Origin of the sequence: Streptomyces sp. NPDC057099, assembly GCF_042671245.1 — a bacterium.
Lineage (GTDB): Bacteria > Actinomycetota > Actinomycetes > Streptomycetales > Streptomycetaceae > Streptomyces > Streptomyces purpurascens.
In genome coordinates this window covers 56,362-168,074 of record NZ_JBHUTX010000010.1, presented here as the reverse complement: position 1 = coordinate 168,074, position 111,713 = coordinate 56,362, and the positions used below count along the sequence as shown (strand labels likewise).

Sequence of the window (111,713 nt, the reverse complement as noted above, 5' to 3'; positions counted from 1 at the left end):
GCCGGTGCGCTGGAAGCCGAACATCGAGTAGAAGACGTAGACCGGGATCAGTGGCTCGCCGTGGGTGGCGTAGGCCGAGCCGGCCGCGATCAGCGAGGCCGTGCAGCCCGCCTCCGAGATGCCGTCGTGCAGCATCTGGCCGTTCGGGGACTCCTTGTAGGCGAGCAGCAGATCACGGTCGACCGACTCGTACTGCTGGCCGAGCGGGTTGTAGATCTTCGCACTCGGGAAGAACGAGTCCATGCCGAACGTGCGGTACTCGTCCGGCGCGATCAGTACGAACCGCTTGCCGATCTCCTTGTCCCGCATGAGGTCCTTGAGGAGCCGGACAAAGGCCATCGTCGTCGCGATGGACTGCTGTCCCGAACCCTTCTTCACGGTCGCGTACGTCTTTTCCTCGGGGAGAGGCAGCGGCTTGGACCGCACGACACGTGTCGGGACGTAACCGCCGAGTCCCTTGCGGCGGTCGTGCATGTACTGGATCTCCTCCGAGTCCCGGCCCGGGTGGTAGTACGGCGGGACGCCGGACTCCAGCTCCTGGTCCGAGATCGGCAGGTGGAGGCGGTCGCGGAAGCGCTTGAGGTCGTCGACCGTCAGCTTCTTCATCTGGTGCGTGGCGTTGCGGCCCTCGAAGTTCGGGCCCAGCGTCCAGCCCTTGATCGTCTTGGCGAGGATCACCGTCGGCTGGCCCTTGTGCTCGGCCGCCGCCTTGTAGGCCGCGAAGATCTTCTTGTGGTCGTGACCGCCGCGCCCCAGGTGCAGGACCTGGTCGTCGGTCATGCCCTCGACCATGGCGCGCAGCCGGTGGTCGTCGCCGAAGAAGTGGTCGCGGATGTACGCGCCGGTCTCCGTGGCGTACGTCTGGAACTGTCCGTCGGGCGTGGTGTTCATCCGGTTGACCAGCACGCCGTCGCGGTCCTGGGCGAGCAGCGGGTCCCAGCTGCGGTCCCACACCAGCTTGATCACGTTCCAGCCGGCGCCACGGAAGATCGACTCCAGCTCCTGGATGATCTTGCCGTTGCCGCGCACCGGACCGTCGAGGCGCTGCAGGTTGCAGTTGACGACGAACGTGAGGTTGTCCAGGCCCTCGCGGGCGGCGATGGACAGCTGGCCCAGCGACTCCGGCTCGTCCATCTCGCCGTCGCCGAGGAACGCCCACACCTGCGACTTCGAGGTGTCGGCGATCCCGCGCGCGTGCATGTAGCGGTTCATCCGCGCCTGGTAGATCGCGCCGATCGGGCCGAGGCCCATCGACACCGTCGGGAACTCCCAGAAGTCCGGCATCAGACGCGGGTGCGGGTACGACGACAGGCCGTACGGGGCCTTGGACTTCTCCTGGCGGAAGCCGTCCAGGTGCTGCTCGCTGAGCCGGTCCAGCATGAAGGCGCGGGCGTAGATGCCCGGCGAGGCGTGGCCCTGGAAGAAGACCTGGTCGCCGCCGTCGCCCTCGTCCTTGCCGCGGAAGAAGTGGTTGAAGCCGACGTCGTAGAGGGACGCGGAGGACGCGAACGTGGCGATGTGGCCGCCGACGCCGATGCCGGGGCGCTGGGCCCTGGACACCATCACGGCCGCGTTCCAGCGGGTCGCGTTGAGGATCTTCCGCTCGATCTCCTCGTTGCCCGGGAAGAACGGCTCGCTCTTGGTCGGGATGGTGTTCACGTAGTCCGTGCTGCGCATCTCCGGCACGGCCACGCGCTTCTCGCGGGCCCGCTCGATCAGCCGCAGCATCAGATAGCGGGCGCGTTCCCGGCCGCGCTCGTCGACAGCGGCGTCGAGGGAGTCGAGCCACTCCTGCGTCTCTTCGGGGTCGAAGTCAGGAACCTGACTCGGAAGGCCGCCAATGATGATCGGGTTGCGATCGGATGCGGAAGCCACGCTGTTCCTTACCTGTCGGAGGGCCGTGCCGGGGCCGCTGCTTCGCTGAGGTCGCTGGGCGATGTCGCTGGGCTGCGCCGCCACCCATGGTCTACCTCGGCGCCGTAAACGTCATCTCTACCGAGCGGTAACCCGGGCGGGAACTCGGCTCTGTGACGTATGGGACGAATACATTCGAGTCTCGTACCCACAGACGATTCCCAAACGCCCAAACAGGGCAGAAAGGTGTGGTGTACGTCACCTCGGACCATGATGGTGTGCCTGGAGTTGCGGTGACACGGCCAGGATCGTCACCGTTTCGGCGGTCTGAACGGCCGGGTACTTGCGCGATCCGCCCCGCCCGTGTGGACTACGGCCAATGCTTCGCGCACGCGCGTGGCTGAGACATTCCCAAAACATGATCAGGAGGCAACCCGTGAGCGCGACCGCGGACCACGCGGAGGAGCGGACGAACCCTGCCGCCAGGCTGGGGTTCCAGCCCGGGCAGGTGGTCCAGGAGATCGGCTACGACGACGACGTGGACCAGGAACTCCGTGAAGCCATCGAAGGCATTGTGGAGAGCGACCTGGTGGACGAGGACTACGACGACGTGGCCGACGCCGTTGTGCTGTGGTTCCGTGACGACGACGGCGACCTGACGGACTCGCTGGTCGATGCCACCACGTACATCGAAGAGGGCGGCGCGATCCTGCTCCTCACGCCGAAGACCGGCCGTTCGGGCTATGTGGAGCCGAGCGACATCTCGGAGGCCGCCACTACGGCGGGTCTGACGGCGTCCAAGAGCGTCAGCGTCGGAAAGGACTGGAGCGGCAGCCGGCTGGCCACGCCGAAGGCCGCCAAGTCCAAGCGTTAGTCGTTCGGACGGGGCGGGTCGACTGTTGTCGGCCCGCCCATCGGCATGTCCCGGTTCCTGCGTAGGGTGGGTCCACCCGAGAAGCCGCACGAAGGGACATCCACCACGATGGCGATCCAGGCCGGCGAGAAGGCCCCCGACTTCGAGCTCAAGGACAACCACGGCGCGAGCGTGAAGCTGTCCGACTTCCGCGGCGAGAAGAACGTCGTGCTGCTCTTCTACCCCTTCGCCTTCACCGGCGTGTGCACCGGCGAGCTGTGCGAGCTGCGCGACAACCTGCCGCAGTTCTCCGACCGCGACACCCAGCTGCTCGCCGTCTCCAACGACTCCATCCACACCCTGCGGGTCTTCGCCGAGCAGGAGGGTCTGGAGTACCCGCTGCTGTCGGATTTCTGGCCGCACGGCAACGTCTCGCGGGACTACGGCGTCTTCGACGAGGACAAGGGCTGCGCCGTACGCGGCACCTTCGTCATCGACAAGGAGGGCGTCGTGCGGTGGACCGTCGTCAACGGCCTGCCGGACGCGCGCGACCTGAACGACTACGTGAAGGCGCTCGACTCCCTGTGACGCCGGTCGGGCGTCATGTGCCCGACACCCGCTGAATTCCAGGCTTCAGGGCCTGGGTGGGGCGGGAACCCGTCACTAGGATCGACTCGTTGATCCGACATCCGAGCACAACGGGGCATCCCGCCCCAGAACACCAATGGAGGACTCGTGGGAGTCAGCCTCAGCAAGGGCGGCAACGTATCGCTTAGCAAGGAGGCGCCGGGCCTGACCGCGGTCATCATCGGTCTGGGGTGGGACATCCGCACCACGACCGGCACGGACTTCGACCTGGACGCCAGCGCGCTGCTGCTGAACAACTCCGGCAAGGTCGGCAACGACCAGCACTTCATCTTCTTCAACAACCTCAAGACGCCGGACGGCTCCGTCGAGCACACCGGCGACAACCTCACCGGTGAGGGCGAGGGTGACGACGAGCAGATCAAGGTCGACCTCGCCACCGTCCCGGCCGACGTAGAGAAGATCGTCTTCCCGGTCTCGATCTACGACGCCGAGACCCGCCAGCAGTCCTTCGGACAGGTGCGCAACGCGTTCATCCGCGTCGTGAACCAGGCCGGCGGCACCGAGATCGCCCGGTACGACCTGAGCGAGGACGCCTCCACCGAGACCGCCATGGTCTTCGGTGAGCTCTACCGCCACGGCGCGGAGTGGAAGTTCCGCGCCATCGGCCAGGGCTACGCCTCGGGCCTGCGCGGCATCGCGCAGGACTTCGGCGTGAACGTCTGAGCCGACGAGCTCAAGGTCTCACCACCCGGCGCCGCACGGTTTACGTGCGGCGCCGGACGTGCAGGACCACCTGAGAAACGACAGGGGAGGGAATCATGGGTGTCACGCTCGCCAAGGGAGGCAATGTCTCCCTGTCCAAAGCCGCACCGAACCTCACGCAGGTGATGATCGGGCTCGGCTGGGACGCGCGCTCCACCACCGGAGCCCCCTTCGACCTCGACGCCAGCGCTCTGGTGTGCAGCGGTGGGCGGGTGCTCGGGGACGAGTGGTTCGTGTTCTACAACCAGCTCAAGAGCCCGGACGGCTCGGTGGAGCACACCGGTGACAACCTCACCGGTGAGGGCGACGGCGACGACGAGTCGCTCCTGATCGACCTCTCCAAGGTGCCGTCGCAGTGCGACAAGATCGTGTTCCCCGTCTCCATCCACATGGCCGACGAGCGCGGCCAGACCTTCGGCCAGGTCAGCAACGCCTTCATCCGCGTCGCGAACCAGGCGGACGGCCAGGAACTCGCCCGCTACGACCTGAGCGAGGACGCCTCCACGGAGACCGCGATGATCTTCGGCGAGGTCTATCGCTACCAGGGCGAATGGAAGTTCAGGGCGGTGGGACAGGGGTACGCGTCGGGGCTGCGGGGCATCGCGCTCGACTTCGGGGTCAGCGTCTCATAACGCGTTATGAGCAAAATCCGGGGCCCGGTGGGGTATGGAGGGGGCCGGACTAGACTTCGGCTTCAAAAGTTCGTAAAGCCGGGTACGGCGCGGGGGAGCCCCGTACACACACGATTGGGTAGCCAGTGGTTCTGAAAACCTTCGGGTGGTCGTTCGCGGTCACCGCGCTCGGCCTGGTCGCAGCGGTTCTCTACGGAGGGTGGACCGCGTTCGGCGTCGTAGCGATCCTGTCCGTCCTCGAGATCTCGCTGTCCTTCGACAACGCGGTGGTCAACGCCGGGATCCTGAAGAAGATGAATGCCTTCTGGCAGAAGATCTTCCTCACGATCGGCATCCTGATCGCCGTCTTCGGCATGCGACTGGTCTTCCCCGTCGTGATCGTCGCGATCAGTGCCCAGCTGGGGCCGATCGAGGCCGTCGACCTCGCGCTCACCGACAAGGACCAGTACCAGCAGTACGTCACCGACGCCCACCCGTCGATCGCCGCCTTCGGTGGCATGTTCCTGCTGATGATCTTCCTCGACTTCATCTTCGAGGACCGGGACATCAAGTGGCTCGGCTGGCTGGAGCGCCCGCTGGCCAAGCTCGGCAAGGTCGACATGCTGTCGGTCTGCATCGCCCTGATCGTCCTGCTGATCTCCTCGATGACCTTCGGCGCCAACGCCCACCAGCACGGCGGCACCCACGCCGACAAGGCGGAGACCGTCCTGCTCTCCGGTGTCGCGGGTCTGATCACCTACATGATCGTCGGCGGCCTCTCCGGCTACTTCGAGGACAAGCTCGAAGAGGAGGAGGAGCGCGAGCACGAGGCCGAGGAGAAGGCCGCCCGCGAAGGCAAGCCCAAGTCGGCCGTCAAGCTGGCCGGCAAGGCCGCGTTCTTCATGTTCCTCTACCTCGAGGTCCTGGACGCCTCCTTCTCCTTCGACGGCGTGATCGGCGCCTTCGCCATCACCAACGACATCGTCCTGATGGCCCTCGGCCTCGGCATCGGCGCCATGTACGTCCGGTCCCTCACGGTCTACCTGGTCCGCGAGGGCACCCTCGACGACTACGTCTACCTGGAGCACGGCGCGCACTACGCGATCGGCGCGCTCGCCCTGGTCCTGCTCGTCACCATCCAGTACGAGATCAACGAGTTCATCACCGGCCTCATCGGTGTCGTGCTGATCGGCGCCTCCTTCTGGTCCTCCGTGCGCCGCAACCGCGCCATCGCGGCGGCCGAGGGAAAAGCCGGCTCGGACGAGAAGACTGAGGTCTCGTCCGGGGTGTGACACCCCTCCGGGTGAGGAACGCTCTGTGCGGGGCGGCTGCCGAGGCGAGTCCTCGGCGCCGCCCCGTCGGCTGTCACGGCCGTGGGACATGCGATGACCTGCGGTCTCCAAGTGAAGGTGGGGGGCGGAATGGGCCTGTTCGACGGACTCGGGCGCGGGCGGAACATGCAGTTCGACTCGGGCCACGCGGCAACGAACGCGATCGAGCTGACCAAGCGGCACGCGCAGATATCACTCACCAAGCAGGACGCGGCCACCGGCCATCTGCGCGTCAACCTGAGCTGGCGGATGCGCACGTCCGACATCGGCGGCCCGCAGCGCGAGAGCCTGCTGCGGCACCCCTTCCGGGCCCTCAAGCCACCTGAGGTCGTCGGCCACAGCCAGAGCATGGTCAACGTCGACCTCGACCTGGGCTGCCTCTACGAGCTCCAGGACGGCACCAAGGGCGTCGTCCAGCCCCTCGGCGGCTACTTCGGCGACGTCAACGCCCCGCCGTACGTCAAGCTCAGCGGCGACGACCGCTTCGGCTCCGGGTCCGGCGAGACGATGTACATCAACCTCGACCACCGCGACAACATCAAGCGGCTCCTGGTCTTCGTCTACATCTACGACCAGACACCCGCCTTCGACCGCACCCACGCCAGCGTCACCCTCTACCCGAGCAGCGGCCCGCGCATCGAGATCCACCTCGACGAACGCCAGCCGCAGGCACGCTCCTGCGCCGTCGTCATGATCGAGAAGATCAAGAACGACGAGATCATCGTGCGCCGCGAGGCGAAGTTCGTCTACGGCTTCCAGGCCGAGCTGGACCGGCTGTACGGGTGGGGCCTGCAGTGGGGCCGGGGCTACAAGACGAAGGTCGAGCGCTGAGGGCCCGCCTTTGAGAAGGCGGGCCCGCGGCTTCTCAGCGTCCGATGAACTGCGGGCCCTGCGGGGGCAGGCGGAAGTCCGGGTCGGGGGCCGCGGTGATCGGCGGCGGGTAGCCGTAGCCGGTCTGCGCCCCCGTGACGCCCGCCGCGGCAGGTGCCTGGGGGTAGCCGTACGCCGGCTGGGTGGTCGCGGGTTGCGGATAGCCGTACGCCGGCTGGGTCGTCGCCGGCTGCTGGGGCGGATACCCGTACGCGGGCTGCGCGGGGACGACGGTCGGCTGCTCCGGAGGCAGCGGCCTCGACACCTCGGGGGCGGGCTGCTGTGTGGTCGCCGCCGTGGTGGGCAGGCCCGTCGTCTCCTGCGCGGCCTCCGACTCGTCCACCGAGATGCCGTAGTCGGTCGCGAGCCCCTGGAGCCCGTTCGAATAGCCCTCGCCGAGCGCCCGGAACTTCCAGCCCTCGCCGCGCCGGTACAGCTCGCCGCAGATCAGGGCGGTCTCCTCGCCCGTCTCCGGCTTGACGTCGAAGTACGCCAGGGCTTCCGCCTCGGTGCCCGCCGCGTCGTACAGCAGGATGCGCAGCGCCTGTACGCGGTCGAACGGGATGCCGTCCGCCGATGCGACCAGCAGAATCCGGCTGACTCCCGACTCGACACCGGTGAGCTCTGTCTGGATCGTGTCGGTCAGGCCCTCGGCGACCCGCTTCTTGCCGAGCCGCCACACCTTCCCCGAGGGGTGCCGGGGCTGGTTGTAGAAGACGAAGTCCTCGTCGGAGCGCACACGACCGTCGGGGCCGAGGAGCAGCGCGGAGGCATCGACGTCCGGAACCCCCTGTCCGGTTGTCCAGCGCAGCACGGCGCGCACCGTGGTGGCTTCCAGCGGGACGTTCGACCCCTTCAGCATCGCGTGCGTCATGCGGTCATCCTGCCTTCTCGGTCCTGCTCACGACAACGCGGGGGCCGGGCGCCACGAGCGGCGCCGACGGCCGTCGCGGATTACCGTCGTCATGGCCGGGCCTGGCTGTGCTTGCCCGCGTTACCTGAAATTCATGCCTGATGGGAACCTCTGACATGGCCTTCTACGTACTATTACCGGCCACCTTTCGACGATTCGCAGGCCGCACGACCACCACGGGGGAGTTCCATGCGTCATTTCGGGCACATCGCCCCTGAGACGCGCACGCGTCTCTTCCACCGCGAGCCGTGCGTGTTCACGCCGGACTCCCCGGCCCGGCTGCTCGCGGCGGCCCTGGGCGCCACGCTCTACAGCCCTGCCACCCGGCCGCGCCTCGCCGACGACATCCTCAAGCAGGCCGGACGCGGTGTCGTCTCGATGGTGCTGTGCCTCGAGGACTCGATCGACGACGCGGACGTCGGCCCGGGCGAGGAGAACCTCGTCCGCCAGTTCAAGGCCCTCGACGGCCTCCCGGACGCGGACCTGCCCCTGCTGTTCATCCGGGTCCGTGCCCCCGAGCAGATCCCCGACCTGGTACGACGGCTCGGCACCTCCGCCCGGCTGCTGTCCGGATTCGTACTGCCGAAGTTCACCGCGGAGCGCGGCATCCCCTTCCTCGAGGCGCTGGCGAGCGCCGAGGCCGAAAGCGGCCGTCGGCTTTTCGCCATGCCTGTGCTGGAGTCGCCGGAGCTGCTCTACCGCGAGTCCCGTGTGGAGACCCTGGAGGGCATCTCCCGGGCCGTCGACAAGTACCGCGACCGCGTGCTGGCCCTGCGCCTCGGCGTGACGGACTTCTGCTCCTCCTACGGGCTGCGCCGAGGCCCCGACATGACGGCGTACGACGTGCAGATCGTCGCCTCCGTGATCGCCGACGTGGTGAACATGCTGGGCCGCGCCGACGGCACCGGCTTCACCGTGACCGGGCCGGTGTGGGAGTACTTCCGGGTCCAGGAGCGCATGTTCAAGCCGCTGCTGCGGCAGAGCCCCTTCCTCGAGGTGCAGGCCGCGGAACTGCGCGAGAAGCTGATCGAGCACGCCATGGACGGCCTGCTGAGGGAGATCTCCCTCGACCAGGCCAACGGCCTGCTGGGCAAGACCTGCATCCACCCCTCCCATGTGCTTCCGGTGCACGCCCTGTCGGTCGTCAGCCACGAGGAGTTCTCGGACGCCCAGGACATCCTGCGCCCCGAGCGGGGCGGCGGAGGTGTGCTTCGATCGTCGTACACGAACAAGATGAACGAGGTGAAGCCGCATCGGGCCTGGGCCGAGCGGACCCTGCTGCGTGCCGAGGTTTTCGGCGTGGCGAACGAGGACATCGGCTTCGTGGAACTGCTCGCCGCCGGCCTGCCCGGCTGACGCGGCCCGGCATCCGCGGGGCATCCGAAGAATCCGAACGGTTGGTGGAGAAGGCAGTGAACGAGGGGGTGTGCGGCGAGGTGCGCGACGAAGCGGGCGGTGTCTGGTCCGGCAGCTGGGTCGCGGAGCGGCTCGGCGTCGAGCTCGTCGGCGAGGACCGGCTGACCGACCTGCTGGGGCTGGCGCTGCGGCGCAACCCCAAGCGGGCCCATCTGCTGGTGTCGAACGTGCTGGGCAAGCATGTGCCGCAGTCGCCGTCCGTCGTCTACGGCCACGGCGTCGAGCTCGGCCGCCGGGTGCGAGCGCTGCTGGGCGAGGAGGAGTCGGCCCGGGCGGTCGTCCTCGGCTACGCGGAGACCGCGACCGGCCTCGGCCACTCCGTCGCCGACGGGCTGGGCCTCGCGCCCTACCTGCACTCCACGCGCCGCCCCGTCGCGGGTCTCGCGCCCGCCGGCGGCTTCGAGGAGGCCCACTCCCACGCGACCTCGCATCTGCTGCTGCCGGAGGATCCCGCGCTGCTGTCCGGGGACGGGCCGCTGGTCCTGGTCGACGACGAGTTCTCCACCGGGAACACGGTGCTGAACACTGTCCGTGATCTTCATGGACGGTATCCGCGGCGGAGGTATGTCGTGGTGGCGCTGGTGGACATGCGGTCGGCGGAGGACGCGGGGCGGCTGGAGGGGTTCGCGCGGGAGATCGGGGCGCGGGTGGATCTCGTGGCTGCGGCTTCCGGGACGGTGCGGCTGCCTGAGGGGGTGTTGGAGCGGGGGCAGGAGTTGGTGGCGCGGTACGAGTCCGTCCTAGGGGCGCGGGGAACTGCGCGAACAACCCCCACCGGCCCGCACCCGGACGACAACCGCACAGTCATAGACCTGCACTGGCCGGCCCACCTGCCGGACGGCGCCCGGCACGGGTTCACCCCGGCCCATCGGGAACAGTTGGAGGCCGCCCTGCCCGGCATGGCCGCCAGGATCGCCGACGCGCTGCCCGCAGACGCCCGCCGCGTGCACATCCTCGGCTTCGAAGAGCTGATGTACGCCCCCCTCCGACTCGCCGCCACGCTGGAGCGGACCGCGCCGGACATCGAGGTCCGTTACTCGACCACCACCCGCTCACCCGTCCTGGCCGTCGACGACCCCGGCTACGCGATACGCACCCGCCTCGCCTTCCCCGCCCACGACGACCCCGCGGACGGCCCGGGCGAACGGTACGCCTACAACGTCGCCGGCGCCGGCTTCGACGCCGTCGTCGCGGTGGTCGACTCGGCCGGGGACACCCCCGCACTGCACGCGCCCGACGGTCTGCTGGCCCGGCTCGCCGCGCACACGCCGCGGGTCCTGCTCGCCGTCATACCGTCGTACGCCCCCGAAAGGCCCTCCATGCTGCCCGAGCCCCTGCGCGGCCCCGACTTCTCCTCGTACGCGCCCGAGGAGGTCGGCTGGCTGCTCCAGGACCTCTCGGACGTGACGCTGGAGGCGCCGACCGAGGAGCGCGAGGAGGCCATCCAGAGCGGCGGCGCGCACTACGCGGAGTCGCTGCCCGTGGAGTACCAGCCGAGCGAGCAGTACCAGGAGCTGTTCCACGCCGCGCTGGCGGAGTCGGCGGCCCGTATCGCCCAGGCGGTCGGCGTGGTCACGGAGACGGTCCTCGCCGAGCGGGGGCCGCGCCCGGTGCTGGTCTCCCTGGCCCGGGCGGGAACCCCCGTCGGCATCCTGATGCGCCGCTGGGCCCGGTACCGCCACGGCCTCGACCTGCCGCACTACGCCGTCTCGATCGTCCGGGGCCGCGGCATCGACGCCAACGCGCTGCGCTGGCTCGCCGCGCACCACGACCCCCGGGACGTCGTCTTCGTCGACGGCTGGACCGGCAAGGGCGCCATCACCCGCGAACTCGCCCAGGCCCTGGAGGAGTTCGAGAAGTCCGACGGCATCACCGGCTTCAGCCCCGAGATCGCGGTCCTGGCCGACCCGGGCTCCTGCGTACGGATCTACGGCACCCGCGAGGACTTCCTCATCCCCTCCGCCTGCCTCAACTCCACGGTGTCCGGCCTGATCTCGCGGACCGTGCTGCGGGCGGACCTGGTCGGTCCGCACGACTTCCACGGCGCGAAGTTCTACCGCGAACTCACCGGCACCGACGTCTCGGTGACCTTCCTGGACGCCGTCTCCGCCCGCTTCCCCGAGGTCGAGGACGCGGCCTGCGCCCAGGCCAAGGACCTGCTCGCCGCCGACCGTTCGCCCACCTGGGAGGGCTGGGCCGCCGTCGAGCGCATCTGTGAGGAGTACGGCATCCACGACGTGAACCTCGTCAAGCCCGGCGTCGGCGAGACCACCCGGGTGCTGCTGCGCCGCGTGCCCTGGAAGGTCCTGGCCCGTGCCGGGGCGGGCAGCGACCTCGACCATGTACGCCTGCTGGCCGAGCAACGCGGCGTGCCCGTCGAGGAGGTCGCCGAACTGCCCTACACCTGCGTCGGGTTGATCCACCCCAAGTACACCCGGGGCGCGACCGGCGCCGACGGCAAGGCGGTGTCGGTCTGATGCCCGTACTCGTCGCGAGCGACCTCGATCGCACCCTGATCTACTCCGCCGCCGCCCTGGCGCTGACCATGCCGGACGCCCGGGCGCCCCGGCTGCTGTGCGTGGAGGTGCACGAGAGCAAGCCGCTGTCGTACATGACGGAGACGGCGGCCCGGCTCCTCACCGACCTGGGCGACGCGGCCGTGTTCGTGCCGACGACGACCCGGACGCGCAAGCAGTACCAGCGCATCAACCTGCCGGGCCCCGCCCCCACGTACGCGATCTGCGCGAACGGCGGCCAGCTCCTGGTGGACGGTGTCTCCGACCCCGACTGGCACGCCCGGGTGACCGCACGGCTGGCCGACCAGTGCGCGCCCCTCGCCGAGGTGCAGGAGCACCTGCTGAGGGCCGCCGACCCGGTCTGGGTGCGCAAGCACCGCGTCGCCGACGACCTGTTCGCCTACCTCGTCGTCGAGCGGGAACTGCTCGACGAGGAATGGGTGAAGGAACTCGCGGTGTGGGCGGAGAACCGCGGCTGGACCGTGTCCCTCCAGGGCCGCAAGATCTACGCCGTTCCCAAGCCGCTCACCAAGAGCGCGGCGATGCGCGAGGTCGCCCGCCGGACCGGCGCCGACCTCACCCTCGCCGCCGGCGACTCCCTGCTCGACGCCGACCTGCTCCTCGCGGCCGACCAGGGCTGGCGCCCGGGCCACGGGGAGCTGGCCGACACCGACTGGACGGCTCCCGCGGTCAGGGCGCTTCCCGAACGGGGTGTTCTCGCCGGGGAGCGGATCCTGCGGGAGTTCCTTGCCGCCGCCGGCCGGAGCCCGGGCGGCGCAGCGCCCGCAGCGCGATGAACACCAGCAGCGCGAGCGCCGCCCCGGCGAGGACCACCTTGGAGTAGGCGGAGACGATGTCGGTGACCTGGTGCCAGTTCGCGCCCAGGGTGTAGCCCGCGAGCACGAACACCGTGTTCCAGATCGCGCTGCCCAGGGTGGTCAGGCCCAGGAACACCGGCAGCCGCATGCGCTCGACACCCGCCGGTACGGAGATCAGGCTGCGGAAGATCGGGATCATCCGGCCGAAGAACACGGCCTTCGTGCCGTGCCGCAGGAACCACGCCTCGGTCCGCTCGATGTCCGAGATCTTCACCAGCGGCAGCCGGCCCGCCATCGCCACCGTCCGGTCACGGCCGAGCAGCGCCCCGATGCCGTACAGCGCGAGCGCGCCGATCACCGAGCCGGCCGTCGTCCACAGCAGGACGGCGATCAGGCTCATCCGCCCGCTGCTCGCGGCGAACCCGGCGAGCGGCAGGATCACCTCGCTGGGCAGCGGCGGGAACAGGTTCTCCAGGGCGATGGCGAGACCGGCACCCGGTGCGCCCAGCGCGTCCATGAGGTCGTTGACCCACTGCGGTCCGGCGTCCGCCGCGATGACTGTCATGCCGACCACGCTAGGGAAACGAAGCTGAAGGGCTCCTGAGGAAAGAGGTCAGCCGCAGCAGCCGCCCCCGCAGCAACCCCCGCCGCCACCGCCCGCGCCGGGTGCCGGGGCCGGGGCGGAGGCCGAGCCGGCCACCGCGACCGTGGAGAGGAGCTTCACGGTGTCGTCGTGACCCGACGGGCACGCCGCGGGAGCGGAGGACTCCGCCATGGGACGGCTCAGTTCGAAGGTGTCGCCGCAGGTCCGGCAGCGGTACTCGTAGCGAGGCATGCGCACAGGGTATCCGGCGTGGTCAAGGCCCGGTGGCGCCGCGTTCCTCGCGGATCAGGGAGACCACGCGGGCCACGGCCCGGCGGACCGCCTCCGTCTCCGTGAGGAAGTGCCAGTAGTCGGGGTGGCGGCCGTCGAGGGTGGCGATGGCGCGGTCCAGGCGGGACACGGCGTCGTCCAGGGGGCGGGCGTGCCGCGGGTCGGGGGTGTTGCGGCCGGCCATGGCGAGGCGCTGGGCGTCGCGGATGGCGAAGCGGGTGCGCTCGATCTCCTGCTGGGGGTCCTTCTGCACCGCGTTCAGGCGGTGCAGGCGGTCGCCGGCGGCCGAGACGGCCTCGTCGGTGCTGTTCAGCAGGGCCCGTGCGGTCGACAGCAGGGCCGTCGCGTCGGCCCAGCGCTGCTCGGCGCGGGCGGTCCGGGCCTCGGCCAGCTTGCTCTCGGCCTGGCGGACGTGTTCGGCGGCGTCGTCGGGGACGCGCTGGAGGTCCTGCCAGCAGGCCGCGGTGAAGCGGCGGCGGAGTTCGCTCAGGATCGGGTCCACCTGCTCGGAGCGGGTGGTCAGGGCCTGCGCGCGGGTGCGCAGGGAGACGAGCCGGTGGTCGATCTCGGCGGCGCGGTCCGGCAGCCGCTCGGCCTCCACACGGATCGCCTCGGCCTCCCGGGTGATCCGCTCGGCCCGCTCCAGGGTCTCCGGCACGCCATGCCGGCCGGCGCCCTGGTTCAGCTTGGTCAGCTCCGGGGAGAGGACGGCGAGCCGGGCGGCGAGGTCGTCCGCCTTCAGATTGGACGCTCGGACGGCGTCGAGGGCGTTGGAGGCGCCGAGCAGGGCCTGGCGGGCGCGCTCGACGGCGGGTGCGAGGCGGGCCAGCTGGGTCTCGGCCTTGCCGAGCAGCGGGCCGAGGCCGTCGGCGAAACGGTCCAGCTCCTGCTTGACCCGGCCCAGTTCCTCCTTGGCGGCGGTCAGCTCGGTGCGGGCGCGGGAGGCGGTCGAGGCCTCGAGGTCGTCGCGGTCGAGGTCGTGGGCGTCGACGGCGTTGATGTACCGGTGGCTGACCTCGTCGATACGGCCGCCCAGGGCGTCGAAATCGGCGACGGCACGCCGGGCGGCGGGGGAGTCGTCGACGGCGTTGATCGTCTCTATCGAGATGCGCAGGTCGCGCTGGGCGGTGTCCAGCTCGTAGAAGGCGGCCGCCGCGGCGTCCTTCGCGGCCTGGGCCTCGGCCCGCTGGCTCTCGGCACGGCCGCCGAACCAGCGCCGGGTGCCGCCGCCCGCGAAGGTGGCGGGCAGCGCCAGCGCGGCCACCAGCGGCAGCGCCATCAGGGTGAGCGTGTCCCGCAGCGCACGGCCCGGGGTGCGGGGGAGCGGGCGGCGCGGGCTGTGCGCGCGCGGCACCGACGGCGAATCCGGCTGCCTTGGTGTCGCCGTCACATCCCTCTCCCGTGCTGTTGTCCACCCTGCCCGGTGTCATTCTCCCACCGGTTGAGGACGAACACACGGGCCGGTCAGTTCGCTGTCCGGACCGTCACATTGCCGTCGCCGGTCCGGGCGGACACCACATGGGAGCTGCTCTCGTCCCGGGGCACGGACACATCCGCCCCGCCGTCGCCGGTCTCGGTGGTCACGCGGTACTTCGCCTCGGGCAGCGCGATGGTCACGGAACCGTCGCCGCCGCGGGACTCCACGCGGTCCGGTACGACGCCCAGTTCGAGGCGGGCCGAGCCGTCGCCGGTGTGGGTGCGGATGTCACGGGAGGAGACCTGCGCGCGGATGGATCCGTCGCCGGTGCGCAGGTCCAGGGGCCCGGTGGTGTCGGTGACGCGGACGGAGCCGTCGCCCGTACGAATGCTCAGGGGGTCCCGGAAGCCCCGGGCACGCACGCTGCCGTCGCCGTCCTGGACCTTCACGGTGATGCCCCGGGGCACCTCGATGCGGTGCTTGGCCGCGCAGTCCGCGACGACGCCGGAGCACTTCAGCCGCAGCACCAGCCGGTCGTCCCGCATCGACCAGGTGACCTTGGGCTCCTTGCCGACGACGACCGAGCCCTTGAACCACCGGGTGACCTCGATCTTCCCCGCCGCGTTCTCGTCGGCGGCGACGATCTCCAGGGCCGAGTCGTCGGAGTCGACGGTCAGGGTGCGCCCCTGGAGGCCGAAGGACCGCAGCTCGGGATCGGTGTCGTCCCCGGCGGACGCCCCACAGGCACTGAGCCCGCCGACGAGAACGGCCACGGCACCGGCGACGGCGATCGCGCGGACGGAAGCGGTGCGGGTGGTGCCGGCGGTGCGGATGGTGCGGGCCATGACGATCTCCCCCTGGGCGGACGACGAGCGCTCCCTGAGCGCTCTACGACCGTATGGATCCGGGGCCCGCGCGGGGATCCGGGCCACTCCCGGATCAAGGGTGGGGTTATCCCCCGGGGCTCCCTCACGAACAAGGGTTTGCGAGACGGTGCCCCGGGCAATGTAGGCTGTCGACTCGTCCTGGGCATGTGGCCTGGGAAGCCGGGTGCGTAGCTCAGGGGTAGAGCGCCTGCCTTACAAGCAGGATGTCGGCGGTTCGAAACCGTCCGCGCCCACCGGATCATCGAAAAACGCCCCGGGCCGATATCGGCCCGGGGCGTTTCTCTACTATGGGCACCGTGAACAGCCCCCTCCAGCGTGCCCCGCGGCAAGTCGTGCGGCGGTGGCGTGTGTTGTGTGTGCTGGGGCTGTTGGCGGGGTTGCTGGGGATGCATGGGCTGGCGCCCGGTGGGGGTGTCCCGCAGGGGATGCACGTGCCGAACAGTCACGCACCTCAGACGCACTCCCAGGCCATGCCCTACGCGCACTGCGGTGGCGGGTCCGTCCATCATGCCGACGCGACCTGTGCGTCGGGTGCCCTGAGCGGTGGGCCGGTGTTGCCCCCGCTCGTTCCCGACCCGGTCCCTGCGGGCGCGGGGGAGGGCGCCGTACGGGTGTTGGCGGTCGCGGAGGCGGAGGGTGCGCGTGCACCGCCGTCCCTCGCCGAGCTTCAGCTTCTGCGGATTTAGACACCGCGCACGCATCGCGCCGGGGGCGAGGCCCCTACCGGTGCGGTGCGTCGACGTGTCCGGAATCCCCTTTCCCTCCTTGCAGAAGCAGGAGTTCACAGATGAACAGCACGTACAGCATCCGTACCCTCACGCGCCGGGCCGCCCTCGTGGTGGCGGCCGGTGCCGGCGCGTTCCTCCTCGCCGCGTGCGGCGGGGACGGCGGCGACGGCGGCGGCAGTGCGCACAACGCCCAGGACGTCTCCTTCGCGCAGGGCATGATCCCGCACCACCGGCAGGCGCTGGAGATGGCGCGGCTGGCCGAGGGGCGGGCCGCGTCCGGTGCGGTCAAGGACCTGGCGGCTCGGGTCGAGAAGGCGCAGGACCCGGAGATCAGGACCATGACCGGCTGGCTGGAGCAGTGGGGCGAGGACGCCCCCGGGGCTGAGGGCGGCATGGATCACTCCGCAGCGGGCCACTCCGGCATGCCCGGGATGATGGGCGGCGAGGACATGGCCGAGCTGGAGAAGGCCGAGGGCAAGGCCTTCGACACGAAGTTCCTGGCCCTGATGGTCGAGCATCACGAGGGTGCCGTGAAGATGGCCGCCCTTGAGGAGAGCGAGGGCCGGTACGGGCCCGCCAAGGCCATGGCCGGTGACATCGTCGCCGCGCAGAACGCCGAGATCGGCCAGATGAACAAGCTCCTGGGCAAGAGTCGCGGCTGACGCCCCCCGCGGTTACGAGGCTCCGTCGGTCTCCTCCGGCGGAGCCTCGTGCGCGTGCTTCAGCAGGGAGCGGGCCATCACCCGCTCGGGGCCGGTGAGTTCGGACCAGTAGCGGTGCGTGCTGATGAACACCGCGAGTTCGTGCTCCCGCCGGCGGAGCTTCTCCACCTCGGCCTGTTCGTCGGCGCTCCAGCCGGGGGAGGCGGGGCGCTCGACCTTGCGCCAGCCGTTGTCGTCGCTGAAGCCGTCCACCGGCTCCACCGACCAGGGCAGCCGCTTCAGCAGGACCGACAGCTCGGCGCGGACCTGATGGAGTTCCTCCTGACCGGCGAGGAGGTCACTCGGAAAGTCATAGGTCGTAGCCACGACCCAATGATACGCCTGTTCGAATTTGAGTGGCGAGTCTCTTCCCGTGGTTCACGCGAGCCTGTGCTCTCCCGACAGCTCGCCCACCACCCGGGCCGTCACCGGAGCCGGAACGCCGTGCCGCTCGGCCGCGCGGAGCAACGCGCCGCCGATGGCGTCCAGTTCGAGGGGGCGGCCCGCCTCGGCGTCGCGTTGCATCGACGACTTCGTCGAGGGCGGGAAGGCGTCGTAGCGGGCGAGGGCCTGGGCCGGATCGGCCGGGCCGCCGCACGCGCGGCTGATCGCGGCCGTCTCCTCCACCAGGGCCGTCAGCTCGTCGCGGTGACGGGTGCGGACCTCGCCGAGGGGGAGGCCGTAGTGCGTGGTGAGCAGGGCGAAGGGGGCCAGGAACGACATCTTCGCCCACAGGGTCGCCGCCTCGTCGTCCTGGACGCGGGTGGCCGGTCCGGCGGCGGTGAGGGCCTCGGCGAGGGTGTCGAGGCGGGCGCGGGGCACCGCCGTACCGGTCAGGTCGATCTCCGCGAAGGGGCTGCCGTGTTCGATGGCGCCCGGGGCGGTCCGGGTCGACTCGACGCGGATGACGGCCGGGGCGACGCGGTCCGGGCGGTAGCGGGTGCGCAGGGCCGCCGGGTGTTCGACGCCGTTCAGGAACGGTACGAGGAGGCCGTCGGCCAGTGCGGGTGCGGGGACGCGCGTCAGGGCGGCGTCGAGGGAGGTGTGCTTGACGGTCACCAGGCACGCGTCGACCGGTTCACGCAGCTCCGTGTCCGCCTCGACCGGGGCCGTGAAGTCGCCGAAGTGCGTGCTGCGGACCCGGATGCCGTCCGTGCGCAGGGTCCGGGCCGTCTCCTCGCCGGACAGGCAGATCACGCGGTGGCCGGCGCGGGAGAGCAGCGCGGCGAGCAGGCCGCCCACGCCGCCGGGGCCCAGGACGGCCACGCTGAGTTCGTTCCTCATGTCGGGTTCCTCTCGTCGGTCGGCCCCGGAGTGGTGGCCGCCTCGCGGAGATCATGACAGTGGTCGCTGTCGTACGGGGGCCGAAAGGGTGAGACTGGGGGCATGTGCCGGAGCATCAAGACACTTCGTCCCCCCGCGATGGCCGAGGAGGCCACGGCGGACGACATTCGGGCTGCCGCGTTGCAGTACGTGCGGAAGGTCTCGGGATTCCGTGCCCCCGCCGCTCACAACCAGGAGGTGTTCGACCGCGCCGTGGAGGCCATCGCCGAGGCCACGGAGGAGTTGCTGGACGGACTGGAGATCCGCGGCGCCGCCCCTCGCCGCGCGAGCTGAGGTCCAGCGGCCCTCACGAAGACAGTTCCTACGACGCTTCCGACGGCTGCGGCGCCCTCTTCATGACGTACGCCGCCCCGGCCCCCGCCCCGAACAACGCCCCCACCGACACCGCCGTCGCCAGCCAGCTCGCGCCCAGCCAGTGGGCGCCGAACCAGCCCAGGGCGACGCTGTACGCGGCCCAGGTCAGGCCGGCCAGGGCCGACCAGGGGAGGAAGTCGCGGGCGCGGCGGTGGGCGGCGCCCGCGCCGAGGGAGACGACCGAGCGGCCGGCGGGAGCGAAGCGCGCGAGGACGACGAGCGCGCCGCCGCCCCGGGCCAGCGCCGTGCCGAGACGTTCCTGCGCGGCGGTCAGGCGCCGGGAGCGGGAGATCGCCCGGTCCAGACGGGCGCCGCCCCGCCAGGCGAGGCGGTAGGCGACCAGGTCACCCAGGACGGAGGCGGTGGCCGCGCAGAGGGTCAGTGCCAGGATGTCGGGCACATCGGTCGCCGTGCCCGCGGCCGCCGCCGTGGCCACCGTGATCACCAGGACGCCGCTGGGCAGCACCGGCAGGAACACGTCGAGCAGGATGGACAGGGCCACCACCGCGTAGATCCATGGGCTGCCGATCAGCGACCCCACCTGCTCCAGCACCGCAACTCCCCGTGAATCCCCCGTGGGCCAGACCGTGCCGCGATGTCGCACGGGGAGCGGCAGGAATGGCCATGACAGCCATACAGCGTACGCCTGGGGTGTGACGGGCCGTTCACGGGGTTCGCCCTGAGTCGTCACCCGGCTGCCATGTCCCGGAGGGCGCCGGGCGCGGGTGTCCCGTAGCAACAGAAGGGCTGAATCAGACACAAGGCGAGGAACGGTACACACCATGCTGGCAGGGATATGCGCGAGCGCCGTCGTGACGGCTTTGTTCGCCGGTGGTCCGGTCGGTGCCGGGGCTGTCGAGGGTTACTCGGTGCGGGCGCAGGCCCGGTTCGACGTGCCCGGCGCGGCGGACCGGCCGGTGGCGCTGACGTACGACAGGAGTCTTGTTCCGGTGGGCTCGTGGATCGAGGTTCGTCAGCACACCGCGCCCGGCGGCCCGACGACCGTACGGCTGAAGGTGGCCGGCATGAAGCCCGGCCACGCCTACGGCGTCCATGTGCACCAGAAGCCCTGCGGCGCCGACCCGGAGGCCGCCGGCGGGCACTACCAGCACCGGCCGTCCGGCGAGGCGCACCATGTCAGCCCCGAGAACGAGGTCTGGCTGGACTTCACGGCCGACCGGCGCGGCGCGGGTGCGGCGAGTGCCCGGCACGACTGGGGCTTCCGGCCGGGCGAGGCGTCCTCGGTCGTGATCCACGACGTGCCCGGCGGCGCAGGGGCCCGGGCGGCCTGCTTCACGGTGCCGTTCGAGCCGGTGGGCAGGGACGAGTAGACGACGCGCCGGACAGCGGAACGGCGCCCTCCCCAGGCAGGGAAGGCGCCGTTCTCCGTGGTGGTGTCCGGGCGGCTCAGGCGGTCACCGGCGTCTGCTCCGTGGACTGCCGGCCCTGCGTGGAGGTGCGGCGCTCCAGCAGCCGGTCCACCCCGAACGCGCCGGAGCCCGTGAAGATCAGCAGGAACATGGCCCAGCAGTACATGGCCGCGCCCTCGCCGTTGTTCTCGATGGGCCACAGGCCCTCGGGCTGGTGGACCTTGAAGTACGCGTAGGCCATCGCGCCGGAGGATATGAAGGCCGCGATGCGGGTGCCCAGGCCCAGGAGCACCAGGATGCCGCCGACGAGTTCGATGACGGCCGCGTACCAGTTGGGCCAGGCGCCGGTCGCCGCGGTACCGCCCTTGCCGTCCGCACCTCCGAGGACGCCGAAGAGCGCGACGGCGCCGTGGCAGGCGAACAGCAGGCCGATGACGATCCGGAACAGTCCGAGAGCGTACGGCTGAGCGCCGTTGAGGCGTGCGGTCATGTGGGGGACTCCTTCGGGCGGCCGGCCAGGGGAGGCCGGTCGGGGGACAGAACCGATGAGTAACCCACGTTAGGTGTGCCTAATTGATGCTTGCAAGTTCAACATTTGGCCACTGGTTTACCTCCGTTTGGGTGTCACTTCCGGCCGCAACCGCACGTAGAGCGGCTCTGGCGACCGCATCCGCGTCCGAAAGCGTGACCGAATCCACACCCGGGCGGGCCCCCGCGGCGGTCACCCAGTGCACACCCTCTGTAGGAACTCCGAAGGCGAACCGCCTTGTGTGTGCGACACCTTGACGATCCATCAGGCGATAAGGGCGCGGTGTGACGTCCAAACCGCCTGTCTCGTAACCGTCGGCGGTGTGCGGGCGGCACTGGCCCGTCCGCAGCAGCCCGGCGAGGAGTCCGTCGGCCGTCCTCCGCAAGTCGGCCTCCGGCAGGCGGGCCTCTATGAGGGTTGTCACACGGGCGACCGAGCCCGGCACCTCGGGTGAGCGCACCGCCCAGGCCCCGTCCTCCTCCGCCACCTCCAGACGCGGCCCGAGCACCTCCACCACCCCCGCCTCCATCAGAGCCACGAGCTCCTCGATGCGGCGCCGGGGCGGGCCGATGGACAGGAAGGCGTTGAGCGGGGTGTACCAGCGGTCCAGGTGGTCCCGCCGGGACGCGCCGGCGAGTCCCCCGTGGTCGACGATCAGCCGGAGTTCGTTGCGCAGGTCGCGCAGCACGTCGAGGGCCGCCTTCAGCGGGCCCCGGACATTGCCCAGGGCGGCCTGCGCGGCGTCCTCGCGCAGATACGACAGCAGCCAGTCGCGCCACTCGCCCAGGTGCGCGAAATCCCGTCCCGCGTGCGGGCGGGACACCCGCTCCCAGCTCCAGCGGTCGGCGCCGGGCACCCCGAACTCGTCCAGCAGCACGGCCTCCCGGGAGTCGCCGTGCGGTACGGCCACGAAGCGATCGGTGAACTCCGCGCACTGACCCGCGGCGGCACCGGACCGCCGGAGCAGCGCGGCGTAGTAGACCGTCTCGACCTCCTTCGCCACCAACGGCCATATCTCCGCGAGGAAGTCGGGCGCCTCCCCGGAGTCCGCGCGCTTGCGGAAGCCCGCGATCGTCTCCGGCGTGAGGACGAGCGGGACGTGCCGGCCGTACGGCCCCTTCGCGTTGTCGCCGCGTGCCTGGTACGGGATGCCGCGCCGCGAACCGGCGTACAGCCGCGGTTCCCGGCCCGAGGGGAGATAGCGCAGGCCGCCCCGGGTGTCCTGGACGAAACGGCCGCCGCGGCCGGTCGTCAACAGGGCCATGTGGTCGAAGAAGTTGAGGCCGAGCCCGCGCAGCAGGACGGGCTCGCCGGCGGGGATGGAGGACAGGTCGACGTCGGCCGGGTTGGCGGGCGGGATGTGGCGCAGGCCGTGCCGGGCGGCGTGGGCCGCGAGGCGCCGCCCGGCCGGGTCCGCTGCCGCCGGGAGGTGGCCCTGCGCCAGGACCACCGCGGAGAGGCCGGTCAGGGTGCGGCCGTCGTCGAGGGCGAGGGCCTGCCGGCCGCCCGGGGTGTCGTCGAGCCGGACCGCGCGGGCCCGGTGCGTCTCGACACGCACGTTCGGCGGCGCGTCCCGTACGGCCCTGGCGAACACCCACTCCAGATAGCGGCCGTAGTCGGCCCGGCTCGGGTACTCGTCCGGGCCCAGCGTGCCGCGCGCCCACTCGTACAGGCTGGGCCCCGGGCGGACCGGGCCCGAGCAGTCCACGCTGTCGTCGGTGAACAGGGTCACCTGGCAGGCCACGGTGTTCATCAGCAGCTCGGACGACTGGGCGGTGCGCCAGACGCGGCCGGGTCCCGGCGGGTCCGGGTCGATCACGTGGACCGTCAGCCGGGCACCGGCAGGGAGAAGTTCCTGGGCGGAGGCGCAGAGACGTTCCAGGACGCTGGTGCCCCGTGGCCCGGCGCCGACCAGGGCGACGGAGACCGGTGCGGGTGTCTCGGCCGGTACGGGTTCCTCGGTCGACGCAGACAAGGGTGGTACTCCCGGGCGTGTGGGGCGCGTGTCGGCGGTCCGCCGGTCGGGAAGCGGACGGTCCGCCTCATCATGCCGTCGCCGGGAGCGGGAACCGATGTCCGTGGGGAAGGATTGACACTCGCTGTGGGATGCGTCACAAGCATCACGGGACACGCCGGTCGCAAAGGGGTGGAACAGGCGTGTTACGGGGCAAGTTCGGAGTCCAGGAGCGTCGTCAGCCGAGGGCCCGCCCCCTGCCGCGCCTTGGCGTGCTCCAGCCGCAGCCGGGCCGAACGGCCGCGCAGGGTCAGGGTCATGAGCTGGTTGCCGAACCAGGGGCCGCCCGTCTTGCGCCAGGTGACCGGCGGACGGGGGAGCCGCCCGTGCCGGGCCAGGCCGCGTCCGAGGGTGCGCGCCAGCGCGGTCCAGCCGATGCGGAAGCCCATCCGGATCGACAGCGGGACGGAGTTGTGGACGGGGGAGCAGACGAGCTGCACCACCCGGGCGTCGGGCCCGGGGCCGGGCCACGAGGGCTCGGCGATGTAGGCGTGGTGCACGTCCCCGGACAGCACGCACACCGTCGCCGGCGCGTCCCGCCCCGAGCCGGCCTCGGCGATCAGCTCCGCCAGCCCGGCGAAGGACTCGGGGAACGCCGACCAGTGCTCCAGATCGGCGGCCCGCCGTACCTTCTCCCCGAACCGCGCCCAGCGCTCGCCTCGTTCACCCCGGCACAGCGCCGCGTTCCACCCTTCGGCGTCGTGCACCAGATGCGGCAGCAGCCAGGGCAGCGAGGTGCCGATGAGGAGGTGGTCGTAGGCCTCGGGCGTGTCCCGTACCTGCTCGCGCAGCCAGGCCTCCTCGCCCGGGTCGAGCATCGCGCGGCCGTCCTCGGCGAGGACACGGGCCGCCCGGCTGTCCACCATCAGCAGGCGTACGCGCCCGAAGTCGCGCCGGTAGCTCCAGCGGGCCGTGGTCGCGTCCGCGTCGGCCCGGGCCGCGAAGGCGCGCAGCACGTCGGTGCCGTCGGGGACCTCGCGGACGCCCTCGTACACCGGGTCGGCCGCCAGTTCCTCCAGGGAGAGGTTGCCGAGGTGCTGGTGGACCCAGTACGACATCAGGCCGCTCAGCAGCCGCTCCTGCCACCAGTCGGTGGCGCGCATGTCGGTGAGCCAGGCGGCGGAGGTGTTCCAATCGTCGATCACGTCGTGGTCGTCGAAGATCATGAAACTGGGCACGGTGGACAGCAGCCAGCGGATGCGCGGGTCGAGCCACGACTCGTAGTAGAGGTGCGTGTATTCCTCGTAGTCCGCGACCCCGTCGCCCGGCGGGTCGCTCAGGTCGCGGCGGGCCGCCAGCCAGCGCTGGGTGCCGTCGGACGTCTCGTCGGCGTACACCTGGTCGCCGAGCAGCAGCAGGACGTCGGGCCGCTCACCCTCCGGGTCGGCCGCGAGACGGGTGGCGAGCGCGTCCAGGGCGTCCGGGCCTACGGGATCGTGCCCGCCCGCGGGAGGGGCGGCCCACCGGCAGGAGCCGAAGGCGACACGGAGGCCGTCCTGCGGGCCCGGCGCGTGGATCGCCGAGGGCGGGAAGGGGGAGCCGGGCAGCGGCCATACGCGGGTGCCGTCGAGGAGGACCTCGTACGTCGTGGTCGTACCGGCGGTGAGGCCGGTCACCGGGATCAGCGCGTAGTGATGCCCCGCGATCTGGAAGGTGTGGGCCGAGCCTCCGGCGCCGTCGGCGCAGCGCACCTCGGTGGAGCACGGACGGCTCGTCTCGACCCATACGGTCGCGGACGAGCCGTCGGTGTACCTCAGCAGTGGTCCGAGGCGCAGTCCGGCCATGATGGTCCCCTCTCCGTCGCCCCGTACGGTACGGAACGACTGAGGTCAGCGGGGAGATCCCGGCCGGAAATACCTGGGTGTCAGCAGCTCGCGAGATAGTTCGTCAGCGCGGACTTCTCGGCGGAGTCGACCGAGAGGCCGTAGTAGTACTTCACCTGCACCCAGGCGCGGACGTAGGTGCAGCGGTACGCCGTCCGGGAGGGCATCCAGGTGGCCGGGTCCTGGTCGCCCTTGGCCTGGTTGACGTTGTCGGTGACCGCGATGAGCTGCGGGCGGGTCAGGTCGTTGGCGAAGGACTGGCGGCGGGACGTCGTCCAGGAGTCGGCGCCGGAGTCCCATGCCTCGGCCAGCGGGACCAGGTGGTCGATGTCGACGTCGGCGGCGGCGGACCAGGTGGCGCCGTCGTAGACGGAGTACCAGCTGCCGCTGGTGGCGGCGCAGGAGGAGTTCTGCTGGACGTTGGTGCCGTCGCGCTTGAGGACGACCTCGCGGGTGTTGCAGGCGCCGGACTGGGTGATCCAGTGCGGGAAGAGGTCGCGGTCGTAGCCGGTGCGGTCCTCGGTGGCCACGGTGAGCGAGGACAGGTAGGTGCGGGCGGTGGCCGCGCTGACGGGCGTGGGGAGGGCGGCGGAGGCGGCCGGACCGTTGATCAGTCCGGCCGAGGCTATGAGGCCGGTGAGGCCCGCGAGTATGCTGAGCCGTCGACGCGCGTAGAACTTCGGCATGCGAACTCCCTTGTGGGGTGGGGGTGTTGGGCGGCGAGCGGGAGAATGCTCGCCGCGCCGTGTTGCGGGGAGATGTGCGTGAGGTGAGAAGGTAGTGACGAGTTCATGACATGACAAGAGTTCGAGGCGGAACTGTCGGTTCGGGGACGTCGCGTACGATGGACGGCGCAGAAGGGGAGTAGCTCTTCGCCGGACCGTCGACATACTGCTCAGCTCGTCTGAGCCGGCGCCCGGAGGCGGTCCTTCTGGTCCATCCAGGGGCCCCGCCAGCGAGACCTTCGGCAAGCAGTGCACGCCCGTGCCTACCGGTACGGGTGCCGTGTGTGCTGCCGTGCCGAGGTGTGTCGCGTGAAGGTTCAGCACTCTCGGTGGGGCAGTCCCGACCGATTGAGGAACCCTTGATCAGCCTGACCGTGACGGCCGTCGTCTTCGGCGTCGTCTTTCTCGCCGAACTGCCGGACAAGACCGCCCTCGCCGGCCTCGTCCTCGGCACCCGCTACCGCGCCTCCTACGTCTTCGCCGGTGTCGCCGCCGCCTTCGCGCTGCATGTCGTGCTCGCCGTCGCGGCGGGCAGTGTGCTGACGCTGCTGCCGCAGCAGCTCGTGCAGGCGCTGACCGGCGTGCTCTTCCTGGGCGGGGCGGCCGTACTGCTGCTGCGGATGGGCGGGGCCGATGATGACGCAGAGGTCCGCAAGCCGGAGAACCAGTCCTTCTGGAAGGTCTCGGGCGCCGGATTCATGCTCATCCTGGTCGCCGAGTTCGGCGATCTCACCCAGATCATGACCGCGAACCTGGCCGCCCGCTACGACGACCCGCTCTCCGTCGGCCTGGGCGCGGTGCTCGCGCTGTGGGCGGTGGCCGGGATCGGCATCGTCGGCGGAAAGGCGCTGATGAAGAAGGTGCCGCTGCGGCTGATCACGCAGATCGCGGCGCTGGTGATGCTGGCGCTCGGGGTGTGGAGCCTCTGGGAGGCCGTGACCGGGTGAGCGGGGGCTCGGTGGGCCGGGCGCGGTGGGCCGGGGTTCGGTGGGCCGGGTTCCGTGGGCCGGGTTCGGTGGGCCGGGTTCGGCGGGTGGGGGTTCCGTGCGCCGGGGCTCGGCGGGCCTGTGTGAGCTGAACGGTCGGTGAACGTCTGCCGGGGGGTCTGGCGCGAAGCGGGGATTGTTTTGTACCGTGGGGGAACAAAGTGGCCCTCGCCCGTTTTCCCTGACCGGCGGGCGGGGCCGCCTTGTCCCTCCGGGGCGTGAGGCGAACCCGCCGTCCGCCCCCTCCCGCGCTGGAACCGCGCCCCGAGCCTTGGAGCAGCCGATGACGGCCACCGCCGTGCTCACCGCCCGCGCCCTCCTGCTGGACATGGACGGCACCCTGGTCAACTCCGACGCCGCGGTCGAACGCGTCTGGCGGCGCTGGGCCGAGCGGCACGGGCTCGACGGGGACGAGATCATGAAGGTCGTCCACGGGCGGCAGGGCTACGCGTCGATGGCGCTGCTGCTGCCCGGCCGGCCGATGGAGCAGAACTACGCCGACAACGCCCGGATGCTCGCCGAGGAGACCGCGGACACCGACGGGGTCGTCGCGATCCCCGGGGCACCGGAGTTCCTCGCCTCGCTGCGCGGGCTGCCGCACGCGCTCGTGACCTCGGCCGATGTGCCGCTCTCCACGGCGCGGATGGCCGCGGCCGGTCTCGAGCAGCCCGAGGTGCGGGTGACGGCGGAGTCCGTCGGGGCGAGCAAGCCCGACCCCGAGGGCTTCCTGAAGGGCGCCGCCGAACTGGGCGTGGCGCCCGCGGACTGTGTGGTGTTCGAGGACTCCGGGGCCGGGATCGCGGCGGGGCGCGCGGCCGGGATGACCGTGGTGGGGGTCGGCCCCCGGGCCGCGGTCCACGAGCCGGATGTCGTGGTGGACGACCTCACGCGGGTGCGCGTGGAGGCGGTCGGGGACGGGACGGTCCGTCTGCACATCGGGTAGGTGCGCCCCGGGGTGTGCCCCGGCCCCACACAGGGCCGCGGTCGTAATTCGCTTGCCCTCGTCACGGGTCGACGCTGCACTGGGGCCGGACACCACGCGCCGTGGTGCCGGCATCCCGAGGAGGCAGCGGCAGCGATGGAGATCCGTCCCACGACCGACCAGGATCTCGACGTCTTCGTCGACACCCTCCATGCCGCCTTCGGGCTCTTCCCGGAAACCCCCGTCGAGGGCGGCGGGCTCTGGTGGTCGGCGCTGGAAATGGACCGCTGCCTGCTCGCCCTGACGGCGGACGGGCGGCCCGTCGGCACCGCCGGCGCGTACGCCTTCGAGCTCACCCTGCCCGGTGAGAACCTCGTCCCGGCCCCCGGGGTGACCGCCGTCGGCGTCCTGCCCTCGCACCGGCGCCAGGGCGCGCTCAGCGCGATGATGCGGCACCAGCTCACCGAGTTGCGGGCCGGCGGGAACGTCCTCTCCGTGCTGCTGTGCTCCGAGGCCACGATCTACGGCAGGTTCGGCTACGGGCCGGCGACCCGCACCGCGCAGCTGACGGTGGAGCGCCACAAGGGCGCCCTCGCCGCGCCCCGGGCGCGCGGAACGGCCGACGCCCCGGCGAGCGGCTCGGTCGAGGTGCTGCGGCGTGCCGAGTGCGGCGAGATCCTGGAAGGGGTCTACGACCGGTATCGCCGCGCCCAGCCCGGCGCGCTGTCCCGGCCGCACCGCTGGTGGGCCCTGCGCGCGGGGCAGCCCCCGATCTCGCCGGCGCCGCGCTACGTCGCCGTGCACCGCGACACCGACGGCGTCCCGGACGGGTACGCCAGCTACTCGATCGAGTCCGGCACCCTGACGGTCGACGAGACCATCACCACCGACGACGCCGTCTTCACGGCCCTGGCCCGGTTCGTACTCGGACACGACCTGGTCTCCAAGGTCGTGTTCAAGCACGTCCCGCCCGGGCACCCGCTGCGCTGGCAGCTCGCGGACTTCCGCGCCGGCGAGGTGGGCGGCGACATGGACTGGCTCTGGGTGCGGCTGCTGGACGTCCCCGGTGCGCTGACCGCGCGCGGCTGGTTCACGGACGGTGAGCTGGTCCTCGACGTCGAGGACCCCTTCCTCGGCGAGCACGGCCGCTACCTGCTGACCGTCCGGGACGGCAAGGCCGACTGCGTCCCGACGGACCGGGAGCCCGACCTGTCCCTGGACGTGCGCGACCTGGGCTCGGTCTACCTGGGCGGCACCGCCCCGAGCACGCTCGTGCGTGCCGGACACATTCGGGCCCACCGCCCGGGCGCGGCCGCTCTCGCGGACGCGCTCTTCCGTGCCGAGCGCGCCCCGCACTGCCTGCACTGGTTCTGACCGTCCGGCCGGTGGGTCAGACCACGTGGGCGGCGATGGTGCGCGCGCACTCCAGGGACTCGGTGCGGGTCGTGTCCACCTCCAGGTCGTAGCTCACGCCCTCGTGGACGAGCTGTGCCTGTGCCGCGGCCATGCCCTTGACCCGGTCGCCCCGGGCGATCTCGCGGGCCGCGGCGACCTCGCCGTCACACCGGACGCCGACCCACAGCACGTCGAGTCCGGCCAGGGCCTTCTGCCAGCGCTGCTGGGACGCCGGTCCGCCGAGGAAGACGTCGTCGACGATGACCTTGGCGCCGGCGCGGGCCATGGCGGCGATGCCCTCGGTCCAGGCGGCGTCCAGGGCCCGGAAATCCGCGCCCACGGTCACGCCGCCGTCGGGCGCGAAGGTGATGCCGCCGTCCGAGCCCTTCATCCTCGCGGGCAGCGCCTCGACGAACGAGTCGACGCCGAAGGCCGGCCATGGGTCGGGCAGCACCTCTTGCAGGCACCGTACGAGTCCGGACTTGCCGGAGCTGGAGCCGCCGTTGAGAACGATCACCTGTGTGGTCACGGCGTCACCGTACGGTGCCGGGGTGGTCTACGGCTCCTGCGTTTCCGACTCCAGCTTCGTCCGGGTGTCGCGGTCGTAGACGCCGAGGTCGTCGGCCTGGATGCCGCGTGAGTACTGGTAGTTGCGGACCGCGTCCTGGAGCCGGTCGTCGAAGGTGCCGTCGGTGTCGTCGTCGTAGAGGAACAACTGGCGCAGGCGCGACTGGAGTTCGGTGACCTCCGGGCCGCGGTCGCCGAGGCGCAGGACGCTGGGGTTGCCGTCCTGGCGGGAGTTGTCCGGCGGCTTCTTCCCGGAGCTGGACGCCGACGCGGACGTCTCGGGCGCCGACGGGGAGGCCGTCTGCGACGGGCTCGGTGAGGCGCTCGTCCTGGACGGCGACGGGGAGGCCGACGGACTGCTGGTGGGGGACGGGGCCGGGGGTGGAGCGGCGGGGGTCGACGGCGTGGCCGATGCGCTCTTCTCCGGCGACGAGGACGCCGAGCTGCTCGACGGGGCGTCCGGCACGCTCGCCCTGATGTCGTCCGGCAGCGCGGTGTTCCGCGAGGGCCCCTCGTAGAAGAACAGCCCGCTCGCGTACCCCGCGGCTGTCACGACGGCGACACACGCCCCGGCCGCGGCGATCAGCGCGATACGCCGCCGCCGGCTCCTCCCGCCGGACTCGGCATCGGACCCGACCTCGACCGACTCCCGCCTGCCCGGCGCCGCCACCGCCGTCCCGGCACTGTCGAACATCCGCAGATCAGTGACACTCGGCTCGGCCCCGTCCGGGGTCAGGGGCGTCGGAAGCACTGCGGTGGCATCCGGGGCGGGGGTGGCTGGGACGGCGGGCAGCACGGTGGTCGCGTCCGAGGCCGGGGTGACCGGCAGCACGGTGGTCGCGTCCGGGTCCACCGGGTGCAGGGGCATGGTCGTGTCGGCGGGGGAGGGCGGCGGCGCGAGGCTCCCGGGGTGCGGGGCCTGGGTGTGCGGGTGTGCGGTCGGGGTGTTGGGCGCGGGCGGTTGCGGGGCTCCTGCGGGGTCCGTGAGCTGGTGTCGTGGGGTGCCGTCGGGGGCCTGGGCGGGGACTCCGGTGTGCAGGGGCATGTCCGGGGTGTCGAGCGCGGGCGGCTGCCCGGCGCCTGCAGTGCGCGTGGCCTCCGCCGGGTTCGTCCGGGGCTGTCCCGGGGCCCTGCCGCTCGCCTGAGCGGGGTCGCCGCTGGCGTGCGGTGGCGCGGTCGGGATGTCAGGGGACGGCTGCTGCGAGGCTCCCGCTGGGTCCGTGTGTGGCGGTCGCGTGCCGTTGTCGGGCGCGTGTGCGGGGCGTCCGGGGTGTGGGGCCTGGGCGTGCGGGTGTGCGGTCGGTGTGTTCGCCGAGGGCGGCTGGGAAGCCCCCGCCGGGTCCGTGTGTGGCGGTCGCGTGCCGTCGCCGGGGGCGTGCGCGGGGCCTCCCGGCTGCGCGGCCTCGGCGAGTGGGCGGACGGTCGGGGTGACCGACGGGGGTGACTGCGCGGCTCCTGCGGTGTGCGCGGCCTTCGCCGGGTCCGTCCGGGCGTGTCGCTCGGCTCCGTCGGGCGCCTGCGCGGAGTTTCCGGCGTGTCCGGCGCGAGGGGCCTGCGTGGGTGAGGTGTCCGGCGAGGACGGTTGCGCCGCTCCCGCGGTGCGCGGAACCCCCGGGCGTGAAGCCCCCGAGCCCGCAACCTCCGTGCGCGAAGCCTCCGTGCCCGGTATCCCCGAGCCTGGAACCCCTGCGCGCGAAGCCCCCGAGCCCGCAACCTCCGTGCGAGGAACCTCCGTGCCCGGAGCCCCCGTGCCCGGTATCCCCGAGCCTGGAACCCCTGCGCGCGAGGCCCCCGTGCCCGGAACCCCCGTCCGCGAAGCCTCCGAGTCCGGAACCCCCGTCCGCGAAGCCCCCGTACCCGGCACCCCCGCAGCATCCGTCAGAGGCCCCCACTGGGTGCCCCCCGGCTCGGGAGTCGTCGTCGGCGTGTCCTGTGCGGCCGATCCCTCCGGCCCCGACCTCCCCGACCCGCCGTCGAGTTCGACGTACGGGCGGATCCGTAGCGGGTCGAAGTCCTCCGCTGCCGCTGCCTGGGCCGTGCGGGCGTCGCGGAGGGCCTCGGCGGCCTGGTGGGTGCAAGCGCAGGTGGGGGACTTGTCCTGCAGTCTGGGTGCTCCGCACTCCGGGCACGGGTGTCCATTAGGCGGTTCCACGCGTTCCTCCCTCCCCTCGCGAACTCCAGAGATTATCCAGATCTTCTCCACAGTGTGGTCGAGGAGCCCCCGGAATGAACGCTTCCAAAAGGACTCGGCAGGCCATACCCCGTCACACCGGTCACGATGGAAAATGTCACAGGACCCTCGGGAGGTCTCATGGCCGGGGATGTGCACGACGCGACACCGTCACCCGTACCTTCACCTGCGGAAACCCTCGCCCTGGAACAAGTTCCCGGGAACGTGCTGGTCTCCATCGGCGCCCTGCTCCTCGGCATGCTGCTCGCCGCCCTGGACCAGACCATCGTGTCGACCGCGCTGCCCACCATCGTCAGCGACCTCGGCGGCATGGACCATCTGTCCTGGGTCGTCACCGCCTATCTGCTGGCCGCCACCGCCGCGACCCCGCTGTGGGGCAAGCTCGGCGACCAGTACGGCCGCAAGAGGCTGTTCCAGACGGCGATCGTGATCTTTCTCATCGGCTCCGCGCTGTGCGGCACCGCGCAGGACATGACCCAGCTCATCGCCTTCCGGGCCCTGCAGGGGCTCGGCGGAGGCGGGCTGATCGTGCTGTCGATGGCGATCGTCGGGGATCTCGTGCCGCCGAGGGAACGCGGGCGATATCAAGGACTGTTCGGGGCCGTGTTCGGCGCGACCAGTGTGCTCGGGCCGCTGCTCGGCGGGCTGTTCACACAACATCTGAGCTGGCGTTGGGTGTTCTACGTCAATCTGCCCGTCGGCATCGTCGCGCTCGCCGTGATCGCCGCCGTCCTGCACATCCCGCGCCGCTCCCAACGGCACGTCATCGACTACCTCGGCACCTTCCTCATCGCGGCCGTCGCCACCTGCCTGGTGCTGGTCGCCTCCCTCGGCGGCACGACCTGGGGATGGGGGTCCGCGCAGATCATCGGGCTCGCCGTCCTCGGCGTCGTCCTCGCCGTCGTCTTCGTGGCCGTCGAGCGGCGCGCCGCCGAACCCGTGCTGCCGCTCAAGCTGTTCCGCGTCCGCACCTTCACGCTCGCCGCCGTGATCAGTTTCGTCGTCGGCTTCGCCATGTTCGGCGCGATGACCTACCTGCCGACCTTCCTCCAGGTCGTGCAGGGCGTCAGCCCGACCATGTCCGGTGTGCACATGCTCCCGATGGTGGTGGGCCTGCTGGTGGCCTCGACGGCCTCGGGGCAGATCGTCAGCCGTACCGGCCGCTGGAAGGTGTTCCCGATCGCCGGCACCGGCGTCACCACGCTCGGGCTGCTCCTGCTCCACCAGCTCGACGAGGACAGCTCCACCGTCGAGCTGAGCGGCTTCTTCCTCGTCTTCGGGCTGGGCCTCGGCCTGGTGATGCAGGTCCTCGTGCTCATCGTGCAGAACGCCGTCCCGTACGAGGACCTGGGCGTCGCCACCTCCGGCGCGACCTTCTTCCGCTCGATCGGCGCCTCGTTCGGCGTCGCCGTCTTCGGCACGATCTTCGCGAGCCGGCTCGGCGACCAGCTCACCGACGCCTTCCGGGGCGCTCGGCTGCCGCCCGGCGTCTCCGTGGACGCGCTGGAGGCCGACCCGCGCGGCATCGCCGCCCTGCCGTCCGGCCTGCGGTCACCGGCCCTGCACGCCTACGCCGTCTCCATCACGGACGTCTTCCTCTACGCCGCCCCGGTCGCGCTCCTCGGCTTCGTCCTGGCCTGGTTCCTCAAGGAGGACCGGCTGCGCGGCTCGGTCACCGCGCCCGACGTCACCGAGACCCTGGCCAGCAACCCCGTCGAGCGGACCTCGTACGACGAGGTGTGCCGCGCGCTGTCGGTGCTCGGCAGCCGCGCGGGGCGGCGCGAGATCTACCGGAAGATCACCGAACGGGCGGGCTACGACCTGCTGCCCGCGGCGAGCTGGCTGCTGCTGCGGATCCGGAGATACGGCGAGGTCGAGCCGGCCGTGCTGGCCGACAGCATGCCCGTGCCGCTCACCGTGGTCATCGAGGCCGCCCGCCAGGTCGAGGAGCGACGGCTCGCGACGCGCGAGGGCCTCGGCCTGGTCCTGACCGACCAAGGGCGGGAGGTCGCCGACCGGCTGGCCCAGGCACGCGAGGACTCCCTCGCCGAGCTGCTCGGCGACTGGTGGGGACCCGACCGGCCGACGGATCTGGTCCAACTCGTGCGGGAGTTGAACGGCGAACTGTGCGGGTCGCGGCGCGAGCGGCCGTACGACGACCGGCCCTACGAGGAGCGGCGGGCGGAGCGGATGGCCTGAACAGGAGAGCGTAGGTGTGGTGGTTCAGGTGAGGGGCTTGGCGAACCAGTGTTCGGCGTACTTGTCGTCGTTGTGCGGCTCGGTCTCCGTGTAGCCGAGCCGGGCGTAGAGGGCGCGGGCCTCGACGAGGTCGCCGCGGGTGTCGAGGATCAGTCGTGCGGCGCCGAGCGCGCGGGCGGCGTCCTCGGCGGCCCGGACCAGCAGCGCGGCGCCGCCCCTGCCGCGCATCGACGGGTGCAGGAACACCCGTGTCAGCTCGGCGGTCGTGCCGTCGTACCGCCGAACGCCCGCGGTGCCGGCCGGCTCACCTCCGTACCGGGCGACCAGCAACTTCCCGTGCGGCGGCGCGAGATCGGCACCCTGCTGGGCGACGATCTCCCGCTCCAGCTCCTCCGGGTCGGTCCGGCGGCCCTCGTGCAGCAGGTACCAGCGGTCGCTGACCTCGGTGTAGTACGCCCGCCACAGAGCGGCGGCGACGGGGGAGTCGTACGGTTCCGGGGCCACGGTCCAGATCATGAGCGCATTCTCGGCCAGTGCCGCACCGTGCCCGCAACCGGATATGTGTGACCGCCGTGTGCCGTTTGGGGGCGGGTTTCCGGGCTACTCGATGCGGCGAACCGGTCCGCGAGGAGGGCCGGTTGGGCCGAGAACCCGGAAGGCATCCATGTCCACTGGCCTGATCATTGCCCTGATCGTGATCGCGGCGGTCGTCGTCATCATCGCGGCAGCCATGACCCTGCGCGCCCGCGGGCCTCGTCGTGGCCCGAGCCTCAAGCGGCGCTTCGGACCCGAGTACGACCGGGCCGTCGCCCGCCACGACGGCGACGCCAAGGCCGCCGAGCGCGAACTCACCGAGCGGGTGCACCGCCACGGCGACCTGCGCGAGCGGTCGTTGGAGCCGGCGCAGCGCGAGCGGTACGAGGCGCGCTGGACGGCCGCCCAGGAGCGGTTCGTCGACTCACCGCGGGAGGCGGTCGCCGAGGCGGACCGGCTGCTCGCCGAGCTCGCCGGCGCCCGGGGCTTCCCGGACGGCGGCCAGTACGAGGAACAGCTCGCCGCGCTGTCCGTGCACCACGCCCATCACGTCGACGGCTACCGGCGTGTGCACCGTGCGGCACATCTGCGCGCGGAGGACGCCCGCGACGGCGGCACCGGTACGGAAGACATGCGGGAGGCCATGGTGGCGGCCCGCGCCCTGTTCGAGGAACTGGTACGGCCGGGCCGCCACGACGACGGCGCCGGACGTCATGAGGACCGACGCCACGAGGACGGCCACCGCCGTGCCGGGCAGAACGGCGGCCGCAAGGCCGCGAACACCCGCGGCGGGCACATGCCGTGGGCCGTCAACCGACGCCAGGCCAAGGAGAGTTGAGGATATGTCCGACGTGACCCGACCGCCCGGCGAGAACACCCCCGCCGCCCCCGCCACCCCCGACGCCCGAGGCGAGAGCGCCCTGGGCACCGGCCACGGCGCCGAGCGCGCGACCGGCACCAGCGCCACAGGCAAGATCACCGTCCCCAAGGACACCAGCACCCCCGGCACTCCCCGGGAGAGCACCCCCCGAGAGGGCACGCACGCCCACCTCTTCCCCCACGACGAGTCCGACAAGCTCGGCCTGCAGTTGCAGCATGCCGTCGCCGGGTTCGTCGACGGGCCCCGGGCCTCCGTCGAGGAGGCCGACCATGTGCTGGAGGAGATCGCGGCCCGGTTCACCGAGGCCGTGGCACAGCGGCGCCGCACCCTGCGTCACTCCTGGCAGTCCGTCGAGAGCGGCGAGGGCAAGCCGGTGTCGAGCTCCGACACCGAGCAGCTCAGGCTGGCCCTGAAGGACTACCGCGAACTGGCGGAGCGCCTCCTGCACGTGTGAGCGGCCCCGTTCACCGAACCCCGTTCACCGATCCGCCCGGCGCTCCCGCCACTGCCGTACGACGTCCTCGACGTCGTACGGCTTCTTGCCCAGCGGGGGGCCGGGCGGCGGCTTGAACATCATCTCGCGGATCTTGTCGTTGATCTCCGTGATGATCTTCCGCACGATCCGCTCCGAGGGCGCCGCGAGGGCCGCGGCCAGCGCGTCCTCGGCCTCCTTGCGCAGCGCCAGCGCCGGTGGCAGGACGGAGAAGCCCTCGCGGGCCATCTTCCGCTTGATCCACCACAGTTCGTCGTAGGCGGTGTCCATGTCGGCCGGCAGCGGCTTGCCCGCCCCCGGCAACCGTTCGAACTCGCCGCGGGTCTCCGCGTCGCGGATCTGCTTGTCGACCCAGGACTCGAAGTCGACGCCGGGTGGCTTTCGCTCGGTCATGAGGCCATTGTGCCGGACAGCACGCAGTCGGGCGTTCTATCATGCGGCGGGCCCAGGACCTGTCTGGCACACAGGCCCTGACAGACCCACCAGGACGTCTCAGGAGGAGCGCACGTGCTCGAACTCACCATGGCCGCCGTGTCCCCGGCGGAGGAGGGTGCCACGGCCGGCATGCTCATGGCCGACGCACCCAGCGAGCCGGGTGCCGTGCTGCGGGTGGGCCGCGACAAGTCGGTGTGCCGGCTCTCGACGCCGGACGACTGGCTGTTCGTCTCCCGCGTCCACCTGGAGTTCCTGTGCGGGCCCGAGGGGACCTGGCAGCTCACCTGGCTGCGCGGCTCCCAGCCCGACCCGTCCTCCGAAGTCCGGCTGACGGTCGGGGAGTACGCCCAGCCGATCGCCTACGGCGGCACCGTCCCGCTCCCCCGGGGCGGCAGCGGCGAGATCATCATCCAGGACCGCACCGCCCCCCGCAGCGTCAACGTGGGCTTCTACCACGAGGTCTGACCTCGACCGCCGATCTCCGGCCGGCTCAGGCCAGCACCCGCGCCACCGCGAACCCGTCGTAGCCCTTCGTGCCGACGGTCTGGATCGCCGTTCCGCTCAGCCTCGGATGGCTGCCGATCAGTTCGATAGCGGCGCGGGTGCCCACCACGTCCGAGGCCGTGCTGCCGCCGTCGGTCACACGGCCGCCGCGGACGACGTTGTCGAGGACGATCAGGCTGCCCGTGCTGGTGAGCTTCACGGCCCACTCGACGTAGTGCGGGTTGTTGGCCTTGTCGGCGTCGATGAAGACCAGGTCGAACGGGGGCGGGTTCTCGTCGGCCAGCTTGGGCAGCGACTCCAGGGCCGGGCCGACCCGCACCTCGACGAGCTGGTCGAGGCCCGCGCGGGCGATGTTGCGGACGGCGACCTCGGCGTGCACGGGGTCGTACTCCAGGGAGACCAGCCGCCCGTCGGCGGGCAGGGCGCGGCCCAGCCAGATGGTGCTGTAGCCGCCCAGCGTGCCGATCTCCAGGATGTGGCGGGCGCCCTGGATCTGGGCGAGGAGCTGGAGGAGCTTGCCCTGGTTCCCCGCGACGTTGATGTGCGGAAGCCCGGCGGCGTCGCTGTCGCGCAGCGCCGCCGCCAGGTCTTCGTCGTCCGGTGCGAGGTGGGATGTGAAGTAGGCGTCGACCTCGTCCCAGACGTGCGACTCGCTCATGCACCTCTACCTTTCGTACGCATAGTTAGATTCCCTAACTACTGGCGCTGTCGAAGATAGTTGGTGCGGCGGTCCGCTGCCAGGGGGATTTCACCCGGCGTGTCTCATTCGGTGACGGACGGTGCCGAGCCCGGCAGTGGGCGGCCCGCCGACTCCGTCATGCGCCACACCGCGAAACCGCCGATCACGGCCGCGGCCATCATGTAGTACGCGGGCATCATCATGTCCCCGGTCGCGCCGATCAGGGCCGTGACCACCAGCGGGGTCGTCCCGCCGAACAGCGACACGGAGACGTTGAAGCCGATGGAGAGCGAGCCGTAGCGGACCCGGGTCGGGAACAGCGCCGGAAGCGCCGCGGGCATCGACGCCGTGAAGCACACCAGCAGCATGCCCAGCGCGCCCATGCCGAGCCCGACCGCGAGCAGGCTGCCCTCGCGGATCAGCAGCAGGGCCGGGACGGACAGCAGCAGGAAGCCCGCGCAGCCGGCGGCGATCACCGGGCGGCGGCCGACGCGGTCGGTCAGCGCGCCCATGAACGGCTGGGCGATCATCATCAGCGCCATCACACCGAGGACGACGAGCAGACCGTGCGTCTCGTCGTAGTGGAGCTCGCTGGTCAGGTAGCTCGGCATGTACGACAGCAGCATGTAGTCGGTGACGTTGAAGACCAGCACCAGGCCGACGCAGAGCAGCAGCGAGCGCCACTGGCCGGTGACCATCTCGCGCAGCGGCACCTTGGGCCGGTTCGTCTCGGCCTTCTCGACCTCGGCCGCGAACGCCGGGGTCTCCTCCAGGCGCATCCGCAGGTAGAGGCCGATGATGCCCATCGGGCCCGCGATCAGGAACGGGATGCGCCAGCCCCAGGAGGTCAGGTCGTCGGTGGAGAGCAGGGCGGTCATCAGGGTGACCAGGCCCGCGCCGCCGATGTAGCCGGCGAGGGTGCCGAACTCCAGCCAGCTGCCGAGGAAGCCGCGCCGCTTGTCGGGGGCGTACTCGGCGATGAAGGTGGAGGCACCCGCGTACTCGCCGCCGGTGGAGAAGCCCTGCACGAGGCGGGCCACGAGGAGCAGGATCGGCGCGCCGACACCGATCGTCGCGTACGACGGGATCAGACCGATCGCGAAGGTGCCCGCGGCCATCATGATCATGGTGAGCGCGAGGACCTTCTGGCGTCCGACGCGGTCGCCGAGCGGGCCGAAGACCATGCCGCCGAGGGGGCGGACCAGGAAGGCCGCGGCGAAGGCGCCGAACGTGGAGAGCAGCTGCGCGGTGGGGTTGCCCGACGGGAAGAAGACCTTGCCCAGGGTGACCGCGATGTAGCTGTAGACGCCGAAGTCGAACCATTCCATCGCGTTGCCCAGCGCGGCCGCCTTCACGGCGCGCTTGACGAGCGCGGGATCGGTGACGGTGGTGTCGGGGGTCTTCGTGCGGCTCTTGAGCGCGGACGTGGGAGCAATGACTGAAGCAGTCACAAGACTCGCTCGCCTACCTTTCATCGGGGACAGGGGCGCGGTCCGCGCGGCGGCGCTGTCGAACGGGCCGAAAAAGCGACGATAGGCGGAGAATGCCCGCTCACGGGCGGTACGCCTTTCGTTGCAGGGTGCATCTAAACACCGGCTGTGCAGGCACGTATGCCCGGCTGGGAGCGGTCCCCACGTGATCTTGATGTGATCCTTCTCGCGTCCACGAGAGGCAACCGCGCGTCTCGCGCACTATCGTCAACCGGATGAAGGGGGCGTAAGGGAAATACGGGGCAGAAGGCCGACGAGGCGTGACACATGCGGAGCGCGGCGGACGACCGACGGAGGCCTTCGGAGCGACGGCCGTCGGCCGGTCTCGCGCACGCCTGCGGATGGCCTGCCTCGGGTTGTGGCTGATCGTCGGCGTCCTCACCGCACGGCAGGTGGCCGTCGTCCTCGGCACCCCGCGCGGGGAGCGGCTGACGGACCTGGAGACCTGGGTCGGGCCCCACGGCGTCCTCCAGGTGAACGGCTCGCTCTACGACTCGACCCGCTTCACCGGCACCCCCTTCAACGGGCTCGTCCTCAAGCCCCTCACCCGTTCGGCCGAAGCGGCCCTCGGCTGGGGCTGGACCTTCGGCACGCTGCTGCTGGTCGCCGCCCTCGGCCTGATCGCCGCCCGCGCCCTGCCCCAGCCCATCGGCCGTCGTACCGCGACTCTGGCCGCGCCCGTCGCCATCGGCCTGCTCATGCTGTCCCTGCCGGTCCGCAACACCCTGTGGCTCGGCCAGACCAGCATCATCCCGGTCCTGCTCGTCCTGCTCGGCTGCTTCGTCGCCCACGGGCAGCGGACCAGCGGCCTGCTCATCGGCGTCGCGGCGGCGCTCCAGCCCACCCTGCTGCTCTTCGCGCCCCTGCTGTGGTGCACCGGCCGCAGACGCGCCGCGCTCTCCGGCGGCGTCACCTTCGCCGCCTGCACCGCCCTCGCCTGGGCGGCGATGCCCCACGACTCCTCCGTCTACTGGATCCACCACCTGGCCGGCGCCGGCCTCGGCGGCCGGGCCGGCGACCTCGGCAACCAGTCCCTGCACGGCGCGCTGCTGCGGCTCGGCCTGAACGGCCCCCTGGAGATCGCGCTCTTCCTGGTCCTCGGCGCGGCCGTCGCCGTCCTCGCCCTGCGCCGCGCCGTGCGGTACGTCGCCGACGGCCAGCTGCTCCTCGCCGTCGCCGTCACCGGCTGCGCCGCCATCGCCGTCTCGCCCATGGCCTGGCAGCACCAGCTGCTGTGGGTGCTGCTCGCGGTCGTCGGCCGGGCCGGCAGACGCGCCCGTGACCGGTATGTATGGCCCGTCGCCGTCATCCTGGTCATGACCCTGCCGACCAGGCTGCTGCTCCCGGACATGGCGGTGCTGGACCCGCTGCGCTCCGAGCTCGTCCTGCTCGCCGCCCTGGCCGCCGCCGTGGCCGTCCCGTTCCTGTCCCGCGCCTCGCCGTACCACCAGTCGCCGATACCGACCGCGTACGCGCCCGCCACCCCGTCCCGCTTCCGGCACGTGCCGCTGCTGCCCTTCCTGCGCCGGGCCCTCACTCGGCCGAACCTCCTTCTGGAGCTTCTCCTCCTCCGGGTCGCCTACGCCGCCTACTCCCAGGTCCGGCTCGCCGCCACCGGCGGCAGCATCTCGGCCGGCCGGGCCGAGGCCGAGGAACACGCCTGGCAGATCCTCGGCCTCGAACGCGCCCTGCGCCTCGACATCGAGCACTGGGCCAACCACGCCGTGGTGCGGACCGACTGGCTGCGGGCCTTCTTCGACTTCTCCTACGAGTCCTTCCACTTCTTCGTCCCGCTGGCCGTCCTCGCCGTCCTGTACTGGCGCCGCCCCGCCGCATACCGCTGGGCCCGCTCCGCCCTCGGCTTCGCCACCCTGCTCGCCCTGGCCGGCTTCTGGCTCTACCCCCTCGCCCCGCCGCGCCTGATGCCGACCCTCGGCTTCATCGACACCGTCCACGGCGTCCAGGACTTCTCCCAGCCCGACTACGGCACCCTCACGGACGTCACCAACCAGTACGCGGCCATGCCGTCCCTGCACTTCGGCTGGGCGCTGTGGTGCGGAGTGGTGATCGCGGTGCTGGCGCCTCGGTGGTGGATGAAGGCCCTGGGCCTGCTGCATCCGCTGCTCACCGGCACCGCGATCGTCGTGACGGCCAATCACTGGGTGCTGGACGCGGCCGGGGGCGCGGTCGTGGTCGGGGCGGGCTTCGCGCTGACGTATCTGCTGTCCGGGCCCCGAGCGGCCACCGCCGCGCGCCGGGCGCCCCGGTCGGCGGATCCGAGCACCGGCCGCTCGACCAGCTCTGTCGGCTGACGCGCCACATCAGTTGGCTCAGCCTGTCGGAAAACCGCCGAAAGCGACCTCCCCATGTCGGTCTTCCGCACCCGGCCAGGCCCTGGCTAACTGTGAACGTGGCAACGACGGCTGCCGGACCTCGGCGGAGTCCGACGTCTCGAGCGCGCAGTCGGTCCAGGTGCTGTGGGCCGGGCAGGCGCCGGCCGGGACGGGTGCGGCGGCGCTGCTGCCCACGACACCGGCACTGATCAGCCACGCCGTGCCCAACCCCCACGAACGCGCCAAGTTCGTCGGACTGCGGGCCGCCTCCCTGATCGCCAGCGGGTACGCGCCCGTGGCCACGACCGTGACTGTGGGGGGGGGGGGAGGGCGCCCGAACGACGTCCATCCGCAGCTGGCTCATCAGGACAGCTGACGGCCGTCCCGGCTGAGGACGGCCACATCGTTGCCGAAGGCGCAGGCCAGCAGGCCGTCGTCGCTGAGTGACAGGGCGCTGCACGGGCCGGGCAGATGGATGACGTGGAGGGTGGTGAGGTGTTCCAGGTCCCAAATGCGGACGGTGTTGTCCGCCGAGCCGGTGAGGGCGACGGGGCGGCCGTCCAGTTCGGCGAGAGTCACGGTCCAGACGAATCTGGTGTGGCCGGTCATGGGATCGCCGAGGGGGCGGCATCCGGGCAGTTCCCAGATCTCTACGGTCGCGTCCTCCGAGGCGATCAGCACGACGGGGCGGTCGTTCAGCCGGCCCACGGTCAGGTCCCTCGGGCGAACGATGCCCTGTGCCCTGCCGAGAGTCCGGCCAGTGGCCGGATCCACGGCGTCCAGCGGCCTGTACGCACTGCCGTGCACGAAGACCGGACGCCCGTCGATGACGCAGCAGCCGGCCCACATCCCGAGGTCGCCCAATGAGAAGCGCTGGGTCGGCTCGCCCGTCGCCAGATCCCGTATCTCGACCGAGCCTCCTGTGGTTCCTGTCACCACGACCTCGCGGCCGTCCAGCTCGATACACGCAGTGCAGGATCGGAAGTCGCCGTCGCTCTCGAATGAGGGATACATCGTCTCGCCCGTGGTGAGGTCCCACACGTGTACAGGGCCGTTCCGAGAACTGGTGACGGCGATCGGGCGGCCGTTCAGCACTCTGCATTCCACCGACCACACCTCGCTGTGGTGCCCGGTCGGCAGCTCGTTGCTGCGCAGGCCCGCCGAGAGATCCCAGATACGCAGAGTCGAGTCCTCGGACCCGGTGACGAGCACCGGCCGGCCGTCCACCACACCGTGGTCGACAGCGAGAACGCGCTGGGTGTGCCCGACGACCGGACGGCCGAAGGACCGACGGGACAGGTCCCAGATCCGGAGGGTGTCGTAGGCGCTGGTGATGACGACCGGCTGCCCGGCCAACTCGGCGCACGCCACCGCGAGCAGGGGGAAGACGTGACCTCCGAGGGGTGCTCCCATCGGACGACGGGCTTCGAGGTCCCAGATCTGCGCCGTCCTGTCCTGATAGCCGGCGACAGCGACCCGCCGACCGTCCAGCACGGCACACGTGACCGAAGACGCCCACCCCTCGTGCCCTTCGAACTCGCTGACCATGCGGCGCTTCCTGAGGTCCCAGACCCGTACCCGTCCTCGGTCGTCGGCGCTGACGGCGACCGGGCGGCTGTCCAATTCCGTGCACGTGACCGCCTGGTATCTGATGGACGCACCTCTGCGACCCAGCCGTCCCGCGCGACGACGGGTGGCCAGGTCGAAGAGGTGCAAGGACCCACTCGATCCCACGACGGCGACCGGCCGGCCGTTCAACGCCGTGCACGCCACCGCCTTCACATGACCCGTGACCGACATCGGCCTGCCCAGTTCCCGGCCGCCGGCCAGGTCCCACACCCGTACGGTGCCGTCCACACTGCCGGTGACCGCGACCGGGCGACCGTCCAACTCCGTACAGGCGACCGCGTTGACCTGGTCCCCGTGACCTCGCATCGGTTCGCCGACCGCACGGCCGGTGCCGAGGTCCCACAGCCGTACTGTTTCGTCGCGAGCCACGGTCACAGCCACTCGGCGGCCGTCCAGCTCCGTGCACGCCACAGCCTCGATGTCCTCGGTGTGGCCGGTCATGGGACTGCCGATGGGTTCGCCCGTGGCCAGATCCCACATACGGACGGTCAGATCCTCCGAGCCGGTGACGGCGATCGGCCGGCCGTTCACCTCCGTGCACGCCAGCGCACGCACCAGCCCCGTGTGCCCGGTCAGCGCGTTGCGCAGATTGCTCGACAACTGGCCCCCGGACGCCACCACCGGCTTCCACGCACGCCGGTCCGCCCTGCCGTTGAGCGCTTCGACGAGATGCGGCACATTGAACCGCGCGGCCTCCACCGCGAGCACCTGCCGCCGCGCCGCCGCGTCGAGATCACGCAGCACATGCAGACAGGACCGGAACACCGCCGTGTTCAACTGCGCCTCGTCGCCCTCCGCCTCCAGCAGACGCGGCATCAACGTCTCGTACTCCGCATGCACCAGGTACTCGATGTCGGACAGCAGCGTGTCCAGCAGCCCGGCAGCGGCCGCATGCGGCGCCAGGTGCCGCAGGGCGTACGGATGCGCCCGCCCCCAGTCGCGTGCACCGTCGAGGTGATACGGCACCGCCCCCCGCAACACCACCGTGAACGCCCGATGCGCCCGCCCCGCGTCCTGCCCCTGGCGCAGATACTCCGCCATCGACTCGTGGTAGAGCCGGTACACCGACCGCTCGTCCTCCTTCGCCTCCACGACGTACGCCCCGGCGTCGCGCCGCAGTTGGTAGAGGTCGTCGTTGGTGTACCGCCGGCCGGAGAGCTCCGAGGCGAGCGGGGCCCAGATGTCCTCCCAGGGGAGGCCCTGGCCCTCGGCGTAGGCGAGGGGGCGCAGGAGGTCGAGGATGCGGTCGGCGTCGTCGGCGAAGCGCTGGTGCAGGTCGTGGTGCATGGCGTCGGCCGCCGCGCGGGGCAGGGAGCGGAGCCAGACGGGGTCCCGCGGGTCGGGCAGGGACGGGGTCGCGGCGAGCGTGCCCGCCGTGATGCGGGCGACCAGGAAGCAGTTGCCCGCAGCGCCGGCGACCGCTTCCGCCACACCCATGCGCACCCAGTGCGGGCAATCGAGGTACGGGGAGTCCTGGTGGGCGTCCAAGAGGTTGCGCAGCGTGTAGACGAGGACGGCGTCCGGGTCGGCGTACCGTGCCGAGTCGAGGTCGACGTGGTCGTCCTGGCGCAGACCGAGGGGCCCGAAGAGGTGGGGGCGGGTGCCCAGGAGGAGGCGCAGGTGAGGGGCCGCCAGTTCCATGAGCGGACGTAACACCTGGCCGCACAGGGTCGTCGGCGTCGCCGCCTCGTCCAGGCCGTCGACGAGGATGACGTGAGGGCGGTCCGGTTCCGGGCGGGCGCCGAGGTGGTTGAGAAGGTCCGCCACCGCCTCCGCCGGCGGCAACCGCAGCGCCGCGCAGACCGCCCGCACGACCTGCTGGTCGGTGAGGCTCTGCGCGTACACGGTCGTCCCGATGGCCCGCTCGGGCGGAAGCTGATGCTCGCGCAGTCCGATCGACGAAAGCGGCACCGTACGCCGGTACTCGGGGTCGCTCACCGCCGCCAGCAGACCCAGTACGGCCGTCTTGCCCGAACCCGGAGCCCCGGTGACCACCAGCGCCGGGCACGCCTCCGCCGTCGGGTCGCCCAGCCACTCGGTGATGTCGTGAAGCGCCTGATGGCGGCCCGAGAACCACCAGCCCACCTTGCTCGGATCGCTGTGCCCCATCGCCCGCCGCAGCAGCCGCGACCGGAACTCCACGTCCCGGCGCTTGTCCTGCTCGTCCCACTCCGCGGCCTGTTGCAGCGCCAAGTCCGTGTGGGAGAGGCGGTGGCTGTGCTTCGCGTTGGGCAGGAACGGCGGGATCTCACCGGTCAGCCCGATGATCTCCAGGCCGATGTGCTGGAAGTCGGGGCGTTTGGGGTTGGTGCGGGTGGCGTTCACGACCGCGTCCAGGGCCAGCAGCGGCGGGGTGTAACCGGCTGTGGCGAGGCTGGTCACCGCCTCTGTCAGCAGTTCCGGAAAGGCGCCCGTCCGCGCCAGTTCCCGGGGCTGCGCCGACGTGATGACCGCCAGACCGGACTCCTCCTCCCGCCAGTCGTTCTTCCAGCGGGACATCGCCGCCAGCAACTCGTTGCCGCCCTGCCCGGAGAAGCACGTGTCGAGCATCAGCAGCAGCCGCCGTACCTGCGTCCCGGCGAGGATCTTGCGCGCCAGCGTGCCGGGCAGCAGCGCGTCGTAGAGGTCGTCGGGCTCGGTGTCGGCGGTGAGCAGGACGTAGTCGCCGTTGTCGAGGATCTCCCCGTGCCCCGCGATGTACACGGCGACGATGTCGTCCGGGCGGCGGTCCGGGGCACGGCAGAATTCACGCAACTCGCGCAGCAGTTGCGGCTTGGTCGGGTTCAGCCCCAGGTCGGAGACGTGGGTGTAGCCGAGCGTTCCGGTGAACAGTTCCACCATCTTGCGACGGGCCTCCACCAGTCCGGGCCGGTCCCACTCCAGCTCCGCCGCCGCGTTCGGGTAGTGGCTGACCGCGGTCGCGATGAGGAAGCGCCGGGGCTCGGTCCCGCTCATGCCAGGCCCTCCGCCACCGCCGCGCCCGTCTCCTTCGCCGTCAGATAGAGCGTGGCGTCGTGCGCGTGCGAGCCGTTGTGTACGACCTTGCCGACGACGTTCGTCCCGAAGAACAGCGAGAGGTCCTTCACGGCCGCCACGACATCGCCCTCGTCGACGATGTTCGTCCAGGACGCCGTCCCGGGCCAGGTCTCCGGCCCGGGCCGCAACCGGTCGACGACCATCCGCATGCCCAGCGGCGATCCCAGCGTCACCAACGCCCGCACCCCGTGCCCTTCGAGCGCGCACAGCGCCTCGAACGCGACGACCGAGCCCAGCGAGTGCGCGACGACCACCCGTGTGTCGGGGCCTATCGCCTCCTCGACCAGGCTCCGGGCCGCCGCCCGCAGCTCTTCGTCCAGCAGATAGCGGCGGACCTGCTTCAGGTCGAAGACCAGCCCACGCAGGGTCACATCGGCGAAGTAGCGCGAGTGCTGGAGGACGCGCAGGGCCGCCTGCGCGGCACGCGGGGAGCGGACCAGCGTGTCCCCACCGGGCGGGGGCACGCCCGGATCGACCCGTGCCGCCTCCGCCCACCACTCCAGCAGCAGCTCCGACTCGAACCCGTCCTCCACGTCCTTCGCCGTGAACATCGGGTCGCCGACGGCCAGGGTGTGCCCGGGGGGCCGGAACAGATCGCCGTAGAACGCCATCCGCAGGTCACCGGGGGTGAGTTCCGGACCGCCCGCCAGGTCGAGCCCATCGGCTAGCGCCGGCTCCCACTCCTTCAGCAGCGTCTTGCTTCCCAGCCGCTGCTTCCCCACCCCGTGCACACCAACGATCCGCGCCATCGCACCCGTCCCCCGAGCTCAGCAGGACCCTTCACTTTAGGGCGACGGCCCCGGCCCCGCATTCGAACCACACGGTCTTCCCACCGTCACGCCACACCGACACGCCCCACTTGTCGGCCATCGCGTCGAGCAGGAGCAGTCCCCGGCCGCTCTCGGACTCCGGGTCCTGCCGGGGCGGGGGTACGGGCAGTCGGTTGCTGCCGTCCGACACCTCCACGCGCACGCCGTGCGGCTGCCGCAGCAACAGCAGGGTGCAGCGCCGGTCCGGGACGTGCCGTACGACGTTCGCGAGCAGTTCGGTGACGCCGAGTTCCACCGCGTCGGACAGCTCGGGCATGCGCCACTCTTCGAGGAAGGAGCGGACGATACGGCGGATGTGGCGGGCGGCGTGTTCACCGGCGGTGAGGCGGATCGTGTACTGGGCGGGAAAGTATTCATTCACAGGACGAGGCTGACGTGCGGTGACTACCCTCGGCTACGGAACGGATACAACCGGTCCTGTAGTGGGCCGTGTTGCGTGAGAGGGGCTACTGCCGTGACCCACATCAACGCCCTTGACCCGGGTGCGTCCCCCTTGGATTACTACGGCTTCGAGCTGAGGCGGCACAGAGAGGCGGCCGGGCTGACGCAGAAACAGCTCGGGGAGATCGTCAACTACACCGGCTCGCTCGTCGGCCAGATCGAAACGGCCCGGAAGCTCCCGACGCCGGAGTTCAGTCAACGGGCGGATGCGGCGCTGGAGACGGGAGGGCAGCTGTACCGACTGATCGACCTGGTGCTGCGTAGTCAGCTTCCGGCCTGGTTCCAGCAGGTGGCGGAGCTGGAGTCGCGGGCCACGGAGATCTGCACGTTTCAGACCCACGTGGTGCATGGTCTCCTCCAGACGCGGGCGTACGCACGCGCCGTGCTCGGCGTGCTGGATCAGACCGACCTCGACGACCGCACGGCCGTCAGGTTGGCCCGCCAGCGCATCTTCGAGAAGGGGGAGCCGCCGGTCCTGTGGATGGTTGTCAGTGAGGCGGCCCTGTACCAGGAGATCGGCGGCTCAGAGACCATGCGAGGGCAACTAGCCCATTTGTTGTCCTTCGAGCACAATCCCCGGATCAACATCCAGGTTCTCCCATTTTCCGCCGGAGCGCACGCAGGGCTCCAAGGCGCATTCAATCTCTACCGGTTCGAACGGGACCCGGACATCGTCTATACCGAGGGATACGGCAGCGGGCATCCCACCGCGAATCCGGACACCGTCAAGGACTGCTCGCTCCGTTACGATCATCTTCAGGCCGCCGCGCTCTCCCTCAGGGATTCGGCGGAGTTGATGCGGCGAGTGATGGAGGAACGCTATGGTGAGCAACGCGGTTCCGACAGGGAATATGTGGCGTAAGTCCAGCTACAGCGGTGATCAGGGCGGCGACTGCATAGAGATCGCCGAAACCCCCCACACCACCATCGCCATACGCGACTCAAAGAACCCGGCGGGACCGATCCTCACCCTCGACCCCGCCGCGTTCACGACCTTCGTCAACTGGACGACGACGGACGGCGACTACAGCCGCTGAATGATCGTGCCGGTGGCCAAACCGCCCCCCGCACACATGGTGATCAGCGCGAACTCCTTGTCCGTGCGCTCCAGTTCATGAAGCGCCGTCGTGATGAGCCGGGCCCCGGTGGCTCCCACCGGGTGCCCGAGCGCGATCGCACCGCCGTTGACGTTCACTTTCTCCAGGCCCTGCTCGAAGACCTGCGCCCAACTCAGCACCACGGACGCGAACGCCTCGTTGATCTCGACCAGGTCGATGTCCTTCAGGGACATCCCGGCCTTGCCCAGCACGGCGTTCGTCGCGTCGATCGGCCCGTCGAGGTGGAAGTGCGGGTCGGCTCCCACCAGCGCCTGGGCGACGATCCGGGCCCGAGGCCGCAGCTTCAACGCACGAGCCATCCTCTTCGACGCCCACATGATCGCCGCAGCCCCGTCGGAGATCTGCGACGAGTTGCCGGCCGTATGCACCGCCGTAGGCATGATCGGCTTCAAGGAAGCCAACGCCTCGGCCGACGTGTCGCGCAGACCCTCGTCCTTGTCGACCAGGCGCCACATGCCCTGCCCGGCGTGCTGCTCCTCCTCCGTCGTCGGGACCTGGACGGCGAAGGTCTCTCGTTTGAAGCGTTCCTCCGCCCAGGCGTGGGCGGCGCGTTCCTGGGAGGCGAGTCCGAGGGCGTCGACGTTCTCGCGGGTCAGGCCCCGGTGGCGGGCGATGCGCTCGGCCGCCTCGAACTGGTTCGGGAGGTCGACGTTCCACTCGTCGGGGAACGGCTTCCCGGGCCCGTGCTTGGAGCCCGACCCCAGCGGCACCCGGGACATCGACTCCACGCCGCAGGAGATGCCGACGTCGATCACGCCGGCGGCGACCATGTTGGCCAGCATGTGAGAGGCCTGCTGGGAGGACCCGCACTGCGCGTCGACGGTCGTCGCGGCCGTCTCGTACGGCAGCCCCATCGTGAGCCAGGCCGTGCGCGCGGGGTTCATGGACTGCTCGCCGGCGTGGGTGACCGTACCGCCGACGATCTGTTCGACGCAGTCGGCGGGGATGCCGGTGCGGCCCAGGAGTTCACGGTAGGTCTCACCCAGCAGGTAGGACGGGTGCAGATGGGCGAGCGCGCCGCCGCGCTTGCCGATCGGGGTGCGTACGGCTTCGACGATCACGGGTTCGGCAGCCATGGGTGCGGGTCCTCTCCGGGAGGCTACGCGGAACTAGTACGCGTTCTAGTTCTGTCAGCAGTGTGCTGACGGTCACTCGGTGACCGCAAGGGTCGTGCGGGCAATTGAGGGGTCCGTGCCTCTTGCTAGTTGTAGAACCCGTTACTACCGTCACCGCAACTCCGCACAGCTGATGGGCCGTCAGAACAAGAGTCGGTACGAGTGGTGGGAGCCGCCCATGCCCTGTCCCGCGCTGCCCGAGGGATTCGACTTCACCGACCCGGACCTGCTGCATCAACGCGTGCCCCTGCCGGAGTTCGCCGAGCTGCGCCGGGTCGAGCCGGTCTGCTGGGTGCCGCAGCCGGCCAACGTCGCCGGCTTCCAGGACGAGGGGTACTGGGCCGTCACCCGGCACGCCGACGTCAAGTACGTGTCCACGCACCCGGAGTTGTTCTCGTCGTACCTCAATACGGCGATCATCCGCTTCAACGAGCACATCGACCGGGACTCCATCGACGCGCAGCGGTTCATCCTGCTCAACATGGACCCGCCGGAGCACACGCGGGTCCGGCAGATCGTGCAGCGCGGCTTCACGCCCCGGGCGATCCGCGCCCTGGAGGAGCGGCTGCGGGCCCGGGCCCTGGCGATCGTCGCGAACGCCCGCGCGCAATCCGGGCCGTTCGACTTCGTCACCCAGGTCGCCTGCGAACTGCCCCTCCAGGCGATAGCGGAGCTGATGGGCGTTCCGCAGGAGGACCGGGACAAGATCTTCGACTGGTCCAACAAGATGATCGCGTACGACGACCCCGAGTACGCCATCACCGCCGAGGTCGGCGCCGAGTCGGCCACGGAGATCATCGCCTACGCGATGAACATGGCCGCCGACCGCAAGCGGTGCCCCGCCCACGACATCGTCACGCAGCTGGTCGCGGCGGAGAACGAGGGCAACCTCAACTCGGACGAGTTCGGCTTCTTCGTGCTGATGCTGGCCGTCGCGGGCAACGAGACCACCCGCAACGCCATCACCCACGGCATGCACGCCTTCCTCACCCACCCCGAGCAGTGGGAGCTGTACAAGAGGGACCGGCCGTCGACGACGGCGGAGGAGATCGTGCGCTGGGCGACCCCGGTCGCCGCCTTCCAGCGCACCGCCACTCAGGACACCGAGCTGGGCGGCAAGCGGATCCGCAAGGGCGACCGCGTCGGCCTCTTCTACGCCTCCGCCAACCACGACCCCGAGGTCTTCGACGACCCGGACGACTTCGACGTCACCCGCGATCCCAACCCGCACCTCGGTTTCGGCGGCGGCGGCCCGCACTTCTGCCTCGGCAAGTCCCTCGCGGTGCTGGAGATCGACCTCATCTTCAACGCCATCGCCGACACCATGCCGGGACTGCGGCTGGTCGACGACCCGCGTCGCCTGCGGTCGGCGTGGATCAACGGGGTGAAGGAACTCCGGGTGAGTACGGCCGGCTGAGTGGGGCGAAGGCGACGGCCCCGGGGATCGGGGGGCCGCCGCCTTCGGTCTTGGGGGTGGGGCCGGCTCAGTACGAGCCGTGGGACTGCCAGTGGTCCCAGGCGCCGCAGGCGCTGCCGTAGCGGTCCTTCATGTAGTCCAGGCCCCACTCGATCTGGGTGGCCGCGTTGGTCTTCCAGTCGGAACCGGCCGAAGCCATCTTGGCGCCCGGCAGGGCCTGGACCAGGCCGTAGGCGCCGCTGGAGGCGTTCTGGGCGTTCACGTCCCAGTCGCTCTCCTGCTCGACGATCTCGGAGAAGCACTGGTACTGGGCGTCGTCGCCGATCATCTTCTTCGCGACCGCCTTCGCCGAGGAGGCCCCCGTCGTCGCGCCGTGGGCGGGCGCGGCGGCGATCAGGGTGCCGCAGGTGGCCGCGGCCAGGGCGGTACCGGCGAGGGCGTTCTTCGGGGTGGCGGCACGGCGGAGGACGGATGCGACGGGCACGCGGTGACCTTTCGTCGTGGGCGGGGCAGTCGCCCACGGAAACAGTCTTCGCGGATGCCCGCAATGCCCCCTTTTACTAGGTGTGACCGCATGCGGAGCGGCGGTCCGGCCTGTGACCGGGGGTGGTCTCTACGGCCTCGGTTCGTATGTGACCTGAGTCACGTGGGGCGCTTCACGGTCGGCGGGGTGTCGAACGTGACCGGCGTCTCGAACGCCGCCCGGCGTGTGGCGCGGCGCAGGGCCCTGAGCACCGCCGGGCCGAGGGTGAGTGTCAGGACGACCGTGACGACGGCCCGGCCGAGGTCCCAGCCGAGCGAGGTGGCCAGGCAGTACGCGAGGAAACGGGCCAGGTTGGCGGGGACCGTCGCCTGCGGGTCGAAGGCGACGTTCGAGGCGAGCGCGCTCATGAAGGGCCAGCCCGCCATGTTCATCACCGTGCCGTAGGCGAAGGCGGCGAGGAAGCCGTAGGCCGCCAGGAGCGTGAGTTCCGTCCGGCCGCGTAGGCGGTCCGGGCCCGGCAGGAGGCCCGCGCCCATCGCGAACCAGCCCATCGCCAGCATCTGGAACGGCAGCCACGGGCCCACCCCGCCCGTGAGCAGCGCGGACGCGAACATCGTCACCGAGCCGAGCACGAACCCGAAGCCCGGGCCGAGAACCCGGCCGCTCAGCACCATCAGGAAGAACATCGGCTCGATCCCGGCCGTACCGGCGCCGATCGGCCGCAGGGCCGCCCCCGTGGCCGCCAGCACGCCGAGCATCGCCACCGCCTTCGGGCCGAGACCGGACTCCGAGATCGCCGCTGCCACCACCCCCACGAGCAGCACCAGCAGGCCCGCGAAGAGCCAGGGCGCGTCCTGCGCGTGCGCGCTGAGCTGCGAGGTGGGCGGGGCGAGGAAGGGCCAGCCGAACGCGGCCACCCCCACGGCACTGACCAGGAGCAGGGCGGCGAGGGAGCGGGGGCCGAGGCGGACGGCCCGGGCCTGGCGCTGGGCGTTCACGCGTCCGTCCCGGGCTGGAGGGCCGCGCGGACCTCGGAGACCGTGAGCCAGTGCTGCGGGGCCAGGATCTTGGTGACCTGCGGGGCGAAGGACGGCGAGGAGACCACGACCTCCGCGGTCGGGCCGTCGGCGATCACCTCGCCCTCGGCCAGGAGCACCACGCGGTGGGCGATCTCGGCGGCCAGCTCCACGTCGTGCGTCGCCAGCACGATGGCGTGCCCCTCCTCCGCGAGCTTGCGCAGCACACCGGCCAGGCGGGCCTTCGCCGCGTAGTCCAGGCCTCGGGTGGGCTCGTCCAGCAGGAGCAGCGGGGGGCGGGCGGTCAGTACGACGGACAGGGCCAGGGCGAGGCGCTGGCCCTCCGAGAGGTCCCGGGGGTGGGTGTCGTCGGTGACGCCCGGGAGCAGTTCGGTGACCAGGGCTCGGCAGGTGCCGGGTGCTGCTCGCGCGTCCTGGTCGGCTGCCGTGCACTCTGCGGCGACGGTGTCGGCGTAGAGCAGGTCGCGGGGTTCCTGGGGGACGAGGCCTACCTTGCGGACGAGGTCCTTGGGGGGTGTGCGGTGGGGGGTGGCTTCGCCGAGTTTGACGGTTCCTGAGGTGGGGGTGATGAGGCCGACGAGGGAGTTGAGGAGGGTGGATTTTCCGGCGCCGTTGCGGCCCATGAGGGCGATGGTTTCGCCGGGGGTGATGGTGAGGTCGATGTGGGTCAGGGCTTGGATTCGGGCGCGGGTTACGGAGAGGGCTTGGACTTCGGCTGTGGATTGTTTGTTGGTGCGGGTTGGTTGTGGCTGGTCGCGCAGGTCCCCGCGCCCCTTAGGGGCGAGCTGGTGCTGTAGGTCTTTGGCCCGGCGGCGTGCGTCACGGACCGTCAGGGGGAGGGGAGACCAGTGGGCCAGGCGGCCCAATGCCACCACCGGCGGATACACCGGGGACACCGCCATCACCTCGGCCGGGGGGCCGACGATCGGGGACGCGCCCGGGGCCGGGAGCAGGGCGACCTGGTCGGCGTACTGGATGACTCGTTCCAGGCGGTGTTCGGCCATGAAGACCGTGGTGCCGAGGTCGTGGACGAGGCGCTGGAGGACGGCCAGGACCTCTTCGGCTGCTGCGGGGTCGAGCGCGGAGGTCGGTTCGTCGAGGACCAGGACGCTGGGGTGCGGGGTGAGGACCGAGCCGATGGCGACGCGCTGCTGCTGGCCGCCGGAGAGGGTGGCGATGGGGCGGTTGCGGAGGTCGGCGAGGCCGAGGAGGTCGAGGGTCTCCTCGACGCGGCGGCGCATCACGTCGGGGGCGAGGCCCAGGGACTCCATGCCGTAGGCGAGTTCGTCCTCGACGGTGTCGGTCACGAAGTGGGCGAGCGGGTCCTGGCCCACCGTGCCGACGACGTCGGCGAGTTCGCGGGGCTTGTGGGTGCGGGTGTCGCGTCCGGCCACCGTGACCCTGCCGCGCAGGGTGCCGCCGGTGAAGTGCGGAACGAGCCCGCTGACCGCGCCCAGGACGGTGGACTTGCCGACGCCGGAGGGACCGGCCAGGAGGACGAGTTCGCCCTCGGGGACCTCGAAGTCGATGCCCTGGACGGTGGGTTCGGAGGCACCGTCGTAGGTGACGGAGACGTCCTCGAAGCGGATCACGACGGTTCCTTGGGCTCGGGGGCGACGAACGCGGGCAGCAGGCCGAGGAGGATCGCCGCCGCGGGCCAGACGGGGAGCGTGGGGGCCACGAGCGGCACCACGCCGGGGTGCAGGGCCGCGGGCTCCCGGACGGCGGCGAGCACGAGCAGCGCGGCGACGGCCACGCCCGAGGCGACGACCAGCAGGGCACGCACGTCCCAGCGGTCCGGGCGGTACCGGGTGCGCAGCGACCGTCTGCCGCCGAGCCGGAGACCCGCGAGAGCGGCGGCGAGGCCGACGAGGAGGACGGGCATGCCGTAGGCGGCGCCCTCGGCGGTGAGCAGGCCGTACGTTCCGGCGCAGACGCCGAGCAGGCCGCCGAGGGTGAGGGCGGCGGTGGTGCGGTGGACCGCGGCCGGGACCTGGGCGGTACGGCCGTAGCCGCGCGCGTCCATCGCCGCGGCCAGGGACACCGAGCGCTCCAACGCGCCCTCCAGGACCGGCAGACCCACCTGCAGCAGGCCCCGGACGCCCTTGTCCGGGCGGCCGCGCAGCCGGCGGGCGGCGCGCAGGCGCTGGACGTCGGCGATGAGGTTCGGCGCGAAGGTGAGGGCGACGACGACCGCCACCCCCATCTCGTACAGGGCGCCCGGGAGGGACTTGAGGAGGCGGGAGGGGTTGGCGAGGGCGTTCGCGGCGCCGACGCAGATGAGCAGGGTGGCCAGTCTCAGACCGTCGTACAGCGCGAAGGTGAGGGCCTCGGCCGTGACCTCGCCGCCGAGGCGGATGCCCTGAGCCCAGTCGGGGAGGGGCACCTCGGGGAGCGTGACGAGGGTGTGCGTGCCGGGGATGGGGGAGCCGAGGACGATCGCGAAGAGGAGCCGGATGACCAGGACGGCGAGGGCGAGTTTGACGAAGGCGCCGTAGGAACGGGACCAGGGGGTCGGGGGGCGGCAGGTCGCCACGACGTAGGCGGAGACCGCGATGAGGAGGCACAGGAGCAGGGGGTTGGTGGTGCGGGTGGCCGCGGTGCCGAGAGAGAGGGACCAGAGCCACCAGGCGCCGGGGTGCAGGGCTGCTCGGCGCGGGCGCTGGGGGCGTGCCGGGCCTTGGCCGATCCGGTCCATGCTGCTAAGCCTGGTCACGCCGCCGTACCTGCCAGATCGCCGCCGCCCCCAGTGCCGTCACCACGGCGATGCCCGCCAGCAGGCCCAGGGACGGGCCGTCGTCGTCGGACGTGTCCTTCTTCGCCGCCGGTGTCGACTCCCGGGAGCTCGCCACCTGCTCGCCGCAGCCCTTCTCCGGGTAGCCCGAGATCGCGCACAGCAGGGCGTTCGTGTCGTAGCGCAGGGGCTTGGCGACACTCGCGAGGGCCTCTGCCGTGGTCGCGTCGGGGGAGACCCGGGCGCAGGCCGTCCGGGCGGGGGGCGGGGTCTCGCCCTGGGGGGCGTCCGTCTTCGTGCCGGGGTCGATGACGAGCGCCACGCGCTTCTTGCCGTCCTGCGCGGGTGTCTTCGCGCAGATGGTCTCGAAGTCGGCCGTGCCGCGCGGCCGGGCCGCCTCGGAGGAGTCCTCGCTCACCGCGAAGCGGAAGCCCTGGACGTCGCCGTCCGAGGGGCGGGCCATGGACGGGCCCTGGGTGGCGTAGACCCAACGGTCGCCTTCGCGGTCCCAGAACGACCAGTACCGGTAGCCGGCGGCCTGGGCCTGGCCCGCGCCCGCGATCAGCAGGAGCGAGGCCAGGAGGAGGAGAGCGGCCCGGCGGATCACGACTGCTGCCTCTTCTTACGGCCGGTGAAGAGGAAGCCGATGCCGATACCGGCGACGAGGCAGACCCCGACGTACCACCAGACGCCGAAGAAGCCCGACCCCGAGTCGTCCTTCTCGTCGGTCGCCGAGGGCTGTTCGGGGGCCTGCGGGGCCGGGCCCGTCGTGTTGAGCTGCTTCACCAGGTCCGTGCCGCCGAAGTCACGCGGGTTCGCGCCCGTCGCGTGGGCGGCGAAGATCAGCTGGGCGTAGGCGGCGGGGCCGCCCTGCTCGGCCCAGGAGGCGGAGTTCTTCTCCAGCCACCGCACGGACTTCTCGGCCTGCGCGGTCTCGCCCTGGGCGGCGAGTGCCACGACCGCGTCGGCGGTGTTGCCGTGGTCGGGCTGGGGGTCCGCGCCGGCGAGGGCGGAGGTGAGGTGGTTGTCGTCCTTGGCGAGGGTCTGCGTGAGGTACGCGGCGCCGTTGTCGGCGGCCTGCTGCGGCGTGGAGGGGTCCGCGCACGTGGCGTCGGACTTCTTGCCCTCCTCCACGACCATGCCCTTGCCCAGGGCGCCGAGGACACCGGCCGCCGTGGCGTCCGCGTTGGCGGCCAGCTTGCCCTTCTTGTCGGGCTGGAACGCGAAGGCGCCGTCGTCGTCCCCGCCGCAGGGGAGGGCGAGCTTCAGCAGGGCGTCGTCGGGTGACTTGCCGCCCTTCTCGACCTGGTCCGGCTTCTCACCGGCGGCGGCGAGCGCGCCGATGACGACGGACGTGGAGTTGGTGTCGCTGGCGCCGCCGGGCGCGTAGCCCCAGCCGCCGTCCTTGTTCTGTACGGACTTCAGCCAGCCGACGGCCTTGTCGGTGACGGCGTCCTGTCCGCCGAGCGCGGCGAGGGCCTGGACGGCGGCGGACGTGGCGTTGGTGTCGAGCATGGTCTTGGCGTCGCACGCGGCGGCGGGGTCGGGACGGTACGCGGCGAACCCGCCGTCCGCGCACTGCTGCCCGACCAGCCACGTGATGGACTTGGCGGCGGGCTTCTCACCCACCGTGTCCTGGGCGAGAAGGGCGAGCGACTGGCGCCAGACGCCGTCGAACTTGGGGTCCTTGTCGCCGTACAGGGCGGAGGGGAACGCCTGGGACGGAGTCGGTGACGGTGCGGCGGCGGCCGGCGTGGCCGCGCCGATCACGGTGGCGGCGGCCAGGACGGCGGCGCTGCGGCGGACGTTCATGATCGGCGGGTGCCTCTCCCTGTGAGGGAGCCGGGCAGCACGGGACACCCCGGCGGCTCGGCTCCGTATACCTCGACGGTGCCGTGCACCGGCAGGCGCCGGGCACATGAGCCGGTCACGATCCGTACGGGGCGATCCGGCTTCCGCCTGGCAGGGCGGTCCACGGTTGCGGGTCAGCGCCGGAATTGCACCGGCTTCTCCCTGTACGGGTGATGACGACCCGCCTACTGTACCCGGAAGTAGCAAAACGGCCGAGAGTACCTTGCTGAGTCTCGTCCGGCCGAAAGCCCTGCGGCGTCGGGCCGGCAATCCGACCGTGAGCCGCCGTGAGGTCGAACTGCTGCACCACGCTGAGGAGTTGATCCTGTCCGTGAGGCAAAACGGGTTAACGTGAAGCTCCACGACCACACGCAGGAGCGTCCATGACTGATCAGGTGGAGAACTCCGAGCAGGAGCCGCTCTCCAAGATCGATACCTCGGTTCCGCACTCGGCCCGGATCTGGAACTACTGGCTGGGCGGGAAGGACAACTACGAAGTCGACCGTGTGGCCGGTGACGCGTTCCGCGAGATCTTCCCCGGGATCGAGACCGGGGCCCGCGCCGCCCGCTACTTCCTCGCCCGCGCCGTACGCCATCTCGCCGCCGAAGAGGGCATCCGCCAGTTCCTGGACATCGGCACCGGGCTGCCCAACGTGGACAACACCCACCAGATCGCCCAGCGGGTGGCCCCGGAGAGCCGGATCGTCTACGTCGACAACGACCCCCTGGTGCTGGCCCACGCCCGCGCGCTGCTCACCAGCACACCGGAAGGCGTCACCAACTACGTCGACGCCGACCTGCGCAAGCCGAGCACGATCGTCCGGGAAGCCGGGAAGACCCTGGACTTCGACCAGCCCGTCGCACTCATGCTGATGGGCATCCTCGGCCATATCGAGGACCACGACGAGGCCCGCGAGATCGTGCGGCAGCTGGTGGACGCGCTGCCCTCCGGCAGCTATCTGGTGCAGTACGACTCCACCGACACCAGCGAGGACTACCTCCGGGCCATCGGGCAGTACAACGACGGCGGCTCGATCCCGTACATCCTGCGCAGCCCCGAGCAGATCGCCCGCTACTTCGACGGTCTGGAGCTGCTGGAGCCGGGCGTCACGTCCTGCTCGCGCTGGCGTCCCGACGCCGAGGCCCTGGGCCTGCCGGCGGAGGTGCACCAGTACGGCGGTGTCGCCCTCAAGCGCTGAACTCCCCGAGGGTGCTCAGGTCTCCTGAAGTATCCGGTGCAGGATGGTCGGAGTCTCGTCCGGTGACTCGGCTTCGACCACCAGCCGGTTCATGGCATCCCAGTAGCGCTCGATGTCGGCCGGCCGGTCGGGATAGAGCGCGGTGGTGAGCTGCTCGAGGTAGACCATGTCGGGCAACTGGCCGCCGGGCAGCCGCAGGATGGTGACCGGACCGCCCTCCGCGGCATGCCCGCCGGAGCGGAACGGCAGGATCTGGACGGTGACCTGCGGCAGCCGGCAGATCTCGATGAGATGTCTGAGCTGGGCGCGCATCACGGCCGGCCCGCCCACCGGGCGCCGCAGCGCCGCCTCGTCGATCACCACCCAGAGCTGGGCCGTGCCCGGCTGCCGGTGCAGGATCCGCTGCCGGGTCATCCGGAGCGCCACCCGGCGGTCGGTTTCGCGCGCGCCGGCGTCAGGGTGGACGAGCCGGACGGCGGCACGCGCGTAGTCGGGGGTCTGGAGCAGCTCGGGAACGCGCTGTATCTGGTAGCAGCGGATGACGCTCGCCGCCTGCTCGGCCCCGAGGTAGCTCTGCGTCCAGGAGGGCACCACGTCGCTGTAGTACTGCCACCAGGCGTGGGTGTTGGCCTGTTCGGCCAGCGCCAGCAGCGTGGCGCGCTCGGCCTCGTCCGTGACGCCGTAGAACGTGAGCAGGTCGGAGACGTCCCGCAGCTTGAACCCGTGGCGCCCGGCCTCCATGCGGCTGATCTTGGAGGGGGAGGCGCGGATGACCTCGCCCGCCTCCGCCCTGCCGATGCCTTGCGCGTCCCGCAGCCTGCGCAGCCGGGCGCCCAGCGCGAGCCGAGGCACCATGGGCCCGGCCGATCTCCCGTCCAGGACTCCGCTGAAGGGCGATGTACGAGCGGCCTCTTCGGTGCCCATGGGCATGTCTCCTTGCGGTGGTGCGCAACGCCGCGCGCGTGGGGGCGCCGCGGCTCGTTCATCCTAGAGGCCCTGCCCTCAGGCCATCCGGCTTATGCCGAAGGCGAGTTCGGCCGCGGAGTGGGACCGCCGAAGGGCAGGTGAAGAGTCCGGGAGGCGAGCAGCCAGGTGCCGTCGGCCCGGTGGAAGACGTCCTCGTAGTGCCCGACCTGGACCGGAGGCCCGGGAGGGACGATGCCGCCGTCGTAGCCGTCGACGCGGTACGTCGTGAAGTACGAGACCGCGCTGGCGGTGTCCGGGGCCTCCACCGTGACCAGGACGTTGGACATCATGCGGCGGGAGAGCCGGTCGGCGGGGCGGGAGCCGAAGTAGGTGCGAATGGCGTCGCGGCCCCTGACCAGCCGCCCGTCGTGCGGCCACTGCCAGACACCCTCCTCGGTGAACAGCTCGGCGACGGACGAGGGGTCGCCCAGGTCGAGCCGGTGGACGAAGTCGAGGATCAGACGCTCGCAGGCGCGCTCGGCGAGGAGGTGCTCGATGGAGTCCATGGAGTTGGTTCTAGCATCCGGCCCGGACGGTCTTGCGGGCGCCTACACCGCCACGTACCTCACCGGCTCGCTCCCCGGTACCGCCTCCGCCCGGCCCAGCTTCACCAGGCGGCGCAGATGGGCCTCCGCCTCCGAGACCGCGATGTTCCGGGAGCCGTACGGGATCTGCTCCCAGGGGCGGTTCCACTCCATGCGTTCGGCGAGCTGCCAGGGCGTGAGGGGCTCGGCGAGGAGGGCTTGCAGGGCGGTGAGGCGGGCCTCGTGGTGGTGGAGCAGTTCGTGTACGCGGGCGGTTGCGTCGGGGAACGGGTGCTGGTGGGCCGGGAGTACCTCGGCGGGGGCCAGGCGGCCGACGCGTTCGAGGCTGTCGAGGTAGTCGCCGAGGGGGTCGGTGACCGTGGCGTCGTCGGGATCCTCGTAGAGGCCGATGTGCGGGGTGATCCCGGGCAGCAGGTGGTCGCCGGAGAACAGGCGTCCATGGCCGGGCAGTTGGGTCGGGTGGTCCTCCTCCAGGTGGAGGCAGACATGGCCGGGCGTGTGGCCCGGGGTCCAGATCGCCCGCAGGCGGCGGCCGGCGAGGTCCAGGAGTTCGCCCGGGACGATGTCGCGGTCGGGCAGGGCGGGGGAGAGGCCGGGCAGGGCGCGGGGCCGGGGTGTGCGCAGCGGGGCGATGTGCTCCTCGGGCGCTCCGGCGGCGGTGAGCTTGGCCGTCATGTACGAGAACCAGCGCTCGGGACGGGCGTCCCGGGTCCGTCGTACGACCGCGGTGTCCGCCGCGTGCATCGCGATCCAGGCACCCGACGCCTCGCGGACCCGGCCGGAGAGGCCGTGGTGGTCCGGGTGGTGGTGGGTGATGACCACGCCGTGGATCTCGCCCGCCGAGGTGCCGCACGCCGTGAGGCCGGCCGCGAGGGTGTCCCAGGACTCCGAGTCGTCCCAGCCGGTGTCGATGAGGACCGGGCCCCGGTCGGTGTCGACGACGTACACGAGGGTGTGGCCGAGGGGGTTGTCCGGGATCGGGACCCGCAGGGACCGGACGCCTCCGCCGTGGTCGTACACCGCTGGTGCGGGTTCGCGGTCCTGGCTGCTTGTCATCTGCCCTCCGTCCCACGGCCATTGCCCACTATAACGAGAACTGGTATCAGTTTCTGAAACACCGTCAGATATGAAGGCAGTCGGCCATGACCGGATTCGTGGAGCACGGACAGCTGTTCATCGGCGGGGAGTTGACCGATCCCCTGGGCCAGGACGTCATCGAGGTGATCTCGCCGCACACGGAAGAGGTCATCGGACGCGTCCCGCACGCCTCGACCGCGGATGTGGACCGGGCCGTGGGGGTCGCGCGGCGGGCCTTCGACCAGGGGCCCTGGCCGCGCATGAGCCTCGACGAGCGGATCGAGGTCGTGAGCCGGATCAAGGACGGGATCGTCGCCCGGCACGAGGAGATCGCCCGCGTGATCTCCGGCCAGAACGGCTCGCCGTACTCCTGGAGCGTCCTCGCCCAGGCCTTCGGCGCGGTGATGGTCTGGGACTCGGCGATCACCGTCGCGCGGAACTTCACCTACGAGGAGCGCCGGGACGGTGTGCTCGGCCGCATCCTCGTGCGGCGCGAGCCCGTCGGGGTCGTCGCGGCCGTCGCCCCCTGGAACGTCCCGCAGTTCGTCGCCGCCGCCAAGCTCGCCCCCGCGCTGCTCACCGGCTGCACGGCCGTCCTCAAGCCCTCGCCCGAGTCGCCGCTGGACGCGTATCTGCTCGGCGAGATCGCCCGCGAGGCCGGGCTGCCCGAGGGCGTGCTGTCGATCCTGCCCGCCGACCGGGAGGTGAGCGAGTACCTGGTCGGGCACCCCGGCATCGACAAGGTGTCCTTCACCGGGTCGGTCGCGGCCGGGAAGCGTGTCATGGAGGTGGCGGCGCGCAACCTCACCCGGGTGACGCTCGAACTGGGCGGCAAGTCGGCGGCCGTCGTCCTGCCCGACGCGGACGTCGAGACGGCCGTCGCCGGCATCGCCCCCGCGGCCTGGATGAACAACGGCCAGGCCTGCGTCGCCCAGACCCGCATCCTGCTCCCGCGCTCCCGCTACGACGAGTTCGCCGACGCCCTCGCCGCGGCGGCCGGCGCGCTCGTGGTCGGCGATCCGCTCGACCCCGCCACCCAGGTGGGCCCGCTCGTGGCGAAGCGGCAGCAGCAGCGCAACCTCGACTACATCCGCGTCGGGCAGGAGGAGGGCGCGAAGATCCTCACCGGCGGCGGCCGCCCGGCCGGCCTGGACCGCGGCTGGTACGTCGAACCGACCCTCTTCGGAGACGTCGACAACTCCATGCGCATCGCCCGCGAGGAGATCTTCGGCCCGGTCATCTGTCTGCTGCCCTACGACGACGAGTCCGACGCCGTGAAGATCGCCAACGACTCCGACTACGGACTGAGCGGCAGCGTCTGGACCGCGGACGTCGAGCGCGGCATCGACATCGCCCGGCAGGTCCGCACGGGCACGTACTCGGTCAACACCTTCAGCCTGGACATGCTGGGCCCCTTCGGCGGCTACAAGAACTCGGGCCTGGGGCGGGAGTTCGGGCCCGAGGGATACGGGGAGTACCTGGAGCACAAGATGATCCACCTCCCGGCGGAAGCGTAGAGATGGGCGACCGCTGGCACGTCGAGGTCGACCGCTCCCTGTGCATCGGCAGTGCCCAGTGCGTCCACCACGCCCCGGACGGCTTCCGCCTCGACCCGGCCCGCCAGTCCCATCCGGTCGCCCCGGACACGGACGCGAACGAGCGGGTGCTGGAGGCGGCGGAGAGCTGTCCGGTGGAGGCGATCGTGATCACGCTGGGGGGCGGTGGTGAGGCGGTGTTCCCGCCGGAGGAATAGCTTCCCGAAGAGCGCCCGAAAAATAATGGTTCCGGGGGGTTCATTCCCGGGTGAGTGTTCTATTCTGGAAGTCGGCCTACGAGGCGAGTGAGGGAGTCCGACCGGAGTAGCCGACGGTGGCAGGAAGCCAGAGGTTTTGGGTCCGCCGGTGCCGACTGCGACGGTAGGGCTGAGAGGCTGGAAGGAAGCAAGGCCGAGAGGCCGGGCGACCGGAAGGCGACCCCCAGCACCTGATCCGGACCATGCCGGCGAAGGGAACCCGTCTCGTAGGTCTCTTCCGTGCGACCAGGTCAGTTCTGCGTGTCCGGGGCCGTCAGGGCGATCAGCCGGCACACCGTCTCGATGTCGATCCGCACCTGGGCGATCGAGGCGCGGCCCGACAGCCAGGTGATCAGCGCCGAGTGCCAGGTGTGCTCGATGACCCGGACCGCGGAGAGCTGCTCCGGGGTCGGGTCGTCCAGACCCATCGCGTCCAGGATGATCGCCGTCGTCTGCCGCGAGACCTGGTCGACCTCCGGGCTCACACTGCGGTCCGCGAAGGTGAGGGCGCGGACCATTGCGTCGGCCAGATGCGGTTCGCGCTGCAGGGCGCGGAAGGCCCGCATCAGCGTCTCCGCGACCCGCTCGGCCGCCGAATCGCCCTGCGGGGGCTTCTTCCGCAGTGTCCCGTGCATGTGCTCCAACTGGTCCTGCATCGTGGCGACCAGCAGATGGATCTTGGAAGGGAAGTAGCGGTACAGGGTGCCGAGCGCCACCTGGGACGACTCGGCGACCTCGCGCATCTGCACGGCGTCGAAACCGCCCCGGCTGGCCAGTTGCGCGCTCGCGTGCAGGATGCGGCGACGGCGGGCCTCCTGTCGCTCCGTGAGGGGAGGGGAGGCGGGGGCTGCGGCTCTGGCTTCCACCTTGGCCACTGTGTTCACCTTGGCTTCCGCGGGCATGGGTCCCGTTCCGTGACGGTCCGTGAGGGCGAGTGATCACACAGCATGGCACGGCTCGGCCGTGGCGTGAATCACCTGATCCACTGCTCACAGCGCCGCTACCTGCCGGTAGATTCAGTGCCTCCGAACGATCAAGTCTGAAACTTGTTCTAGATTAGCGTCCCGGCGTAATCTCGCGGGATAGTGCAGGGAGAAGGGGGCCAGAGTGACCGCTGAGGCCAGGGAGGCCGGGCCCTCGGAGGACCCCGCCGCCGACGGCTTGCGACCGCTCCACATCGCGCTCCTCACCTATAAAGGGAACCCGTTCTGCGGAGGCCAGGGCGTCTACGTCCGGCACCTCTCGCGCGAGTTGTCCCGCCTCGGCCACCGCGTCGAGGTCATCGGTGCCCAGCCCTACCCCGTCCTCGACGAGGGCCACGACGGCCAGAGCCTCACCGAGCTGCCCAGCCTCGACCTCTACCGCCAGCCGGATCCTTTCCGCACCCCCAAGCGCGACGAGTACCGCGACTGGATCGACGCGCTCGAAGTGGCGACCATGTGGACCGGTGGCTTCCCCGAGCCCCTGACGTTCTCGCTGCGCGCCCGCCGCCATCTGCTGGCCCGCCGGGGCGAGTTCGACGTCGTCCACGACAACCAGACGCTCGGGTACGGACTGCTGGGAGACGTGGGCGCGCCCCTGGTGACCACGATTCACCACCCCATCACCGTCGACCGGCAGTTGGAGCTGGACGCGGCGGACGGCTGGAAGCGGCGTCTGTCGGTGCGCCGCTGGTACGCCTTCACCCGCATGCAGAAGCGTGTCGCCCGCCGGCTCCCGTCCGTGCTCACCGTCTCCGGCACGTCCCGCCAGGAGATCGTCGACCACCTCGGTGTACGCCAGGACCGGATCCACGTGGTCCACATCGGCGCCGACACCGACCTGTTCTCGCCGGATCCCTCGGTGCCCGTGGTGCCGGGCCGGATCGTGACGACGTCCAGCGCGGACGTGCCGCTGAAGGGCCTGGTCCATCTCGTCGAGGCGCTCGCCAAGGTGCGCACGGAACACCCCGGCGCGCACCTCGTCGTCGTCGGCAAACGGCCCACGGAGGGGCCCGTCGCCCAGGCGATGGAGCGGTACGACCTCGCCGGCGCCGTCGAGTTCGTCAAGGGCATCTCCGACGCGGAACTCGTCGACCTGGTGCGCTCGGCGCAGGTCGCGTGCGTGCCCTCGCTCTACGAGGGCTTCTCGCTGCCGGCCGCCGAGGCCATGGCGACGGGCACGCCCCTGCTCGCCACGACCGGCGGCGCCATACCCGAGGTCGCGGGCCGCGACGGGGAGACCTGCCTGGCGGTGCCCCCGGGGGACGCGGGCGCGCTGGCCGCCGGTCTGGGCCGGCTGCTGGGCGACGCGGAGTTGCGTGCGCGGCTCGGAGCGGCCGGTCGGGAACGAGTACTACGGCACTTCACGTGGGCCAGGGCGGCGGAAGGCACGGTGGCCAGGTACCGCGAGGCGATCGCCAGATCCGAGGGCGTCGGAGCGGGCCGCTCCGCGGCGGGCGGCGGCCGTTCCGAAGTCCCGTCGGGTGCCGAGCCCGCGGCTGTCACGAGTGCCGAGCCCGAGGCTGTCACGGGTGCTGTGCCCGCGGCCCCCGCATCCGCAGCCCCCACAGATGTAGAAGGCGTCAACTCCGAAAGCAGGGCCACGTGCTGACCGTCGACTTCTCCCGGTTCCCGCTCGCGCCGGGCGACCGCGTCCTGGACCTGGGCTGTGGTGCCGGCCGGCACGCGTTCGAGTGTTACCGGCGTGGCGCGCAGGTCGTGGCCCTGGACCAGAACGCCGAGGAGATCCGCGAGGTCGCCAAGTGGTTCGCGGCGATGAAGGAGGCCGGCGAGGCCCCCGACGGCGCCACCGCCACGGCCATGGAGGGCGACGCCCTGGCACTGCCGTTCCCCGACGAGTCCTTCGACGTCGTCATCATCTCCGAGGTGATGGAGCACATCCCGGACGACAAGGGCGTCCTCGCGGAGATGGTGCGCGTCCTCAAGCCCGGCGGCCGCATAGCCATCACGGTCCCGCGCTACGGCCCCGAGAAGGTCTGCTGGACCCTCTCCGACGCCTACCACGAGGTCGAGGGCGGCCACATCCGCATCTACAAGGCCGACGAACTCCTGGCGCGCATCCGCGAGGCCGGCCTCAAGCCCTACGGCACCCACCACGCCCACGCGCTGCACTCGCCCTACTGGTGGCTGAAGTGCGCGTTCGGCGTCGACAACGACAAGGCGCTGCCGGTGCGGGCGTACCACAAGCTCCTCGTCTGGGACATCATGAAGAAGCCGCTGGCCACCCGGGTCGCCGAGCAGGCGCTGAACCCGCTGATCGGCAAGAGCTTCGTGGCGTACGCGACCAAGCCGCACCTGCCGCGTCTCTCCGGCACCGGGGCGGACGCCCAGTGACCACTCCCCGGACGGAACATCTGGTCCTGCCCGGGGTCCTCACCGCAGGGCAGGCCGCCGCGACCGTCGCCGGCATCCTCGCCGTGCAGCGCGAGGACGGTGCGATCCCCTGGTTCCGGGGGCACCACCTCGACCCGTGGGACCACGTCGAGGCGGCCATGGCCCTCGACACGGCAGGCGAGCACGAGGCCGCCGAGCGGGCCTACCTGTGGCTGGCCCGGCACCAGAACGAGGACGGCTCCTGGTACGCGGCCTACGCCGACGGGGAGTCCGGCGACGTCACCGACCGGGGCCGGGAGACCAACTTCGTCGCCTACATCGCCGTGGGCGTCTGGCACCACTACCTCTCCACCGGCGACGACACGTTCCTGGAGCGGATGTGGCCGGCGGTCTACGCCGCGATCGAGTTCGTGCTGCACCTGCAGCAGCCGGGCGGACAGATCGGCTGGCGGCGCGACGACGACGGCACGGACACGGCGGACGCCCTGCTGACGGGCAGCTCCTCGATCCACCACGCGCTGCGGTGCGCGCTGGCCATCGCCGAGCAGCGGGAAGAGGCGCAGCCGGACTGGGAGTTGGCGGCCGGTGCGTTGCGGCACGCGATACGGCGGCATCCGGAGCGGTTCCTCGACAAGAACCGGTACTCGATGGACTGGTACTACCCGGTGCTCGGCGGTGCGCTGACCGGGGCCGAGGCCAAGGCCCGTATCGAGGAGGACTGGGACCGGTTCGTGGTGCCCGGGCTCGGGGTGCGGTGCGTCGTGCCCAACCCGTGGGTGACGGGTGGGGAATCGGCCGAACTCGCCCTCGCGTTGTGGGCGATGGGCGAGTCCGACCGGGCGTTGGAGGTGCTGCAGTCGATCCAGCATCTGCGGGATCCGGAGAGCGGGCTGTACTGGACGGGGTATGTCTTTGAGGACGAGGCGATCTGGCCGCGTGAGCTGACCACGTGGACGGCCGGGTCGCTGTTGCTGGCCGTGGCCGCGTTGGGTGGACACGAGGCCACGTGCCAGGTGTTCGGTGGGGACGAGTTGCCCGGAGGGCTGGACTCGGACTGCTGCGTCTAGGGGTTCAGGAGAGTCAGTGACGATGGGCCCTGTTGGCGATCGCGTGGCCCACGAACAGGTAGACCACCGCTGCCAAGCCGTAGCCGCAGACCACACGGGCCCAGGCTTCGTCGAACGTGAAGAGGTCGTGGGACCAGCCGGCGAGCCAGCGGGCCGCGTCATGGATGAACTGGACGAAGCTGTTCGCCTGGTTGGCGTCCAGCAGGTACATCAGGATCCACAGACCCAGGATGAGAGCCATGATGTCGGCCACGACCGCGACGATCGTGCCGGCCTGATTCGCACCGTTGCGATATCGAGGGGACATGACATCCGTGTTGCCCTTGAACTCTGGATGAAACCCGGGGATTCGCTCAGGCGTTCAACTCGGCGAGAACGCGCAGCGTGTGGCGGTCCGGGCTGAGCACCAGCAGGTCCGTCACCGGCCCCTTGCGCCACGACTCCAGCCGCTCCGCGATCCGTTCGCGCGGGCCCACCAGGGAGATCTCGTCGGCGAAGGCGTCGGGGACGGCGCGGACGGCCTCGTCCCGGCGGCCGGAGAGGAACAAGTCCTGGATGCGGCGGGCGTCTTCCGCGTAGCCCATGCGGGCCATCAGGTCGGCGTGGAAGTTGCGGGCCGCGTGTCCCATGCCGCCGATGTAGAAGCCGAGCATCATCTTGACGGGCAGCAGTCCCTCGGCGACGTCGTCACAGACCCGGGCCTGCGCCATCGGTGCCACCAGGAACCCTTCGGGCAGGTCGGCCAGGGCCGGGCCGTACACCTCCGGCCGGGTCGGCGACCAGTACAGCGGCAGCCAGCCGTCGGCGATCCGGGCCGTCTGGGCGACGTTCTTCGGCCCCTCCGCCCCGAGCAGGATCGGCAGCTCGGCGCGGAGTGGATGCGTGATCGGCTTGAGGGGCTTGCCCAGACCCGTGGCGTCCTGACCCCGGTAGGGGTGGGAGTGGAAACCTCCCGCCAGTTCAACGGGGGCCTCGCGACGCAGCACCTGCCGTACGACGTCGACGTACTCGCGGGTGGCGGTGAGCGGGGACTTCGGGAACGGGCGGCCGTACCAGCCCTCGACGACCTGCGGGCCGGACAGCCCGAGGCCCAGCATCATGCGGCCTCCGGAGAGATGGTCGAGGGTGAGCGCCTGCATGGCGGTGGTGGTCGGCGGGCGGGCGGCCATCTGGGCAACCGCCGTGCCCAGCTTGATGGTGGAGGTGTGGGCGGCGATCCAGGCGAGCGGAGTGAACGCGTCCGAGCCCCAGGACTCCGCCGTCCACACGGAGTCGTAGCCCAGCCGCTCCGCCTCCCGCGCGAGCGGTATGTGGTCGGGGGAGGGGCCGCGGCCCCAGTAGCCGAGTGCGAGACCGAGCCGCATACCTGCCTCCTGACGGTGCGTCAGCCGACTGGGGCGACGACTGTACGGCAACGGCCCCCCGCCCGGAAGGGCGAGGGGCCGTGAAGGAGGCGTGGGCTCAGCCGCGCTGGATGCCCGACGTGTCCTGGAGGACACCGCGGCGGCCGTCCTGCGTCTGCGCGACCAGGGCCGGACCGCGCTGCTCGACGGCCAGATACCAGGTACCCGGGGCGAGTTCGGCGATCGGCGTCGGCGAACCGTCCTCCGCGAACAGCGGACGCGGCACCGGCACCGCGAACCAGAACGGCGAGAAGTCCCCGGCCGGAGCCTGCGGCGCCTGCGCCTGCTGCGGCTGGGGCTGCCCGCCGAACGGCTGCGCCTGCTGCGGCTGCCCGGGCTGACCCGGCTGTCCGGGCTGCGGGTGACCGTAGCCGCCGGGCTGCTGCGCGCCCGGGTAGCCGTAGCCACCGGGGGGCTGAGCGCCGTAGGGCTGCGGGGCGGCCGGGCGGGGTGCCGGGAGGAGGGCGCCCTTGAGGGCCGGGACGAGGGGGGTGGCGATCGCGGCGGCGGCCATGAGCAGCGTCGCGACGAGGGCGAGGATCAGGCCGATGCCGGGGCTCGGGGCGCCTTCGCTCGCGTTGTCACCGATGTTGTCGAAGCCACCCGGTACGTCGACGATGTTGCCGAGCGCGCTCCACGCGGCGAACACCGTGAACGCGACGCCGAACTGGCCGAGGTCGAGCCCGGCGACCTTCGGGACCTGCGGCAGGCCCCGGGCCACGACGACCAGCGCGGCGCCGATGACTCCGGCCAGCACGACGCTGAACACGACCGGGCCGCTGCCCCACAACATCGGGAGGTCGACGCTGTCGGGGACATTGTCGAACGAGTACAGGTCGAGGAACGACGCGATGAAGAGCAACACCGCTGCTCCGAGCACCACGCCATCGCCTCGAGTGAGGGAGCGGATATTCACTTCAGGTCCTTCGTAGGTCGTCTCATCGTCGGTAGAGGCGTCGCTGTCACCATGTCGCCGTCAGGCCCCTGTGTGAAGCGCGGGGGTGGCCCCTCATCGTAGGGAGACACTATCGTCCGCCCTGTCAGGGTGTCCGCCGGGATCCGCCCGTCGAGAACTACCCGTGCAGGAAACTCACGATTCCCTCAGAGATCCCTTGCGCCGCTTTCTGCCTCCACGCGCCACTGGTGAGTGATGCCGCGTCCTTGCTATCGCGCATGTTGCCGCACTCGATGAACACCTTCGGAACCGTTGACAGATTGAGACCGCCCAGGTCCTTACGCGTGACGAGACCGGAGCCGTCGCCGATGTAGTTGGACGGCGCGCTGCCGGTGACGGCCACGAAGCGGCCGGCGACGCGCTCGCCGAGATCGCGGGAGGGGGCGACGATCGCGCGGGTGTCGGCGGAGCCCGCGTGGACCGCGCCGGGCAGGATGACGTGGAAGCCGCGGTTGCCGGTGCCCGAGCCGTCCGCGTGGATCGAGACCACGGCGTCGGCCTTCGCCTCGTTGCCGATCCGGGCCCGCTCGTCCACGCACGGGCCGTACGGCCGGTCGCCGTCCTGTGTCAGCTTCACCGTGGCGCCCTGCGCTTCGAGGAGCGTGCGCATCCGGTGCGCGACGTCCAGCGTGAACTTGGCCTCGGTGTAACCGTCGTTGGTGGACGTCCCCGTGGTGTCGCACTCCTTCCAGTTCGTCCCGATGTTCACCTTGCGGTTGATCTCGGACGGGTGCTGGAAGTTCTCCGGGTTGTGCCCGGGGTCGATGACGACGACCTTGCCCTTGAGGGGGCCGGACGCGGAGGCCGAGGGCGCGGTGGGCGTGGGATCGGCACCCGGCTTCTTGCCGTCGTCGGTGGCGTCGTCGGTGGTGTCCTCGGCGGGCGGGCTCGACGCGGCCGGCGGGGAGGACCGTACGGTCGCCTGACCCGAGCCGTCTCCGTCCCCCGAGCCGCCCACGGTCTCGTACACCAGCCAGCCGAGCAGCGCCCCCGGCACCAGCGCGGCGAGCGCGACGGTCAGGGGGCCGCGGCGGGAGCGGCGGGGCTGGGGTGGTTCGAAGTCCGGGCCTACGTACGACACGTCCCTCACCCTAGCGGCCTGCCCAGGCTGTCCGCGGGCCGAGCACGGCCGGGCGGGTGGTGACTAGCTCCCGTTTCCGTCGGGGTCCTCGTGCCGTACCGCCTCCTTCACCTCCGCCTCGATCTCCTGGCGGGGTGTGTCCTCCTGCCTCGCGTACGCGGTCAGCGCCGCCTGGACGTCACGGGCGAGGTCGCGCCAGGCGCGCCAGGCGGTCTCCCACGTCGTGGTCTGCTGGTCGCTCCACTTGGTCTGGGTGGGCGGACCGTAGGCGTCCCGCAGTTTCCGCATACGGGCGTGCGCCGCGTCCGCCGCGCGCTGCTTCTCCACGAGCTCTGCGAAGGTGTGTGCCACGCGGCCGGATCCTTGGCCAGCGACCGCCACCCACCGACGCGCCACGCCGCCCGTGGGCCGACCGGGAGAGGGCGGAGGGGGCCCGGTTCACCCGGCCGGCCGCGCGGCCGTCGAGCCGCGCTCGCCCTCAGCTGCCCGGCCCCGTGCGCCGCAGCACGCGCAGGGAGTCCGTCGCCGAGACCTCCGTGAACGCGCCGGAGGCGAGGGCGCGGAGGTAGACGCGGTACGGGGCCTGGCCGGTGAACTCGTCCTGGGGGTCCGGGAAGACGTCGTGGATGACGAGCAGGCCGCCGTCGGCGACGTGCGGGGCCCAGCCCTCGTAGTCGGCGTTGGCGTGCTCGTCGGTGTGGCCGCCGTCGATGAAGACCAGGGCCAGGGGCGTGCGCCAGAACCCGGCGATCTGCGGGGAGCGGCCGACCAGGGCCACCACGTGGTCCTCCAGGCCCGCCTTGCGCAGGGTGCGCCGGAACGTGGGCAGCGTGTCCATCAGACCGAGCTCGGGGTCGACCGTCTCGGGGTCGTGGTACTCCCAGCCCGGCTGCTGCTCCTCGCTGCCGCGGTGGTGGTCGACGGTCAGCGCGACGGCCCCGGCCTCCCGGGCCGCGTCGGCGAGCAGGATCGTGGACCGGCCGCAGTACGTCCCGACCTCCAGCAGCGGCAGCCCCAGCCGCCCGGCCTCCACCGCCGCCGCGTACAGGGCCAGCCCCTCGTCCACGGGCATGAACCCCTTCGCCGCCTCGAACGCGGCCAGGATCTCGGGCTTCGGGGCCGCGGGCGGCATGGGGTTCCCTCCGGTCGTACGACGGTTGTGGGCGCCATGCTGCCGTACCCCCTGCCGACGGGCGACAGGGGGTACCGGTGAGTAGGGGAGCGGCGGGCCGGTCAGGCGGGGACCGTCGTGCCCGGCAGCGGCAGGTCCAGGTCGACCGGGCGGTCGTCGCCCGTGTGGGTCGCGGACGAGGCGAGCGGGGCGTGGCCCGGGGCGCGGGCGGCCACGACGTAGGAGCCCTGGGCGGGGACCGTGAGCGCGTAGCTGCCGTCCTCGGCGGAGAGGGTCGCGCCGGCCTGGCGGCCCCGGCGGTCGATCAGTGTGACCTTGGCACGGGCGACCGGGGCGCCGTCGGCGTCCAGGACCCGGCCGCGGAAGCCGCGCAGGACCGCTTCGGCGTGCTCCAGGTTGGCGTCCTCTTCGCTGCTGGCCCGCAGTTGCGGGTGGGCGGCCGGGCGGCGGCCGGGCAGGAAGAGGGCCAGGACCAGGCCCACGGCGACCGCGGCGGTGGCGATCAGGAAGGAGACCCGGAAGCCGTGCATGGTCGGGATCGCGACCCCGCCGACGTGGTTCGCGGTGTTGGCCAGCACCATGCCGATCACGGCGCTCGACACCGACGTGCCGATGGACCGCATCAGGGTGTTGAGGCCGTTGGCCGCCCCCGTCTCGGAGGCCGGGACCGCGCCCACGATCAGCGCGGGCAGCGAGGAGTAGGCCAGGCCGATGCCCGCGCCCAGCAGCACCGAGATGACCAGGCTCTGCCAGGCGGCGCTCATCAGGCCGAGGCCGGCGCCGTAGCCGATCGCGATGATCAGCAGGCCGAGGATCAGGGTGACCTTGGGGCCGTACTTCGCGGACAGCCGGGCGTAGACGGGCGCCGTGAACATCATCGTCAGGCCGAGCGGGGCGACGAGCAGACCCGCGACGACCATCGACTGGCCGAGGCCGTAGCCCGTGGACTTCGGCAGCTGGAGCAGCTGCGGCAGGACCAGGGAGACGACGTAGAAGGAGACGCCGACCATGATCGAGGCGAGGTTGGTGAAGAGGACGGCCGGGCGGGCCGTGGTGCGCAGGTCCACCAGGGGGGCCTTGAGGCGCAGTTCCATCACGCCCCACAGGAGCAGCACGACGACGGCGGCGCCGAACAGGCCGAGCGTGGTGCCGGAGGTCCAGCCCCAGTCGCTGCCCTTGGTGATCGGCAGCAGGAACAGTACGAGACCGGCGGACAGGCCGAGCGCGCCCAGCAGGTCGAAGGAGCCCTCGGCGCGCATCGGGGACTCCGGTACGACGAGGAGGGTGAGGACGATGGAGAGCACACCGAGGCCGGCGGCGCCGTAGAAGAGGGCGTGCCAGTCGGCGTGCTGGGCGACCAGCGCGGCGGCGGGCAGGGCGAGGCCGCCGCCGACGCCTATGGAGGAGCTCATCAGAGCCATCGCCGAGCCGAGGCGTTCCCGGGGCAGCATGTCGCGCATCAGGCCGATGCCGAGCGGGATGGCGCCCATCGCGAAGCCCTGGAGCGTACGGCCGGTGATCATGAGCAGCAGATCGCTGGTGAGGGCGCTGAGCAGCGCGCCGGCCACCATGACGGCGAGGCTGAGGATCAGCATGCGGCGCTTGCCGAACAGGTCGCCGAGGCGGCCCATGATCGGGGTGGCCACGGCACCCGAGAGAAGGGTCGAGGTCAGGACCCAGGTCGCGTTGCCGGGGTCGGTGTCCAGCAGTTGCGGCAGATCCTTGATCACCGGGACGAGCAGGGTCTGCATCACCGCGACAACGATGCCCGCGAAGGCGAGCACCGGGACCACGGACCCGCTCGCTCTGCCGGCGGGGCGTTCTGTCGTCGTCTGCGTCATTGAGGGGGGCCTCCAGGGCGGGGTTACATGGTTACGTGGTGCCTGAACTTGTATGCGTAGGCAACTATTCCGTTGCTTTGGCACTCTAACGAATTCTTGACCATCTCTTGGGGCGGGGGCCTAGGTCTGCGGTCGCAAGCCCTAGGCCGAAATCCCGATGCCATGAGCATGAAGCGGTTGAGAGCATGACACCCATGCTTGAAGCCGCCGAAAGGACCCGAACGCCTCGCCGTGCCGCGTCGCCGCCCACCTGGCTTGTGGTGGCGCTCACCTGTGCCGGGCAGTTCCTCGTCGTGCTGGACGTCTCCGTCGTCAACGTGGCCCTGCCCTCGATGCGGACCGGGCTCGGGCTGAGCGAGCAGGGCCTGCAATGGGTGGTGAACGCCTACACCATCGCCTTCGCCGGGTTCATGCTCCTCGGCGGGCGGGCCGGAGACCTCTACGGCCGCAAGCGGATGTTCCTCGTCGGGCTCGGTGTCTTCACCCTGGCCTCGCTGGCGGGCGGACTGGCGCAGGACGACTGGCAGTTGCTGGTCGCACGGGCCGTGCAGGGGCTGGGCGCGGCGGTGCTGGCGCCCTCGACGCTGACCATCCTCACGTCCTCGGTGCCGGAGGGCCCGGCGCGGGCCCGGGCCATAGGGACCTGGACGGCGGTCGGAGGCGGTGGCGGCGCTGCGGGCGGTCTGGCCGGCGGGCTCCTGGTGGAGACGCTGTCCTGGCGGTGGGTGCTGCTGATCAACGTGCCCGTGGGGGCCGCGCTGCTCTGCGCCGCCGCCTGGTTCCTCGTCGAGGGCCGGGCCGGGGACCGGCGGCGGCTCGACCTGCCGGGCGCGCTGCTCGTGACGACCGGGCTGGGCACGCTCGCCTACGGCATCTCCCAGACGGAGGCGGAGGGCTGGACGGCGGCGGCCACGCTGCTGCCGCTGCTCGCCGGGCTCGTGCTGATCGCCCTGTTCCTCGCGGTCGAGGCTCGCACCGCGAGCCCGTTGATGCCGCTCGGGCTGCTGCGCCTGCGGTCGGTGGCGTCGGCGAACGTCTCGATGTTCCTGTGCGGCTTCGCGATGTTCTGCATGTGGTTCTTCATGACCCTGTACGCGCAGAACGTCCTGGGCTACACGCCCCTGGAGGCCGGACTGGCCCTGGTCCCCAGCTCCCTGGCCGTCGTCCTCGGCTCCAAGCTCGCGCCCCGGCTGATGCGGGCGGCCGGGCCGCGCACCGTGGCGGTGCTGGGCACCCTCGTCGCCGTGGCCGGCTTCGCCTGGCAGTCCCGGATGACCGCCGAGGGCTCCTACGTGACGGCGATCCTCGTCCCCGGCGTCCTCATGATGCTCGGCGCGGGCCTCGCCTCGACCCCGCTCGCCTCCCTGGCCACCTCCGGCGCGGCCCCCGGCGAGGCCGGCCTGGTCTCGGGCCTCGTCAACACCTCCCGCACGATGGGCGGTTCCCTGGGTCTGGCCGTCCTGTCCACCCTCGCGGCGGCCCGGACGGCGGGCGGCGCGACACCGGAGGCCCTGACGGAGGGCTACGCGCTGGCCTTCCGGGTGGGGACCGGGGTGCTGGTCGCGGGCGTCCTGCTGATGTGGATCTGGCTGCCGAGGACGCCGAGGCAGCGATAGGGCCGGCCTCCGGGCGTCTGACGCCTGTCGCCCGCCCGGCCGTGGAAATCGGCGCGGGTCGCGTGGTCCGGGACGGGGGCGTCGAGGCCCCTGGACGGCGTGCCGCCGGTGTATCGGGCCGGGGGTGAAGTGGTGCGTCGGCGGGGTGTGTCCCGGTGGCGCCGAGGGCCGTGGACGGCGTTTCACCGATGCCCGGAAACCTGCTCTGACCTGGGGCTTTAGTGGATCCCGGCGTACGATGGGCGGATGCGGAAGGGGGTCCGGATGGACCGGAACATACGCACCGTCGACGACGTACTCGCCCTGCTCGACGGGCTGTTCGCACACGAGGCCGATCGGTGGACGGGCCGGGGGGCCGACTGGTGGGACGGGTTCTACGCCGACCGTTCCCGGCCGGTGCCGTTCTTCGTGGCGAAGCCGGACGAGAATCTGGTGAGTTGGGTGGAACAGGGGGTGATCAGCGGCGGGCGTGCGCTGGACCTCGGGTGCGGGCCGGGGCGCAACGCGCTGTATCTGGCGGCCCGAGGGTTCGCGGTCGACGCGGTCGACCTGGCTCCGGCAGCCGTCGACTGGGCCGGGGAGCGGGCCCGGGAGGCGGGAGTGGAGGGCGTCCGGTTCCACTGCGGCGACGCGTTCGCACTCGCCGGTACGGAACTCACCGGACCGTACGACCTCGTCTACGACTCCGGCTGCTTCCACCATCTGCCTCCGCACCGGCGGATCAGCTATCTGGCCCTGCTGGAGAAGGTCCTGGCTCCCGGGGGCATGTTCGGCCTCACGTGCTTCGCCGCCGGCGCCGGGGGAATGGGGTCGGAGCTGTCCGACGCGGACTTCTACCGTGAGGCGGGCGGACTGCGGGGCGGGCTCGCGTACACGGCCGAGTCGATGCGGGGGATCTTCTCGGGGCTCACCGAGGTCGAACTGCGGCGCATGCGGGACGAGCCGGAGGAGTCGGGGCGTTTCGGGGAGAGTTTCCTGTGGACGGCGCTGTTCCGCGGGGCGGGGGCGCGGGACTCCCAGCCGGCCCTGGCCGCGGGCCTCGCGTAGGGCCTCCCTGCGATGGCGGGTGCCTGTCCTGCCGAGGACGGCGATATCTGACACGACGTCAGGAGGCTTCACAACTCCGCGGGCCTGGGCTATACAGAGGTCGCAGGACTGGAACGCGTTCCAGTTCGGTCCCAGACGGCCTCGGTGCGGCCGACGGTGCGGACGGCCGTGCCGAGGTCTCTTCCACGGCGATGCCGAGGCCATTCCCACGGCGATCAGGAGCCCCATGCCCATCGACGCAGCCAAGGCGCTCGCCGCAGAACCCCGGACCGGCGAGATCACCTGGGACCACAGGGACGTGCAGCTCTACCACCTCGGCATCGGCGCGGGCACCCCCGCCACCGACCCCGACGAGCTGCGCTACACCCTGGAGTCCCGGCTGCACGTCCTGCCCAGCTTCGCCACCGTCGCGGGCGGCGGAAAGCCCGGGGTGACCGGCGGACTGTCCATGCCCGGCATCGAGGTCGACCTCGCCCGGGTCCTGCACGGCGGCCAGAGCCTCGTCCTCCACCGGCCCCTCCCGGCGGCGGGCACCGCCACCGCGACCAACCGGGTCGCCGCCGTGTACGACAAGGGCAAGGCGGCCGTCCTGGTGCTGCGTACCGAAGTCGGCGACGCCGACGGCCCGTTGTGGACCAACGACGCCCAGATCTTCATCCGCGGCGAGGGCGGATGGGGCGGCGACCGCGGCCCCTCCGCCCGGCTCGACCCGCCCGCCGGTGAGCCGGACCGGGTCGTCGAGCGGCACGTCCGCGAGGACCAGGCCCTCCTCTACCGCCTCTCCGGCGACTGGAACCCCCTGCACGCCGACCCCGAGTTCGCCAAGGTCGCCGGGTTCGAGCGGCCCATCCTGCACGGGCTGTGCACCTACGGCATCGCGCTCAAGGCCGTCGTCGACACACTCCTCGACGGGGACGTGACCCGGGTGCGCACCTACGCCACCCGGTTCGCCGGGGTCGTGTACCCGGGGGAGACGCTGCGGATCCGTATGTGGCACAAGCCCGAGTCCACCCAGGTGGCCGTCAGCGCCGCCGAGAGGGACGACGCGCCCGTCCTCGCCGACACCATCGTCGAACACACCTGAGTCCAGCACGCCGTACGAGGGGAGCCGCACCATGCGCGCAGCCGTACTGCACGAGATCGGCCAGGACAAACTGGAGGTCCTCGACGACGTCGAGGCGGTGGGGTTCGGACCCGGCAAGGTGCGGATCAGGGTGCGCGCCACGGGGCTGTGCCACTCGGACCTGTCCGCGATGAGCGGGGTGCTGCCGCAGCCCGCGCCGTTCGTGCCCGGGCACGAGGGGGCGGGGGAGATCCTCGAAGTCGGCGAGGGCGTCGGCCACTTGAAGGCCGGTGACCGGGTCGTCGTGTGCTGGCTGCCCGCCTGCGGCGCGTGTCCCGCCTGCAAACGCGGCCAGACCGAACTGTGCCTCGCCGGATTCATGAACGCGGGCACGCCCAACTTCAAGCGCCCCGGCGGAGATGTCTTCGGTTTCGCCGGCACCGGCACCTTCACCGAGGAGGTCGTCGTCGACGCCGGCTGCGCGGTGCCGATACCCGACGACGTGCCCTTCGACATCGCCGCCCTCATCGGCTGCGGCGTGACGACCGGGCTGGGCGCCGCGCTCAACACCGCGGACGTGGAGGCCGGTTCGTCGGTCGCGGTCATCGGCTGCGGAGGCGTCGGCATCTCCGTGATCCAGGGCGCCCGGCTGCGGGGCGCCGCCGAGATCGTCGCCGTCGACCCCATCGCCTCCCGCCGCGAGAGCGCGCTCAGGTTCGGCGCCACCCGGGCCGTCTCCCCGGACGAACTGCCCGACGCCAAACAGCAGGTCACCGCCGGCGAGGGCTTCGACTACGTCTTCGAGGTCGTCGGCAAGTCGGCCACGGCACGGACCGCCTACGACACCACCCGGCGCGGCGGCACCCTCGTCGTGGTCGGCGCGGGCGCCATGGACGACTTCCTCCAGCTCAACATGTTCGAGCTGTTCTTCGACGAGAAGCGCATACTCCCCTCCATGTACGGCGGCGGAGACGTCCTGCGCTCCTACGAACGCACCATAGCCCTGTGGCGCGCCGGCCGGGTCGACCTGGCGGGCCTGATCACCCACCGGGTCCCGTTCGCCGACGTCAACGAGGCCCTGGACCAGATGCGGACCGGGACCGCCCTGCGTACGTGCATCGAGATGTGAGGACGCACACCATGCCGCTGCCTCTCCAGGGACTGTCCGCCGTCGTCACGGGCGCGGGCCGCGGGCTCGGCCGGGCCGAGGCGCTGGAACTCGCCCGGCTCGGCGCCGCCGTGGTCGTCAACGACTACGGGCAGCCGGGCCGCGACGGCAGCGGCGAGGCCTCCGCAGGGCCCGCCGAGGAGGTCGCCGCCGAGATCCGGGCGGCCGGCGGGTCCGCCGTCGCGCACACCGGTGACGTCTCCGACTTCCGGCAGGCCGGCGAACTGGTCGAGTCGGCCGTCGCCGCGTTCGGCAAGCTCGACATCCTCGTCAACAACGCGGGCATCCTGCGCGACCGCATGGTGTTCTCGATGGCCGAGGAGGAGTGGGACGCCGTGCTCCGGGTGCACCTCAAGGGGCACTTCAACACCACCCGGTACGCCGCCGCCCACTGGCGGGAGCGGTCCAAGCGGGCCGGGGAGCCGGTGTACGGGCGGATCGTGAACACCTCCTCGGAGGCGTTCCTCGCCGGTTCCGCCGGGCAGCCCAACTACGCGGCGGCCAAGGGCGGGATCGTCGGCCTCACCACCTCCACGGCCCTCGCCCTCGGCAAGTACGGCGTGACGGCCAACGCGATCTGCCCCCGCGCCCGCACCCGGATGACCGAGGACGTCTTCGCGGGCGTCGAGGGCGCCTCCGACGACGGCCTCGACCCGCTCGCCCCCGAGCACGTCGCCCCGCTCGTCGGCTATCTGGCCTCGCCCGCTGCCGCCCGGGTGAACGGGCAGCTCCTCGTGGTGCACGGCGGGATGGTCGCCGTCGTGGAACGGCCCCGGGTCGCCGCCAAGTTCGACAGCAAGCAGGACACCTTCACGTACGACGAACTGGAGGCCGCCCTCGGGTCGTACTACGCGGACCGGCCGGCGGGGGAGACCTTCGCGGCGGCGGAGGTGCTGGGACTGAAACGCGGCTGAGGAACGCCGAACGGCCCCGCCCTTCATACAAGGGGTGGGACCGTTCGCTGTTCGGTGTAACTGACGTTCCGTCAGGCCGCTGTCTCGGTCTGCTCGGTCTCCGCCACCGGCTTGCGGTGGCGACCGCGCGGAGCCGTCTCGCCGTCGTGCGTGGAGACCTCGCCACGGTGCCGGCCGTGGCCGGCGGAGGTCTCCTGGACGTCGTCAGCGTGCAGCTGGTTCGTGCCGGCGTCGCTCATCGGATGGAATTCACCCCGTCAACATGATCTTTCTTACAGCCGGGTGAGTCTAACCGGCACCCCGCACCCGGGATCCAGGCGGCCACGCCAACCGGCACTAGTTCGTTACATCCGTCCCAACGGCGCTTGCTGCAGCGGCACCGGGCGGGGGGCGGAGGGGGTCGGGGGAGCCGCTTCCGCCGCCGGTCCCGGTTCAGGGGGATGTCCTGGTGCGGTGGTCGTGCCGGCTGTCCGCGCCCCCGCCTCCTGCCCCGATTCCTGGCCCGGCTCGGGCACCGACACCCCTGCCCCCGGCGGGCTCACCTGCGCCACGCCGCACGGCACGACCTCCGTCACGTACGGCAGCCGCAGCACCCCGTCCGGCGTCCACAGGCCGGTGCCCGCCAGCCACCCCTCGGGCGCCGGGAGATGGTGCACCCGCCGCTCGGCCGGACGCCACACGGCGACCCAGCTGCCGGCCGGTCCGTCCACGCGCAGCGCCACCGCGCAGCTCTCCGGTGTCAGCACCTGCCCCGGCTGGATCGCGAACGGCGTGACCGCGCAGTCCCGCAGCCGCAGGCACTCCGGGAAGCGCACCGGCAGGGTGCTGCCCAGGACGCCCCAGCCCAGCCGGTCCTGGCCCGGCGACGGTGCGTCCGAGCGGACGATCAGCAGCCCGCTGTCGTGGTCGGCGAGCAGCAGCCGGTCGTCGCTTTCGGCGGCGATCTGCAGCAGCGGCGACACCTCGCCGCCGCGCTCCAGATCCACCACGACGGTCTTGGTGGGCCCGCCGGTCTCCCGGTCCAGGGCCAGCAGCCGCCCCGCCGGGTCCAGCCAGACCCCGCCCGAGCAGCGGCCCGGCAACTCGGCCAGCTGCTCGGGCCCGAAGGGACCGCCCGCCACCAGCCACACCGCCGTCGAGCGCCGGCCGACCGCCAGGGCATACGCCCGCTCGCCACCGGGGGCGGGCGGCAGCAGCCGCAGCCGGGCGGCCAGGTCCGGGCACTCCACCGCGCCCAGGGGCAGCTCGCCGGTGCCGGGCCCGGTCGGGTAGAGCAGCGAGAAGGCGTGCCGTCCGGCCACCAGACGGTGGATGAGGACCCGCCCGTCGGCCATCGGCTGCACCTCGGTGCCCGGCTCCTCCGGCTGGTTGCGGGGCAGCGGCACCGCGTACGGCTCGGGGCCGTCCAGGGTCCAGCGCTCCGGGAACCAGGAGTCGCCGGCCGACGCAAGACGCGCGGCGTAGGCACCGTCCGCGGAGAGCGCGCAGCCCGCGGGCCCCGCCCTTTCCCCGTCCTCGTGTCCCGCCGAAGGCTCGATCGCACAGGCAGTCATCGTTCGGTCACCTCCAGTGACGAACGTAGTTTTCGCACGCACAGGCGGGGGGTCCGGACGCACCGGCTTCACGCATAAGGGTGTTCCAGGAACGATTCGCCTGAGGAAAAGGGTGCATTTGTGCTCGGCGGGGCGGCGGGTGGCCGACGGGGGTGGTGGAGCGGGGAAGGCGCGGGCGGTGGCGGTTCAACGCCACAGATCAGGCGGGTAGCCTTGCTCCCGTGCCCCGTCTGTCTGAAGTCATCGCCGCGCTCGAGAACCTGTGGCCCGCCGAGCGGGCCGAGTCCTGGGACGCGATCGGCACCGTCGTGGGCGACCCGGACCAGCAGGTCACCCGGGTCCTGTTCGCCGTCGACCCGGTCCAGGAGATCGTCGACGAGGCGGTGAAGCTGGGCGCCGATCTGCTCGTCACCCACCACCCGCTCTATCTGCGCGGCACGACGACCGTCGCGGCGACCCACTTCAAGGGCCGTGTCGTCCACACCCTCATCAAGAACGACATCGCGCTGCACGTCGCCCACACCAACGCCGACACCGCCGACCCGGGTGTCTCCGACGCCCTCGCGGCCGCTCTGGACCTGCGCGTCACCGGACCGCTCGTCCCGGACCCCACCGACCCCGAGGGCCGCCGGGGCCTGGGCCGCGTCTGCGCGCTGGACTCCCCGCTGACCGTCCGCGAGTTCGCCGCCCGCGCCGCCGAGCGGCTGCCCGCCACCGCGCAGGGCATCCGCGTCGCCGGCGACCCCGAGGCGGTCGTCCGTACGGTCGCCGTCAGCGGCGGCTCCGGCGACAGCCTCTTCGACCACGTACGCGCGACGGGTGTCGACGCCTTCCTCACGGCGGACCTGCGCCACCACCCCGCCGCGGAATTCACGGCGGCTGTCGCCCCCCGCCCCCTCGCGCTGCTCGACGCGGCGCACTGGGCCACCGAGTGGCCCTGGTGCGAGCTGGCCGCGAGCCAGCTCGACGAGATCTCCGACCGGCACGGATGGGACCTGCGCGTCCACGTCTCGAAGACGGTCACCGACCCCTGGACCGCGCACGCGGCCTCCACCACTTCTGACCCACTGGGAGCCCCGAACTGAACGCCGAGCCCGCCGACCAGATCCGACTCCTCGACGTCCAGGACCTCGACGTCCGCCTCCAGCAGCTCGCGCACAAGCGCAAGTCGCTGCCCGAGCACGCCGAGATCGAGTCGCTCGCCAAGGACCACATCCAGCTGCGCGACCTGCTCGTGGCCGCGCAGACCGAGGAGAGCGACACCGCCCGCGAGCAGACCAAGGCCGAGCAGGACGTGGACCAGGTGCGCCAGCGCGCCACCCGCGACCAGCAGCGCCTGGACTCCGGTGCCGTCACCTCCCCCAAGGACCTGGAGAACCTCCAGCGCGAGATCGCCTCCCTCGCCAAGCGGCAGGGCGATCTGGAGGACGTCGTGCTGGAGGTCATGGAGCGCCGGGAGTCCGCGCAGGAGCGGACGGCCGAGCTGACCGAGCGGGTCTCCTCCGTCCAGTCGAAGATCGACGACGCGACCGCGCGCCGGGACGCCGCCTTCGAGAAGCTCGACGGCGATGCCGCCACCGCCACCAAGGAGCGCGAGGTCGTCGCCGGGTCCGTGCCCGCCGATCTGCTCAAGCTCTACGACCGGCTGCGCGAGCAGCAGGGCGGCATCGGCGCGGCCAAGCTGTACGCGCGCAGCTGCCAGGGCTGCCGGCAGGAGCTGGCCCTCACGGAGCTGGCCGAGATCCGCAAGGCGGCGCGCGACACGGTGATCCGCTGCGAGAACTGTGGGCGCATCCTCGTGCGCACGTCCGAGTCGGGTCTGTAAGGGCGACAGGGGCGGTGGCCGTGCGGGAGTTCATCGTCGAGGCCGACGGCGGGTCGCGGGGCAACCCGGGGCCCGCGGGCTACGGGGCCGTGGTGAGCGACGCGGCGACGGGGGAGACGCTGCGGGAGGCGGCCGAGTACATCGGCGTCGCCACCAACAACGTCGCCGAGTACCGCGGCCTCCTCGCCGGCCTGCGCGCCGCGCATGAACTGGACCCGGCCGCGACGGTCCACGTCCGCATGGACTCCAAGCTCGTCATCGAGCAGATGTCGGGCCGCTGGAAGATCAAGCACCCCGACATGAAGCCGCTGGCGGCCGAGTCGGCCCGGGTCTTCCCGCCGGGGCGGGTCACGTACGAGTGGATGCCGAGGGAACAGAACAAGCACGCGGACCGGCTGGCCAACGAGGCGATGGATGCGGGGGCCAGGGGGGAGCAGTGGTCGGAGGCGGCGTCGACGGCTGAGCTGGACGCTGCTGCGGACGCCGACGCCGAGGCGCGCTCAGTCAAGGAGGATGCTGACGCCGACGTGCGCTCAGCCAAGGCCGATGCCGACGCCGACGCGCGCTCGGTCAAAGCCGACGCCGACGCCCGTGCCGCCAAGGCCGTTGCCGCGCCCGGCTGGGCGCCCGCCGACATGGGTGCCCCCGCCACCTTCGTACTCCTGCGTCACGGCGAGACCCCCCTCACCCCGCAGAAGCGCTTCTCCGGCAGCGGCGGCACCGACCCCTCGCTCTCCGACGCCGGCCGGGAACAGGCCGAGCGGGCCGCCGCCCTGCTGGCGAGGCGCGGCACGATCCAGGCGGTCGTGTCGTCGCCCCTGGCCCGGACGCGGGAGACCGCCGGTATCGTCGCCGACCGGCTCGGGCTCGACGTGAGTATCGAGGACGGGCTGCGCGAGACCGACTTCGGCGCCTGGGAGGGACTCACCTTCGCCGAGGTGCGCGAGCGCCACCCCGACGACCTGAACGCCTGGCTGGCCTCCCCGGACGTCGAACCCACCGGCGGCGGAGAGAGCTTCGCGGCGACGGGCACCCGGCTCGCCGCCACGCGCGACAAGCTGGTCGCGGCGTACGCGGGCCGCACGGTCCTGCTCGTCACGCACGTGACCCCGATCAAGACGCTCGTCCGGCTCGCCCTCGGCGCCCCACCGGAGTCCCTGTTCCGCATGGAACTCTCGGCCGCGTCCCTGTCGGTCGTGGCGTACTACGCCGACGGCAACGCCAGCGTCCGCCTGCTCAACGACACGTCCCACCTGCGCTGAGCCCCGCCGCCGCACGGGCCAGCGCCTCGACACGCCCCCAGTCGCGGGCCGCCACCGCGTCCTGCGGGAGCATCCAACTCCCGCCCACGCAGCCGACGTTGGGCAGCGCGAGATAGTCCGGCGCGGAGGCCGGACCGATCCCGCCCGTCGGGCAGAAGCGGGCCTGCGGCAGCGGCCCGGCGAGCGACTTCAGATACGCCGTACCGCCCGCGGCCTCGGCCGGGAAGAACTTCATCTCCCGCACCTCGCGCTCCAGCAGCGCCACGACCTCCGACGTGGTCGACACCCCCGGCAGGAACGGCACCCCGGACGCCCGCATCGCGTCCAGCAGCAGGTCCGTCCAGCCAGGGCTGACCAGGAACCGCGCGCCCGCCGCCACCGACTCCGTGACCTGCCCGGGGCTGATCACCGTCCCGGCACCGACCAGCGCCTCCGGCACCTGCCCCGAGATCTCCCGGATCGCCTCCAGCGCCGCGGGCGTCCGCAGCGTCACCTCGATCGCGGGCAGCCCGCCGGCCACCAGCGCCCGCGCCAGCGGTACGGCGTCGCTCGCATCCTCGATGACGACGACGGGGATGACGGGCGCGAGGTCCAGCACGGAGGCGGGCAGGGGAGAGGCCATGGCGGTATCCTGCCGCCGGCTCAGCAGCATGCGCAAAGCTCATTGCGCATGCTGCAACAGGCTTGTGTCGGCTGGGTCAGTGAACCTCGTCCACCAGCACATCCAGCGCCCAGGCCTGCCCCGCCTTGGCCGGCGCCTCGGCCTCCACGACGTACCCGAGCTCCCGCAACGCCGTGACCAGCTCGGCAGGGCCCTTCGGATCGGCCCCGGCGGTCAGCAGGCCGCGCACGATCCGCCCCTTGGTCGCCTTGTTGAAGTGGCTGACGACCTTCCGCGTCGGCGCGTGCAGCACCCGTACTGACGCCGTCCGCCCGGCGATCTCGCCCTTCGGCTTCCAGGCGGCGGCGTACGCGGCGGACCGCAGATCCAGCACCAGCCCGTCCCCGGCCGCCTCGGGAAGCACCGACGCCATCGGCGTACGCCAGTGCGCGCCCAGCGCCCCGAGCCCCGGCAGCTTCACCCCCATCGAGCACCGGTAGGACGGAATCCGGTCCGTCACCCGCACGGCACCCCACAACCCGGAGAACACGAGCAGCGAGCGCGCCGCCCGCCGCTTGGCGGCGGTGTCCAGGGACGCCAGCCCGAGGGCGTCGTAGAGCACGCCGGTGTAGATCTCCCCGGCCGGCCGCGCCCCCGCCGTCCGCAGCTCCACATTCTTCGCGACCTCGCCCCGCAGCCCCTCGCTGAGTCCGAGCACCTCGCGCGCCTTGTCCTCGTCGGCGGCGCACAGCTCGACCAGCTCGGCGAGGACGGCCTCCCGGGCGTCGGTCAGCCCCGGCAGCGACAGCGACTCCGTCTTCAGCGGGGCACCGCGGCCGGAAGAGGCCTTGCCTTCGGACGGCGGCAGCAGGACAAGCACGCGTACTCCTTCGATCGAACTCCGCCGCCAGCGTACGGGGACCCGCGGCGCCCTCAGACCCGCGCCCGGCCGAGCGCGCGCACGAGCCCGTCGGCGTCGTCGGCGTGAAAACGGACGACACGGACCGGGCGCCGACGCCCGAAGAAGGTGAGATGAACGACGGGCTCCGTCAGCTCGACCGTGACGGTGGTCTGGGACCCCACCTCCACATTGAGTTCCCCGTCGGCCGGCTCGTGCGTCATCCGCAGCTCGCGCCGCACCGAGGCGATCCGCTCCAGCGGCACCCGCAGATCGACATGCACGTACCGCCGGATCCGCAGCTCACCACCGACCGCATCCAGTACGTGCGGACGTACGACGGACGAGGCGTGCAGCCCGACGACGAAGACGACGCCGTACACGTCCAGGAAGAGGAAGACGGCGTGCACGGTCGGCCAGTCCCGCAGCAGCACGGACATCGCCACGGTCTCGACGACACACACGAAGCCGAACCCGAACATCATCGCGCCCTGCCCGCGCGCGTACCCGAACCCCTGACCACCACCCCCGACCCCGTGCGTACGCCGCGCCACCCACAGCACGAGACTCACGAGCACACGCACCTCGTGCCGGACCAGCAGCCGCGCGATCCTCATCGTCGCTCCTCGGCGAGAAGGTGCAGCGTCCGGCGGATCGCCTCCGCCTGGGCCGGGGCCAGGTCGTCGTAGAAGGCGCGCATGACACTGTCGTCGTGGTCGAGATCCCCGACCTCCGGGAACAGCCCCGGGGGAATGCAGTCGGCCAGGGCCCGGGCCGCCCCGTCGACACGCGGATCGTCCGGTTCCGCCTCGGCGAGCGCGTCGAGCAGCGCGTACGCCTCGTTGGCCCGCGCCACGGCCTCGGGAGCCCCGAGCGCTTCCCCCAACGACGACACGAGCTGCTCCCGCGCCTCGTCCGGCATGGCCGTCTCCAGGAACGCCATGATCTCGCGGTCCTTGGCGGCCATGGGCGAGTCCGACAACTGCGCCGACCCGGCGAACAACGCGGCCAGCTCCGGCGACACGGGCCCTTCCGCGGGCAACCCGCCCTCCGCCTCCAGCAGGACCCGCAACCGCCCCCGCCGCTCCCGGATGGCCTCCTCCTGCCGCGCCAGATCCTCATCCAGCTCGGTCAGCACCTCGACCAGGTCCTTCCCGGCCTCGTCCGCCAGCACATCCCGCACCTCCGCGAGCCCGAGCCCCAACTCCGTCAGCCGCCGGATCCGCGCCAGCACGACAGCGTGCCGCAGCCCGTACTCCCGATACCCGTTCGCCCGCCGCTCCGCTTCGGGCAGCAGGCCCAGCTGGTGGTAATGCCGCACAGCCCGCGTGGTGACGCCCACGGCGACGGCGAGTTCTCCGATCCGCATGGGACCAGTGAAGACGTTGACGTCGCGGCAAGGTCAAGCTAGGTCAAGCGCACAAGTCCTGGACACCACCGGCTTCCTCTGATCCTCTGTGCGCCGGGGGTACGACGTGAGCACACAGCACCGCATGCGAGAACAGGCCCGCTGGACCAGGGCACGCCTGGGCCGTGCCGGCCCGTCCCTCGACCTCCTCACCGCCCACTTCGACCAGCACGTCTACGCGCCGCACGCGCACACCGAGTTCACCATCGGTGTCACGGTCGGCGGCTCGGAGGTCATCGCCTACCGGGGCGGGCGGATCCACTCCTACCCCGGCTCGATCGTCGTCCTGGAGCCGGGCGAGATGCACACCGGCGGCCCGGCCGCCGCCGACGGATACGCCTACCAGGCCCTCTACGCAGAGCCGTCCCTCCTCGCCGACGGCACCCTCGGCGGCGGGCTCCCGCACTTCCGGGACGCCGTACTCCACGACCCGGACCTGGCCACGGCCCTCCGCCGCGCCCATACGGACATCAGCACCTGCCCCGACCCCCTGGAAGCAGAGTCCCGGCTGCCCTGGCTGCTCACGGCCCTCGCCCGCCGCCACTCCACGGCCAGGGCGATCGACGACACGGTGCCCGGCGCCGACCACATCGCCAGGTCCGTACGCGACCGCCTCGCCGACGAACTGCTGGAACCACCCTCCCTGGCCGACCTCGCCACCGACCTGGGCCTGTCCCGCTACCAGCTGCTGCGCGCCTTCCGTACGACCATGGGCGTACCGCCGTACGCCTGGCTCGCCCAGCACCGGGTCGCCCGGGCCCGCGGCCTCCTGGACTCCGGCCTGCGCCCCGCCGAGGTCGCCGGCCTCGTCGGCTTCGCCGACCAAGCGCACCTCACCCGCTGGTTCCGCCGGGTCCTGGGGGTGACCCCGGCGGCGTACCGCAACAGCGTTCAAGACACGACGGGGTGAGGCGGCCGAGACTCGCCGCATGACTGCACGCGGCTGGTTCCTGTTCTCCCTGATGGGAGTGGTCTGGGGCGTCCCCTACCTGATGATCAAGGTGGCGGTGGACGCCGTGTCCCCGTCCATGGTGGTGTTCACGCGCTGCGCCCTCGGCGCCGCACTCCTGCTCCCCTTCGCGATACGCCAGGGCGCCCTGCCCCGCACGATCCGCACCCACTGGCGCCCGATGCTGGCCTTCGCGTGCATCGAGATCGTCGGCCCTTGGTGGACCCTGACCGACGCGGAACGCCACCTCTCCAGCTCGACGGCGGGCCTGCTGATCGCCGGCGTCCCGATCGTGGGCGTGGCCCTGGCTCGCTTCTTCGGCGAGACGGAGCGGCTGGGGACGAGGCGGATGACCGGACTCGGCCTGGGCCTGGCCGGCGTAGGGGTCCTCACGGTCCCGCACCTGACGGGCGGCGACGCGAAGTCCCTGGCCGAGGTACTGGTGACGGTGGTGGGCTACGCGACGGCGCCCCTGATAGCGGCCCGCCACCTGAAGAACGTCCCGACCCTCCAGCTCATCGCCCCCTGCCTGGCCCTGGCGGCGCTGGTCTATGCCCCGGCGGCGGCGATGACCTGGCCGTCGACCATGCCCTCCCCCGCGGTCCTGGCCGCGCTGGCGGCCCTGGGCGCCGTCTGCACGGCGGTCGCCTTCGTGGCCTTCCTGGAGCTGATCAAGGAGGCGGGCCCGACCAGGGCGACGGTCTTCACGTACGTCAATCCGGCGGTCGCGGTGGCGGCGGGCGCGATCTTCCTGGACGAGCAGCTGACGGCGGGCATCGTGGCGGCGTTCACGCTGATCCTCGCGGGCTCGGTCCTGGCCACGGCCGGACCCGGCAGGAAGCGCCTCTCCCGCCCGGTACCATGGTCGACACGGCAGACGAGCCGGGCGGACGGCCGCGTGGAGTCCCCCTGACGGGGAGCTCCCCGAGGAACGTCCGGGCTCCACAAGGCAGGGTGGTGGCTAACGGCCACCCGGGGTGACCCGCGGGACAGTGCCACAGAAAGCAAACCGCCCAGCGCTTCGGCACTGGGTAAGGGTGAAACGGTGGTGTAAGAGACCACCAGTGCCCAGGGTGACCTGGGCAGCTAGGTAAACCCCACCCGGAGCAAGGTCAAGAGGAAGCACCTCGGTGCTTCTGCGCGGACGATCGAGGGCTGCCCGCCCGAGTCCGCGGGTAGACCGCACGAGGCTGGCGGCAACGCCGGCCCTAGATGGATGGCCGTCGCCCCGGCTCCCGCGAGGGAACCGGGGAACAGAACCCGGCGTACAGCCCGACTCGTCTGCCGCTCCCACGCTGCGCCGTACCGGCTCCGCCCGCAGCGTGCGCAAACCCCGCGGCGGACCCACCGCCCTCCCCCGTAGAGCAGACGACAGGAAGCTCACAGGGAGGGGAGCGGGACGTGGCAGGGCACAGGGGCAGGCGCGTCAGAGGTGCGGCGGCCGCAGTGGTGGCGATGGCGGCGCTCACCGCGTCGCAGGCGCCGGGGGCGGTGCCGGCGCGGGGCTCCGTACCGGTGGCCGATCAGGTACCCGTCGAGGACGGACCGAGCGTGTCCGGTGATGCGCCGTACCGCACCGAGCTTCCGCCGCTGCGGGCCGGGAAGCACGTGGGTGGTGGGGCGGCGGCCGAGGTGGGCGGCGCGCTGCCGGCGAGTGTGTTCGCCGCCTATCGGCGGGCCGAGGGCCGGCTCGCGCGTGAGGCGCCCGGCTGCCGGCTGCGCTGGCAGTTGCTGGCGGCGATCGGGCAGGTGGAGTCGGGGCAGGAGCGGGGCGGCAGGGTGGCGTCCGACGGTACGACCTTGGCGCCGATCCTCGGGCCGCGGCTGGACGGCGTCGCCTTCGCGCTGGTCCGGGACACCGACGGTGGTGCCCACGACGGGGACACGGCGTACGACCGCGCGGTCGGGCCGATGCAGTTCATCCCGTCGACCTGGGCCCGCTGGGGTGCGGACGGCAATGGCGACGGGCGTAGGGATCCGAACAACGTCTTCGACGCGGCACTCGCCGCCGGACGGTATCTGTGTGCCGGCGGACGGGACCTGTCCGTTCCCGCCCAGCTGGACCGCGCGATCCTCGGCTACAACCACTCGGCGGCCTATCTGCGCACGGTCAAGGCCTGGTACGCGTACTTCATGGAAGGGCACCGGGTGGTGCCGGACGGCTCCGCCGGGTCCTTCGCCGGGTCCTCCTCCGCTCGCCCGGAGCCGTCCCGGCCGGCCACCACGCCGAAGCCGCCCTCGCCGGCACCCTCCGCCCAGCCGAGTGCCCCGCCGTCTCGCCCCCCGGCGACCCCTGCCTCCCCGGCCCCGGCCAGAACCCGCCCGGCCACCGACCCCGAGAAGCCGGACGGTCCCCGACTCCCCGCCCCCGCCCCGGAATTCGAGCTCCCGGGCGATGACCTGCTGCCCAGCGGCACCCCACCCACCAGTAACAGCGCGGACTCGATGACCGCCTCCCCCTCCACAACCGTCGATACTCGGCGGTAATGTCGCCACCCGCCGGACGGCACCAGGCCGGTGGGTGAGCGCGAAGGGGTCCCTCATGGCGACGGACATGCCTGCGGACATGCCCGCAGAGATACCTGTGGAGAGGTACGCGGCCGACGAGCGGTGGCGGCGTATGTGGGGCCACCGCGAGCAGCTGCTCAAGGTGGCCCGGCGCAGGTCGATGAGCCAAGAGGACGCCGAGGACGCGGTGCACGAGGCGATGCTGCGCGCCGCCGAGCGGCCCGACCTGGACGAGGAGCGGCTCGCGGCCTGGCTGACGACGGTGACGATGCGGCTGTGCGTCGACCGCTACCGGCAGGTGAACCGCGAGGCCGAGGTGCGTACCAGCCCGACGCTCATCGCCCCCGGACCGGTGCCCGTCGAGGAGGCGGTGTGCGACCGGGCCGAGGCGAAGTGGCTGGCCGTGCGCAGTGGTGAGCTGCCCGCGCGGCAGGCCGAGGCGCTGCGGCTGAAGTCGGAGGACCTGGACGTCGGCCAGGTCGCCGTCCGGATGGGGCTGAGCTACCGGACCGTCGAGTCGCTGCTCGCCCGGGCCCGGCGGACGCTGCGGCAGTCGCTGGCGGCCACGTTCGGGTTCGCGCTGTTCCTGATCGGGTGGGGACGGCCGCGCGGAGTCGGCAGGGCACAGGCCGTGGCGGTCACCTCGACGGCGGCGTCCCTGGCGGTGGCGGGGCTCGTGCTGCCGTACGCCCTCGACGGCAGCGGTGGCGGGGGCGGTACGGTGCCTCGGCCCGCCGCCGCCTCGCCGGGCGCGGAGACGTTGCGGCCGGACGGCGGTGGCGGGGGCCGTACGGCTCGGGGGAGTGGCCTCACGGCTGCGGCAGCCGAGCGCGGAGCGGCCGAGTCCCCCGCCGGCGAATCGTTCCTCCCCCTGTCCGTGCCGTCGCTGCCTGAGGTCCCGGATGTGCCGGACGTCCCGGTGTCGCCGCTGCCTCCGCTGTCCGCGCCGGAGGTCCCGCAGGTGCCCGACGTCCCGAAGCCCGATGTCCCCGACCTGCCGGTGGAGCCCTCTGACGTGCCGACGGACACGGCGGCCCCGGCGCCCCCGGAGATCCCGGAGATCCCCGAATCTCCAGAGGCTCCCGCCACACCGTCCGCCTCGCCCCACGAGCCCACCGTGCGCCCGCTTCCGTAGCACCCGGAAACCCGCCCGGAGTCTCACCCGGAACCCCCCGGAATCCCTCCCGCAAACCCGCCCGGAAACCCGCTCGAAAAAAATCCGCCACTCGAGCGACGGACCCCCCGCCCCTCCCCGTAGAGCAGATGTCAGAGCTGCTGGAGCTGCTCCATGGGCCGAAGGGTGGACCGGATGGGTGTCGAGATCTGTGTGGAAGGGCTGACCAAGTCCTTCGGTCACCAGGTCATCTGGCAGGACGTCTCGCTGACGCTGCCCGCCGGGGAGGTATCGGTCATGCTCGGGCCCTCGGGCACGGGCAAGTCGGTGTTCCTCAAGACGCTCGTCGGCCTGCTCAAGCCGGAGCGCGGCTCCATCACGATCCAGGGCCGGGACATCACCAAGCTCCGCGAACACGACCTGTACGAGGTGCGGAAGCTGTTCGGCGTGCTGTTCCAGGACGGCGCGCTGTTCGGCTCGATGAACCTGTACGACAACATCGCCTTCCCGCTGCGCGAGCACACCCGCAAGTCCGAGAGCGAGATCCGGCGCATCGTGCTGGAGAAGATGGACATGGTCGGGCTGATCGGTGCGGAGGGGAAGCTGCCCGGCGAGATCTCCGGCGGGATGCGCAAGCGCGCCGGGCTGGCCCGGGCCCTCGTCCTCGACCCGGAGATCATCCTCTTCGACGAACCCGACTCCGGCCTCGACCCGGTCCGCGTGGCCTACCTCAACCAGCTGATCGTCGACCTGAACGCCCAGATCGACGCGACCTTCCTGATCGTCACGCACGACATCGCCTCGGCCCGCCAGGTGCCGGACAACATCGGGCTGCTGTTCCGCCGCGAGCTGGTGATGTTCGGGCCGCGCGAAAAGCTGCTGACCAGCGATGAGCCAGTCGTACGGCAGTTCCTGAACGGCCGGATGCAGGGCCCGATCGGCATGGCGGAGGAGAAGGACGCGGCGCAGGTCGAGCAGGAGCTCGCGCAGATCGACGACCCCGGGCACGTTCAGGAGCCGGCTCCCCGTCTGCTGCCGGGTCCGGGCATCGCCCGACCACCCCGCTGGGAGGCCATCGCCCGGCGCGAGGCCGCGCTGCACCAGAAGGCGGTGGCGGGCGCATGAGCCTGTCACCGGTCGGAGCGCTGCGGCACTCGGGCAGCCTCTTCGCGATGGCGCTGGACGTCATCCGGACGATCCCCCGACGGCCCTTCCAGGCCCGGGAGTTCATCCAGCAGACGTGGTTCGTCGCGAGCGTCACCATCCTGCCGACGGCCCTGGTGTCGATCCCCTTCGGAGCGGTGATCGCGCTGCAGATCGGCAGCCTGACCCGGCAGCTCGGCGCCCAGTCCTTCTCCGGGGCCGCCTCCGTGCTCGCCGTGCTGCGCGAGGCCTCGCCGATCGTCACCGCGCTGCTGATCGCGGGCGCCGGCGGCACGGCGATCTGCGCCGACCTCGGGGCGCGGAAGATCCGCGACGAGATCGACGCGATGCAGGTGCTGGGCATCGACCCCATCCACCGGCTGGTCGTTCCCCGTGTGCTGGCGTCGATGCTGGTGGCGGTGCTGCTCAACGGCCTGGTGTCGGTGGTCGGTGTGGCGGGCGGCTACTTCTTCAACGTCGTCCTCCAGAACGGCACCCCGGGCGCCTACCTGGCCTCCTTCACCACGCTCGCCCAGCTGTCCGACCTGTGGGCCGCGGAGATCAAGGCGCTGGTTTTCGGGGCGATCGCGGCGATCGTCGCCTCGTACAAGGGGCTTACGGCCAAGGGCGGTCCCAAGGGGGTGGGCGACGCCGTGAACCAGTCGGTGGTGATCACCTTCATGTTGCTGTTCGTGACGAACTTCGTGATGACCGCCGTGTACTTCCAAGTCGTTCCCCAGAGGGGCTGAGGCATGGCGCTGTTGAAAGGCCTGGAGGAGCTGGGAGCCCAGCTGTCCTTCTACGGGCGGTCGTTGGCCTGGACCGGCCGTACCGTGCGCCGCTACAAGAAGGAGATCCTGCGGCTGCTCGCCGAGGTGAGCTTCGGCCGAGGCGCGCTCGCCGTCGTGGGCGGCACGGTCGGGGTGATCGCCTTCCTGTCGTTCTTCACCGGTACGGAAGTCGGATTGCAGGGGTACGCCGCGCTCAACCAGCTCGGCACCTCCAACTTCGTGGCGTTCCTCTCGGCGTACTTCAACACCCGTGAGATCGCCCCGCTGGTGGCCGGGCTCGCGCTCTCCGCGACCGTCGGCGCCGGGTTCACCGCCCAGCTCGGCGCGATGCGGATCAGCGAGGAGACGGACGCTCTGGAGGTCATGGGCGTGCCCTCACTGCCGTTTCTCGTGACGACGCGGATGATCGCCGGGTTCGTGGCCGTCATCCCGCTGTACGTGATCGGCCTGCTGTCCTCGTACCTGGCCGCCCGCACCATCACCACCGGCTACTACGGGCAGTCCACGGGCACGTACGACCACTACTTCCAGCAGTACCTGCCCCCGGTGGACGTCCTGTGGTCCTTCGGGAAGGTGCTGGTCTTCGCCGTCCTGATCATCCTGGTGCACTGCTTCTACGGCTACTACGCGAGCGGTGGCCCGGCGGGCGTCGGCGTCGCGGTGGGCCGCGCGGTGCGGACCTCGATCGTGGCGATCAACGTCCTGGACTTCTTCCTGTCGCTGGCGATCTGGGGCGCCAGCACGACCGTACGGATCGCGGGGTGAGCCGCCGTATGAGGGTGCTGAGACTGCGGTTGTACGGTGTCGTCTTCATCGCCGTGCTCGCGTTGCTGCTGTCCCTGTCCGTCGCCGTCTACCGGCAGGCGTTCACGCCGGTCGTGCGGATCACGCTGGAGGCCGACAGCCTCGGCAACCAGCTCGATCCGAGCGCCGACGTCAAGCTGCGCGGGCTGCTGGTCGGCGAGGTGCGCGAGGTGCGGGCCGACGGGACGAAGGCGACGCTCGGCATCGCGCTCAAGCCTGAGCACGTCGCCCACATCCCGTCCGACGTGCACGCGCGCCTGCTGCCCAAGACGCTGTTCGGCGAGAAGTACGTCGACCTGGTCCCGCCCGAGCGCTCCTCGGCCCGGCCCATCCGTGCCGGGGACGTCATCACCCAGGACCGCACCCGCGTCGGCATCGAGCTCCAGCAGCTGATGAACGACCTGCTGCCGCTGCTGCGGACCGTGCGGCCCGGCAAGCTCAACGCCACGCTCTCCGCGTTCGCCACCGCCCTCGACGGCCGCGGCGACCGGATCGGCGACAACCTCACGCGAGTGGAGGCCTACCTGCGCCGCCTCAATCCCCACCTGCCGTCCCTGAAAGAGGACATCGCACGCTTCGCCGACGTCGCCGAGGTCTACGGCGACGCCGCGCCCGACCTGATGGAGATCCTGCGCAACACCGTCACCACCAGCCGCACGATCGTCGAGGAGAAGGACCGGCTGGCCGCGGCGCTGAAGACCACGGCCACCGTCGCGGGCACCGCCGAGGACTTCCTCGACGCCAACGGCGACCGGCTGATCACCCTCGGCCGGGTCTCCCGACCCACGCTGGAGCTGTTCGCCCGCTACTCACCCCAGTACCCCTGCCTCCTGGCCGGCCTGGTCCGGCAGGAGAAGGCGTCCGAGGAGGCGTTCCGGGGCGGCAGGATGCACATCACGCTGGAGGTCGTACGGGCGCAGGGTGCCTACGAACCGGGTGAGGAACCGCGCTACGGCGAGCGGTCGGGCCCGAACTGCCGTGATCTGCCGCATCCTCCGGTGCCGGCGCCCGGCGCCCACCTCAACGACGGTTCCAAGGAAGCGGGTTCGGCCTCGGGCGGTCCGCTCGGCGCCTCCGCCACCCGGGCAGAGCAGCGGGCCGTCGGCTCGCTCGTGGCGCCGGTGCTGGGCGTACCCGCGGACGAGGTGCCGCCGGTCGCGACGCTGCTGTTCGGGCCGATGGCGCGCGGGACGGCGGTGAGCGTCGCATGAGCACCACGGGAGCGCGGCAGACCGCCGCTCCGCTGATCAAGTTCAGTCTCTTCGCGCTGGTGACGGTGCTGGCGACGGCCCTGCTCGCCGCCACCATCGTGAACATCTCCTTCACCCCCGAGCAGGAGTACCGCGCGGTCTTCAGCGACGTCACCGGCCTGGAGGAGGGCGACGACATCCGGGTGGCCGGAGTGCGGGTCGGCGAGGTCGAGGGCATCCGGATCAAGGACCGGACGCTGGCCGAGGTCACCTTCACGGCAAGCCGGGACCGGCCGCTGCTCACCAGCACGGGCGCCGTCATCCGCTACCGCAACCTGGTCGGGCAGCGGTACGTCGCGCTGACCGAGGGCGCCGGCGACGGCACCCGGCTGCGCCCCGGCGGCACGATCCCGCTCGCGCGCACCCAGCCCGCCCTCGACCTGAACGCGCTGCTGAACGGCTTCAAGCCGCTGTTCGCCGCGCTCAGCCCGAAGGACGTCAACCAGCTCGCCACCGAGATCATCAAGACCCTCCAGGGCGAGGGCGGCACGGTCAACAGCCTGCTGACGCACACGGCGTCGCTCACCACGACGCTGGCCGGCCGCGACAAGCTGATCGGCTCGGTGATCGACAACCTCAACACCGTGCTGGAGACGCTCGACAAGCGCGGCGCCCGCTTCTCCGGACTGCTCAAGCAACTGCGCCGGGTCATCTCCGGCCTGTCCGCCGACCGCAAGCCCATCGGGGAGTCGCTGGTGAGCATCGGCGATCTGACGGAGGCCACCTCGGGCCTGCTGAAGGACGCGCGTCCGCCGCTCAAGGACGACATCGCGGAACTGACCGAACTCACCGGGACGCTGAACGACAACGAGAAGACGGTGGAGGGCGTGCTGAAGCGGCTGCCGAACAAGCTCACCGAGCTGACGGGGACGGCGTCCTACGGCTCGTGGTTCAACTTCTACCTGTGCGACTTCGACGGCCGGATCGTGCTGCCGAAGACGAAGCAGGCGCTCACGCCCGATCTGCACGTGGCGAGGGCGAGGTGCGGGGCATGAGCCGCAGGAAGCGTCCGGAGCCGCTGTTCAAGGTGCGCGTGGAGCCGCCGAGGCTGCCTCGCGTGCGACTGCCGAAGGTACGGCTCCTGCCGCGCCGCAAGCCCCGTCCGCAGCCGTTGATCAAGGTCCGTGTCGAGCCGCCGAAGCTGCCGACGATACGGCTCCGCCGCCCGCATCTCGGCCCCTTCCGCGAGCGTAATCCCGTCGTCATCGGTGCCGTCGGACTCACCGTCCTCGCGCTGCTGACCGCGGCCGCGTTCAACGCCGACCGCCTGCCGGTGATCGGCGACGGCGAGACCTACAGCGCCGCCTTCGCGGAGGCGGGCGGGCTCAAGCCGGGCGACGAGGTGCGGATCGCCGGGGTCAAGGTCGGCAAGGTCGAGGAGGTCGACCTGGACGGCGACCACGTCAAGGTCACCTTCAAGATCAAGGGCGAGCCGGGGTTCGGCACCGGGACCGGTGCGTCGATCCGGGTCAAGACGATCCTCGGCGCCAAGTACCTCGCCCTGCACCCCAAGGGCCGGGGCCGGTTGGAGCCCGGCAGCGAGATCCCGCTGGAGCGGACCGTGCCGGCGTACGACGTGGTGCAGGCGTTCAGCGATCTCACCACCACGTCGGAGAAGGTCGACACCGACCAGCTGGCGAAGGCGCTGGACACCATCTCGACGACCTTCGAGGACTCACCGGAAGAGGTACGGGCGTCCATCAAGGGCCTGTCGAAGATCTCCCGGACGGTGGCCTCGCGCGACAAGGCCCTCAAGGAGCTCCTCGACCACGCGAACGGCGTGACGGGCGTACTCGCCGAACGCTCGGGCGACTTCACCGCGCTGGTCAAGGACGGCGACAAGCTGTTCAGGGAGATCAGCAAGCGGCGTGCGGCGATCCACAAGCTGCTGAAGACCTCTGCCGCGCTAGGCATCCAGCTCTCCGGCCTGGTCCAGGACAACGAGAAGGAGATCGGGCCCGCACTCAAGGGCCTCAACACCGTGGTGAAGATGCTCGAACGGAACCAATCCAGCCTGGACCGGAGCATCAAGCTCCTGGCCCCCTATGTGCGGGTCTTCACCAACACCCTGGGCAACGGCCGCTGGTTCGACTCCTACATCCAGAACATGGTCGCCGCTCCGGTGGTACCGCGGACGGGAGGCGCGCAGTGAGCAACCCTTGGATGAAGCGCCTGGCCCTGCTGACCGCCCTGGCCCTGGTCGCCGCACTCACCTGCGTCCTGTGGCCGCGGACCGAGCCGGCCCGCGTCACGGCGTACTTCCCCCGCACCGTCGGCATCTACCCCGGCTCGGACGTCCGCGTGCTGGGCGTGCGGATCGGCGAGGTCAAGAAGATCACGCCGGAGGGCGGCCGGGTGCGGGTGCAGCTGGAGTACGGCGCGGACCGCAAGGTCCCGGCGGACGCGCAGGCCGCGATCATCAACTCCTCGGTGGTCAGCGACCGTTACGTGCAGCTGCTGCCGGTGTACCGGAGCGGGCCGGTGCTGCGGGACGGGGACGAGATCCCCGAGTCGCGTACGGCCGTACCGGTCGAACTGGACCGCGTCTTCGACAGCCTGCACACCACGGCCGAGGCGCTCGGACCCGAGGGCGCCAACAAGGACGGCGCCCTGTCACGGCTGCTCGGCGTCAGCGCCGACAACCTCGACGGCCAGGGCGAGAACCTCCACCGGACGGTCGAGGACCTCTCGGAGGCCGTCACGACTCTCTCCGACGGCCGCACGGACCTGTTCGGCACGGTCCGGAACCTTCAGGTGTTCACGGCGGCGCTGGCGGCGGACGACAAGAGCGTGCGGTCGTTCAACACCAGCCTCGCCAAGGTCGCCGAGCAACTCGCGGGCGAGCGCAAGGACCTGGCGGCCGCGCTGAAGAACCTCGGCACGGCGCTCGGAGACGTGTCCGGCTTCGTGAAGAAGAACAAGAAGTCGCTGACCTCGAACGTGGCGGGCCTGAGCAAGGTGACCAAGGTACTCGTCACCCAACGCGCCGCGCTGGAGGAGCTGTTGGAGGTCGCGCCGACGGGCATGTCGAACCTGAACAACGCCTACAACCCCTCCGCGGGCACCCTCGACACCCGCAACAACCCCGACCATCCGCAGGACCCGGCCGCACTGCTGTGCTCGATCCTGAAGACCGCCGGGGAGAAGACCGACTGCAAGGACCTGAGGGACCTCTTCGACTCCCTGCCCGAAGTGCCCCAGGGCACCGCGGTCACCGGCACGGTCGACCGCACCCTCGGCGGAATCCTGGGGGCGAGCGCATGAGACCACCGCGCAAGGGCGGGGCCGTCGCATGGGCGGCCGTCGGGACGCTGCTCCTGTCCGGCTGCGAGTTCAACGGCTGGTACGACGTCCCGCTCCCCGGCGGAGCCGCCGCCGACGGCCACGCCTACCACGTCACCGTCGAGTTCCGTGACGTCCTCGACCTGGTTCCGCAGTCGGCGGTCAAGGTCAACAACGTCACCGTGGGCGCGGTGGAGAAGGTCGAGCTGGAGGGCTGGCACGCGAGGGTCCGCCTCCGGGTCGCCGACTCGGTGAAGCTGCCCGCCAACGCCATCGCCGAGCTGCGGCAGACCAGCATGCTCGGCGAGAAGTACGTGGCGCTGTCCAGGCCGCTGGAAGGCACGCCGGCCGGCCGGCTCAGCGACGGTGATGTGATCCCCCTGTCCCGCAGCGGCCGCAACCCGGAGGTCGAGGAGGTGCTGTCCGCGCTGTCCGCCCTGCTCAACGGTGGCGGCGTGGCCCAGCTCAAGACGATCAGCACGGAGCTGAACAAGGCCCTGGAGGGCCGCGAGAACCGGGTCAAGTCCCTGCTCAAGGAGCTCGACACCTTCATCGGCGGCCTGGACGACCAGCGCCAGGACATCGTCCGCGCGCTGAAGGCCGTGGACCGGCTGGCCAAACGGCTGGGCAAGGAGAAGACGACGATCGCCGAGGCCGTCGACACGATGCCGCCCGCCCTGAAGGTCCTGGCCGACCAGCGCCGCGACCTGACGAGGATGCTCACCGCCCTGTCCAAGCTGGGCAAGACCGGCACCAAGGTGGTCAACGCCTCGCACGACGACACGGTCGCCAACCTCAAGCGGCTGCGGCCGATCCTGCGACAGCTCAACAAGGCGGGCAGCGACCTGCCCAACTCCCTCGAGCTGCTGACGACGTACCCGTTCCCGCGCAACGTGGTGGACGCCATCAAGGGCGACTACGTCAACCTGCACATCACGGCGGACCTCGATCTGGCCGGGATCTACGGCAACCTGACGGACGAGCCGGGCGGCGGGAACGGCGGGGGCACCGGGCCCGGGCTTCCCGAGCGCCCGGACCTGCCGGACGTGCCGGACCTCCCGGACGTGCCGGAGCTCCCGGACGTGCCGCGCGTGCCGAAGCCCACCGCGCTGCCGAGCGGTCCGAGCGTGCCGTCGTCCCCGTCGGCCCCCTCAGGCGGCGGCGACCCGCTGTGCCCGCCGGTGTGCACCGCCGGCTACGGCGCCGGCGGCCACCGCACCGGGGGCGACCGGCCCGACGGGATCAACCTCGAACTCGCCGAGCTGATGCTGAAGGGGGTCCAGCCGTGATCACCCGTACGGTCAAGGCGCAACTGATCGCCTTCGCCACCCTCACCGCCGTGGGAGTGTCGTACGTCGGCGCCGAGTACACGGGCCTGGTGGACGAGGTCCTGGACCGCGGCTACACCGTGCGGGCCGACTTCGCCGACTCCGGGGGCGTCTTCCCCGGTGCCGAGGTCACGTATCGCGGGGTGCCGGTGGGCAAGGTCGGCGCACTGCGCCTGAGCGGCCGGGACGGGGTCTCGGTCGCGCTCGACATCGAGGACGGGGCGCCGCGCATCCCGGCGGACACGCTGGCCGTGGTGGCGAACCGTTCGGCGGTGGGCGAGCAGTACGTCGACCTCCAGCCCCGCACCTCCCACGGCCCGTACCTGCTGAACGGCAGCTCGATCCCGCGCGAGAGCACGCGGGTGCCGCTGCCGACGACGGACATGGTCCTCAGCCTGGACCGCCTGGTGAACTCGGTCGGCAAGGACGACCTACAGGTCACGGTCGACGAGTTGGGCAAGGCTTTCGCCGGCACCGGCCCGAACCTGGGCCGCCTGGTGGACTCGGGCAACACCCTGGTCGAGTCGGCGTCCGAGGCACTGCCGGAGACGATCGCCCTGATCGAGGACTCGCGGAAGGTCCTGAAGACGCAGGCCGACCAGGGCTCGTCGATCAAGTCCTTCGCGCGCGATCTGGCGGCGCTCTCGGCCCAGTTGAAGGCCAGTGACGGGGACCTGCGCAAGCTGATCGGCAACGCGAGGCCGGCGGCGCAGGAGCTGAACTCGCTGCTGAAGGAGACCGGGCCGGAGCTGTCGGTCCTGCTGGCCAACCTGATCAGCGGCGGCCAGGTCACGCTGGCCCGCCTCCCCGGCGTGGAGCAGGCCCTGGTCACCTTCCCGCTGATGGTCGCGGGCAGCTACACGGTTGTCCCGGGCGACGGCACCACCCACTTCGGCCTGGTGCTGAACGCCGACGACCCGCCGGCCTGCACCCAGGGGTACGGCACGGCACGCCGCGACCCCGCGGACACCAGCACACGCGAGGCGAACACCGACGCCCGCTGCACGCTCCCGCGCGGCAGCGAGTCGTCGGTGCGGGGCGCTCAGAACGCCCCGGGCGCGTCGACCACCGGCGGCGGCGCGAATCAGGCGACGTACGTCACCCCGTACGACCCGGAGACCGGCACCACCACCGGCCCGGACGGAAGGAACGTCGAGATCGGCTCGACGGGCGGCCAGCAGGCCGTGTTCGGAAAGGAGTCGTGGCAATGGCTGCTCGTTGGCCCCATGGCATGAGGCCGGTGCGCCCCGGAGCGATGACGGCAGGACTCGTCGCGGCGACCGTCATCACCACAGCACTGACACTCTGGCTGGCCCTCGGCCTCTACGAACAGCGCGAGGCGGACCAACGACACCAGGGCATCCTGGCCGCGGCCCGCCAGTCCGCGCTGAACTTCACGTCCCTCGACTACCGGCACTACGACCGCGACAGCGCGAACGTACTGGCGGGCGCGACCGGCGACTTCAAGAAGCAGTTCACGGCACAGACAGATCAGTTGACGAAGCTGGTGGCCCAGAACAAGTCCGTGTCGGAAGGCCAGGTCCTGGAGGCGGGCATCGTCCGCTCCGACGAGGACTCGGCCCGTGTGCTGGTGGTCGCCGACAGCAAGGTGACCAACACCGCCGCGCCCGAGGGGGAGGCGCGCACCTACCGGCTCCAGCTCGACCTCGTGCACAAGGACGGCCGCTGGCTGACGTCCGACGTCGAGTTCGTCGGCTGATCCACGGGCCGATCCGCCGACCGACAAGCACCGACGAGGAGTACCACCATGCCGAAGACGACCACCGGCCGCGCACCCGGTCCCGGCACCCGCCGCACCATGACGGCGGCCGCCCGCGCGGCGGCGAAGCGCGCGGAGCGCGGCCACCGCGAAGCGGGCGCGGCGACGGCCACGGCCGGCGACGGGGAGTCCCCGCGCCGGGCCGAGCGGCCACTCGCCGGACGCACCGTCCTCGTCGAGGCCCCGAAGGACGGCTGGGACGACCCGCCGGAGCCGTCGCCGGAGTCGTTCGACGAGGACGGGCCGGAAGAGCGCGGTGGGCCCGGCACCGGCGGCCGCCGGAGGCTGCTCACCTCGGTCCTGGCCGTCCTGCTCGTCGCCGGCCTGGTCGCGCTCGCCGCCCTCGGATGGCAGTACCGCGACGGCCGCATGATGGAGACCGCCCGGACCGAGGCGCTCGCGGCCGCGCGAAAGGCGGCGCCGATCGTCCTGTCGTACGACTACCGCCACCTGGACAAGGACTTCTCGAGGGCCCGCGCCCACCTGACCGGCGACTTCCGCGACGAGTACGGCAAGACCACGAAGACCGTGGTCGCCCCGACGGCCGAGAAGTACCACGGCGTGGTGAAGGCAAGGGTCGCGGCCCCCGGCTCCGGCGGCGCCCCGGCCGCCTCCGTCGTCTCGGCCTCCCCCGACAAGGTCGTGGTCCTGCTCTTCGTCAACCAGGTCACCGAGAGCACCCAGGTCTCGGGGTCCCGCGTGGACCAGAACCGGGTGCGGATGACGATGGACCGCACGGGCGACGGGTGGAAGGTGAGCGCGGTGGACGCGTTGTGACACCGAAGTCACGGCGAGATCCCCGGATTCACTGTCAACTTCCGGCCAGGCAGGCTACTTTGAGTATGCATGACCGTCATATTCGGACGTGTCGGTGTATGCAGCGCAGCTCGTCAGTACGTCTCTGCCGTGGGGGGCCATGTCGGACCAGAACGCTTTCGAGTCGAACACATCGGGTGGGACCGACGGGCAGGTGGGAAACGCACGCGCCGCTGACGCGATCGAACTGATCGAGCAGGTTCTGGACCTGCTGTCGCGGGCGAGGGAACTGGAGCTCGCGTGGAGCGATCACCCTGAGGGTGAGGCGGGCGCGATCGACGTCGTCAGGCGGGAGCTGGAAGCCGTCCGCGGCGGGGAGCTCCGGATGTCGGTGGTCGCGCCGATGAAGGCCGGGAAGTCCACGTTGATCAACTCCGTCGTCGGCTATGAACTGCTGCCCGCCCGGGCGGCGGCCATGACCACGCTGCCGACCCGCATCGTGTTGGACCAGCGCGTGCACGAGGCCCAGCTGACGGACCACGACAACGACCACTTCGCCCCCGTCCTGGAACTTCGCGAGGAGGACGCGGCGCAGTTCAACCTGCTGGTCAAGGCGCTTCGTGCACATGTCTCCAAGCCGGTGGCCGGAGGCCTCCTCAAGCAGTACCCGCACCTCGCGACCCTGGTCAACGACATCCTGTCCGACAGGGTCGAGGACATCGGAGTGCGCTATGAGGGCAGAGCAGCCGTACAGAAGTGCCTGACGCTGCTCAACGACCTCGTGCGCCTCGCGGGGCGGGTGATGCCGGACGGCTGGAAGGCGGACCTCGCGGACGTCCCCGTGGTGCGTACGCCGTACTGGTCCGTCACGTCCCAGGAGGCCGAAGGTCCGGGGCGCCTGGTCATCGTGGACACCCCTGGCCCGGACGAGCACGACCTCGCGGACATGCTGACGGCGGTGGTCCGCAGGCAGCTCAGCGAGAGTCACATCGTGCTGGTCGTGCTCGACTACACCAAGATGGGCGGGAAGTCGGACGCACAGATCCGGGAGCTGATGGAGCCCCTGCTCAGTGTGGTCGGGACGGAGAAGCTCTTCGCAGTGGTCAACAAGATCGACCAGAAGCGTCGTGAGACGGATCTGGACGACGAGGGCATCGTGCGTTCGGCCTGTGCCAACCTCGGGCTGACCGATGCCCGGGCCTCCAGCCGGGTCTTCACGGTGTCGGCCGAGTGGGCCCTGGCGTCGGTGCAGGTGCTGGCGGCGTTGGCGCGATCCGATGACGCGCCCGTGGCGGACGGCAGCGCCGCACGGCTGGCCCGGCTTCTCTACCCCGTGGACTGGCAGGACCAGTTGGAGGACATGAGCCCCGGCCGACTGCGCAAGAGCACCAAGCGCGCGCTGGAGTTCAGCCGTATCAACCAGTTCCTCGTCTCCGTGGTGGCCTGGCTGCGCATGCGCGTGCTGCGGTTGGCCGTTGACGCCGCGCTGGACAAGGCCGCGGCCGAACTTTCCGATCTGCAGACCGCGACGCTGGCACGACGCGATCTCATCGGGCGCGAATCGGAGGACCTGGCGGCAGCGGCTCGCCAGATCTCCGCCGATCTCGATGCCATCGCGGGCTTCCGCAGCCAGGTGAGCTCTCCGTCGAAGCTGGCCGGCGAGCTCGCGGGCCAGCTGAGCAAGCGCGAGCTCAAGCGGGCCGAGGCCGAGGGCGAAGAGATCGTGGAGGACTTCCGCGACGCCATAAAAGCGGACAACTCCCAGTCCTGGAGCCGCAACCCCATGGCGATGCTCACCGGCATCTTCAGACGAGGTGACGGAGCTTTCGAGTTCGCCACCCAGGAGGCCGCGGAGGACTTCGTCCACACCCAGACCTTCTGGGCCCGGCAAAGGCTCGACGCCGTCCTCGAACAGGCTCGGACGCACATCGAGTCACGCGTGGGCGCGTCGGCCGAGGAGCAGGTCCGTCGCCAGAGCGAGCGGGTCCGGCCGGTGGTCGTACGGGCCGCGGACCGGATGAAGGACGAGTTCAACGTCACCTTCAGCATCCCCGCATGGGAACTGGGCAGGGCGAACGTCGCGGAACTCCCCACCGAACTCCAGACGGAGACCAAGGCCACGAGCCGCAAGGTCGAACGCGAGTATCACCAGCGCTCCTGGCGACGCCTGTGGCTGTGGAAGAGCACGTACGCCAAGACCGAGACGGAGATCACCGAGGAGCGGACCTACCTGGTGCGGCCCGATGCCATGGCGACCGGCCTGCAGGTTTCGTTCGAGGAGCGGCTGAAAGAGATCCATGCCGCCCTGGGCGGTCATGTCCGGGAGATGATCACACAGCAGGTGTCCCAGTACTACGACCAGGTCGAGGCGTTCCTCCAGCGGTACCGGCACATCCTGCAGCAGTCCGCCGAGGACAACCAGCTCCAGGAAATGCGCCAGGTCGAACTGCGGGAGTCCTTGACCGCCTTCCTGGACGCCACGCGGGCACTGCACAGTGAAGTGCGCCATCTACGTGATGTCTGAGACGGCGAACCCGCGGGCCGTACGTCCCCGGGTGATGCCGCTGCCTCACGACCTGTGCTGGATGCTCAGCAGTCTCCACACGGCCGCCGCCAAGGTGCTGGCGTCGGCCGACGCGGCCGGCGCCACGAGCCCTGCCGGTACACCGGACCGCCTCCGGTCCCTGCTGCCCGAACTGTCGGAGGCGCCTTCCGGACGCCTTGACTACCGGATCGCGGTGGTCGCCCCGATGAAGGCGGGCAAGTCCACGCTCCTCAACGCGGTCCTGAGCCGGGAGCTGCTCCCGTCGCGCGGCCCTGCCATGACGGTGCTGCCCACCTGCGTGGTGCCGGTCGCCGCGGAGAGCGTCCCGGAGCCGGTCCTCACGGTGCCCGGGTCCACCATCGAGGGCGTCACGGCACTCGCCCACCGGTTGGCCCGGCCCGGGCACCGGTCCGCTGTGGCCACCGCTGTCCGGCGGCACCCGCAACTGGCCGCCGCCGAAGCCCGGTTGTCCGCAATCGGCGTAGCGGGGCCGCCGCACCGCACCGTCGGAACCCGGGCGATCCGCGCGGCCCTGGCGGAGGTGAACGATCTGCTCCGGCTGGCACTGACAGCGCTGGCCCACGAGGACGTCCTGGTGCGGCTCCCCAGCCTGCAGCCGCCCGAAGTGGTGGTCCCCGTGCCCTGGATGGCCACGGATCCGGCAGGAGGATGGCTGGTACTGGTGGACACCCCTGGTCCGGACGAGGAGCTGCCGCCGGGCATGCTGGACCGCTTCGTCAGGCGGGAGATCCACCGAGCACACGAACTGCTGCTGGTCACCGACGCCACACGGCGCGACAACGAGGCCGAGCACACCGTCACCCGCATGGCCACGTCCGTTCAGAAGCCGGTGTTCACCGTCGTGAACCGGGTGGATCTGGCGGACGAACCACGGAACGCGTCCTCAACCCCGCCGCAGGGTTCCGGCGTACGCACAGCCGCCCGTCAAGGCCTGGCAGCGGCATGTGTCCTGTGGTACCCACCGGACGGCGAACGACGGCAAGAGGCCTCCGCCGCGGAGCGCGCCTTTCTGCGGACGGCGTTCCCTCTCGACTGGGAGCATCACGCCGACGTGCTGTCCGGAGCTGAGATCCGGAATCTGGCCCGACGGCAATGGGAGCAGTCCGGGGTGCCGGCGCTGCTCGACCAGCTGATCACCGTCCGAGCCCGCAACCCCGGTGCGTGGGCACTGGCCGACCTGCTCTCCCGCATCGCCCCGGTCGGCGATCCGGCCGCCGCTGTGTCAGGTCGCCCTCTCGCGCCACGTGACGGGATCACGATCCTGGCGAGCCGCCGGCAGCAGCTTGTCGAGAGGGCTCGGAGCCTGTACGTCCGTACTCCGATCACTTGGAGGTGATCCGCCGTGTCCGAGGACCTGTACCAACTCGCCCGGGACGTCCCCCTCGTGCCCGACCGGGTGATGCTGGAACTCGCCAACAGCGTGGTGGTCGCCGATGACTTCACCCGTTTCCGGCAGGAGCAGGGGGTGATCCGCGGCCTGCTCGCCGGGATCGTGGGGAAGGAACGTCGCCGCGAGCTGCTCACCACGCGTGCCCTCATCGACGGCCAGCAAGCCCTGATCGGCTGGGTGACGGAGCTGTCGGGGCATGTGCAGGTCTCGGACCTGGCCCTGCGCCGGGTCGCGAACTGCCTCGGGGAGACGCGGCGCCGCTCGGAGTCGGACACCGCGCGGTTGTCGGCACGGCTCACCGAACTCGCCGAGGTCGTGGCACGGGTGGCCGAGGTGTGCGAGGAGCGGTTCACGCGGATCGAGGACCGGGTGTCGGCGCTGGAGCACCGGCAGGCCTTGACGGAGTTGCGCCTCAGAGCCGACGACGGCTTCGCCCTGTCCACTGGACGCTGGGCCTCCGGGCAGACGTACGCCACGTTCCCGTGGCCTCTCCAGGTGGTGCTCCTGGCCGCGGAGGTCGCCAACGGTCCGGCTGGACTCTACGGCCATCGGACCGGCGACAAGACCTTCGACGAGCGACTGGTCAACAAGATCATGACCACGCCGCGCCGGGATTCCCCGCAGGGGAGGTTCGTCGTCACCGACCTCCTCGACCAGGCATGCGGCTCGCTGGTGGGGAGTGAGCGCCAGTTGGTGGCGGAGCTGCTGGGCAGCGGTCTGGAGACCTCCCTGGTCGCACCCACCGGGGCGCTGGTTTCCGTCATCGGCAGTGCCGTGGAGCTGTGGGCCCTGCCTCAGGGGGCGAGGCCGGCCGCCCCCGCGAAGACGGCGTTGGCGCTCGTGCAGCGGCGCCACGGGATGTGGACCCCCCGTACCAGCAGTGCACGACGCTTCGTCGAGCACGTCGTGGCCGAGCAGACCGCCGCGTCCCGCACGCTGCGTCGGCGGTTCACCCCGACCGGAGAACAGCGCGGCGAGCCCGGGGGAGGGCACCTCGAAGGACCGGACGCAGCCCCGGCCGGAGGGCTTCTGCCATGACCGGTCTCGACGATCTCGCGGCCGCAGCACGGAGTACGGCGGCGGGCCGGACGGGCGCCGGTCCTGAGCCCAGGAGGGTCGAGCAGCTCCCTCCGGCGCCTCCCGTGTCCGGTGCCATCAAGCCCAGAGTCGGTCTGGTTCTGTCCGGTGGCGGCGCCAAGGGCGCCTATCACGTCGGCGTCGTGGAGTGCCTGGCGTCGGCCGGTGTGCACATCGACGCCGTCGCGGGCGCCAGCATCGGCGCGCTGAACGGGGCGGTGCTCGCCTGCGCCGGGGACCTGGAACAGGGAGCGGTGGCCCTGCGCGCGATCTGGGACGAGGTGGCGGCATACAGCGCGGTACCGGAACGGCGCGGCGGGGTCGCCGACAGTCTCGGCGTGCCTGTCGAGGAAACGACCTCGGAACAGCTCAGGCTGCTGCTCCCGCGGTTGACCGGGCAGGTCGTCCGCCCCACGTACCTGGAAGGGCTCGTCGCCACCCATGTCGACCCCGGCCGCCTGGACGGCGGAACGCCGTTGTGGGTATCCGCCTTCCCTGCCCTGGAGGAGCTCGACGTACTTCACGACTGGGGCTGGGTCCTCGACGTCCTCCGCTCCAGACTCGGCACACGCGCGGAATGGCTGCACGTCAACGCGCTGCCGCCGGAGGAACGTCAGCCGGCCGTGCTGGCAAGTGCCGCGCTCCCTGTGATCCTGCCCGCACGACGGGTGGACGGGCGGCTCTTCAGGGACGGCGGCATCGCGGACAACACTCCGGTAGGAGCGCTCGCCCATCGTGAACAGTGCGACATCGTGATCGTGGTCCACCTGACCGACGGCGTGCTGTGGGACGCCCACGATTTCCCCGGCATCGGCGTCATCGAGATCCGGCCGAGCCGGCCCTTGCAGATGCCCGGCCCGCTCGGTGGGACGACCGCCCTCGTCGACTTCTCCCCGTCCCGGCTGCACAGCCTGCGAGAGCTGGGCAACCGGGACGCCACGAGCATTCTGGAGGCACTGGGTGCGCAGGTCTCCGCGGTGTGGGGGACACGTACCGCCGAGCAGTCGATGCTGGACGCCGTCGCCAGGTTGGAGTCCGCTACCGGAACGGACTGAACGACGGCGCTGATGGACTGTGCCGTTCTCATGCCCCACTGATCCTCCGCCCGCGGCGTTCCGCTCCCAGCCGGGCGTAATAGTCCACGAGCTCGGGAGCATCCACCGTCGCCCGGTTGACCACCTGCTCGGCGGGCGCCCCCTGGAGCGACGTGGGCGCGGAGCCGCTGCACGGTCACCTCGTATCCCGGGCCGGTCTCGTCGAGGGCGATGATCGCCACGTCGTCGTCGGTGAGGTTGCGCAGGGCGTGGTGGGTGTAGTTGAGGGTGGCCCCTGGGAACCAGCGGGCGCCCGGCATGGTCTCCCGCGCGCCAGAAGCCTTCCAGGTCGGTGACCGACCAGCGGTGCAGGGCGGCGTAGTCGGCGTCGGCCGCCACGCCCCGGTGCCGGCCGCCCAGCGGGTGAAGTCCACGATGCGGCTGGCCGCCGCGGCCTCCGGATCGGGGGGGGTGAAGAACGGCTCCGGGTACTTCATCTTGGTGCTCCTCAACAGGCTTCGGGCAGTGGTGGTGTGCGTGCGGTGTGCAGCAGGGGCGCCCAGGACGCCATGGCCGTGAACGCGTGGGCGCCGCGCGGGACCACGTCCATCACGACCCGGTCCGGCCGCAGGAGTACGGCGTCCGCCCGCCCGGCGCGCAGCCAGGCCGCGAGCCGGCCGTCGTCGCCGAGGCCGGTCACGAGGACGGTCCGGGCGCCGAGGGCGTCGGCGATCGCGCGGAGGGAGGGGGAGGGTGGCCCGGCCGTCAGGACCGCCAAGGAGTCGCCCAGCAGGTCGTCCATGCGGGTGCGGTGTCCCTGGGGACCGGCCGTCACCCACGGTTGCGGGCAGAAGCGGCCCACCAGACGGCGGCCCGCCCCGTGGGCCCGGCGGCAGACCAACGGGCCCGCGGTCAGGGCCGGACCGAGGTCGCGGGCGGCGGCCGTACCCAGCCCGGGGATGCGAACGGCCGCGTTCAGGGCACCGCGCCGGAGAGCGGCGGCGCCGTCCTGGCCGCCGGTCATCGCCCAGCCCATGGCGACCGCGAGGCGGATCATGTGGCGGGCGTGCGGCTTGCGTTCGCTCTCGTACGTGTGCAGCAAGCGCTCGTCCGCGCCCCGCCGGAGGACGGCGGCGAGCTTCCAGGCCAGGTTGTGCGCGTCCCGCAGGCCCGCGCACAAACCCTGCCCGATGAACGGCGGGGTGAGGTGGGCCGCGTCGCCCAGGAGGAAGACCCGGCCTCGGCGCCAGCGGTCGGCGATCCGTGCCCGGAAGGTGTACCTCGCCTGGCGCAGCACCTCGAAGTCGGCGGCGTGCGCCAAGTCCACCCATGGGGCGACCAGTTCTCGCAGCCGCTCCCGAGTTGGTTCCGTGTCGTCCCGAAGGCGGAACTCCCAGCGGTAGCGATCCTCGCCGATGCGCATGAACGTCGCCGGGCGCCGTGGATCACAGATCTGTTCCACGCCCTCCCAGCAGCGGACCGGGAGGCTCGTGCGGACGTCTACGACGGTCCAGCGCTCCTCGAAGCGCAGGTCCTCCCAGCCGGCGCCGATGGCCTCGCGCGTGAGGCTGTTGGCGCCGTCGCAGCCCAGGACGGCGTTCGTCCGCAGTACGTGTTCGCCCGTGTCGTCTCGGTACGTCACGCGCACCGGACCGTCCTCGTCCTGCTCCACACCGAAGACCTCCACCCCGCCGCGCAGCTCGCACTCCGGCGTGCGCGCCAGGGCCTCGCGCAGCACCCGCTCCAGCTCCGGCTGGTCGAACATGCTGGTCTGCGGGAAGCCGTTGGCTCCCTGCGCGGCGCGCGGGAACTCGGCCAGCACCCGGTGCCGGGCGTCCAGCAGCCGTAGCCCGCGTGCGGGGCGGGCGATCGCGGCGAACTCTGCCTCCACACCAGCGGCCTGGAGGATGCGGCGGACCTCGTCGTCGGCGGCGACGGCGCGCGGCAGGGGGTAGACGTCGTGGTGGCGTTCGAGGACGACGGTTCGTACGCCGCGCCGGGCCAGGAGGAGGGCGGCGGTCACGCCCACGGGTCCGGCGCCGACGATCACCACGGGTACGTCGGCCGAGGTGTGCTCGATCTGCTCGAGGTGCTCGGTGGTCATGTGCGGCTCACCAGGTCTCAGGTCGCGCGGTCATTCCGCGTGGGACACGGGCGTGCGCTGCTCCCCGAGGTCCATGCGCCCGTCCGGGGTGGCGATGGTCGCCGTCACCACATCGCCGTGGCGCAGGTAGCGGGGGTTCTTCGCCTGGCCCTTGAAGAACGCCCTCCACTTCATCGCGGGCGGCAGTAGCGCGGCGATCTTCTCGACCGGCTTCGGTGGGGCCTTGAGGGCGGTGCCGCCGGGTGTGCCGGTCAGCAGCAGGTCGCCGGGGTCGAGGGTCTGGAACCGGGCCAGCAGGGTGAGCGCCCGGGCCGGACGGACGATCATGTCAGCGAGGGTGCGGTCCTGGCGTGGCTCGCCGTTGACCGACAACCTCAGCCGCAGGTCGGGGAGATGGGCGAAGTCGTCCGGCTCCAGCAGGCAGAGGACGGGGCCGGTCGGTGTGAAGGTGGGGTACGACTTGCTCTCGTAGAACTGCGTCCTGGTCAGCTGTACGTCCCGAGCGCTGACGTCGTTGGTGATCACCAGCCCGGCGACGTACGACGGCAGATCGCCTTCCTCTACGACGGTGCCGACGCTCAGCGGCGCGCCCATGACCAGGCCCAGTTCGATCTCGTAGTCGAGGAGCCGCACGTGCGGCGGCCGGACGATGGTGTCCTGCGGGCCGCTGAGCGAGCCGGACGCCTTGCGGAAGAAGGCGGGCGGGATGTCGCCGGTGAAGCCCGAATCGCGGGCGTGGCTGCGGTAGTTGACCATCTGGGCGACCACCCGGCAGGGGGTGGTGAGGGGGGAGAGGGGTACCAGGTCGGCGACCGGTGTGCCCGCCTCGCCGGACAGAGACGCCTCGCGTACGGCGGTTCGGTCGGTCAGCAGTTCGGCCGTGGTGACGGCCTTGGTGTCGACGGGGACGGCGCGGTCGCCGAGGGCGACCCACCAGCCGTCGGCGGTGCGCAGGACGTTGGTGCTCATGTCGGTTGCCTTTTCACGGGAGAGATGGTCAGGAGTTCGCGGCCTTCAGCAGGCCCAGCAGTCGTGCCGGGTCCAGTTCGTTGTCGCCCCGCAGGGCCTGGACGACATCGCGGACCCGTTGCGGGGAGGGGCTCGCGCCGAGGAAGTCGCGGGTGGCCGGCGGGCCCCACTGGGCCAGGCCGCTCGTCGACATGGGCGCCCAGCCGGGCTCGACGTCGCAGGAGAACAGGTCGCCGTCGGCGTAGTGCTCCAGCATGAGGCGGTCGGGGTCGCGCCAGTAGTCGAAGAGCTGGCTGCCCTGGATGTGCCGGCCGATGCCCCAGCTGCGCCGGTAGCCGCGCTCGGCCAGGTACTCGCCGCCGGCGGCGATCGAGTCCAGGTCGGTCACCTGGTAGGCGGAGTGGACGTAACCCGTGCCCGGCCCCAGATGCATGGCCAGCGTGTGGTGGTCCACGGCCAGGCCGCCCTGGTCGCAGCGGATGAACGCCATGGTCGGGCCGCGGTCGCGCTGCCCGTCCAGGA

105 protein-coding genes, 1 tRNA gene, 1 other RNA gene, 2 pseudogenes and 1 riboswitch (2 of these 110 only partly in view) are annotated in these 111,713 nt (G+C 71.4%); of the genes and pseudogenes, 59 read left to right on the top strand and 50 right to left on the bottom strand.

Annotated features, from left to right (window positions below; genetic code table 11):
* Positions 1 to 1,875, bottom strand: the 5' portion of a protein-coding gene (gene aceE, locus ACFT4A_RS16720; RefSeq protein ID WP_382830591.1) for a pyruvate dehydrogenase (acetyl-transferring), homodimeric type. Its footprint begins 873 nt before the window's first position; 1,875 of the gene's 2,748 nt are visible here — the first part of the coding sequence; it begins with the start codon at positions 1,873 to 1,875; the stop codon falls past the left edge of the window.
* Positions 1,876 to 2,290: 415 nt separating this feature from the next.
* On the opposite strand from aceE, the gene ACFT4A_RS16715 reads away from it, so the two are divergent.
* From ACFT4A_RS16715 to ACFT4A_RS16690, 6 genes are all read left to right on the top strand, one after another.
* Complete coding sequence (locus tag ACFT4A_RS16715) at positions 2,291 to 2,728, top strand: DUF3052 domain-containing protein (RefSeq protein ID WP_039932421.1); 438 nt, start codon at positions 2,291 to 2,293, stop codon at positions 2,726 to 2,728.
* Positions 2,729 to 2,836: 108 nt separating this feature from the next.
* A complete protein-coding gene (locus tag ACFT4A_RS16710; protein WP_382830589.1) occupies positions 2,837 to 3,295 on the top strand; it encodes a peroxiredoxin in 459 nt (152 codons plus the stop codon).
* Between the two features lie 147 nt (positions 3,296 to 3,442).
* A complete protein-coding gene (locus tag ACFT4A_RS16705; RefSeq protein ID WP_184592174.1) occupies positions 3,443 to 4,018 on the top strand; it encodes a TerD family protein in 576 nt (191 codons plus the stop codon).
* A 95-nt stretch (positions 4,019 to 4,113) separates the two neighbouring features.
* Positions 4,114 to 4,689, top strand: a complete 576-nt coding sequence (locus tag ACFT4A_RS16700; protein WP_382830585.1) for a TerD family protein — start codon at positions 4,114 to 4,116, stop codon at positions 4,687 to 4,689.
* Between the two features lie 125 nt (positions 4,690 to 4,814).
* Positions 4,815 to 5,960 carry a DUF475 domain-containing protein gene (locus ACFT4A_RS16695; RefSeq protein WP_382830583.1) on the top strand — a complete coding sequence of 382 codons (1,146 nt, stop codon included), beginning with the start codon at positions 4,815 to 4,817 and terminating at the stop codon, positions 5,958 to 5,960.
* A 129-nt stretch (positions 5,961 to 6,089) separates the two neighbouring features.
* On the top strand, positions 6,090 to 6,830 hold the full coding sequence (locus tag ACFT4A_RS16690) for a Tellurium resistance (RefSeq protein WP_382830580.1): 741 nt from the start codon (positions 6,090 to 6,092) through the stop codon (positions 6,828 to 6,830).
* A 34-nt stretch (positions 6,831 to 6,864) separates the two neighbouring features.
* On the opposite strand, the gene ACFT4A_RS16685 is transcribed toward ACFT4A_RS16690, so the two are convergent.
* Positions 6,865 to 7,743 (bottom strand): TerD family protein, encoded by an 879-nt coding sequence (locus ACFT4A_RS16685; protein ID WP_382830577.1) that lies wholly within the window; start codon positions 7,741 to 7,743, stop codon positions 6,865 to 6,867.
* A gap of 228 nt (positions 7,744 to 7,971) precedes the next feature.
* Between ACFT4A_RS16685 and ACFT4A_RS16680 the strand changes: the two genes are divergently transcribed.
* From ACFT4A_RS16680 to ACFT4A_RS16670, 3 genes are read left to right on the top strand one after another with little or no spacing between them, the layout of a single operon-like run.
* On the top strand, positions 7,972 to 9,138 hold the full coding sequence (locus ACFT4A_RS16680; protein WP_382830575.1) for an HpcH/HpaI aldolase/citrate lyase family protein: 1,167 nt from the start codon (positions 7,972 to 7,974) through the stop codon (positions 9,136 to 9,138).
* Between the two features lie 44 nt (positions 9,139 to 9,182).
* A complete protein-coding gene (locus ACFT4A_RS16675) occupies positions 9,183 to 11,675 on the top strand; it encodes a phosphoribosyltransferase (protein ID WP_382830572.1) in 2,493 nt (830 codons plus the stop codon).
* A complete protein-coding gene (locus ACFT4A_RS16670) occupies positions 11,675 to 12,511 on the top strand; it encodes an HAD family hydrolase (protein WP_382830569.1) in 837 nt (278 codons plus the stop codon). Before ACFT4A_RS16675 ends, ACFT4A_RS16670 begins: the two co-directional genes overlap by 1 nt.
* On the opposite strand, the gene ACFT4A_RS16665 is transcribed toward ACFT4A_RS16670, so the two are convergent.
* The 4 genes from ACFT4A_RS16665 to ACFT4A_RS16650 form a co-directional block, all read right to left on the bottom strand.
* On the bottom strand, positions 12,405 to 13,097 hold the full coding sequence (locus ACFT4A_RS16665) for a DedA family protein (RefSeq protein ID WP_382830567.1): 693 nt from the start codon (positions 13,095 to 13,097) through the stop codon (positions 12,405 to 12,407). The genes ACFT4A_RS16670 and ACFT4A_RS16665 overlap by 107 nt on opposite strands.
* 48 nt (positions 13,098 to 13,145) lie before the next feature.
* A complete protein-coding gene (locus tag ACFT4A_RS16660; protein ID WP_382830565.1) occupies positions 13,146 to 13,367 on the bottom strand; it encodes a zinc ribbon domain-containing protein in 222 nt (73 codons plus the stop codon).
* Between the two features lie 22 nt (positions 13,368 to 13,389).
* Complete coding sequence (locus ACFT4A_RS16655) at positions 13,390 to 14,796, bottom strand: hypothetical protein (RefSeq protein ID WP_382830562.1); 1,407 nt, start codon at positions 14,794 to 14,796, stop codon at positions 13,390 to 13,392.
* A 74-nt stretch (positions 14,797 to 14,870) separates the two neighbouring features.
* On the bottom strand, positions 14,871 to 15,668 hold the full coding sequence (locus tag ACFT4A_RS16650; protein WP_382830560.1) for a DUF4097 family beta strand repeat-containing protein: 798 nt from the start codon (positions 15,666 to 15,668) through the stop codon (positions 14,871 to 14,873).
* Between the two features lie 203 nt (positions 15,669 to 15,871).
* Between ACFT4A_RS16650 and ACFT4A_RS16645 the strand changes: the two genes are divergently transcribed.
* The 3 genes from ACFT4A_RS16645 to ACFT4A_RS16635 all read left to right on the top strand — a co-directional run bounded on the left by ACFT4A_RS16645 (position 15,872) and on the right by ACFT4A_RS16635 (position 17,100).
* Positions 15,872 to 15,943: transfer RNA gene (locus ACFT4A_RS16645), tRNA-Val, on the top strand.
* Entirely contained in the window at positions 15,914 to 16,396 is a 483-nt protein-coding gene (locus tag ACFT4A_RS16640; RefSeq protein ID WP_382830558.1) for a DUF6153 family protein, read from the top strand. The genes ACFT4A_RS16645 and ACFT4A_RS16640 overlap by 30 nt, the downstream gene beginning before the upstream one ends.
* A gap of 101 nt (positions 16,397 to 16,497) precedes the next feature.
* The gene (locus ACFT4A_RS16635; protein ID WP_382830556.1) at positions 16,498 to 17,100 is read left to right on the top strand and encodes a DUF305 domain-containing protein; all 603 of its coding nucleotides are present in this window, start codon (positions 16,498 to 16,500) and stop codon (positions 17,098 to 17,100) included.
* Positions 17,101 to 17,112: 12 nt separating this feature from the next.
* Here ACFT4A_RS16635 and ACFT4A_RS16630 read toward each other — a convergent pair whose 3' ends face one another.
* Both ACFT4A_RS16630 and ACFT4A_RS16625 read right to left on the bottom strand, forming a co-directional pair.
* Entirely contained in the window at positions 17,113 to 17,466 is a 354-nt protein-coding gene (locus ACFT4A_RS16630; RefSeq protein WP_382830554.1) for a hypothetical protein, read from the bottom strand.
* Positions 17,467 to 17,517: 51 nt separating this feature from the next.
* Complete coding sequence (locus ACFT4A_RS16625; protein WP_382830553.1) at positions 17,518 to 18,423, bottom strand: ketopantoate reductase family protein; 906 nt, start codon at positions 18,421 to 18,423, stop codon at positions 17,518 to 17,520.
* A gap of 102 nt (positions 18,424 to 18,525) precedes the next feature.
* Between ACFT4A_RS16625 and ACFT4A_RS16620 the strand changes: the two genes are divergently transcribed.
* Entirely contained in the window at positions 18,526 to 18,756 is a 231-nt protein-coding gene (locus tag ACFT4A_RS16620; RefSeq protein WP_382830551.1) for a DUF2277 domain-containing protein, read from the top strand.
* 28 nt (positions 18,757 to 18,784) lie between these two features.
* Here ACFT4A_RS16620 and ACFT4A_RS16615 read toward each other — a convergent pair whose 3' ends face one another.
* Positions 18,785 to 19,390, bottom strand: a complete 606-nt coding sequence (locus tag ACFT4A_RS16615; RefSeq protein ID WP_382830550.1) for a DedA family protein — start codon at positions 19,388 to 19,390, stop codon at positions 18,785 to 18,787.
* 229 nt (positions 19,391 to 19,619) lie between these two features.
* Here ACFT4A_RS16615 and ACFT4A_RS16610 point away from each other — a divergent pair, with 229 nt between their 5' ends.
* On the top strand, positions 19,620 to 20,168 hold the full coding sequence (locus ACFT4A_RS16610; protein ID WP_382830548.1) for a superoxide dismutase family protein: 549 nt from the start codon (positions 19,620 to 19,622) through the stop codon (positions 20,166 to 20,168).
* Between the two features lie 76 nt (positions 20,169 to 20,244).
* Here the strand turns inward: ACFT4A_RS16610 and ACFT4A_RS16605 are convergent, their stop codons facing one another.
* From ACFT4A_RS16605 to ACFT4A_RS16590, 4 genes are all read right to left on the bottom strand, one after another.
* Complete coding sequence (locus ACFT4A_RS16605; RefSeq protein WP_382830545.1) at positions 20,245 to 20,697, bottom strand: DoxX family protein; 453 nt, start codon at positions 20,695 to 20,697, stop codon at positions 20,245 to 20,247.
* 79 nt (positions 20,698 to 20,776) lie between these two features.
* Positions 20,777 to 22,711 (bottom strand): FAD/NAD(P)-binding protein, encoded by a 1,935-nt coding sequence (locus ACFT4A_RS16600; RefSeq protein ID WP_382830542.1) that lies wholly within the window; start codon positions 22,709 to 22,711, stop codon positions 20,777 to 20,779.
* A 185-nt stretch (positions 22,712 to 22,896) separates the two neighbouring features.
* Positions 22,897 to 24,534: an alkaline phosphatase D family protein gene (locus ACFT4A_RS16595; protein WP_382830540.1), complete on the bottom strand. Its 1,638-nt coding sequence runs from the start codon at positions 24,532 to 24,534 to the stop codon at positions 22,897 to 22,899.
* Positions 24,535 to 24,614: 80 nt separating this feature from the next.
* The gene (locus ACFT4A_RS16590) at positions 24,615 to 25,259 is read right to left on the bottom strand and encodes an HNH endonuclease family protein (protein ID WP_382830537.1); all 645 of its coding nucleotides are present in this window, start codon (positions 25,257 to 25,259) and stop codon (positions 24,615 to 24,617) included.
* Positions 25,260 to 25,657: 398 nt separating this feature from the next.
* Here ACFT4A_RS16590 and ACFT4A_RS16585 point away from each other — a divergent pair, with 398 nt between their 5' ends.
* The 3 genes from ACFT4A_RS16585 to ACFT4A_RS16575 all read left to right on the top strand — a co-directional run bounded on the left by ACFT4A_RS16585 (position 25,658) and on the right by ACFT4A_RS16575 (position 28,580).
* Positions 25,658 to 26,245 carry a TMEM165/GDT1 family protein gene (locus ACFT4A_RS16585; protein WP_382830534.1) on the top strand — a complete coding sequence of 196 codons (588 nt, stop codon included), beginning with the start codon at positions 25,658 to 25,660 and terminating at the stop codon, positions 26,243 to 26,245.
* A 322-nt stretch (positions 26,246 to 26,567) separates the two neighbouring features.
* Entirely contained in the window at positions 26,568 to 27,227 is a 660-nt protein-coding gene (locus ACFT4A_RS16580; RefSeq protein ID WP_382830532.1) for an HAD-IA family hydrolase, read from the top strand.
* Between the two features lie 135 nt (positions 27,228 to 27,362).
* Positions 27,363 to 28,580, top strand: coding sequence for a GNAT family N-acetyltransferase (locus tag ACFT4A_RS16575; RefSeq protein WP_382830530.1), 1,218 nt, complete (start codon positions 27,363 to 27,365; stop codon positions 28,578 to 28,580).
* Positions 28,581 to 28,596: 16 nt separating this feature from the next.
* On the opposite strand, the gene cpt is transcribed toward ACFT4A_RS16575, so the two are convergent.
* Positions 28,597 to 29,130 carry a chloramphenicol phosphotransferase CPT gene (gene cpt, locus ACFT4A_RS16570; protein WP_382830527.1) on the bottom strand — a complete coding sequence of 178 codons (534 nt, stop codon included), beginning with the start codon at positions 29,128 to 29,130 and terminating at the stop codon, positions 28,597 to 28,599.
* 27 nt (positions 29,131 to 29,157) lie between these two features.
* Entirely contained in the window at positions 29,158 to 30,213 is a 1,056-nt protein-coding gene (locus ACFT4A_RS16565; protein ID WP_382830525.1) for a peptidoglycan-binding protein, read from the bottom strand.
* A gap of 1,266 nt (positions 30,214 to 31,479) precedes the next feature.
* On the opposite strand from ACFT4A_RS16565, the gene ACFT4A_RS16560 reads away from it, so the two are divergent.
* Positions 31,480 to 33,558 carry a DHA2 family efflux MFS transporter permease subunit gene (locus ACFT4A_RS16560; RefSeq protein WP_382830523.1) on the top strand — a complete coding sequence of 693 codons (2,079 nt, stop codon included), beginning with the start codon at positions 31,480 to 31,482 and terminating at the stop codon, positions 33,556 to 33,558.
* A gap of 24 nt (positions 33,559 to 33,582) precedes the next feature.
* On the opposite strand, the gene ACFT4A_RS16555 is transcribed toward ACFT4A_RS16560, so the two are convergent.
* Positions 33,583 to 34,074, bottom strand: coding sequence for a GNAT family N-acetyltransferase (locus tag ACFT4A_RS16555; protein WP_382830520.1), 492 nt, complete (start codon positions 34,072 to 34,074; stop codon positions 33,583 to 33,585).
* Positions 34,075 to 34,222: 148 nt separating this feature from the next.
* Between ACFT4A_RS16555 and ACFT4A_RS16550 the strand changes: the two genes are divergently transcribed.
* Both ACFT4A_RS16550 and ACFT4A_RS16545 read left to right on the top strand, forming a co-directional pair.
* The gene (locus tag ACFT4A_RS16550) at positions 34,223 to 34,930 is read left to right on the top strand and encodes a hypothetical protein (RefSeq protein WP_382830517.1); all 708 of its coding nucleotides are present in this window, start codon (positions 34,223 to 34,225) and stop codon (positions 34,928 to 34,930) included.
* Between the two features lie 4 nt (positions 34,931 to 34,934).
* Positions 34,935 to 35,426 (top strand): hypothetical protein, encoded by a 492-nt coding sequence (locus ACFT4A_RS16545; protein WP_382830515.1) that lies wholly within the window; start codon positions 34,935 to 34,937, stop codon positions 35,424 to 35,426.
* A 24-nt stretch (positions 35,427 to 35,450) separates the two neighbouring features.
* On the opposite strand, the gene ACFT4A_RS16540 is transcribed toward ACFT4A_RS16545, so the two are convergent.
* The gene (locus tag ACFT4A_RS16540) at positions 35,451 to 35,858 is read right to left on the bottom strand and encodes a DUF1992 domain-containing protein (protein ID WP_382830514.1); all 408 of its coding nucleotides are present in this window, start codon (positions 35,856 to 35,858) and stop codon (positions 35,451 to 35,453) included.
* A gap of 114 nt (positions 35,859 to 35,972) precedes the next feature.
* Between ACFT4A_RS16540 and ACFT4A_RS16535 the strand changes: the two genes are divergently transcribed.
* Positions 35,973 to 36,365 (top strand): hypothetical protein, encoded by a 393-nt coding sequence (locus tag ACFT4A_RS16535; RefSeq protein ID WP_215121751.1) that lies wholly within the window; start codon positions 35,973 to 35,975, stop codon positions 36,363 to 36,365.
* A 25-nt stretch (positions 36,366 to 36,390) separates the two neighbouring features.
* Here ACFT4A_RS16535 and ACFT4A_RS16530 read toward each other — a convergent pair whose 3' ends face one another.
* Positions 36,391 to 37,062: an O-methyltransferase gene (locus tag ACFT4A_RS16530; RefSeq protein WP_382830512.1), complete on the bottom strand. Its 672-nt coding sequence runs from the start codon at positions 37,060 to 37,062 to the stop codon at positions 36,391 to 36,393.
* Between the two features lie 104 nt (positions 37,063 to 37,166).
* Positions 37,167 to 38,558, bottom strand: a complete 1,392-nt coding sequence (proP, locus tag ACFT4A_RS16525) for a glycine betaine/L-proline transporter ProP (RefSeq protein WP_382830510.1) — start codon at positions 38,556 to 38,558, stop codon at positions 37,167 to 37,169.
* A gap of 275 nt (positions 38,559 to 38,833) precedes the next feature.
* On the opposite strand from proP, the gene ACFT4A_RS16520 reads away from it, so the two are divergent.
* Positions 38,834 to 40,885, top strand: coding sequence for a bifunctional glycosyltransferase 87/phosphatase PAP2 family protein (locus ACFT4A_RS16520; RefSeq protein WP_382830508.1), 2,052 nt, complete (start codon positions 38,834 to 38,836; stop codon positions 40,883 to 40,885).
* A 384-nt stretch (positions 40,886 to 41,269) separates the two neighbouring features.
* On the opposite strand, the gene ACFT4A_RS16515 is transcribed toward ACFT4A_RS16520, so the two are convergent.
* Genes ACFT4A_RS16515 through ACFT4A_RS16505 form a run of 3 tightly spaced genes read right to left on the bottom strand, consistent with a single transcriptional unit; the run spans position 41,270 to position 46,762 of the window.
* Positions 41,270 to 45,490 carry an AAA family ATPase gene (locus ACFT4A_RS16515; protein ID WP_382830506.1) on the bottom strand — a complete coding sequence of 1,407 codons (4,221 nt, stop codon included), beginning with the start codon at positions 45,488 to 45,490 and terminating at the stop codon, positions 41,270 to 41,272.
* Positions 45,487 to 46,320 (bottom strand): hypothetical protein, encoded by an 834-nt coding sequence (locus ACFT4A_RS16510; protein WP_382830504.1) that lies wholly within the window; start codon positions 46,318 to 46,320, stop codon positions 45,487 to 45,489. Before ACFT4A_RS16510 ends, ACFT4A_RS16515 begins: the two co-directional genes overlap by 4 nt.
* A gap of 31 nt (positions 46,321 to 46,351) precedes the next feature.
* Positions 46,352 to 46,762, bottom strand: coding sequence for an ATP-binding protein (locus ACFT4A_RS16505; RefSeq protein WP_382830502.1), 411 nt, complete (start codon positions 46,760 to 46,762; stop codon positions 46,352 to 46,354).
* A 93-nt stretch (positions 46,763 to 46,855) separates the two neighbouring features.
* On the opposite strand from ACFT4A_RS16505, the gene ACFT4A_RS16500 reads away from it, so the two are divergent.
* Together ACFT4A_RS16500 and ACFT4A_RS16495 are read left to right on the top strand one after the other, a co-directional pair.
* Positions 46,856 to 47,704, top strand: a complete 849-nt coding sequence (locus ACFT4A_RS16500; protein ID WP_382830500.1) for a helix-turn-helix domain-containing protein — start codon at positions 46,856 to 46,858, stop codon at positions 47,702 to 47,704.
* A complete protein-coding gene (locus tag ACFT4A_RS16495) occupies positions 47,694 to 47,879 on the top strand; it encodes a DUF397 domain-containing protein (RefSeq protein ID WP_382830498.1) in 186 nt (61 codons plus the stop codon). Before ACFT4A_RS16500 ends, ACFT4A_RS16495 begins: the two co-directional genes overlap by 11 nt.
* Here ACFT4A_RS16495 and ACFT4A_RS16490 read toward each other — a convergent pair.
* Positions 47,867 to 49,036: a steroid 3-ketoacyl-CoA thiolase gene (locus ACFT4A_RS16490; protein WP_215121766.1), complete on the bottom strand. Its 1,170-nt coding sequence runs from the start codon at positions 49,034 to 49,036 to the stop codon at positions 47,867 to 47,869. The two genes, ACFT4A_RS16495 and ACFT4A_RS16490, sit on opposite strands and share 13 nt — an antisense overlap.
* Positions 49,037 to 49,253: 217 nt before the next feature.
* Between ACFT4A_RS16490 and ACFT4A_RS16485 the strand changes: the two genes are divergently transcribed.
* Positions 49,254 to 50,492: a cytochrome P450 gene (locus ACFT4A_RS16485; RefSeq protein ID WP_382830496.1), complete on the top strand. Its 1,239-nt coding sequence runs from the start codon at positions 49,254 to 49,256 to the stop codon at positions 50,490 to 50,492.
* A gap of 67 nt (positions 50,493 to 50,559) precedes the next feature.
* Here ACFT4A_RS16485 and ACFT4A_RS16480 read toward each other — a convergent pair whose 3' ends face one another.
* The 6 genes from ACFT4A_RS16480 to ACFT4A_RS16455 form a co-directional block, all read right to left on the bottom strand.
* On the bottom strand, positions 50,560 to 50,976 hold the full coding sequence (locus tag ACFT4A_RS16480; protein WP_382830493.1) for a transglycosylase SLT domain-containing protein: 417 nt from the start codon (positions 50,974 to 50,976) through the stop codon (positions 50,560 to 50,562).
* A gap of 158 nt (positions 50,977 to 51,134) precedes the next feature.
* Complete coding sequence (locus tag ACFT4A_RS16475; RefSeq protein ID WP_382830491.1) at positions 51,135 to 51,974, bottom strand: ECF transporter S component; 840 nt, start codon at positions 51,972 to 51,974, stop codon at positions 51,135 to 51,137.
* On the bottom strand, positions 51,971 to 53,605 hold the full coding sequence (locus tag ACFT4A_RS16470) for an ABC transporter ATP-binding protein (protein WP_382830489.1): 1,635 nt from the start codon (positions 53,603 to 53,605) through the stop codon (positions 51,971 to 51,973). The genes ACFT4A_RS16475 and ACFT4A_RS16470 overlap by 4 nt, the downstream gene beginning before the upstream one ends.
* Entirely contained in the window at positions 53,602 to 54,711 is a 1,110-nt protein-coding gene (locus tag ACFT4A_RS16465) for an energy-coupling factor transporter transmembrane component T (protein WP_382830486.1), read from the bottom strand. Before ACFT4A_RS16465 ends, ACFT4A_RS16470 begins: the two co-directional genes overlap by 4 nt.
* Positions 54,712 to 54,715: 4 nt before the next feature.
* Entirely contained in the window at positions 54,716 to 55,354 is a 639-nt protein-coding gene (locus tag ACFT4A_RS16460; RefSeq protein ID WP_382830484.1) for an SCO2322 family protein, read from the bottom strand.
* Positions 55,351 to 56,559 carry a prenyltransferase/squalene oxidase repeat-containing protein gene (locus ACFT4A_RS16455; RefSeq protein ID WP_382830482.1) on the bottom strand — a complete coding sequence of 403 codons (1,209 nt, stop codon included), beginning with the start codon at positions 56,557 to 56,559 and terminating at the stop codon, positions 55,351 to 55,353. Before ACFT4A_RS16455 ends, ACFT4A_RS16460 begins: the two co-directional genes overlap by 4 nt.
* A 112-nt stretch (positions 56,560 to 56,671) precedes the next feature.
* A riboswitch (cobalamin riboswitch) is annotated at positions 56,672 to 56,811 on the bottom strand.
* Between the two features lie 170 nt (positions 56,812 to 56,981).
* Between ACFT4A_RS16455 and ACFT4A_RS16450 the strand changes: the two genes are divergently transcribed.
* Complete coding sequence (locus ACFT4A_RS16450) at positions 56,982 to 57,797, top strand: SAM-dependent methyltransferase (protein WP_382830479.1); 816 nt, start codon at positions 56,982 to 56,984, stop codon at positions 57,795 to 57,797.
* Between the two features lie 15 nt (positions 57,798 to 57,812).
* Here ACFT4A_RS16450 and ACFT4A_RS16445 read toward each other — a convergent pair whose 3' ends face one another.
* From ACFT4A_RS16445 to ACFT4A_RS16435, 3 genes are all read right to left on the bottom strand, one after another.
* Positions 57,813 to 58,721 (bottom strand): helix-turn-helix domain-containing protein, encoded by a 909-nt coding sequence (locus ACFT4A_RS16445; RefSeq protein WP_382830476.1) that lies wholly within the window; start codon positions 58,719 to 58,721, stop codon positions 57,813 to 57,815.
* A gap of 92 nt (positions 58,722 to 58,813) precedes the next feature.
* A complete protein-coding gene (locus ACFT4A_RS16440) occupies positions 58,814 to 59,269 on the bottom strand; it encodes a nuclear transport factor 2 family protein (protein ID WP_382830475.1) in 456 nt (151 codons plus the stop codon).
* A 42-nt stretch (positions 59,270 to 59,311) separates the two neighbouring features.
* Entirely contained in the window at positions 59,312 to 60,364 is a 1,053-nt protein-coding gene (locus ACFT4A_RS16435) for an MBL fold metallo-hydrolase (protein ID WP_382830473.1), read from the bottom strand.
* Between the two features lie 86 nt (positions 60,365 to 60,450).
* Between ACFT4A_RS16435 and ACFT4A_RS16430 the strand changes: the two genes are divergently transcribed.
* Positions 60,451 to 61,902, top strand: a complete 1,452-nt coding sequence (locus tag ACFT4A_RS16430; RefSeq protein WP_382830471.1) for an aldehyde dehydrogenase — start codon at positions 60,451 to 60,453, stop codon at positions 61,900 to 61,902.
* 2 nt (positions 61,903 to 61,904) lie between these two features.
* Positions 61,905 to 62,138: a ferredoxin gene (locus ACFT4A_RS16425; protein ID WP_184592076.1), complete on the top strand. Its 234-nt coding sequence runs from the start codon at positions 61,905 to 61,907 to the stop codon at positions 62,136 to 62,138.
* Between the two features lie 290 nt (positions 62,139 to 62,428).
* Here ACFT4A_RS16425 and ACFT4A_RS16420 read toward each other — a convergent pair whose 3' ends face one another.
* Positions 62,429 to 63,079 (bottom strand): TetR family transcriptional regulator, encoded by a 651-nt coding sequence (locus tag ACFT4A_RS16420; protein WP_382830468.1) that lies wholly within the window; start codon positions 63,077 to 63,079, stop codon positions 62,429 to 62,431.
* 205 nt (positions 63,080 to 63,284) lie between these two features.
* On the opposite strand from ACFT4A_RS16420, the gene ACFT4A_RS16415 reads away from it, so the two are divergent.
* From ACFT4A_RS16415 to ACFT4A_RS16405, 3 genes are read left to right on the top strand one after another with little or no spacing between them, the layout of a single operon-like run.
* Positions 63,285 to 64,769, top strand: coding sequence for a glycosyltransferase family 4 protein (locus ACFT4A_RS16415; protein ID WP_382830466.1), 1,485 nt, complete (start codon positions 63,285 to 63,287; stop codon positions 64,767 to 64,769).
* Complete coding sequence (locus ACFT4A_RS16410) at positions 64,763 to 65,512, top strand: class I SAM-dependent methyltransferase (RefSeq protein WP_382830463.1); 750 nt, start codon at positions 64,763 to 64,765, stop codon at positions 65,510 to 65,512. The genes ACFT4A_RS16415 and ACFT4A_RS16410 overlap by 7 nt, the downstream gene beginning before the upstream one ends.
* Positions 65,509 to 66,579 (top strand): prenyltransferase, encoded by a 1,071-nt coding sequence (locus tag ACFT4A_RS16405; RefSeq protein WP_382830461.1) that lies wholly within the window; start codon positions 65,509 to 65,511, stop codon positions 66,577 to 66,579. Before ACFT4A_RS16410 ends, ACFT4A_RS16405 begins: the two co-directional genes overlap by 4 nt.
* Before the next feature lie 13 nt (positions 66,580 to 66,592).
* Here ACFT4A_RS16405 and ACFT4A_RS16400 read toward each other — a convergent pair whose 3' ends face one another.
* From ACFT4A_RS16400 to ACFT4A_RS16370, 7 genes are all read right to left on the bottom strand, one after another.
* A complete protein-coding gene (locus ACFT4A_RS16400) occupies positions 66,593 to 66,886 on the bottom strand; it encodes a hypothetical protein (protein ID WP_003989869.1) in 294 nt (97 codons plus the stop codon).
* A 46-nt stretch (positions 66,887 to 66,932) separates the two neighbouring features.
* Positions 66,933 to 67,943 (bottom strand): LLM class F420-dependent oxidoreductase, encoded by a 1,011-nt coding sequence (locus ACFT4A_RS16395; RefSeq protein WP_382830458.1) that lies wholly within the window; start codon positions 67,941 to 67,943, stop codon positions 66,933 to 66,935.
* A 97-nt stretch (positions 67,944 to 68,040) separates the two neighbouring features.
* Positions 68,041 to 68,898, bottom strand: coding sequence for a hypothetical protein (locus ACFT4A_RS16390; protein ID WP_382830455.1), 858 nt, complete (start codon positions 68,896 to 68,898; stop codon positions 68,041 to 68,043).
* 157 nt (positions 68,899 to 69,055) lie between these two features.
* Positions 69,056 to 70,018 carry an N-acetylmuramoyl-L-alanine amidase gene (locus tag ACFT4A_RS16385; RefSeq protein WP_382830452.1) on the bottom strand — a complete coding sequence of 321 codons (963 nt, stop codon included), beginning with the start codon at positions 70,016 to 70,018 and terminating at the stop codon, positions 69,056 to 69,058.
* Between the two features lie 63 nt (positions 70,019 to 70,081).
* Positions 70,082 to 70,369: a hypothetical protein gene (locus ACFT4A_RS16380; protein WP_382830449.1), complete on the bottom strand. Its 288-nt coding sequence runs from the start codon at positions 70,367 to 70,369 to the stop codon at positions 70,082 to 70,084.
* 127 nt (positions 70,370 to 70,496) lie between these two features.
* Positions 70,497 to 71,150: a class I SAM-dependent methyltransferase gene (locus ACFT4A_RS16375; protein ID WP_382830447.1), complete on the bottom strand. Its 654-nt coding sequence runs from the start codon at positions 71,148 to 71,150 to the stop codon at positions 70,497 to 70,499.
* 101 nt (positions 71,151 to 71,251) lie between these two features.
* Complete coding sequence (locus tag ACFT4A_RS16370; RefSeq protein ID WP_382830445.1) at positions 71,252 to 72,991, bottom strand: MFS transporter; 1,740 nt, start codon at positions 72,989 to 72,991, stop codon at positions 71,252 to 71,254.
* Between the two features lie 185 nt (positions 72,992 to 73,176).
* Here ACFT4A_RS16370 and ACFT4A_RS16365 point away from each other — a divergent pair, with 185 nt between their 5' ends.
* The 5 genes from ACFT4A_RS16365 (at position 73,177) to ACFT4A_RS16345 (ending at position 78,799) form a co-directional block, all read left to right on the top strand.
* Positions 73,177 to 74,607, top strand: coding sequence for an MFS transporter (locus ACFT4A_RS16365; RefSeq protein WP_382830442.1), 1,431 nt, complete (start codon positions 73,177 to 73,179; stop codon positions 74,605 to 74,607).
* 264 nt (positions 74,608 to 74,871) lie between these two features.
* Positions 74,872 to 75,654, top strand: coding sequence for a class I SAM-dependent methyltransferase (locus tag ACFT4A_RS16360; protein WP_382830440.1), 783 nt, complete (start codon positions 74,872 to 74,874; stop codon positions 75,652 to 75,654).
* A gap of 226 nt (positions 75,655 to 75,880) precedes the next feature.
* Positions 75,881 to 76,738, top strand: coding sequence for a MaoC/PaaZ C-terminal domain-containing protein (locus ACFT4A_RS16355; protein ID WP_382830437.1), 858 nt, complete (start codon positions 75,881 to 75,883; stop codon positions 76,736 to 76,738).
* A 31-nt stretch (positions 76,739 to 76,769) separates the two neighbouring features.
* A complete protein-coding gene (locus ACFT4A_RS16350) occupies positions 76,770 to 77,846 on the top strand; it encodes a Zn-dependent alcohol dehydrogenase (RefSeq protein ID WP_382830435.1) in 1,077 nt (358 codons plus the stop codon).
* Positions 77,847 to 77,857: 11 nt separating this feature from the next.
* Positions 77,858 to 78,799, top strand: a complete 942-nt coding sequence (locus ACFT4A_RS16345; protein ID WP_382830434.1) for a 3-oxoacyl-ACP reductase — start codon at positions 77,858 to 77,860, stop codon at positions 78,797 to 78,799.
* 71 nt (positions 78,800 to 78,870) lie between these two features.
* Here ACFT4A_RS16345 and ACFT4A_RS16340 read toward each other — a convergent pair whose 3' ends face one another.
* The gene (locus ACFT4A_RS16340; RefSeq protein WP_215121810.1) at positions 78,871 to 79,038 is read right to left on the bottom strand and encodes a hypothetical protein; all 168 of its coding nucleotides are present in this window, start codon (positions 79,036 to 79,038) and stop codon (positions 78,871 to 78,873) included.
* Positions 79,039 to 79,143: 105 nt separating this feature from the next.
* Entirely contained in the window at positions 79,144 to 80,352 is a 1,209-nt protein-coding gene (locus ACFT4A_RS16335) for a hypothetical protein (protein WP_382830431.1), read from the bottom strand.
* Between the two features lie 221 nt (positions 80,353 to 80,573).
* On the opposite strand from ACFT4A_RS16335, the gene ACFT4A_RS16330 reads away from it, so the two are divergent.
* Genes ACFT4A_RS16330 through ACFT4A_RS16320 form a run of 3 tightly spaced genes read left to right on the top strand, consistent with a single transcriptional unit; the run spans position 80,574 to position 83,439 of the window.
* Positions 80,574 to 81,437 carry a Nif3-like dinuclear metal center hexameric protein gene (locus ACFT4A_RS16330; RefSeq protein ID WP_382830428.1) on the top strand — a complete coding sequence of 288 codons (864 nt, stop codon included), beginning with the start codon at positions 80,574 to 80,576 and terminating at the stop codon, positions 81,435 to 81,437.
* On the top strand, positions 81,434 to 82,177 hold the full coding sequence (locus ACFT4A_RS16325) for a zinc ribbon domain-containing protein (RefSeq protein WP_382830744.1): 744 nt from the start codon (positions 81,434 to 81,436) through the stop codon (positions 82,175 to 82,177). Before ACFT4A_RS16330 ends, ACFT4A_RS16325 begins: the two co-directional genes overlap by 4 nt.
* A gap of 20 nt (positions 82,178 to 82,197) precedes the next feature.
* Positions 82,198 to 83,439 (top strand): bifunctional RNase H/acid phosphatase, encoded by a 1,242-nt coding sequence (locus tag ACFT4A_RS16320; protein ID WP_382830426.1) that lies wholly within the window; start codon positions 82,198 to 82,200, stop codon positions 83,437 to 83,439.
* Here the strand turns inward: ACFT4A_RS16320 and ACFT4A_RS16315 are convergent.
* From ACFT4A_RS16315 to ACFT4A_RS16300, 4 genes are all read right to left on the bottom strand, one after another.
* Entirely contained in the window at positions 83,414 to 84,061 is a 648-nt protein-coding gene (locus ACFT4A_RS16315; protein ID WP_382830423.1) for a bifunctional 4-hydroxy-2-oxoglutarate aldolase/2-dehydro-3-deoxy-phosphogluconate aldolase, read from the bottom strand. The genes ACFT4A_RS16320 and ACFT4A_RS16315 overlap by 26 nt on opposite strands.
* Positions 84,062 to 84,137: 76 nt before the next feature.
* Positions 84,138 to 84,920 (bottom strand): peroxide stress protein YaaA, encoded by a 783-nt coding sequence (gene yaaA, locus ACFT4A_RS16310; RefSeq protein ID WP_382830421.1) that lies wholly within the window; start codon positions 84,918 to 84,920, stop codon positions 84,138 to 84,140.
* Between the two features lie 53 nt (positions 84,921 to 84,973).
* A complete protein-coding gene (locus ACFT4A_RS16305) occupies positions 84,974 to 85,555 on the bottom strand; it encodes a hypothetical protein (RefSeq protein WP_382830419.1) in 582 nt (193 codons plus the stop codon).
* Positions 85,552 to 86,307, bottom strand: a complete 756-nt coding sequence (locus ACFT4A_RS16300) for a MerR family transcriptional regulator (protein WP_382830417.1) — start codon at positions 86,305 to 86,307, stop codon at positions 85,552 to 85,554. The genes ACFT4A_RS16305 and ACFT4A_RS16300 overlap by 4 nt, the downstream gene beginning before the upstream one ends.
* Before the next feature lie 124 nt (positions 86,308 to 86,431).
* Between ACFT4A_RS16300 and ACFT4A_RS16295 the strand changes: the two genes are divergently transcribed.
* The 20 genes and pseudogenes from ACFT4A_RS16295 to ACFT4A_RS16200 all read left to right on the top strand — a co-directional run bounded on the left by ACFT4A_RS16295 (position 86,432) and on the right by ACFT4A_RS16200 (position 108,139).
* Positions 86,432 to 87,256, top strand: coding sequence for an AraC family transcriptional regulator (locus ACFT4A_RS16295; RefSeq protein ID WP_382830742.1), 825 nt, complete (start codon positions 86,432 to 86,434; stop codon positions 87,254 to 87,256).
* 19 nt (positions 87,257 to 87,275) lie between these two features.
* Positions 87,276 to 88,055: pseudogene (locus ACFT4A_RS16290) on the top strand (DMT family transporter); the annotation flags it as partial.
* A 118-nt stretch (positions 88,056 to 88,173) separates the two neighbouring features.
* Positions 88,174 to 88,579, top strand: an RNA gene (gene rnpB, locus ACFT4A_RS16285) — RNase P RNA component class A.
* A 171-nt stretch (positions 88,580 to 88,750) separates the two neighbouring features.
* On the top strand, positions 88,751 to 89,782 hold the full coding sequence (locus ACFT4A_RS16280; protein WP_382830739.1) for a lytic transglycosylase domain-containing protein: 1,032 nt from the start codon (positions 88,751 to 88,753) through the stop codon (positions 89,780 to 89,782).
* A 55-nt stretch (positions 89,783 to 89,837) separates the two neighbouring features.
* Positions 89,838 to 90,938: a sigma-70 family RNA polymerase sigma factor gene (locus tag ACFT4A_RS16275; RefSeq protein WP_382830415.1), complete on the top strand. Its 1,101-nt coding sequence runs from the start codon at positions 89,838 to 89,840 to the stop codon at positions 90,936 to 90,938.
* A 174-nt stretch (positions 90,939 to 91,112) separates the two neighbouring features.
* Positions 91,113 to 92,042, top strand: a complete 930-nt coding sequence (locus tag ACFT4A_RS16270; protein ID WP_382830736.1) for an ABC transporter ATP-binding protein — start codon at positions 91,113 to 91,115, stop codon at positions 92,040 to 92,042.
* Positions 92,039 to 92,809: an MlaE family ABC transporter permease gene (locus tag ACFT4A_RS16265; RefSeq protein WP_382830412.1), complete on the top strand. Its 771-nt coding sequence runs from the start codon at positions 92,039 to 92,041 to the stop codon at positions 92,807 to 92,809. Before ACFT4A_RS16270 ends, ACFT4A_RS16265 begins: the two co-directional genes overlap by 4 nt.
* Before the next feature lie 3 nt (positions 92,810 to 92,812).
* A complete protein-coding gene (locus ACFT4A_RS16260) occupies positions 92,813 to 93,616 on the top strand; it encodes an ABC transporter permease (RefSeq protein ID WP_086842861.1) in 804 nt (267 codons plus the stop codon).
* A gap of 8 nt (positions 93,617 to 93,624) precedes the next feature.
* The gene (locus ACFT4A_RS16255) at positions 93,625 to 94,866 is read left to right on the top strand and encodes an MCE family protein (protein ID WP_382830409.1); all 1,242 of its coding nucleotides are present in this window, start codon (positions 93,625 to 93,627) and stop codon (positions 94,864 to 94,866) included.
* On the top strand, positions 94,863 to 95,900 hold the full coding sequence (locus ACFT4A_RS16250) for an MCE family protein (RefSeq protein ID WP_382830408.1): 1,038 nt from the start codon (positions 94,863 to 94,865) through the stop codon (positions 95,898 to 95,900). Before ACFT4A_RS16255 ends, ACFT4A_RS16250 begins: the two co-directional genes overlap by 4 nt.
* Entirely contained in the window at positions 95,897 to 97,057 is a 1,161-nt protein-coding gene (locus ACFT4A_RS16245; protein WP_382830405.1) for an MCE family protein, read from the top strand. Before ACFT4A_RS16250 ends, ACFT4A_RS16245 begins: the two co-directional genes overlap by 4 nt.
* Positions 97,058 to 97,068: 11 nt before the next feature.
* Positions 97,069 to 98,169 carry an MCE family protein gene (locus ACFT4A_RS16240; protein ID WP_382830734.1) on the top strand — a complete coding sequence of 367 codons (1,101 nt, stop codon included), beginning with the start codon at positions 97,069 to 97,071 and terminating at the stop codon, positions 98,167 to 98,169.
* A complete protein-coding gene (locus ACFT4A_RS16235; RefSeq protein ID WP_382830404.1) occupies positions 98,166 to 99,476 on the top strand; it encodes an MCE family protein in 1,311 nt (436 codons plus the stop codon). Before ACFT4A_RS16240 ends, ACFT4A_RS16235 begins: the two co-directional genes overlap by 4 nt.
* The gene (locus tag ACFT4A_RS16230; protein WP_382830402.1) at positions 99,473 to 100,750 is read left to right on the top strand and encodes an MCE family protein; all 1,278 of its coding nucleotides are present in this window, start codon (positions 99,473 to 99,475) and stop codon (positions 100,748 to 100,750) included. Before ACFT4A_RS16235 ends, ACFT4A_RS16230 begins: the two co-directional genes overlap by 4 nt.
* Before the next feature lie 20 nt (positions 100,751 to 100,770).
* A complete protein-coding gene (locus ACFT4A_RS16225) occupies positions 100,771 to 101,235 on the top strand; it encodes a hypothetical protein (RefSeq protein ID WP_382830400.1) in 465 nt (154 codons plus the stop codon).
* A gap of 48 nt (positions 101,236 to 101,283) precedes the next feature.
* Positions 101,284 to 102,072 (top strand): hypothetical protein, encoded by a 789-nt coding sequence (locus tag ACFT4A_RS16220; RefSeq protein ID WP_382830398.1) that lies wholly within the window; start codon positions 101,284 to 101,286, stop codon positions 102,070 to 102,072.
* 193 nt (positions 102,073 to 102,265) lie between these two features.
* On the top strand, positions 102,266 to 104,575 hold the full coding sequence (locus ACFT4A_RS16215; protein ID WP_382830395.1) for a dynamin family protein: 2,310 nt from the start codon (positions 102,266 to 102,268) through the stop codon (positions 104,573 to 104,575).
* Complete coding sequence (locus tag ACFT4A_RS16210) at positions 104,568 to 105,953, top strand: dynamin family protein (RefSeq protein WP_382830394.1); 1,386 nt, start codon at positions 104,568 to 104,570, stop codon at positions 105,951 to 105,953. Before ACFT4A_RS16215 ends, ACFT4A_RS16210 begins: the two co-directional genes overlap by 8 nt.
* 6 nt (positions 105,954 to 105,959) lie before the next feature.
* Positions 105,960 to 107,045: a hypothetical protein gene (locus ACFT4A_RS16205; RefSeq protein ID WP_382830392.1), complete on the top strand. Its 1,086-nt coding sequence runs from the start codon at positions 105,960 to 105,962 to the stop codon at positions 107,043 to 107,045.
* The gene (locus tag ACFT4A_RS16200; RefSeq protein ID WP_382830389.1) at positions 107,042 to 108,139 is read left to right on the top strand and encodes a patatin-like phospholipase family protein; all 1,098 of its coding nucleotides are present in this window, start codon (positions 107,042 to 107,044) and stop codon (positions 108,137 to 108,139) included. The genes ACFT4A_RS16205 and ACFT4A_RS16200 overlap by 4 nt, the downstream gene beginning before the upstream one ends.
* 107 nt (positions 108,140 to 108,246) lie before the next feature.
* Here the strand turns inward: ACFT4A_RS16200 and ACFT4A_RS16195 are convergent.
* From ACFT4A_RS16195 to ACFT4A_RS16180, 4 genes and pseudogenes are all read right to left on the bottom strand, one after another.
* A pseudogene (locus ACFT4A_RS16195) lies at positions 108,247 to 108,615 on the bottom strand (acetoacetate--CoA ligase); the annotation flags it as partial.
* Between the two features lie 11 nt (positions 108,616 to 108,626).
* Entirely contained in the window at positions 108,627 to 110,222 is a 1,596-nt protein-coding gene (locus ACFT4A_RS16190; protein ID WP_382830386.1) for a bifunctional 3-(3-hydroxy-phenyl)propionate/3-hydroxycinnamic acid hydroxylase, read from the bottom strand.
* Positions 110,223 to 110,252: 30 nt separating this feature from the next.
* Positions 110,253 to 111,191 carry a fumarylacetoacetate hydrolase family protein gene (locus tag ACFT4A_RS16185; RefSeq protein WP_382830385.1) on the bottom strand — a complete coding sequence of 313 codons (939 nt, stop codon included), beginning with the start codon at positions 111,189 to 111,191 and terminating at the stop codon, positions 110,253 to 110,255.
* 28 nt (positions 111,192 to 111,219) lie between these two features.
* Positions 111,220 to 111,713 carry the final stretch of a VOC family protein gene (locus tag ACFT4A_RS16180; protein ID WP_382830383.1) on the bottom strand. 625 nt of this gene lie beyond the right edge of the window, so only the last 494 of its 1,119 coding nucleotides appear in the window; its start codon lies off the right edge, out of view; it ends in the stop codon at positions 111,220 to 111,222.

Bases quoted from the DNA above. Each gene is read 5' to 3' on its own strand.
- ACFT4A_RS16710 (WP_382830589.1), top strand. From the start codon at position 2,837: ATGGCGATCCAGGCCGGCGAGAAGGCCCCCGACTTCGAGCTCAAGGAC.
- ACFT4A_RS16700 (WP_382830585.1), top strand. From the start codon at position 4,114: ATGGGTGTCACGCTCGCCAAGGGAGGCAATGTCTCCCTGTCCAAAGCC.
- ACFT4A_RS16690 (WP_382830580.1), top strand. From the start codon at position 6,090: ATGGGCCTGTTCGACGGACTCGGGCGCGGGCGGAACATGCAGTTCGAC.
- ACFT4A_RS16685 (WP_382830577.1), bottom strand. From the start codon at position 7,743: ATGACGCACGCGATGCTGAAGGGGTCGAACGTCCCGCTGGAAGCCACC.
- ACFT4A_RS16680 (WP_382830575.1), top strand. From the start codon at position 7,972: ATGCGTCATTTCGGGCACATCGCCCCTGAGACGCGCACGCGTCTCTTC.
- ACFT4A_RS16670 (WP_382830569.1), top strand. From the start codon at position 11,675: ATGCCCGTACTCGTCGCGAGCGACCTCGATCGCACCCTGATCTACTCC.
- ACFT4A_RS16665 (WP_382830567.1), bottom strand. From the start codon at position 13,097: ATGACAGTCATCGCGGCGGACGCCGGACCGCAGTGGGTCAACGACCTC.
- ACFT4A_RS16660 (WP_382830565.1), bottom strand. From the start codon at position 13,367: ATGCCTCGCTACGAGTACCGCTGCCGGACCTGCGGCGACACCTTCGAA.
- ACFT4A_RS16650 (WP_382830560.1), bottom strand. From the start codon at position 15,668: ATGGCCCGCACCATCCGCACCGCCGGCACCACCCGCACCGCTTCCGTC.
- ACFT4A_RS16640 (WP_382830558.1), top strand. From the start codon at position 15,914: ATGTCGGCGGTTCGAAACCGTCCGCGCCCACCGGATCATCGAAAAACG.
- ACFT4A_RS16635 (WP_382830556.1), top strand. From the start codon at position 16,498: ATGAACAGCACGTACAGCATCCGTACCCTCACGCGCCGGGCCGCCCTC.
- ACFT4A_RS16625 (WP_382830553.1), bottom strand. From the start codon at position 18,423: ATGAGGAACGAACTCAGCGTGGCCGTCCTGGGCCCCGGCGGCGTGGGC.
- ACFT4A_RS16620 (WP_382830551.1), top strand. From the start codon at position 18,526: ATGTGCCGGAGCATCAAGACACTTCGTCCCCCCGCGATGGCCGAGGAG.
- ACFT4A_RS16610 (WP_382830548.1), top strand. From the start codon at position 19,620: ATGCTGGCAGGGATATGCGCGAGCGCCGTCGTGACGGCTTTGTTCGCC.
- ACFT4A_RS16605 (WP_382830545.1), bottom strand. From the start codon at position 20,697: ATGACCGCACGCCTCAACGGCGCTCAGCCGTACGCTCTCGGACTGTTC.
- ACFT4A_RS16595 (WP_382830540.1), bottom strand. From the start codon at position 24,534: ATGGCCGGACTGCGCCTCGGACCACTGCTGAGGTACACCGACGGCTCG.
- ACFT4A_RS16590 (WP_382830537.1), bottom strand. From the start codon at position 25,259: ATGCCGAAGTTCTACGCGCGTCGACGGCTCAGCATACTCGCGGGCCTC.
- ACFT4A_RS16580 (WP_382830532.1), top strand. From the start codon at position 26,568: ATGACGGCCACCGCCGTGCTCACCGCCCGCGCCCTCCTGCTGGACATG.
- ACFT4A_RS16575 (WP_382830530.1), top strand. From the start codon at position 27,363: ATGGAGATCCGTCCCACGACCGACCAGGATCTCGACGTCTTCGTCGAC.
- ACFT4A_RS16565 (WP_382830525.1), bottom strand. From the start codon at position 30,213: ATGCCCCTGCACACCGGAGTCCCCGCCCAGGCCCCCGACGGCACCCCA.
- ACFT4A_RS16560 (WP_382830523.1), top strand. From the start codon at position 31,480: ATGGCCGGGGATGTGCACGACGCGACACCGTCACCCGTACCTTCACCT.
- ACFT4A_RS16555 (WP_382830520.1), bottom strand. From the start codon at position 34,074: ATGATCTGGACCGTGGCCCCGGAACCGTACGACTCCCCCGTCGCCGCC.
- ACFT4A_RS16550 (WP_382830517.1), top strand. From the start codon at position 34,223: ATGTCCACTGGCCTGATCATTGCCCTGATCGTGATCGCGGCGGTCGTC.
- ACFT4A_RS16545 (WP_382830515.1), top strand. From the start codon at position 34,935: ATGTCCGACGTGACCCGACCGCCCGGCGAGAACACCCCCGCCGCCCCC.
- ACFT4A_RS16540 (WP_382830514.1), bottom strand. From the start codon at position 35,858: ATGACCGAGCGAAAGCCACCCGGCGTCGACTTCGAGTCCTGGGTCGAC.
- ACFT4A_RS16530 (WP_382830512.1), bottom strand. From the start codon at position 37,062: ATGAGCGAGTCGCACGTCTGGGACGAGGTCGACGCCTACTTCACATCC.
- proP (WP_382830510.1), bottom strand. From the start codon at position 38,558: ATGAAAGGTAGGCGAGCGAGTCTTGTGACTGCTTCAGTCATTGCTCCC.
- ACFT4A_RS16515 (WP_382830506.1), bottom strand. From the start codon at position 45,490: ATGAGCGGGACCGAGCCCCGGCGCTTCCTCATCGCGACCGCGGTCAGC.
- ACFT4A_RS16510 (WP_382830504.1), bottom strand. From the start codon at position 46,320: ATGGCGCGGATCGTTGGTGTGCACGGGGTGGGGAAGCAGCGGCTGGGA.
- ACFT4A_RS16495 (WP_382830498.1), top strand. From the start codon at position 47,694: ATGTGGCGTAAGTCCAGCTACAGCGGTGATCAGGGCGGCGACTGCATA.
- ACFT4A_RS16490 (WP_215121766.1), bottom strand. From the start codon at position 49,036: ATGGCTGCCGAACCCGTGATCGTCGAAGCCGTACGCACCCCGATCGGC.
- ACFT4A_RS16485 (WP_382830496.1), top strand. From the start codon at position 49,254: ATGCCCTGTCCCGCGCTGCCCGAGGGATTCGACTTCACCGACCCGGAC.
- ACFT4A_RS16465 (WP_382830486.1), bottom strand. From the start codon at position 54,711: ATGGACCGGATCGGCCAAGGCCCGGCACGCCCCCAGCGCCCGCGCCGA.
- ACFT4A_RS16455 (WP_382830482.1), bottom strand. From the start codon at position 56,559: ATGAACGTCCGCCGCAGCGCCGCCGTCCTGGCCGCCGCCACCGTGATC.
- ACFT4A_RS16450 (WP_382830479.1), top strand. From the start codon at position 56,982: ATGACTGATCAGGTGGAGAACTCCGAGCAGGAGCCGCTCTCCAAGATC.
- ACFT4A_RS16445 (WP_382830476.1), bottom strand. From the start codon at position 58,721: ATGGGCACCGAAGAGGCCGCTCGTACATCGCCCTTCAGCGGAGTCCTG.
- ACFT4A_RS16440 (WP_382830475.1), bottom strand. From the start codon at position 59,269: ATGGACTCCATCGAGCACCTCCTCGCCGAGCGCGCCTGCGAGCGTCTG.
- ACFT4A_RS16435 (WP_382830473.1), bottom strand. From the start codon at position 60,364: ATGACAAGCAGCCAGGACCGCGAACCCGCACCAGCGGTGTACGACCAC.
- ACFT4A_RS16430 (WP_382830471.1), top strand. From the start codon at position 60,451: ATGACCGGATTCGTGGAGCACGGACAGCTGTTCATCGGCGGGGAGTTG.
- ACFT4A_RS16425 (WP_184592076.1), top strand. From the start codon at position 61,905: ATGGGCGACCGCTGGCACGTCGAGGTCGACCGCTCCCTGTGCATCGGC.
- ACFT4A_RS16420 (WP_382830468.1), bottom strand. From the start codon at position 63,079: ATGCCCGCGGAAGCCAAGGTGAACACAGTGGCCAAGGTGGAAGCCAGA.
- ACFT4A_RS16400 (WP_003989869.1), bottom strand. From the start codon at position 66,886: ATGTCCCCTCGATATCGCAACGGTGCGAATCAGGCCGGCACGATCGTC.
- ACFT4A_RS16395 (WP_382830458.1), bottom strand. From the start codon at position 67,943: ATGCGGCTCGGTCTCGCACTCGGCTACTGGGGCCGCGGCCCCTCCCCC.
- ACFT4A_RS16375 (WP_382830447.1), bottom strand. From the start codon at position 71,150: ATGCCGCCCGCGGCCCCGAAGCCCGAGATCCTGGCCGCGTTCGAGGCG.
- ACFT4A_RS16370 (WP_382830445.1), bottom strand. From the start codon at position 72,991: ATGACGCAGACGACGACAGAACGCCCCGCCGGCAGAGCGAGCGGGTCC.
- ACFT4A_RS16365 (WP_382830442.1), top strand. From the start codon at position 73,177: ATGACACCCATGCTTGAAGCCGCCGAAAGGACCCGAACGCCTCGCCGT.
- ACFT4A_RS16360 (WP_382830440.1), top strand. From the start codon at position 74,872: ATGGACCGGAACATACGCACCGTCGACGACGTACTCGCCCTGCTCGAC.
- ACFT4A_RS16355 (WP_382830437.1), top strand. From the start codon at position 75,881: ATGCCCATCGACGCAGCCAAGGCGCTCGCCGCAGAACCCCGGACCGGC.
- ACFT4A_RS16350 (WP_382830435.1), top strand. From the start codon at position 76,770: ATGCGCGCAGCCGTACTGCACGAGATCGGCCAGGACAAACTGGAGGTC.
- ACFT4A_RS16345 (WP_382830434.1), top strand. From the start codon at position 77,858: ATGCCGCTGCCTCTCCAGGGACTGTCCGCCGTCGTCACGGGCGCGGGC.
- ACFT4A_RS16340 (WP_215121810.1), bottom strand. From the start codon at position 79,038: ATGAGCGACGCCGGCACGAACCAGCTGCACGCTGACGACGTCCAGGAG.
- ACFT4A_RS16335 (WP_382830431.1), bottom strand. From the start codon at position 80,352: ATGACTGCCTGTGCGATCGAGCCTTCGGCGGGACACGAGGACGGGGAA.
- ACFT4A_RS16315 (WP_382830423.1), bottom strand. From the start codon at position 84,061: ATGGCCTCTCCCCTGCCCGCCTCCGTGCTGGACCTCGCGCCCGTCATC.
- ACFT4A_RS16305 (WP_382830419.1), bottom strand. From the start codon at position 85,555: ATGAGGATCGCGCGGCTGCTGGTCCGGCACGAGGTGCGTGTGCTCGTG.
- ACFT4A_RS16300 (WP_382830417.1), bottom strand. From the start codon at position 86,307: ATGCGGATCGGAGAACTCGCCGTCGCCGTGGGCGTCACCACGCGGGCT.
- ACFT4A_RS16295 (WP_382830742.1), top strand. From the start codon at position 86,432: ATGCGAGAACAGGCCCGCTGGACCAGGGCACGCCTGGGCCGTGCCGGC.
- ACFT4A_RS16280 (WP_382830739.1), top strand. From the start codon at position 88,751: ATGGCGGCGCTCACCGCGTCGCAGGCGCCGGGGGCGGTGCCGGCGCGG.
- ACFT4A_RS16275 (WP_382830415.1), top strand. From the start codon at position 89,838: ATGGCGACGGACATGCCTGCGGACATGCCCGCAGAGATACCTGTGGAG.
- ACFT4A_RS16270 (WP_382830736.1), top strand. From the start codon at position 91,113: ATGGGTGTCGAGATCTGTGTGGAAGGGCTGACCAAGTCCTTCGGTCAC.
- ACFT4A_RS16265 (WP_382830412.1), top strand. From the start codon at position 92,039: ATGAGCCTGTCACCGGTCGGAGCGCTGCGGCACTCGGGCAGCCTCTTC.
- ACFT4A_RS16260 (WP_086842861.1), top strand. From the start codon at position 92,813: ATGGCGCTGTTGAAAGGCCTGGAGGAGCTGGGAGCCCAGCTGTCCTTC.
- ACFT4A_RS16255 (WP_382830409.1), top strand. From the start codon at position 93,625: ATGAGGGTGCTGAGACTGCGGTTGTACGGTGTCGTCTTCATCGCCGTG.
- ACFT4A_RS16250 (WP_382830408.1), top strand. From the start codon at position 94,863: ATGAGCACCACGGGAGCGCGGCAGACCGCCGCTCCGCTGATCAAGTTC.
- ACFT4A_RS16245 (WP_382830405.1), top strand. From the start codon at position 95,897: ATGAGCCGCAGGAAGCGTCCGGAGCCGCTGTTCAAGGTGCGCGTGGAG.
- ACFT4A_RS16240 (WP_382830734.1), top strand. From the start codon at position 97,069: ATGAAGCGCCTGGCCCTGCTGACCGCCCTGGCCCTGGTCGCCGCACTC.
- ACFT4A_RS16235 (WP_382830404.1), top strand. From the start codon at position 98,166: ATGAGACCACCGCGCAAGGGCGGGGCCGTCGCATGGGCGGCCGTCGGG.
- ACFT4A_RS16225 (WP_382830400.1), top strand. From the start codon at position 100,771: ATGACGGCAGGACTCGTCGCGGCGACCGTCATCACCACAGCACTGACA.
- ACFT4A_RS16220 (WP_382830398.1), top strand. From the start codon at position 101,284: ATGCCGAAGACGACCACCGGCCGCGCACCCGGTCCCGGCACCCGCCGC.
- ACFT4A_RS16210 (WP_382830394.1), top strand. From the start codon at position 104,568: ATGTCTGAGACGGCGAACCCGCGGGCCGTACGTCCCCGGGTGATGCCG.
- ACFT4A_RS16200 (WP_382830389.1), top strand. From the start codon at position 107,042: ATGACCGGTCTCGACGATCTCGCGGCCGCAGCACGGAGTACGGCGGCG.
- ACFT4A_RS16190 (WP_382830386.1), bottom strand. From the start codon at position 110,222: ATGACCACCGAGCACCTCGAGCAGATCGAGCACACCTCGGCCGACGTA.
- ACFT4A_RS16185 (WP_382830385.1), bottom strand. From the start codon at position 111,191: ATGAGCACCAACGTCCTGCGCACCGCCGACGGCTGGTGGGTCGCCCTC.